The organism is Dolichospermum heterosporum TAC447 (genome assembly GCF_024584745.1).
GTDB lineage: Bacteria > Cyanobacteriota > Cyanobacteriia > Cyanobacteriales > Nostocaceae > Dolichospermum > Dolichospermum heterosporum.
Genome location: NZ_CP099464.1, coordinates 2000172 through 2115514, shown reverse-complemented (window position 1 = coordinate 2115514; position 115343 = coordinate 2000172). Strand labels below are relative to the sequence as shown.

Annotated in this window: 82 protein-coding genes, 1 tRNA gene and 4 pseudogenes (2 of these 87 cut by a window edge); 40 read left to right on the top strand and 47 right to left on the bottom strand. The window is 39.0% G+C overall.

What is annotated here, in order from left to right; translation table 11 throughout:
• The 4 genes from NG743_RS09395 to NG743_RS09380 form a co-directional block, all read left to right on the top strand.
• Positions 1 to 859 carry the 3' portion of a permease gene (locus NG743_RS09395; protein WP_027403860.1) on the top strand. It extends 194 nt beyond the left edge of the window, so only the last 859 of its 1053 coding nucleotides appear in the window; its start codon lies off the left edge, out of view; the stop codon is at positions 857 to 859.
• A 183-nt stretch (positions 860 to 1042) separates the two neighbouring features.
• On the top strand, positions 1043 to 1807 hold the full coding sequence (locus NG743_RS09390; RefSeq protein ID WP_035082704.1) for a TIGR03943 family putative permease subunit: 765 nt from the start codon (positions 1043 to 1045) through the stop codon (positions 1805 to 1807).
• A 48-nt stretch (positions 1808 to 1855) separates the two neighbouring features.
• On the top strand, positions 1856 to 3355 hold the full coding sequence (locus NG743_RS09385; protein ID WP_027403858.1) for an Ig-like domain-containing domain: 1500 nt from the start codon (positions 1856 to 1858) through the stop codon (positions 3353 to 3355).
• A 107-nt stretch (positions 3356 to 3462) separates the two neighbouring features.
• Positions 3463 to 4896 carry a synaptonemal complex protein 1 gene (locus tag NG743_RS09380; RefSeq protein WP_051424403.1) on the top strand — a complete coding sequence of 478 codons (1434 nt, stop codon included), beginning with the start codon at positions 3463 to 3465 and terminating at the stop codon, positions 4894 to 4896.
• A 284-nt stretch (positions 4897 to 5180) separates the two neighbouring features.
• Here the strand turns inward: NG743_RS09380 and NG743_RS09375 are convergent, their stop codons facing one another.
• The 5 genes from NG743_RS09375 to NG743_RS09355 all read right to left on the bottom strand — a co-directional run bounded on the left by NG743_RS09375 (position 5181) and on the right by NG743_RS09355 (position 9096).
• Positions 5181 to 5588 (bottom strand): hypothetical protein, encoded by a 408-nt coding sequence (locus NG743_RS09375; protein ID WP_027403857.1) that lies wholly within the window; start codon positions 5586 to 5588, stop codon positions 5181 to 5183.
• A gap of 126 nt (positions 5589 to 5714) precedes the next feature.
• Entirely contained in the window at positions 5715 to 6356 is a 642-nt protein-coding gene (locus tag NG743_RS09370; protein ID WP_027403856.1) for a hypothetical protein, read from the bottom strand.
• On the bottom strand, positions 6340 to 6639 hold the full coding sequence (locus NG743_RS09365) for a hypothetical protein (protein ID WP_193963696.1): 300 nt from the start codon (positions 6637 to 6639) through the stop codon (positions 6340 to 6342). The genes NG743_RS09370 and NG743_RS09365 overlap by 17 nt, the downstream gene beginning before the upstream one ends.
• A gap of 242 nt (positions 6640 to 6881) precedes the next feature.
• The gene (locus tag NG743_RS09360) at positions 6882 to 8609 is read right to left on the bottom strand and encodes a succinate dehydrogenase/fumarate reductase flavoprotein subunit (RefSeq protein ID WP_257122137.1); all 1728 of its coding nucleotides are present in this window, start codon (positions 8607 to 8609) and stop codon (positions 6882 to 6884) included.
• 172 nt (positions 8610 to 8781) lie between these two features.
• Positions 8782 to 9096: a hypothetical protein gene (locus tag NG743_RS09355; protein WP_193894480.1), complete on the bottom strand. Its 315-nt coding sequence runs from the start codon at positions 9094 to 9096 to the stop codon at positions 8782 to 8784.
• Between the two features lie 573 nt (positions 9097 to 9669).
• On the opposite strand from NG743_RS09355, the gene NG743_RS09350 reads away from it, so the two are divergent.
• Together NG743_RS09350 and NG743_RS09345 are read left to right on the top strand one after the other, a co-directional pair.
• Positions 9670 to 10995 (top strand): folate/biopterin family MFS transporter, encoded by a 1326-nt coding sequence (locus NG743_RS09350; protein WP_257122136.1) that lies wholly within the window; start codon positions 9670 to 9672, stop codon positions 10993 to 10995.
• 85 nt (positions 10996 to 11080) lie between these two features.
• Positions 11081 to 12547, top strand: a complete 1467-nt coding sequence (locus tag NG743_RS09345; protein WP_193963694.1) for a carotenoid oxygenase family protein — start codon at positions 11081 to 11083, stop codon at positions 12545 to 12547.
• Between the two features lie 46 nt (positions 12548 to 12593).
• Here NG743_RS09345 and NG743_RS09340 read toward each other — a convergent pair whose 3' ends face one another.
• Positions 12594 to 13958, bottom strand: a complete 1365-nt coding sequence (locus tag NG743_RS09340; protein WP_257121890.1) for a cytochrome P450 — start codon at positions 13956 to 13958, stop codon at positions 12594 to 12596.
• Between the two features lie 256 nt (positions 13959 to 14214).
• Here NG743_RS09340 and NG743_RS09335 point away from each other — a divergent pair, with 256 nt between their 5' ends.
• The 3 genes from NG743_RS09335 to NG743_RS09325 all read left to right on the top strand — a co-directional run bounded on the left by NG743_RS09335 (position 14215) and on the right by NG743_RS09325 (position 17393).
• A complete protein-coding gene (locus tag NG743_RS09335) occupies positions 14215 to 15504 on the top strand; it encodes a Glu/Leu/Phe/Val family dehydrogenase (RefSeq protein WP_027403850.1) in 1290 nt (429 codons plus the stop codon).
• Positions 15505 to 15633: 129 nt separating this feature from the next.
• Positions 15634 to 16725 carry an AAA family ATPase gene (locus NG743_RS09330; RefSeq protein ID WP_027403849.1) on the top strand — a complete coding sequence of 364 codons (1092 nt, stop codon included), beginning with the start codon at positions 15634 to 15636 and terminating at the stop codon, positions 16723 to 16725.
• Positions 16725 to 17393 (top strand): DUF4276 family protein, encoded by a 669-nt coding sequence (locus tag NG743_RS09325; protein ID WP_257121889.1) that lies wholly within the window; start codon positions 16725 to 16727, stop codon positions 17391 to 17393. The genes NG743_RS09330 and NG743_RS09325 overlap by 1 nt, the downstream gene beginning before the upstream one ends.
• Here the strand turns inward: NG743_RS09325 and NG743_RS09320 are convergent.
• From NG743_RS09320 to NG743_RS09300, 5 genes and pseudogenes are all read right to left on the bottom strand, one after another.
• Positions 17344 to 17985: pseudogene (locus NG743_RS09320) on the bottom strand (GAF domain-containing protein); the annotation flags it as partial. The gene NG743_RS09325 and the pseudogene NG743_RS09320 overlap by 50 nt on opposite strands.
• A 361-nt stretch (positions 17986 to 18346) precedes the next feature.
• Positions 18347 to 20137, bottom strand: a complete 1791-nt coding sequence (typA, locus tag NG743_RS09315; protein ID WP_027403846.1) for a translational GTPase TypA — start codon at positions 20135 to 20137, stop codon at positions 18347 to 18349.
• A 162-nt stretch (positions 20138 to 20299) separates the two neighbouring features.
• Positions 20300 to 20560, bottom strand: a complete 261-nt coding sequence (locus NG743_RS09310) for a type II toxin-antitoxin system VapC family toxin (protein ID WP_228044031.1) — start codon at positions 20558 to 20560, stop codon at positions 20300 to 20302.
• Positions 20561 to 20566: 6 nt separating this feature from the next.
• The gene (locus tag NG743_RS09305) at positions 20567 to 20770 is read right to left on the bottom strand and encodes a type II toxin-antitoxin system VapC family toxin (RefSeq protein ID WP_228044032.1); all 204 of its coding nucleotides are present in this window, start codon (positions 20768 to 20770) and stop codon (positions 20567 to 20569) included.
• Positions 20771 to 21034, bottom strand: a complete 264-nt coding sequence (locus NG743_RS09300) for a hypothetical protein (protein WP_027403845.1) — start codon at positions 21032 to 21034, stop codon at positions 20771 to 20773.
• 119 nt (positions 21035 to 21153) lie between these two features.
• On the opposite strand from NG743_RS09300, the gene NG743_RS09295 reads away from it, so the two are divergent.
• Positions 21154 to 22548: a serine/threonine-protein kinase gene (locus NG743_RS09295; RefSeq protein ID WP_257121888.1), complete on the top strand. Its 1395-nt coding sequence runs from the start codon at positions 21154 to 21156 to the stop codon at positions 22546 to 22548.
• Between the two features lie 368 nt (positions 22549 to 22916).
• Complete coding sequence (locus tag NG743_RS09290) at positions 22917 to 23489, top strand: HD domain-containing protein (RefSeq protein ID WP_027403844.1); 573 nt, start codon at positions 22917 to 22919, stop codon at positions 23487 to 23489.
• A gap of 172 nt (positions 23490 to 23661) precedes the next feature.
• Here NG743_RS09290 and NG743_RS09285 read toward each other — a convergent pair whose 3' ends face one another.
• On the bottom strand, positions 23662 to 24678 hold the full coding sequence (locus tag NG743_RS09285) for a ribose-phosphate pyrophosphokinase (protein WP_027403843.1): 1017 nt from the start codon (positions 24676 to 24678) through the stop codon (positions 23662 to 23664).
• 749 nt (positions 24679 to 25427) lie between these two features.
• Here NG743_RS09285 and NG743_RS26865 point away from each other — a divergent pair.
• The 3 genes and pseudogenes from NG743_RS26865 to NG743_RS09270 form a co-directional block, all read left to right on the top strand.
• A pseudogene (locus tag NG743_RS26865) lies at positions 25428 to 26162 on the top strand (protein kinase domain-containing protein); the annotation flags it as partial.
• 1032 nt (positions 26163 to 27194) lie between these two features.
• Positions 27195 to 27872, top strand: a complete 678-nt coding sequence (bioD, locus tag NG743_RS09275) for a dethiobiotin synthase (protein ID WP_257121887.1) — start codon at positions 27195 to 27197, stop codon at positions 27870 to 27872.
• 60 nt (positions 27873 to 27932) lie between these two features.
• Positions 27933 to 29153 (top strand): M20 metallopeptidase family protein, encoded by a 1221-nt coding sequence (locus NG743_RS09270; protein WP_257121886.1) that lies wholly within the window; start codon positions 27933 to 27935, stop codon positions 29151 to 29153.
• Positions 29154 to 29285: 132 nt separating this feature from the next.
• Here the strand turns inward: NG743_RS09270 and gatA are convergent, their stop codons facing one another.
• Positions 29286 to 30746, bottom strand: coding sequence for an Asp-tRNA(Asn)/Glu-tRNA(Gln) amidotransferase subunit GatA (gene gatA, locus NG743_RS09265; protein WP_027403839.1), 1461 nt, complete (start codon positions 30744 to 30746; stop codon positions 29286 to 29288).
• Between the two features lie 151 nt (positions 30747 to 30897).
• On the opposite strand from gatA, the gene NG743_RS09260 reads away from it, so the two are divergent.
• Positions 30898 to 31362, top strand: coding sequence for a XisH family protein (locus tag NG743_RS09260; protein ID WP_306459835.1), 465 nt, complete (start codon positions 30898 to 30900; stop codon positions 31360 to 31362).
• Positions 31350 to 31685 carry a XisI protein gene (locus tag NG743_RS09255; protein WP_027403837.1) on the top strand — a complete coding sequence of 112 codons (336 nt, stop codon included), beginning with the start codon at positions 31350 to 31352 and terminating at the stop codon, positions 31683 to 31685. Before NG743_RS09260 ends, NG743_RS09255 begins: the two co-directional genes overlap by 13 nt.
• Before the next feature lie 33 nt (positions 31686 to 31718).
• Here NG743_RS09255 and NG743_RS09250 read toward each other — a convergent pair.
• Positions 31719 to 31775: pseudogene (locus NG743_RS09250) on the bottom strand (hypothetical protein); the annotation flags it as partial.
• A gap of 143 nt (positions 31776 to 31918) precedes the next feature.
• On the opposite strand from NG743_RS09250, the gene NG743_RS09245 reads away from it, so the two are divergent.
• The 10 genes from NG743_RS09245 to rfbB all read left to right on the top strand — a co-directional run bounded on the left by NG743_RS09245 (position 31919) and on the right by rfbB (position 40805).
• A complete protein-coding gene (locus NG743_RS09245; protein WP_257121885.1) occupies positions 31919 to 33658 on the top strand; it encodes an AIPR family protein in 1740 nt (579 codons plus the stop codon).
• 10 nt (positions 33659 to 33668) lie between these two features.
• The gene (locus NG743_RS09240) at positions 33669 to 33833 is read left to right on the top strand and encodes a DUF8639 family protein (RefSeq protein ID WP_173401718.1); all 165 of its coding nucleotides are present in this window, start codon (positions 33669 to 33671) and stop codon (positions 33831 to 33833) included.
• A 35-nt stretch (positions 33834 to 33868) separates the two neighbouring features.
• On the top strand, positions 33869 to 35230 hold the full coding sequence (locus NG743_RS09235) for a helix-hairpin-helix domain-containing protein (RefSeq protein ID WP_027403835.1): 1362 nt from the start codon (positions 33869 to 33871) through the stop codon (positions 35228 to 35230).
• Between the two features lie 193 nt (positions 35231 to 35423).
• On the top strand, positions 35424 to 36101 hold the full coding sequence (locus NG743_RS09230; protein WP_257121884.1) for a transposase: 678 nt from the start codon (positions 35424 to 35426) through the stop codon (positions 36099 to 36101).
• A 128-nt stretch (positions 36102 to 36229) separates the two neighbouring features.
• Positions 36230 to 36784 (top strand): methylmalonic aciduria and homocystinuria type D protein, encoded by a 555-nt coding sequence (locus NG743_RS09225; RefSeq protein WP_027403832.1) that lies wholly within the window; start codon positions 36230 to 36232, stop codon positions 36782 to 36784.
• A gap of 202 nt (positions 36785 to 36986) precedes the next feature.
• Positions 36987 to 37310: a phasin family protein gene (locus tag NG743_RS09220; protein WP_027403831.1), complete on the top strand. Its 324-nt coding sequence runs from the start codon at positions 36987 to 36989 to the stop codon at positions 37308 to 37310.
• A gap of 78 nt (positions 37311 to 37388) precedes the next feature.
• Positions 37389 to 37907, top strand: a complete 519-nt coding sequence (locus NG743_RS09215; protein ID WP_027403830.1) for an FKBP-type peptidyl-prolyl cis-trans isomerase — start codon at positions 37389 to 37391, stop codon at positions 37905 to 37907.
• A 110-nt stretch (positions 37908 to 38017) separates the two neighbouring features.
• Positions 38018 to 38656 (top strand): DUF6391 domain-containing protein, encoded by a 639-nt coding sequence (locus NG743_RS09210; protein ID WP_027403829.1) that lies wholly within the window; start codon positions 38018 to 38020, stop codon positions 38654 to 38656.
• Between the two features lie 110 nt (positions 38657 to 38766).
• Positions 38767 to 39774, top strand: coding sequence for a glycosyltransferase (locus tag NG743_RS09205; protein WP_027403828.1), 1008 nt, complete (start codon positions 38767 to 38769; stop codon positions 39772 to 39774).
• 8 nt (positions 39775 to 39782) lie between these two features.
• The gene (gene rfbB, locus NG743_RS09200; RefSeq protein ID WP_027403827.1) at positions 39783 to 40805 is read left to right on the top strand and encodes a dTDP-glucose 4,6-dehydratase; all 1023 of its coding nucleotides are present in this window, start codon (positions 39783 to 39785) and stop codon (positions 40803 to 40805) included.
• 21 nt (positions 40806 to 40826) lie between these two features.
• Here rfbB and NG743_RS09195 read toward each other — a convergent pair whose 3' ends face one another.
• Positions 40827 to 41702, bottom strand: a complete 876-nt coding sequence (locus tag NG743_RS09195; RefSeq protein ID WP_027403826.1) for an indole-3-glycerol phosphate synthase TrpC — start codon at positions 41700 to 41702, stop codon at positions 40827 to 40829.
• 142 nt (positions 41703 to 41844) lie between these two features.
• A complete protein-coding gene (locus tag NG743_RS09190; RefSeq protein WP_027403825.1) occupies positions 41845 to 42066 on the bottom strand; it encodes a HetP family heterocyst commitment protein in 222 nt (73 codons plus the stop codon).
• A 1085-nt stretch (positions 42067 to 43151) separates the two neighbouring features.
• Here NG743_RS09190 and NG743_RS09185 point away from each other — a divergent pair.
• Positions 43152 to 44024, top strand: a complete 873-nt coding sequence (locus tag NG743_RS09185; protein WP_257121883.1) for a response regulator transcription factor — start codon at positions 43152 to 43154, stop codon at positions 44022 to 44024.
• A 478-nt stretch (positions 44025 to 44502) separates the two neighbouring features.
• Here NG743_RS09185 and NG743_RS09180 read toward each other — a convergent pair whose 3' ends face one another.
• From NG743_RS09180 to NG743_RS09155, 6 genes are all read right to left on the bottom strand, one after another.
• Positions 44503 to 44826 carry a DUF3082 domain-containing protein gene (locus NG743_RS09180; protein WP_027403823.1) on the bottom strand — a complete coding sequence of 108 codons (324 nt, stop codon included), beginning with the start codon at positions 44824 to 44826 and terminating at the stop codon, positions 44503 to 44505.
• Between the two features lie 24 nt (positions 44827 to 44850).
• A complete protein-coding gene (gene ispE, locus NG743_RS09175) occupies positions 44851 to 45798 on the bottom strand; it encodes a 4-(cytidine 5'-diphospho)-2-C-methyl-D-erythritol kinase (RefSeq protein WP_027403822.1) in 948 nt (315 codons plus the stop codon).
• Positions 45799 to 46002: 204 nt separating this feature from the next.
• The gene (gene rsmA, locus NG743_RS09170) at positions 46003 to 46815 is read right to left on the bottom strand and encodes a 16S rRNA (adenine(1518)-N(6)/adenine(1519)-N(6))-dimethyltransferase RsmA (RefSeq protein WP_027403821.1); all 813 of its coding nucleotides are present in this window, start codon (positions 46813 to 46815) and stop codon (positions 46003 to 46005) included.
• Between the two features lie 109 nt (positions 46816 to 46924).
• Positions 46925 to 47104, bottom strand: a complete 180-nt coding sequence (locus NG743_RS09165; RefSeq protein WP_035082693.1) for a hypothetical protein — start codon at positions 47102 to 47104, stop codon at positions 46925 to 46927.
• A gap of 53 nt (positions 47105 to 47157) precedes the next feature.
• On the bottom strand, positions 47158 to 48507 hold the full coding sequence (locus tag NG743_RS09160; protein ID WP_027403820.1) for a serine/threonine-protein kinase: 1350 nt from the start codon (positions 48505 to 48507) through the stop codon (positions 47158 to 47160).
• Positions 48508 to 48568: 61 nt separating this feature from the next.
• Complete coding sequence (locus NG743_RS09155) at positions 48569 to 48949, bottom strand: DUF4359 domain-containing protein (protein ID WP_027403819.1); 381 nt, start codon at positions 48947 to 48949, stop codon at positions 48569 to 48571.
• Between the two features lie 123 nt (positions 48950 to 49072).
• Between NG743_RS09155 and NG743_RS09150 the strand changes: the two genes are divergently transcribed.
• From NG743_RS09150 to NG743_RS09140, 3 genes are all read left to right on the top strand, one after another.
• Positions 49073 to 49145 (top strand) — tRNA-His (locus NG743_RS09150).
• A gap of 717 nt (positions 49146 to 49862) precedes the next feature.
• A complete protein-coding gene (locus NG743_RS09145; RefSeq protein WP_027403818.1) occupies positions 49863 to 50258 on the top strand; it encodes a hypothetical protein in 396 nt (131 codons plus the stop codon).
• On the top strand, positions 50227 to 50706 hold the full coding sequence (locus NG743_RS09140; RefSeq protein ID WP_257121882.1) for a hypothetical protein: 480 nt from the start codon (positions 50227 to 50229) through the stop codon (positions 50704 to 50706). The genes NG743_RS09145 and NG743_RS09140 overlap by 32 nt, the downstream gene beginning before the upstream one ends.
• Positions 50707 to 51132: 426 nt before the next feature.
• On the opposite strand, the gene NG743_RS09135 is transcribed toward NG743_RS09140, so the two are convergent.
• The 3 genes from NG743_RS09135 to NG743_RS09125 form a co-directional block, all read right to left on the bottom strand.
• Entirely contained in the window at positions 51133 to 51372 is a 240-nt protein-coding gene (locus tag NG743_RS09135; RefSeq protein WP_193963018.1) for a hypothetical protein, read from the bottom strand.
• A 24-nt stretch (positions 51373 to 51396) separates the two neighbouring features.
• The gene (locus tag NG743_RS09130) at positions 51397 to 53169 is read right to left on the bottom strand and encodes a serine/threonine-protein kinase (RefSeq protein ID WP_257121881.1); all 1773 of its coding nucleotides are present in this window, start codon (positions 53167 to 53169) and stop codon (positions 51397 to 51399) included.
• 111 nt (positions 53170 to 53280) lie between these two features.
• Positions 53281 to 54822: a YcjF family protein gene (locus tag NG743_RS09125; protein ID WP_257121880.1), complete on the bottom strand. Its 1542-nt coding sequence runs from the start codon at positions 54820 to 54822 to the stop codon at positions 53281 to 53283.
• 1225 nt (positions 54823 to 56047) lie between these two features.
• On the opposite strand from NG743_RS09125, the gene NG743_RS09120 reads away from it, so the two are divergent.
• From NG743_RS09120 to NG743_RS09105, 4 genes are all read left to right on the top strand, one after another.
• Positions 56048 to 56170: a hypothetical protein gene (locus NG743_RS09120; RefSeq protein ID WP_257121879.1), complete on the top strand. Its 123-nt coding sequence runs from the start codon at positions 56048 to 56050 to the stop codon at positions 56168 to 56170.
• Positions 56171 to 56237: 67 nt separating this feature from the next.
• Complete coding sequence (locus NG743_RS09115; RefSeq protein WP_027403812.1) at positions 56238 to 56735, top strand: DUF937 domain-containing protein; 498 nt, start codon at positions 56238 to 56240, stop codon at positions 56733 to 56735.
• Between the two features lie 178 nt (positions 56736 to 56913).
• Positions 56914 to 57606, top strand: a complete 693-nt coding sequence (gene bchM, locus NG743_RS09110; protein WP_027403811.1) for a magnesium protoporphyrin IX methyltransferase — start codon at positions 56914 to 56916, stop codon at positions 57604 to 57606.
• A gap of 792 nt (positions 57607 to 58398) precedes the next feature.
• Positions 58399 to 58656, top strand: coding sequence for a DUF7219 family protein (locus tag NG743_RS09105; RefSeq protein ID WP_027403810.1), 258 nt, complete (start codon positions 58399 to 58401; stop codon positions 58654 to 58656).
• 21 nt (positions 58657 to 58677) lie between these two features.
• Here NG743_RS09105 and NG743_RS09100 read toward each other — a convergent pair whose 3' ends face one another.
• The 5 genes from NG743_RS09100 to NG743_RS09080 form a co-directional block, all read right to left on the bottom strand.
• On the bottom strand, positions 58678 to 59856 hold the full coding sequence (locus NG743_RS09100; protein WP_027403809.1) for a glycosyltransferase family 4 protein: 1179 nt from the start codon (positions 59854 to 59856) through the stop codon (positions 58678 to 58680).
• 201 nt (positions 59857 to 60057) lie between these two features.
• The gene (locus NG743_RS09095; protein ID WP_027403808.1) at positions 60058 to 61212 is read right to left on the bottom strand and encodes an NAD-dependent epimerase/dehydratase family protein; all 1155 of its coding nucleotides are present in this window, start codon (positions 61210 to 61212) and stop codon (positions 60058 to 60060) included.
• Positions 61213 to 61377: 165 nt separating this feature from the next.
• Positions 61378 to 61884 (bottom strand): hypothetical protein, encoded by a 507-nt coding sequence (locus tag NG743_RS09090; protein ID WP_027403807.1) that lies wholly within the window; start codon positions 61882 to 61884, stop codon positions 61378 to 61380.
• Positions 61885 to 62266: 382 nt separating this feature from the next.
• Entirely contained in the window at positions 62267 to 63712 is a 1446-nt protein-coding gene (locus tag NG743_RS09085) for an LCP family protein (RefSeq protein ID WP_027403806.1), read from the bottom strand.
• A 288-nt stretch (positions 63713 to 64000) separates the two neighbouring features.
• Positions 64001 to 64381 (bottom strand): hypothetical protein, encoded by a 381-nt coding sequence (locus NG743_RS09080; RefSeq protein WP_152540485.1) that lies wholly within the window; start codon positions 64379 to 64381, stop codon positions 64001 to 64003.
• A gap of 172 nt (positions 64382 to 64553) precedes the next feature.
• On the opposite strand from NG743_RS09080, the gene NG743_RS09075 reads away from it, so the two are divergent.
• Positions 64554 to 65714 (top strand): AI-2E family transporter, encoded by a 1161-nt coding sequence (locus NG743_RS09075; protein WP_027403804.1) that lies wholly within the window; start codon positions 64554 to 64556, stop codon positions 65712 to 65714.
• 325 nt (positions 65715 to 66039) lie between these two features.
• Here NG743_RS09075 and NG743_RS09070 read toward each other — a convergent pair whose 3' ends face one another.
• Entirely contained in the window at positions 66040 to 66972 is a 933-nt protein-coding gene (locus NG743_RS09070; RefSeq protein WP_257122135.1) for a transposase, read from the bottom strand.
• Positions 66973 to 67554: 582 nt separating this feature from the next.
• Between NG743_RS09070 and NG743_RS09065 the strand changes: the two genes are divergently transcribed.
• Complete coding sequence (locus NG743_RS09065) at positions 67555 to 68100, top strand: ISAzo13 family transposase (protein ID WP_306459848.1); 546 nt, start codon at positions 67555 to 67557, stop codon at positions 68098 to 68100.
• 30 nt (positions 68101 to 68130) lie between these two features.
• Positions 68131 to 68433 (top strand): transposase, encoded by a 303-nt coding sequence (locus NG743_RS09060; protein ID WP_257121878.1) that lies wholly within the window; start codon positions 68131 to 68133, stop codon positions 68431 to 68433.
• A 44-nt stretch (positions 68434 to 68477) separates the two neighbouring features.
• Here the strand turns inward: NG743_RS09060 and NG743_RS09055 are convergent, their stop codons facing one another.
• From NG743_RS09055 to NG743_RS09045, 3 genes are all read right to left on the bottom strand, one after another.
• Positions 68478 to 68651, bottom strand: coding sequence for a hypothetical protein (locus tag NG743_RS09055; protein WP_257121877.1), 174 nt, complete (start codon positions 68649 to 68651; stop codon positions 68478 to 68480).
• The gene (locus tag NG743_RS09050; RefSeq protein ID WP_257121876.1) at positions 68638 to 69309 is read right to left on the bottom strand and encodes an IS66 family transposase zinc-finger binding domain-containing protein; all 672 of its coding nucleotides are present in this window, start codon (positions 69307 to 69309) and stop codon (positions 68638 to 68640) included. The genes NG743_RS09055 and NG743_RS09050 overlap by 14 nt, the downstream gene beginning before the upstream one ends.
• Positions 69310 to 69622: 313 nt before the next feature.
• Complete coding sequence (locus NG743_RS09045) at positions 69623 to 70165, bottom strand: DUF2854 domain-containing protein (RefSeq protein WP_027403803.1); 543 nt, start codon at positions 70163 to 70165, stop codon at positions 69623 to 69625.
• 137 nt (positions 70166 to 70302) lie between these two features.
• Between NG743_RS09045 and NG743_RS09040 the strand changes: the two genes are divergently transcribed.
• Positions 70303 to 70485: a hypothetical protein gene (locus tag NG743_RS09040; protein WP_027403802.1), complete on the top strand. Its 183-nt coding sequence runs from the start codon at positions 70303 to 70305 to the stop codon at positions 70483 to 70485.
• A gap of 754 nt (positions 70486 to 71239) precedes the next feature.
• Here the strand turns inward: NG743_RS09040 and NG743_RS09035 are convergent.
• The 7 genes and pseudogenes from NG743_RS09035 to NG743_RS09005 all read right to left on the bottom strand — a co-directional run bounded on the left by NG743_RS09035 (position 71240) and on the right by NG743_RS09005 (position 85229).
• Positions 71240 to 71674, bottom strand: a complete 435-nt coding sequence (locus NG743_RS09035) for a response regulator (protein WP_027403801.1) — start codon at positions 71672 to 71674, stop codon at positions 71240 to 71242.
• Positions 71675 to 72324: 650 nt separating this feature from the next.
• Positions 72325 to 74491: pseudogene (gene ppk1 / locus NG743_RS09030) on the bottom strand (polyphosphate kinase 1).
• 1402 nt (positions 74492 to 75893) lie between these two features.
• A complete protein-coding gene (locus NG743_RS09025; protein WP_257121875.1) occupies positions 75894 to 77582 on the bottom strand; it encodes an IS1634 family transposase in 1689 nt (562 codons plus the stop codon).
• Between the two features lie 411 nt (positions 77583 to 77993).
• The gene (gene drmB / locus NG743_RS09020; protein WP_257121874.1) at positions 77994 to 79868 is read right to left on the bottom strand and encodes an MrfA Zn-binding domain-containing protein; all 1875 of its coding nucleotides are present in this window, start codon (positions 79866 to 79868) and stop codon (positions 77994 to 77996) included.
• On the bottom strand, positions 79865 to 83341 hold the full coding sequence (gene drmA / locus NG743_RS09015) for a DISARM system helicase DrmA (protein WP_257121873.1): 3477 nt from the start codon (positions 83339 to 83341) through the stop codon (positions 79865 to 79867). The genes drmB and drmA overlap by 4 nt, the downstream gene beginning before the upstream one ends.
• Positions 83342 to 83432: 91 nt before the next feature.
• Positions 83433 to 83846, bottom strand: coding sequence for an IS200/IS605 family transposase (gene tnpA / locus NG743_RS09010; protein WP_257121872.1), 414 nt, complete (start codon positions 83844 to 83846; stop codon positions 83433 to 83435).
• Between the two features lie 507 nt (positions 83847 to 84353).
• A complete protein-coding gene (locus tag NG743_RS09005) occupies positions 84354 to 85229 on the bottom strand; it encodes a DUF4351 domain-containing protein (RefSeq protein WP_027403935.1) in 876 nt (291 codons plus the stop codon).
• Between the two features lie 134 nt (positions 85230 to 85363).
• Between NG743_RS09005 and NG743_RS09000 the strand changes: the two genes are divergently transcribed.
• Complete coding sequence (locus tag NG743_RS09000; RefSeq protein ID WP_257121871.1) at positions 85364 to 85546, top strand: hypothetical protein; 183 nt, start codon at positions 85364 to 85366, stop codon at positions 85544 to 85546.
• Positions 85547 to 86868: 1322 nt separating this feature from the next.
• Here NG743_RS09000 and NG743_RS08995 read toward each other — a convergent pair.
• Together NG743_RS08995 and drmD are read right to left on the bottom strand one after the other, a co-directional pair.
• Positions 86869 to 91026 (bottom strand): Eco57I restriction-modification methylase domain-containing protein, encoded by a 4158-nt coding sequence (locus NG743_RS08995; protein ID WP_257121870.1) that lies wholly within the window; start codon positions 91024 to 91026, stop codon positions 86869 to 86871.
• Positions 91027 to 91571: 545 nt separating this feature from the next.
• Complete coding sequence (gene drmD / locus NG743_RS08990) at positions 91572 to 94793, bottom strand: DISARM system SNF2-like helicase DrmD (protein WP_257121869.1); 3222 nt, start codon at positions 94791 to 94793, stop codon at positions 91572 to 91574.
• A gap of 590 nt (positions 94794 to 95383) precedes the next feature.
• Here drmD and NG743_RS08985 point away from each other — a divergent pair.
• The gene (locus NG743_RS08985; RefSeq protein WP_027403937.1) at positions 95384 to 95788 is read left to right on the top strand and encodes a hypothetical protein; all 405 of its coding nucleotides are present in this window, start codon (positions 95384 to 95386) and stop codon (positions 95786 to 95788) included.
• A gap of 11 nt (positions 95789 to 95799) precedes the next feature.
• Here the strand turns inward: NG743_RS08985 and NG743_RS08980 are convergent, their stop codons facing one another.
• The 4 genes from NG743_RS08980 to NG743_RS08965 all read right to left on the bottom strand — a co-directional run.
• Positions 95800 to 97851 carry an ABC transporter ATP-binding protein/permease gene (locus NG743_RS08980; protein ID WP_257121868.1) on the bottom strand — a complete coding sequence of 684 codons (2052 nt, stop codon included), beginning with the start codon at positions 97849 to 97851 and terminating at the stop codon, positions 95800 to 95802.
• A gap of 419 nt (positions 97852 to 98270) precedes the next feature.
• On the bottom strand, positions 98271 to 106094 hold the full coding sequence (locus tag NG743_RS08975; RefSeq protein WP_257121867.1) for a non-ribosomal peptide synthetase: 7824 nt from the start codon (positions 106092 to 106094) through the stop codon (positions 98271 to 98273).
• 1 nt (position 106095) lies between these two features.
• Positions 106096 to 106221, bottom strand: a complete 126-nt coding sequence (locus tag NG743_RS08970; protein WP_255549941.1) for a hypothetical protein — start codon at positions 106219 to 106221, stop codon at positions 106096 to 106098.
• Positions 106222 to 106376: 155 nt separating this feature from the next.
• Positions 106377 to 115343: the 3' portion of a non-ribosomal peptide synthetase gene (locus NG743_RS08965; RefSeq protein ID WP_257121866.1), read on the bottom strand. The gene runs 4239 nt beyond the window's last position; the window shows 8967 of its 13206 coding nt (coding positions 4240–13206); its start codon lies off the right edge, out of view; its stop codon occupies positions 106377 to 106379.

Below are 115343 nucleotides of genomic sequence, written 5' to 3'. Positions count from 1 at the left end.
TTGTGAATGTGGTAATGTGCCAGTGGCACGACGGTTATTGATGCAGGGAGTACCCACACCAGTAGCAATTGGCTTTTTATTAGCAGCACCAACAATTAACCCCATTGTAATTTGGTCAACTTGGAGCGCATTCCGTGATCAACCGGAAATAGTAGTGTTAAGAGTGGTATTTTCCCTGGCTATTGCGACTATTATTGGTTTTATCTTCAGTTTTCAACCAGATTTAGTTCCTTTTCTCCAGCCAGCGATCGCCCGTTATCTCAAATTTAACCCCCCAGCACCACCGAAAACAAACCGCAGGGGACAACAATCTCAATTACAACCCCAAACTAATACACCGAATTTATTGCAATCAGGAACATATATTCTCGGCGGCAGAACAGGAGCATCACAACGCATAGACAATAATTACAGTGAAGTTGCTGCAATTTCTAACCTCAGTAAACCCTTATCAGAGAAACTCCGCTCCCTCTTAGATAATATTGTCCAAGAACTCCGGGAATTAGGCGGAGTCATGGTATTAGGAAGTGCGATCGCTGCCGCTACCCAAGTTTTAGCCCCCCGTGACTTGATTCTTAGTCTTGGGGCTGGGCCAATTAGCTCAATTTTAGCCATGCTAGTATTAGCAGCAGTTGTATCAATATGCTCTACAGTTGATGCCTTCTTTGCCCTATCTTTTGCTTCCACTTTTACTAGCGGGTCATTGTTAGCATTTTTAGTATTTGGACCGATGATTGATATTAAAGGTATTGGTTTGATGCTATCAATTTTTAAGCCAAAAGCCCTGATCTATCTATTTTTCTTAGCTGGACAATTGACGCTCTTATTCACCTTATTTCTGAATCTGCACGTCATCTAATTGAGATTCAGTCCCATTTTCATCAGAATTTTCTCCTTTACCTCGGAAATGTGGGGTGTGAGGTATAGGGTTTAAACTTGGGGAAAGTGAGAATATAGTAACTGAAGATTAAGAAAAAGGTAGTCAATAATTTCTGTTCATCTACTCCCTGCCCCCTGCCTCTATCATCTGTGACACCCAAAAATGCTGAATTCCCAAACTAAAGCCCCAAATAAACTCATCCCTTGGCTAGATGTATTAGCCATTACAGCTTGGGGTATTCTCATGTTGAAATATTGGCTAACAGGCAAACTCTACTTATTAATCCACCCGGACTTTTTTTGGTTAGTAGTTGTAGCTGGAATAGCTTTATTAATCATTGGTTTCTCTAAGGGATTGCAACTGTGGAAAAACCGTCACCGTCCCCAAATATCTAATCCTGGGCATATTAACTTATTTCCCCCTGGTTGGGGCAGTTTTTTACTACTAACAACGGCAATTTTAGGGTTAATGATTACACCCCGTGTCTTTGCTAGTCAAACAGCCCTAGATCGGGGTGTCACTGAATCAACAGGTGCTAGTCGCGCTCAACCTCAAGCATTTCGGGCTACAGTTCGCCCAGAAGAGCGATCGCTTGTAGACTGGGTACGCACACTGAATGTCTATCCTGAACCGGACGCATACACAGGGCAAAAGGCAAAAGTTCAGGGATTTGTGATTCATCAACCTAACGTCAGTGAGGAATATATATTTTTAGCCAGATTTGTTCTCAGTTGTTGTGCCGCAGATGCTTATCCCGTGGGATTACCAGTCCAAATATCTGGAACACGGCAACAGTATCCGCCTGATACATGGTTAGAAATAGAAGGACAAATGACCACACAAACAGTCGCCGAAAAACGTCAATTAACAATCAAAGCCAACTCTATTAAAAAAATTCCCCAACCTCAAAACCCTTACAGTTATTAGTCAGGATCATCAATCTAAAATCTAAAATCCAAAATCCAAAATCGTTAGATGAGCAAATCCTATAAACTTATACAACCATTAGACGGAATTGCGATCGCAGTCATGCTCCTCCTGAGTATGCTCATCGGATTGATCATCTGGAAAGGCGATGTAGTCAAACCTAGCGTCCGCAACTTTACCTGGGAAAACCAACAAATCGGCGCTGAGGATCTCTCCTTCTCCCTCACCTTTAGTCGGCCAATGGACTTCAAAAGCATTGAGGAGAACTTAAAAATAGATCCACCCCTAGCCGGGAAAATTAGTTGGACAGGCAGAAGAATGGTCTATACCCTCCTCACCCCAGCCCCCTACGGAACAACGTACCAAGTCAAATTAGAACAAGGCAAAGATAAATACTCTCAAGCCGAAGGGAAAAACCGCGTCATGCAGCCCTTTACAGGGAACTTCACCACCCGCAATCGCGCCATCCTTTATATTGGCTCTGCGCCAGAAATCCAAGGGCAGTTGGTACTTTATAATTTAACCCAAGAACAAAAAAAAGTCCTTACTCCCAAAGACTTAATTGTTATGGATTTTGAGCCATTCCCCAATGGTGAAAAAATCCTCTTCTCCGCCCGTTCCGCCAAAAATCCCGACCTCCTCTCCGCCCAACTTTATACAGTAACCACAGGCATACCTAATCAAATTGGTCAAGAAACAGCAGCCCCAGGTAAAGTTGACCTAATTTTAGATAACAAAGAATATCAAAACCTCAAATTTGACCTCTCCGCAGATGGACAAATGATCGTTATTCAAAGAGGTAAACGAGATAATCCCGGTGACTTTGCCCTCTGGTACTTATCTACCCAAAATGACAATTCCGGCGAAAAACCCACCCCCAAACGATTACAAGGACAACCAGGTGGAGATTTTCTGATTACACCCGACAGCAAAGCCGTAGCCGTTTCTCAAGGACAGGGAACAGCAATTGTATCCTTAGAAGGTAACAGCAGTAAACCCCTGGATTTTCTGCCTCAATTTGGCTTAGTACAAGCCTTCTCTAAAGACGGTTCACAGGCAGCAATGGTCAAATTTAACACCGACTATACAAGAGATTTGTTTTTAGTCACCAACCAAGGCGTACAAAAACAACTATTAAAAACAACAGGCTCAATTCTTAGCTGTCAGTTTGACCCAGCCTCCCCTAACCTTTACTGCTTAGTTACACAACTGGTTTCTAAAGAACAATACATAGAACAGCCTTACTTGGTATCCATTAACCTAAAAACAGGAGTACAAAAACCATTGCTACTCTTACCCGCTGCTCAACGCAATGTGCAAACCCATTTAGCCCCCGACGGTTTAGGCTTCTTATTTGACCAAGTAGTTCCCGTGACCAACAACACAGCCCAACTACCCGCTAACACTTTAAAAACAGATGACGGCGAACCCATTGCTAGTAGTAGTCTTTGGTTAATGCCTTTGCTACCCATCCCTGATAATATCAACATAGATATTAAACCAGAACAACTGCCATTAGTGGGCTTTCATCCCCATTGGCTACCTTAAGTAATTGACAATTGCCAACTGATAATTAACAATTGTCGAATATCAAGAGTCAATTTTTCTTTGTGTAAATAACTGATAACGGCTACGTATTTGTGAATCATAACAATATGACCGTGACAAATTTACCTCTAATCAAGCTAACGCCACGCTATCGGCCAACTACAGATTGTCAATGTGAAACCGTAGTTATGGAAAAATTGGAAGACAGCAACCAACAAGACTGGATTGCAGAACCTAATATTGATCAACAAGCACAGATCAACTTAGAATTTCAGCAATTACTGAAGTTAAATACAGAATTAACTACAGCTAATAATCATCTATATGCCCAGGTCGAGCAGTTAAAAACCGAATTAGCTGAAGCAGAAAAGATTTTGCATTGGCACAAAACTCGGTCTACTGTTACCGAATCTATGTTTATCCAACAAAATCAAGAACTTTCCGTTGGTCAAGAACAAATTCATTCCCTGTATCAGCAGTTAGAAACATCTGTCCAAACAGTTCAACAACAAGAAATTTGTATTGAAAATTATAAAGCTAATTTGCAAATTAGCCAACAGCGGTTAGCACATTTGGAAAGAGAATGTTCGCTTCTGCAAGCTAACTACAGTCAAGAGTCCCAGCAGCTATTACACTCGGAAAATACCTGTCGTGAGTTGCGGGCTAGACTAATGCGTCAACAACGACAGACCATGCAGTTTAAATCGGCTTTGGAAAAATGTCTAGATACTCCCATTCCTAGCCATGAGAACCTGGAGGATCATATCCATCATCCCCATGATGTCATCCACAAACAAACCCGATTCTCCAGAAAAGCCCGGTCTTTGTTTCCCAACGCTCAACCTATTCGACCTTGGACAGGGGAAACAGATTCTGTGAATGAGTCTGTCAATAGTTCTTGGGTTAAGTCTACAGTGACAACTTCGGAAAACTATACCCATCATCCAGAACCAGTCATTTCTGATCTTATACAGGTTAATGAAGCAACTATGCCCTCAACAACTGGAGATGATTCTGAACTATTATCTCTAGACCAACAACTGGAAGGGATAATTCATCGCTTTTTTATTACACCATTATCTGAAGAAACAGACCAGGGAACAGGGACAGATGCAAATATTCATCAAGGTGACACATCTATTTTAGAGGCTTTAGTATCTAATTCAGAAAATCATCCACAACCAGAAATCATCATTCAACAGGATTTGCAGATGGAAATTGATCCTTATCCTAATACTGAAAATTCGGGAAAGGAAGATTTTACCATATCACTAGTACAGGAATTACCAGTGGTTTCTCATTTCCGCAGCCATCAGATCCATACTGAGGAAATGGAAGATTATTGGTTAGACAATTCCCCAGCAACAGCATCAAATTTACCCACTAACGATATTTTGCCGGATTTATTGGATGATCATACATCTAATAATAAATCTGACAATAAGTCGCCTTCACCATTGATTTATCCACGACGACCACCCAAGGGACGCAAATCTTTAGCATCTGTAGAACTGCCGAATTTTCAACCTAAGCATAAGTAGCTGTTCAAGACGTAAGCATTCAGCTATCAGTGGTCAGCATTCAGCTGAAACCGGATTTTAGGGGTTTTCAAGTAGGGAGACTGACATCAGTAAATAATATTCAGAATGCTTATAGTAATTCCTATGCAAGTGAGGTACAAGAAGTCAGAATCAAACGCAGATAAACGCAGATGAACACAGATAATTTTGTACCTCATTAGACTGGGAAACGCTATATAAATTCAATTCTTGCTGATAGCTGACGGCTGAATTTTAAATATGTAAATACTCTAATTACCATTTTTTTAGTCAGTTATATCTTTAATAAGATAATTCTTCTGAACGCACTCAGAAAGTAACTTAGAAATTAAAAGATCATCAGCATCATGAAAAATACCACAATGAGGCAATTTTTCTTCTCGATAGTAAATTTGTGATGATATTTCTTCCAGAATATATTGTTTAGATTGTTGTATATTAACAACCGCAAAACAACCATTAGGTTTGAGATTGTAATTTTTTGCCATGTATGCTTTAACTTCTAAAATATTTTCTAGTTCAGTTTCTTTTTGAAAAAATTCAAGTAAATAGACAGACAAATATTTTTCGTTACGTTCTGTTCGTTTTGCAAAAGCATGACTTTTTACTATTCCATCTTCTAAATCAATCGGTCTGCAATAGCGGCTAACATTACCATTTTCTATTTCTTTCATGTTTATTTATATTTGTCTAAGTAGGTGAACACAATAAAACCAAACTGTGTAAAGAAACGTAAAATCGCCCAAACCCTCTTCACTCTTGCCTTTTGCCTTGCCATAACGACAATTTTCAACGCCAACCTACTTATGTATTTTTATATTTAAATTATTAAGGTAATCAATGAAATCCATAGTATTCATCGAACCATTCAAAATAATTCGTTTACTTGTATGCGAACTTGGTCTAAAGATAACATAGTCCAAAAAGTAATCTTTTTTGAACCTCATAGTTATTGAATTGTTTCTATCTTTTTCCCATTCCAAATGAAAAAGACCACTTTCACTTACTGTGATACTACTAGGTTTAGAAATATTTCTAATTGTTCCAATAAATAAAAACATTGATTTTAGGGATTCGAGAGAAAGATCACAGTCTTCTTCCTCATCACACAATTCTTTTAATTCATAAATGCGGTTAAAAAGATAATCACCTTTCAATTTAATAGCATTCATACCATATTTCACTATCTCATCAAAGGTAGATAATTGATTTATTTCATCTATGCTAATTGATTTCTTTTTTTGTACTCCCCGCTTTTCTGGTTTATGTTCTTCAATTCTGTTTGTTAAGTTGTTGGTTGTCTCGATAATTTTGTTTTCTTTGTTTTCACTGAAACGAAATCCAAAAGGATTTTTTTCCTCTATAAAAAATTTTTGTTCTTCTACAAAAAGAGAGGGACTGGGGTACTCTTGGTACTTTGGATTACTAGGAGTTATTTTCATCTTCCTCCTCCATTAATTTTTCAATTTCATCTGAAGTTGGTATTTTTTGGTTTGTGTCATCTTCAAATTCTTTCAAAGCTTGAGCTAGAGAGTTTACAAGTGATTTTGCCGTAATATGAGAAGCATTAAGTACCGCTTCTGGTTTTCCATTGCGTTTTAACAAGATTAAAATATCATTTCTAGATACTCCAATACCAAACGCGTTGAAATAAATACTGTTTAATTCACTAGACTGGATGATCTCTATCATACTTTGTTCTTGATTATCTTTTTCTAAATCCATGATCTTACCTTTTAGTGTTGTTGTCGATCTCGTGGGTGGAGAGAATGAAACCCAATACTCACCAATCGTTTAATTAATTATGGCATAACGATACCGCAATTATCAACCTCAATCAACATCTTCAACTGTTGTTTTCCCCAACTTAATGAAGCTAAACTGCTATGTTAATTTTTAGAAGCAAATCAATAAATATACTTAGTAGCCTGAAATGGCGGGTTTTCCCGCCTCTACTTAATTCCTATTTAATATTTTCGCTCTTTTGGTGCAAACATTGTGATTGTGACGGGACGATATTGAATATTAATTCCTGTTGGTGAATAATAAGCCATGGTGTGTTGTAAAAACTTATTATCGTCTCTTTCGGCAAAGTCTTCTCTAAAGTGTGCGCCACGACTTTCTTGGCGATTGAAGGCGGAAGTTAAAATGGTTTGTCCAACTACCATTAAACTTTGTAGTTCTAAGGCTTCAACTAATTCTGTATTCCAGCTTTTTCCTTTGTCATCTAAATATATTTGTGAATATTTTTGTTGTAGTTGGGCGATTTTTTCTAATCCCTGACGCATTACTTCGTCGGTGCGGAAAACGCCACAATTTTCAGTCATATTATCTTGAAAAGCTTGACGGATTTGATTAATTCTGTACTGTCCTGGTTGGTCTATTAAGAGTTGTATTTGTTCTTTGGCTTCGTTGATGTAGCGTGTTTCATCTATGGATGGTAATTGCCGATTTTGGACATAATTAGCGATCGCCGCCCCAGTCCTTTTACCATAAACTACACATTCCAATAAGGAGTTACTACCCAGACGATTTGCCCCGTGAACCGACACGCAAGCAGTTTCCCCAGCAGCAAAAAAGCCCTCGACAAAACTATCATTATTACTTCTAACTTGTCCGTCAGTGTTAACAGGAATACCACCCATACAATAATGATTAGTAGGACGCACAGGCATAGGTTGAGTGACAGCATCTACACCGACCAAACGATGGGCTTCTTCCCAGCAAAAGGGAACACGACTCATGATTTTTTCCTTACCTAGATGGCGTAAATCCAGATAGACAAAGGGACCACCCGCGCTACCATCAGTATTTACACCACGACCAGCCCGGATTTCATAAGCGATCGCCCGTGAGGTAATATCACGAGGGGCTAATTCCATGCGACTGGGGGCGTAATTAGCCATAAAGCGATCGCCCTCGGCATTGATCAAATACGCCCCTTCACCGCGCACAGCCTCGGAAATCAGCACCCCCACAGGATACAAACCCGTAGGATGGAACTGGACAAACTCCATATCTGCCAAAGGCAACCCAGCCAAAGCCGTCATCGCCAAACCATCACCCGTAGAAGCATAATCATTAGAAGTCGTGTTATAAACCCGACCATAGCCCCCAGTGGCAAACATCACAGCCTTCGCCCGTAGCACCTCAATATGCCCATCCAACAGGTGAAACATCACCACACCCTTCGCCTGACCATCCTCCAAAATCAGGCGCATTACATACCATTCCTCGTAAATCTGCACCCCATAACGGCGCAAATTATTCACCAACTCATGTAAGATTGCATGACCAGTTTTATCAGCCGCATAACAAGTGCGGTTGTGAGAATGTCCACCAAAAGCCCGTTGAGCAATCCGACCATCAGGTAAACGAGAAAACAATACCCCCAGATGTTCCAAATCAATCACCACATCCGGTGCTTCCTGAGTCAAAATTGCCACCGCATCTTGATCCGCCAAATAATCGGAACCCTTGACAGTATCAAAAGCGTGAGCTTCCCAAGAATCCGTACCATCCACATTTTTTAAAGAAGCCGCCATACCACCTTGAGCAGCCACCGAATGAGAGCGAATTGGGTGAGTTTTGGCAACTACCGCTACCTTTAAACTAGGGTCAGTCCGGGCAATTTCCACCGCAGCCCGACATCCAGCCAAACCACCACCAACAATAATTACATCATGTTCAAGCATCATCAACCACCGATTAAAAAAAAATTCCCCGTCTAAAAGACAGGGTAATAGAGAAATTGTAAATTTGACATCTGGTGCAAAAAAATGTAGAGACGCTTCATATAACTTCTCTACAAGGGTTGTAGCAAACACACATTTAATTTTTACCAAATGTCTATTGGTGAAATCCCCTTTAGCTAGTTACTTGGACTGGGTTTTGTGAAATACTACTTTGTATTGATTCTGTCTTGGTTTTTGGCTCTACAGCATTGAGTTCAATATTATTTAATAAAGTCGTCACAAAGGCGAAAAGTAAAAAAGGTAGAGATAAGAGAACCACAAGACCTACTGTAGCTAAAGCGTATACAGGTCTTTTTGCACCCATCAGTGCTAAAGCTGATGCCAAGCTAATAGTAATCGTAATTAACCAAACAATAATTTGACCGTAAATATCACCAAAAGTTAAGGTACAGACAAAGCGATAGTTTTGAATATTATTTTTGTTCATTTTAAAACTGGCCTCAATTTTGTCCTATAGCTTCTACCTTAAATCTATGTTTGCCTCAAGAACAATTTCTCAATATATTTCCAAGGTTTGTAATATTACTTTACAAAAAACTAATGTTCAGTCACATCTCTTGGGAAATTGTCAATTCATGTATTTTATGTATAACCATTTATACAGAGAACACGGTTAAAAAGAAAATTTCTTCTATAAGGGAACACCAAAAAATAAATTACCCAATTTTGTGGGATGGGCATCCTGCCCGTCCTTAATGATTAGCGGGCTTTTCGTCCCGCACCACAAGAAATTTTTGGGTATTTTTTTAATTGGAAGTCCCTAATACAAAATTCGCCAGAGGCGATCGCTCGACTGAATAGAATTCTTGACATCAATCTGTATCAATAAAAGCATTCCCATCTCAAGGTTAGCACATCAAGTTCCCACCAAAGGAGGTGTCATCGTTAAAGGTAATGGACATTTATTCATTCAACATAGTTTCATAATTAATAAAAACTTATCCTCAATTTAAAAATCTATGATATAAAAGTAAATAAAACTTAATCATTATTCATGCAAATGCTAGATGACTCCCCTACCTTACCCAAATTCAAAGATTTACTAACCAAAAAAATTCTCTTAGGTAACGAACCCAGTGCTGAGTTAATAGCAATTCTTACCATCTATTTTGTTCAAGGTATACTGACATTATCGCGTTTAGCTGTCAGCTTTTTTCTCAAAGATGAATTACTATTAGGTCCCGTGCAGATGTCAACAATTATGGGAATCTGTACTATACCTTGGATGATTAAGCCATTATATGGGTTTATTTCCGATAGTTTACCCATATTTGGTTATCATAGAAAACCTTACATAGTTATGTCAGGTTTTCTGGGCTGTGCAGCTTGGGGATGTTTAGGAACAGTCGCTCATACTAGTACAACAGCCACAATTATGATTGTACTTTCTTCTGTCTCTGTGGCTATTAGTGATGTGATAGTTGATTCCATAGTAGTTGAAAGAGCCAGAAACGAATCAGAAGCCAAAATAGGTTCTTTACAATCTCTTTGTTGGGGTAGTTCAGCTATTGGTGCCTTATGTACAGCTTACCTTAGCGGGTTACTTTTAGAATATTTTACCACCCGTATAGTATTTTTAATAACAGCATTATTTCCTTTAATTATTTCATCTGTAGCTTGGTTAATTACTGAAAAACCTATTAATAAAGATCACAAAAAAAGCAACAACACAAAAGATCAACTACTAAAAATCCGCCAAGCAATTACTCAAAAAACAATTTGGTTGCCCACATTATTTATATTTATTTGGCACGCTACACCAAAAACCGAATCAGCATTCTTCTATTTCACCACTAATGAACTCCACTTTCAACCAGAATTTTTAGGACGAATTCGATTAGTGACGAGTTTTGCTTCCCTAATTGGAGTTTGGGCTTTTCAACGTTACTTTAAGCACATTCCCTTTAGAACTATGATTACTGCGGGTATTTTCCTGTCCACAGCTTTAGGAATGACGAATTTATTATTAGTAACGCACACCAACAGAATGTTAGGCATAGATGATCATTGGTTTAGCTTAGGTGATAGTTTGATTATTACTGTGATTGGGCAAATTGTATTCATGCCTATATTAGTATTATCAACAAAGCTTTGCCCTCCCGGCGTAGAAGCCACATTTTTTGCGTTAATCATGTCTGTATTTAATGTAGCAGGAACAGTTTCCTACGCATTAGGATCAATAATGATGAAATGGTTAGGAATCACAGAATATCAATTTGACTCCCTGTGGTTATTAATCATTCTCACTAGCTGTACTTCTCTGATACCCATATTTTTTGTTAAATTGCTACCAGATGATAGAATTGATAATGATGTACTTATTTAATAGATAAAAATCTCCAAGACAATTAGATTTATCTCTATATTTACATCCCTGATTTTCTGAAAAAATTTACCATAGCCAAGAAAAAATGCAAATCTTAGAACCTCAAGATCAGCAAAATCTCCAAAAATCCTACACTCTCAAAGATTGGCAAGGAGGATATGAATCTCTTAACCAGGAATTTGATTACTGGATTGATGATATAGAAGGGGAAATACCGCCAGAATTGCAAGGAACATTATTTAGAAATGGACCTGGTTTACTAGATATTAATGGGCAAAAATTACATCATCCCTTTGACGGTGATGGCATGATTAGCCGGATTACGTTTACCAATAGCCGCGCCCATTTTCGTAACCGCTTTGTTACCACAGCAGGTTATTTAGCAGAAAAAAAAGCGGGTAAAATTCTTTATCGTGGTGTTTTTGGTACACAAAAACCGGGCGGCTGGTTAGCTAATATCTTTGATTTCAAAATCAAACATATTGCTAATACTAATGTAATTTATTGGGGTAAAAAACTATTAGCACTATGGGAAGCATCCGAACCCTATTTACTTAATCCGCACACTCTAGAAACATTAGGGAATGAATACTTTAACGGTGTTTTATCTAAAGGGGAAGCCTTTAGCGCCCACCCGCGAATTGATGCCAATGGTACATTAGTTAATTTCGCTATTACACCAGGACTATCAACTACAATTAACATATTTGAGTTAAACACCGACGGAGAAATCACCAATAAACAAAATCATAGCGTTGCTGGTTTTTGCTTCATTCATGATTTTGTGATTACAGAAAATTACTGTATTTTCTTCCAAAATCCTGTTAGTTTTAACCCTATACCCTTTGCTTTGGGAATATCTAGTGCCGCCCAATGTATTAAAGTTCAAAAAAATCAACTTACAAAAATCATCATTATTCCTCGCCAAAACCCAACTAAAAAAATCAAAATTTTAGAAACTCAGGCAGGTTTTATTTTCCATCATGTTAATGCTTTTGAAGTGGGTAATGAAGTTATCATTGATTCTATTTGCTATGAATCGTTACCAGAAGTTGAACCCAATAGCGATTATCGAGAAACAGATTTCGATGCCAATTCTCCTGGCAAACTTTGGCGATTTAATCTGAATTTACAAACCAATACAGTCGAAAATCATTTAATAGATGATCGATCTTGTGAATTTCCCACAATGCACCCTCATCATGTTGGTAAATCCTATCGTTATCTATACGCGGCTGCGGCTCATAAATCAACGGGAAATGCACCCCTACAAGCAATTTTCAAACTTGATTTAGAGTTACAACAAAGACAATTATGGAGTGCTGCACCAGCAGGTTTTATCGGTGAACCAATTTTTATTCCTCGTCCAAATTCCCAAACAGAAGATGATGGCTGGCTACTAGCTTTAGTTTACGATGCAGAACATCATCGTTCAGATGTGGTAATTTTAGATGCTGTAAATTTGGAAAAAGGTGAAATTGCTAAATTACACCTCAAACATCATATTCCCTATGGCTTACATGGGAGTTTTACACCAGAAACATTCATTTAATTAATGTAGGTTGGGTTAAGCGTAAGTGCGACCCAACAAAATCATATTAAAGAGAACGTAAAAATACCTTTAAACCATCACTCGGTTGAGGCATGGGTGTCCTTTTTAAATCTAAATTTTGTCCTGGCACAAGTTCCCATTCATAACCACGTAAGAGCAAAGCAGTAAATATTTTCATTTCTAACTTAGCAAATTCTTTACCTAAACATTCTTTAATTCCCCCACCAAAGGGAATGTAACTAAAAGGTTTAGATTTATCCTCATTTCTCTCTGCATTAAACCTGTCTGGATCGAAACTTTGAGGATTTTGATATATATTTTCATCTTCATGGGTTTTGTATATGTCATACATTACCATCCAACCTTCAGGAATAGAATAACCATTAAATTCACAGGTTTTAATTACCGAACGAAAAGAACTACCGATAGGGGGAATAAGTCGTAAAATTTCCTTCAGTATTTGGTCTAGGTAAGTCATTTGTTTAAGATGTTCAGATGTGAGGTCACCTGTATAATTTATTTGTTGTTGTTCTTGTCTTGCTGCTGCTAAAATCTCTGGGTTTTGTGCTAAAAACAAAAAAAAATAACACAGTACAGAACTTAAAGCTTCATGTCCAATAAATAATAATCCTAAAATTTGATCTTTGATTTCATCTACACTCAAATTATTGCCATTTTCATCTTTTGCATTTAACAATAAATCCAAAGCATCTTTTTCTAAATTTTCTAAATTTGGTTGTTTTTGACGTTCTACAATAATCTTGTCAATTTTTGCTAATAAAAGTTTTCTGCTTTTCACAGTTTTACTAAACGTAGTCCAAGGTAAGCGAATAGGAATAGCGTTTAAACCTTGACACCATCCTTCAAATAATTTAAGAAAATCATGGTCATGAGTAATGTCTGTTCCTACTAATAATTTACAAGCTACATCAAAAGCATATTCTCTCAGTTGAGGATACAAAGTTAATTGACCTAAATCTTTCCATTTCTGTAAATAGCTATTAGTAATTTCCACCATTGCAGGTGTATAACTTGCTAAAGCTCGCGTTTGAAATGCTTGAGCTAATAATTTACGTCGATTTTGATGTATGCTTCCTGCTTGAAGTGCTAAAGATGCAGGACCCAACAAGTCTGAAATATCCTTATCTGGTATAACTGTAAAATTTCGATTTTCACCACTAAATATAAAGCGATTTGCGTCTGCTCCTATCATTACAATTGTAGTGAGACCAAGTATGTTAGTTTTAAAAACGTTACCGTATTTTTCTTGTCGCTTATTAATAAAGTTTTTATCTGTTAAAAAACTAATTGTTTCACCAATAATAGGTAAACCTAACTTTCCAGGTGGTAAAGGTAATTGATTATCAGTAGAAATATCTGGGTTGTTGGATTTGTTTTCTGGGATTTTCATAAGGATTATCAAGTAAAAGTGCAGGTTTTCGAGTTTTAACTAGCCAAGCAAAATTAGTCTACAGCGATTTTTAGGCAAGTGTATAAAATTTAAAAAATTGTAATATATTTGCGTTTATCTGCCCAAGCGTCTTACAGCATACAAATCAAAATAAAATTGTAACAGAAACTACAAAATTGACATCTTTTTCAAAAAAGAGGGTAAGCTAACCATATCAGTCCGGTTCACAAACATACGGTGATGAGGAGTAGGTATTATGGTGACAACGTCTCTCCCACTTATAGAAAATCATTCTCCAGCGCATATTTGCCCTTATGATCAAGCCTGTAGCTATTTAGAATGGGCTGCTAAAGAATTAAAATTAGATCAAGGTATCGTAGAAATACTCAGTCACCCTCGAAAAGTTGTCACAGTTTCCATTCCCATAAGAATGGATAGTGGGGAAGTGCGGGTTTTTGCTGGACATCGGGTACAACATTCGGATATTTTAGGACCCTATAAAGGTGGTATTCGCTACCATGAAGCAGTGACATTACGAGAAGTATCCGCCTTAGCCATGCTCATGACTTGGAAATGTGCATTGTTAGGCATTCCCTACGGTGGTGGCAAAGGCGGAATTCCCATAGACCCCAAAAAGTTCAGTGTGGGGGAATTAGAACGCATTAGCCGCCGTTATATTAGCGAATTAATTAAAGACATTGGACCATCCGTAGATATACCCGCACCAGACATGGGAACATCAGCGCGGGAAATGGCATGGATGATGGATACATATTCTGTCAATGTTGGTCATTCTGTCCCTGGAGTAGTTACAGGTAAACCCTTATCTATTGGTGGTTCCCTGGGACGAGAAATGGCGACTGGACGCGGTGTGATGATTATTGTTCGTGAAGCGATCGCCGATCACGGTAAATCCCTCGTAGGAGTCAGGGTAGCAATTCAAGGCTTCGGTAATGTAGGTGGGGCAGCCGCCGAATTACTACACCAACAAGGAGCAAAAATTATCGCTGTTTCCAGTGCTAGTGGGGGTATCTTTGCCGAAAATGGTCTTGATATTTCTGCTGTCAAAGCCTACGCTGCGGCCAACCATCGCAGTGTGGTGGGATTTCCCCAAGGAACACCCATTAGTAATGCAGACTTATTAACTTTACCTTGTGATGTCCTGATTCCTGCCGCTTTGGAAAACCAAATTACCGCAGAAAATGTCCATCAAATCAAAGCCCAATTTGTCGCAGAAGCGGCTAATGGTCCAGTGACTTTGGAAGCTAACCGCGTTCTAGAAGCCCAAGGTGTCACCGTGTTACCGGATATTTTAGCCAATGCTGGGGGTGTGGTGGTCAGTTATTTAGAATGGGTACAAGGTCTTTCCTATCTATTCTGGGACGAAGAACGAGTCAACCGGGAAATGGAACATTTGATGGTTCAGGCTTACCGCAAGGTGATTCATGAGTCGCAAGCACGGGGGGTAAATCTGCGATTAGCTGCTTATACTTTGGGTGTAGGTAGAGTCGCGCAAGCTTTGAATGATCGGGGTTTGTATCCTTAGTTTTATATGCAAACTAGTTTAATTTAGTTTGAGTAGGGTGTGTTATGGCTTTAGCCTAACGCACCTTTTTTCAGTCCCTGTGCGTCATCTACATATATAATTATTTTGTATAAATACTGATTGTTGATTATGCTACAACGAGTAATTATCAAGGGCTTCAAGTCCATTAAGACAATGGATCTTGAGTTGCGTCCCTTAAACATATTGATTGGAGCTAATGGAGCAGGTAAGAGCAATCTGATCTCCTTTTTCAAGATGCTGAATGAGATGATGTCCGGACGACTTCAACAATATATTGGTATATCCGGTTACGCTCAATCTCTGTTACACTTTGGACCGAAGGTAACACCGCAAATCGAGGCACAACTGGAGTTTGAAGTCGAGAATGGAATGGATACCTACACCCTGCGTTTATTTCATGCCGCAGGTGATACACTAATTTTTGGCGAAGAGACACTGAGTTTCTTGCAAAATGGTTGGTCATCTCCAAGAACCGACTCATTAGATGGGGGACATAAAGAGACAAAAATCAATGAAGCAGCAGACAGGGGTGTGCAAACAGCCAAGGCACTCAGATTTTTGCTCAACTATTCCCGTGTTTACCACTTTCATGATACATCTTCCACAGCCCAAGTTCGTCAATCTTGTAATGTTGGTAGCAATCTTTGGCTGATGCCTGATGCTGGAAATTTAGCTGCATTACTCCTCCGATTCCGCGATGATAATAACACAGCCTATCAGCGTATTATTAAAACAATCCGTTTAATTGCCCCATTTTTTAATGATTTTATTCTTGTACCTAGAGGGAATCATGTTATTCTCAATTGGCTGCAAAAAGGGTCAGATGAAGTATTTGGTCCACACCAATTTTCAGACGGTACTTTGCGTGCTATCTGCCTGACTACGTTGCTTTTGCAGCCAGAAGAAGACCTCCCAGAACTAATAATTGTTGATGAACCGGAACTGGGTCTTCATCCCTACGCACTCAATGTTGTAGCTGCGATGTTTGGTAAGGCCTCCTATCATACACAAATTCTCATCAGCACCCAATCTACTTCTTTTTTAGATAACTTTAATCCTGAAGATGTAATTACGGTAGATAGAGTAGGTAAGGAATCGCAATTTAAGCGGTTAAATCCTGAAGAATTAGAAACTTGGTTAGAAGAATATAGTTTAGGAGAAATTTGGGAAAAAAATATCATTGGTGGAGGTCCACACTAATGATACGACTCTATTTATTTGCAGAAGGACTAACTGAACAAACATTTGCTGATAACATCTTGAAGCCACACCTTGCTCAATACGGTGTTTTTTTGGACAAGATTATACTGATTGCTCACTCAAGAAAAAAGGGTAAAGCTCATCGTGGTGGTAGTGGTTATGGTGACTATCAGCCCATGAGGGACGACATTTTGCGTTTTCTCAAGCAGGAGAAGGGAGCTAATGTATTTTTTACAACGATGATTGATTTGTATGCAATTCATCATAATTTTCCGGGATTAGCTGAAGCTGAAATTATGCGCCAAAATCCCATAAAACGAGTCGAGTTTTTGGAGAAAAACTTTGCCGATGACATTAATGATCGGCGATTCGTCCCGTACATTCAATTGCATGAATACGAGGCTTATCTTTTTTCTGATCCTACTTGTTTTGAGTCCCTTTATGATAAATGCTCAAACGAAGTTGAAGAACTCAAGCGTATTACCGATAAATATGAAACTCCTGAGTTGATTAATGATAGCAAGGAAACAGCCCCCAGTAAACGTATTATTGCCCAATTTCCTGATTATGAAAGAGCAAAATCTACTTATGGACCACTATTAGCTGAATCAATTGGACTATTTTTAAGTCAATTATTTGCTCTTCTAAAAATGGAGATGGGCGCTTAGAATGAGTATTCTGTGCTGCTGGATTATTTTGTAATAACCGGTTGCGCTCAAACTCACTCATGCTCCAACGCGCAATTATTTGTAAAAATTCAATATCACGGGTTGTAAAATTATGAGGCTGACGATCCATAACTGCTAATGTACCTAAGCAGTTACCACTGGCATCAATTAAAGGCACTCCCAAATATGCACTGATACCATAATTCTTGACTAAAATACTATCTTTAATCCCAGAGTTTGTTTCTTGTCTTACATCATTAATAATTAGCATTTGCGAAGTTTCTACCACCTGAGAACAAAATGACTCCCGACGTAAAAGTTGGCGTTTAGAAGCTAAATCATTCATTAATCCTAACCGAGATAAGCCCACCGCCGATTTGAACCAATGAAATTTTTGATCAATAAATCCTAAAATAGAAATTTCCACTTCTAGAAAGTGAGCAGCAGTTTGAGCAGCTTCTTCAAATACTGGAATCATTTCTGATTGTTGCAAACCCAGGTTCAATAATGCTTGTAGGCGTTGTTGTTCTTTTGTATTTACATAATTTCCATCATTTCGAGGAGTAAATAATTTATTGTTTGAATTTGCCATTGTGATTATTAGCCTAATAACTGCTTGATATGTAAATTTACACAACCCCTAGAGGTTATTTCATCCCTATTTTTAAGCATTCCCAAATTTTTGACTACAATCAATAATAAAGAACAAAAAAAATTAGCTAATAGTTGTTTTGCTCATCAATTCTACTCAACACAATACTTTTAGTTTAAGAAAATGTAGGTTGGGTTGACAAAGGAAACCCAACATTATTAAACTTAATTATTAAAATCCTTGTTGCGCTGTCGCTTAATCCAATCTAATTATATATAAAAAAATACAACCCTCTAACAAAGATTGTATCATTCTTGTGAATGAATTTAATTAGGGTGGGGAAACCCCACCCCTACAGATATTAGCGTTTCACCAATTTCTTAGACATCTTGCGAAGACGAATAGATTCAGGTGTAACCTCCACCAATTCATCTTGAGCAATGTATTCCAAAGCTCGTTCTAAATTCATATCTATCGGTGTTTGTAACTGAGTCAGTTCTTCACCACCAGATGAGCGGTGGTTGGTTAACTGCTTAGTTTTACAAACGTTCAATTCCAAATCTTGGGGACGATTATGTTCACCAATAATCATACCTTTGTAAACTTTTGTTCCTTCACTGATAAAGAATGCACCTCTATCTTCACAATTCTTCATCGCGTAAGCAGTAGAAACACCTTCTTCAAAGGAGATAAGAACACCCTTATTCCGGGCTTCAATATCACCGCAAAGAGGACGATAATCAAGGAAACTGTGGTTCATGATCCCTTCACCGCGAGTCATCCGCATGAATTCACCCCGGAAACCAATTAAACCACGAGCAGCAACGATAAACTCTAGTTGGGTGCGATCGCCTCCACCTGGCTGCATATCTTGCATTTCCGCTTTCCGTTGTCCTAAGCGTTCAATACAGCTACCAACTGCATCGGCGGGAACGTCTAAAGCTAGAAGTTCAAAAGGTTCGCAAGGTTGACCATTAACTGTGCGGTAAATTACTTGAGGTTGAGATACTTGGAACTCAAAACCTTCACGACGCATGGTTTCGATTAAGATACCCAGGTGTAATTCACCCCGACCAGAAACCAAGAATTTATCGGGAGAGTCGGTGTCTTCAACGCGCAAAGCTACGTTGGTTTCTAATTCGCGGTATAGGCGATCGCGGATTTGCCGAGATGTTACCAGTTTACCTTCTTGACCAGCAAAAGGCGAATCATTCACCCAGAAAGTCATTTGTAAAGTTGGTTCATCTACCTTAATTAAGGGTAGAGCCAGAGGTTCATTAGGATCTGTAATAGTTTCACCAATATAAGCATCAGCAAAACCAGCTACAGCCACAATATAACCTGCGGTAGCTTCCTCCATTTCTATCCGTTTTAAACCTTCAAATCCCATCAACTTGGTAATTTTACCCTTGACAATACTGCCATCTTCTACCACCAAAGCAGCTTGTTGTCCAGCGCGGATAGTTCCGTTGTGGATTTTACCAATAACAATCCGCCCCAAATATTCAGAATAATCTAGGGTAGTCACTTGCAATTGCAGAGGCTTGTTAGGATCTCCCACAGGTGCAGGGACATGGCGAAGAATTGCATCAAATAGAGGCTGCATATCTACCCCTTCTTCTTCCAAAGTTTCCTTAGCGAAACCAGCCATACCGGAAGCAAAAAGATATTTGAAATCACATTGGTCTTCATCTGCACCTAATTCTAAGAACAGATCCAAGACCTTATCAACAGCAACATGGGGGTCAGCCTGTCCCCGGTCAATCTTGTTAATAACCACAATAGGACGCAAACCTTTTTCCAAAGCCTTTTTTAATACAAAGCGCGTTTGGGGCATTGGTCCTTCATTGGCATCAACAATCAGCAAACAACCGTCCACCATGCCAAGCACCCGCTCTACTTCCCCACCGAAGTCAGCGTGTCCAGGAGTATCAACAATATTAATCAGGGTTTCTTTGTAGCGAACCGCTGTATTTTTAGAAAGAATTGTAATGCCTCGTTCCCTTTCCAAATCATTGGAGTCCATGACACAATCCGGAACGTCTTCGCCTTCGCGGAAAATGCCGGACTGTTTGAGGAGAGCGTCAACAAGGGTGGTTTTACCATGGTCAACGTGGGCGATAATGGCGACGTTACGAATTGGGAGCGTCATAGAGGGTTTCGGTAAACTTTAAGGTTTTTAGATTAAGAAGCTAATTTTCGGTCGTTTTAACAGAAGTGGGGATGATTTGCCAAATCTGTAACGAACCTTTAATAATTCTAGCGTAATTGTCACAAATATTGTTATTTTGATAATAAATATCAAGAGCATGGTTTAGGTTGAGGAGTAGTCGTGAGGATTTTCTACAAGCAGACCTGCACTGACAGCGGCTATATTCAATTCTTTATCAGCAGATACAAAAGTTAATTGAGGTAAACTATTGGCAATGCAAAGGGTATTTATGGACTCAGCAGCAGCTAATTGAACTGCATCATAGCCGCGTAAACAATATTTTTCAGCTAATCTCATTCCTGAATTAATGATACTGTCTGTAATTTCTATCACTTGATATTCAGATTCGATATCATTTTTCAACTGATGTTATACTATTATAGCATCTTGAATATTAATACTTCCAGCCCGCGATCGCCTACTAATTGCCGCAGTAATCTCTACAGCCGTAATAGCAGCAATAAATACATCATTTTTTAACGTAGGATTGCACAAGCTAACAACCCAACCTGAACCTATTTCCGCAACGTAGCGTTTAACTAAGGCACTGCTATCTAAAAAATAAACTGACATTTAGCGACGTTCCTCAATAATAGTTTGAGAAACAGGTTTTCCTGCTGCCTGAATAAGTTTTCTTTCATGTTGTTTACTGTCAGCAGGTTGTTTAATTTGTTTTACCAAACCAGAACTTAACAGTGCTTGATGAAATTTTGTGATTTGATTAACTTGTGCTTTATCAGTTAGACATACTTGGATAGCTTGATTAAGTTGCTGTAGTTCATCTTGTTCTAAACTATCAAGCTGATTGAGAATTTCCTTGAGAATTGTTTGTGGCATAGGTTTTTAGTTTATAGTCAGGTGTTCTTCTACTATTTTAGGCAGATAATAACCTGAAATTAGCACTTACAACTAAAATTGTGCCAAAATGAACTTATAACTCTATAAGTTTACAGGTTATGGCTTGGTTGTCAGGACAGCAATTACAAGATGGTAAATATACCATAGAAAAAGAATTAGGCGAAGGTGGTTTTGGGATCACTTATCGCGCTAGAGATAATTATGACAATTTCGTTGTTATCAAAACTTTAAATGATGTAATCCAAAAACGTGCTGATTTTGCTAAATTTCAACAAGACTTTCTCAATGAAGCCATTAAATTAGCTAAATGTAGTCATCCTCATATTGTCCAAATTTACGAAGTCATTCATGAAAATGATCTTTGGTGTATGGTAATGGAATATATTGATGGGGAAGATTTAGGAAGTTTTGTAGAAAATCAAGGTGTTTTATCTGAATCTGAAGCATTACGCTATATTCAGCAAATTGGATCAGCATTAACTCTAGTTCATAATAACGGCTTATTACATCGAGATATTAAACCACAAAATATCATGTTGCGTTCTGGTAAATCAGAAGCAGTGTTAATTGATTTTGGGATTGCGCGAGAATTTACACCGAATTTAACTAAAACCCATACAAAAATATTATCTGATGGTTTTGCACCAATTGAACAATATGATGCTAGAGCAAAACGGGGAGCATTTACAGATGTTTATGCTTTAGCTGCAACTTTGTATTCTGTGTTAACTGGAGAATTACCAACTATATCACCAATGAGAGCAATTGGTACAGAATTGGCAGAAGCAAAAAAGATAAATTCTAGTATTAGCGATAAAGTGAATCAAGCGATAATTAAAGGAATGGAAATAAAGCCGGAAAATCGTCCTCAGTCAATAACTGAGTGGTTAGGTTTATTAGATTTAAATGAAATAGATTTACAACCACAAGTAACAAAAATTCCTAGTATTAATGTCGTTAATATTGATCAAATTCCCAATTTATTAACTAATAAATTATTTAATAAAATAAATAATTATAGTAAGCTAGAGGAATTGCTTATTAACAAAAAATGGCAAAGTGCTGATGAATGGACAAAGTATAAGATATTAGAAATAATGGGTTTACAAGAACAAGGATATTTCATGGCAGAAGATATTAAAAATTTTCCTTGTCAAGCCTTACAAACGATAGATAAACTGTGGGTAAAATATAGTAAAGGGCGTTTTGGTTTTAGCATCCAGAAAAGAATATGGGAAAAATTAGGTGGGAAAGCTGGAGTATTTAACGAAGAAAATTGGGTACTATTTGGAGAATATGTAGGATGGAGATCAACGAGAAATCATCAAATTTTATTTGCTGGTTGGACTACTAGAGAATGGTGTTATTATTCGGAAATAAACTTTAGTGAAAATGCAGTAGAAGGACATCTTCCTCGACTATGGTATGAATGGCGTGGTGGTTATGAATTATCTGCTATTCTCTTGAGATTGGAAGTGTGTAATTTCAGTTAATTAACAATAACGCCGAAATATACTAAACACGGGTGAGATTTAAACTTTTGCCAAATGACAAAGAACCCAGATGTGTAGGGGTTTAGCAGTGCTTAATGGTGTCAACTTAACGTGAAACCTGTAGCCCGCCTGGGAATGAATTCCCAGTCTAATAGCAGAAGTCATCTGAAGATGACTAAATAACCCGGAAATTTTTGAGTAAACTTTAGTTTACTTTCGCTATTAGCCCGGAAATTCATTTCCGGGCGGGTGTGGAAGCAAACAGATAAGCCATTTTTAACTTAAGTTGACACCAATGAGATTTTGCTTTACCCCTACGTTTAGAATCAAACAATCAAGCCGTTTTGAGTATACCTATTTAACTAAAAATGCTATCAGAAAGATTTACCCAAGCGCTTACCTACGCCCACGAACTTCATGCCACGCAAAAACGCAAAGCTGGTGATATTCCCTATATTACCCATTTACTAGGAGTAGCCAGCATAGCCTTAGAATATGGTGCTAATGAAGATGAAGCGATCGCAGCCCTACTACATGATGCCATAGAAGACCAAGGCGGAGCAGCCACCAGAGCAGAAATTCGTCGGCGGTTTGGGGATGATGTCACCGCCATAGTTGATGGTTGTACAGACACAGACACCACACCTAAACCCCCTTGGAAACCCCGGAAACAAGCCTATATTGCCCATATTGCCACCGCTTCCCCAGAAGTATTGCTAGTTTCCGCCGCTGACAAACTCCATAACGTCCGTTCAATTCTCAAAGATTATCGGATGATTGGTGATGCAGTTTGGGAACGTTTTCAAGGTGGCAAAGCAGGCACACTTTGGTATTATCGTTCTCTGGCAGATGCTTTCCAGAAAAATCAACTTACTCCTTTAGTAGAAGAATTAGAAAGAGTAGTTTCCGAATTAGAAATATTAGCTGCATACAAAAAATGAAGAACGAAAACTTTCATCCTTCATTATTCACAGTAAATTGCAGGTTGCAGGAGGTACAAAGTTAAAATCAAAACTCAAACACCACTCATGCCTTTACTCCTTCTTCCTCCTGACTCCTAACTCCTGACTTCTGCTGTATATTTCATCCTTTAGGATGATAGTTATTGGTTGATTAACGGAATAAACTACTGAGTGAGCTATCCTCATGAATCCGCCAAATTGCTTCTCCTAGTAGATTAGCAACAGAAAGCGTCACCAATTGCGGAAACTGATTAGCCTCTGGGATGGGAATAGTATTAGTGACTATAACTTCCTCAAAGACCCCACTAGACAATCGCTCAATTGCCGGTGGGGAAAATACAGCATGAGTAGCACAGGCATATACCTGACTTGCACCTTCTTGACGTAGTAACTTAGCCCCCGCCGCAATCGTACCGCCAGTATCAATCATGTCATCCACCAATATGGCAGTTTTGCCTCTCACATCACCAATCACATTTAAAACCTCGGCGACATTATGAGCCTGACGACGTTTATCAATAATTGCCAATGGTGCATCATTCAATTTTTTCGCAAACGCCCTAGCCCGTGCTACCCCACCCACGTCAGGAGAAACAACCACAATATCCTGTAATCCTTTGCTAATGAGATAATCTAGGATAACTGGTGAACCATAGACATGATCAAAGGGGATATCGAAATAGCCTTGAATTTGGGCTGCGTGCAAATCCATCGCTAGAACGCGGTTAGCACCTGCTTCAGTAATCAAATTAGCAACTAACTTCGCAGTAATTGACTCTCTGCCGGCTGTTTTTCTGTCAGCGCGAGCATAACCATAGTAAGGAATTACTGCTGTAATCTGGCGTGCAGATGCTCGACGACAGGCATCAATCATAATCAGTAATTCCATCAAATGATCATTGACGGGTTGACAACTGGGCTGGATTAAATAGACATCACAACCCCGAATTGATTCTTGGATTTGAACATAAAGTTCTCCGTCCGCAAATCTTTTGCGAATCATTGGTCCCAAGTCCATACCTAGATAACGAGCGACTTCTTGCGACAGTGCTATATTGGCAGAACCGGAAAAAAGCCGCAGACGATTATTGTCAGGTAGTCCCGTTGCTATTGACTGAACTGGTAAAGTGGCAGAACTTAGCACAGCAGATCCTCGAAGTGCATTCATAGAAATATCATCAGAGATTGAGCAAACCTAGCCGAAATTGAGTAAACAAATATTGATCTTTCCAGTTGACTCTGGGGTGTTACAACACCTATGATTAAATAGCACCAAACGTGCAAATAATTATTTTATGATACTTATTACCCATTAATAACCCAGTTAACTGAAGATTAAATATTAATTTTAATAAATCCCCAGTCCTGGAAAAATTTGCCGTGAACTAAACCGCTTGATTTATAAGAAGATAGGTTCAAAACCCCGGAATTGATACCTGAAAATTCCCAAAATTTTCAGGTATCAATGTTTTGTCAGCCGGGGATGAAAGCTGTAAGAGGGGATTTATACCCCGGTGATAAGTTGATTATATTTGATGTTATCATCTCAATTGACAGGAAAGGTAATCAACCTGTATAAAAACGCTACCATATTGAACACATCCTGACTCAAGGCAGATCGTAAGAATAGAATAATGCAAGACTTATTTCTGGTAGTTCGTCAAACTTATTTTGACGGGTAATGATCGGAAAAAACTTCTGTTCTTCCCTCCCCTGCCCCCCGTGCCTCTCTTCTCCCCCTGCTTGACTTCACCCGTCATTTTCGGGTTGACAGACTACTAGTATACACTTCCTTGCAGGCGGTGTGACTGAGGAAAATTACGGAAGCTACAATTGAGACATCTTGTGTCACGTTGCGGATGGATGATGCTTTTACTAAGTTCTAGCTCAGTTGCTATTATATTCAATTAATAGATCATGCAATCACCGATTACAGTTGGTACTATCCTACAAAATCGTTACCACATAATTCACATTATTGGACAGGGGGGATTTGGTAGAACCTATCTAGCAGAAGACCAAAGACGCTTTAATGAACTTTGTGTTCTGAAAGAATTAATTGCCCCAATCACAGAAACATCTCATGGGCAAAAGGCACAGGAGTTATTTGAACGAGAAGCTGCAATCTTGTATCAAATTGAACATTCACAAATCCCCAAATTTCGAGAAAAATTTGCCCAAAATGAAAAGTTATTTTTGGTACAAGATTTTGTAGCTGGTAAGACATACCGCAATTTACTTAAAGAACGTCAAGACCAGGGAAAACCCTTCACTGAAGCAGATGTACTGCATTTATTGAGAACTTTATTACCTGTTCTTAGTTATATTCACGGTCAGGGAATTATTCATCGAGATATATCCCCAGAAAATATAATTTTACGGGAAAATGATTTTCTGCCTGTGTTAATTGATTTTGGAGTGGTTAAGGAGTTAGCCACAAAATTACAATCATCAAGTGCTACATCAGTAACAACTGTAGGTAAGTTGGGTTATGCGCCTAGCGAACAAATGCAGACGGGCAGGGCATATCCTAGTAGTGATTTGTATGCGTTAGCTGTGACTTCTATAGTTTTATTGACTGGGAAAGAACCCGCAGATTTATTTGATGAGCAGCAACTAACCTGGAATTGGCAAAAATGGGCAACGGTGAAACCAGAATTTGCTCAGGTTTTACAGCGAATGTTGAGTTATCTACCTGGGGAACGCTATCAAAGTGCGGCTGATGTTACTCAGGCACTGCTGAACATAGGCTATAGTAGTCAACCTCCAGCTAATTTATCTTCTTTACAAACTATTGCTATTGGTCACCGTCCTGAACCTATATCGAAAGCATCTGAAAGGCCGCAACCTTCAGTAGATTCTGGGCAAAGTAGCTCTATTTTGGATAATGGTTGGGCGTTGGGGGGTATCGGCTTTGTTGTAATTATTTTAGCAGGTTTTGGTTCTTGGACTCTAGTAAGTTCACTTAAAAATAAGCCTCGTTCATCGGCAGAAACGATGACAACGCCACAATCTTTTCCTTCTCCAGTTATTCCTAGTGGGATCACATTAACACCAACTCCAACACCGACTAATAGCGAACCTGTGATTAATCGCCAACGGCTGAAATTAGACAGGTCTAATATGGCGAAAGTTGAGGGAACACTGCGGGAAAATGAATTAGTTCAATATAGTTTGCAAGGTAAGATTGGGGAAAAGTTAGTTGTATCTGTAAATGAGAACAGTGGTATTATTCTGACGATTTTAACTGCTGATGGTGAAGTCGTGAATACTCAAGATCAACAATCTACATCTTATGAGGGAATATTAGCGAATGATGGCAAATATATTATTCAATTAGGTTTGTCCGGGGGTGTGGCAGAGGTTAATTATAGTTTGGATGTGGCTTTAGAAATGCCAACACCAACGGTAACACCAACGCCAACGGCAACACCAACGCCAACGGTAACACCAACACCAACGGCAACGCCAACGGTAACACCAACACCAACGGCAACACCAACGGTAACGGCAACACCAACGGTAACACCAACGGCAACGCCAACGGTAACACCAACACCAACGGTAACACCAACGCCAACGGCAACACCAACGCCAACGTCAACACCAGGGTTTAATGGGACCAATTAACGTTAAATTAGGAAAAGAAGCAAATTAAGTTGTCATTTTTAGCAGAAAACGTTGTTGAATACTTTACTGATTACGGGAACTGATACGGATGCTGGCAAAACTGTTGTGACAGCAGCTTTAGCGGCTTATTGGCAAAAATATTATCCTCAGCGCAGTTTGGGGATTATGAAGCCAATTCAATCGGGGGTGGGTGATAGGGAATTGTACCAAAGTCTGTTTAATTTGGAACAATCGCTGGAGGCAATTACTCCTTTGTATTTTCAAGCACCTTTAGCACCTCCTATTGCGGCTGCTAAGGAAAATCGTCAAGTTGATTTGGCGATCGCTTGGCGAACTTTGTTATCTTTACAAAAACAGCGTGATTTTGTGTTGGTGGAATCTTTGGGGGGTTTAGGTTCACCAGTTACCAATGAGTTGACTGTGGCTGATTTGGCGGGTGAATGGCGATTGAAAACTATTTTGGTTGTGCCGGTGAGATTGGGGGCGATCGCTAGTGCTGTGGCTAATGTAGCATTAGCTAGGCAAACTAAAATCAATCTGCGGGGGATTATTCTTAATTGTACCCAACCTCGCACCGAGGAAGAAATTGCTGATTTAACGCCACCAGATTTAATTCGATCATTAACAAATATTCCCGTTTTAGGTTGTGTTCCCTACCTAGAAAATCCTAGAGATTTGGAAAAACTTGCCGAAGTGGCTGCGGCTTTGGACTGGGAAATATATTGTAGGTAATTGGTAATTGGTAATTGGTAATGGGGAAGAGTTTTTTTCATTTTTAATTAATTAATAAATATGGTTTCTACATTTCCTCTGGCTTCAACAGTAAATCTCAAAAATGTCCGGTTAGAAATTCGGGCTTTACAACCACAATTAGTGGAGTGGAGAAGACAGATCCACCAAAAACCAGAATTAGGTTTTCAGGAAAAAATTACCGCCGAATTTATTGCCCAAAAATTGCAAAATTGGGGAATTGTCCATCAAGCCGGAATTGCTCAAACGGGAATTGTCGCTATTATTAAAGGTGAAAAACCTGGGAATGGCAAAGTGTTAGCAATTCGGGCGGATATGGACGCTTTACCTATTCAAGAACAGAATCAAGTTCCCTATTGTTCTCAACATGATGGAGTCATGCACGCTTGTGGACATGATGGACATACAGCGATCGCTCTCGGTACAGCCTATTACCTCAATCAACACCGACAAGACTTTAGCGGCACTGTCAAAATTATCTTCCAACCCGCAGAAGAAGGTCCCGGTGGAGCAAAACCAATGATTGCAGCAGGTGTACTTAAAAACCCTGATGTTGATGCCATTATCGGTTTACACTTATGGAACAATCTACCATTGGGAACTGTAGGAGTCCGGGCTGGGGCATTAATGGCTGCTGTTGAGTTGTTCCGTTGCACCATTTTCGGTAAAGGTGGACATGGGGCAATTCCTCATCAGACAGTGGATTCTGTAGTGGTAGCGGCGCAAATAGTCAATGCTTTGCAAACAATTGTTTCCCGTAATGTAAACCCCATTGATTCGGCTGTAGTGACAGTGGGTGAACTCCACGCCGGAACAGCAGTTAATGTGATTGCTGATACTGCGAGAATGGGTGGCACAGTAAGATATTTTAATCCTGATTTAGCAGGTTTTTTTAAAGAACGCATTCAACAAATTATTGCGGGAATTTGCCAAAGTTACGGTGCAAGTTATGACTTAGATTATATTCATCTTTATCCACCAGTTATCAATGATACGGGAATTGCAGCGTTAGTGCATTCAGTAGCAGAAGAAGTCGTAGAAACCCCTATTGGTATCGTTCCCGAATGTCAAACAATGGGTGGGGAAGATATGTCATTTTTTCTGCAAGAAGTCCCCGGTTGTTACTTTTTTCTTGGTTCTGCAAATCCAGAGAAAAAATTAGATTACCCTCATCATCATCCCCAATTTGATTTTGACGAAACAGCTTTACCAATGGGTGTGGAAATGTTTGTCCGCTGTCTGGAAAAGTTCTTTGTTGAATAGTTATATTATGAAGTACAAGAACCCCTCCCCCAACCCCCTCCCCGCAAGCGATGAGGGGGCTACAATGCACCTCATATAATTGTAAAACCTCTGTAGTAGGGGTTTACGGCGTAAACCCCCGCCGGTGAAAAACTAAGCAATTTTGGGTTTTCGTAAATGCCAATTAGTTGATTGTTCATAGGCATAAGCTACTTGGAAAAGTTGCTCTTCTCCTAGCACTTTACCAACTATTTGCAGTCCAATTGGTAGACCTTTACTATCAAAACCGCAAGGTAAACTGATTCCTGGTAAACCAGCTAAATTAGCAGGAATAGTCATTAAATCATTTAAATACATACTCAAAGGATCAGTAGTTTTTTCTCCGGCTCGAAATGCGGTAGTTGGTGCAGTTGGAGAAATTAACACATCTACTGATTGAAAAGCTTTTTCAAAATCTTTTTTAATGAGAGTGCGGACTTTTTGGGCTTTCAAATAGTAAGCATCATAATAACCAGCGGAAAGGGCATAAGTACCAATCATAATCCGGCGTTTGACTTCCGCCCCAAATCCCTGAGAACGAGTTCGGGTATACATTGATAAAAGATTGTCTGCATCAGGGGAACGCAAACCATATTTAACGCCATCGTAACGCGCTAAGTTAGCTGATGCTTCGGAGGGGGCGATAATGTAGTAAGTTGGTAAACCATAGCGGAAACTGGGACAGGAAATAGGATGAATTTCTGCACCTAATTCTTGAAGTTGATCAATGGCTTTGGTGACTGCGGCTTGTACTTCTGGATCTAACCCTTCACCGAAGGTTTCTGTAATGACACCAATTCTCAGTTTTTTCCGAAGTTTGAGATCGGGTTTTAAACTAGCTGCATAGTCAGGAACTTTGATTTTGAGACTGGTAGAGTCCTGCGGATCATAGCCAGCGATCGCACTCAATAATATAGCCGCATCTTCTACACTGCGTCCAAATGGTCCAATTTGGTCGAGAGACGAAGCATAAGCCACTAAACCATAACGGGAAACTAACCCATAAGTCGGTTTCATCCCCACAACACCGCAGAATGACGCAGGTTGACGAATTGAACCCCCTGTATCCGAACCCAGGGAAACCACACATTCATCGGCTGCTACGGCTGCTGCTGAACCACCGGAAGAACCACCAGGAACACGGGATAAATCCCAAGGATTAGCGGTAACTTGATAAGCGGAGTTTTCTGTAGAACTCCCCATAGCAAACTCATCTAAATTAGTTTTACCCACCATGACACCCCCAGCGTCAGCTAGTTTTTGGGTGGCGGTGGATTCGTAAGGGGGGATAAAATTCTCCAAAATCCGGGAAGCGCAGGTGGTGACAATCCCCTTGGTACACAAATTGTCTTTAATCCCGATGGGAATCCCCGCCAAGATGCCAATTTCTTCTCCCGCAGCGACTTTTGCATCTACAGCTTGAGCTTGTTTTAAGGCTTGTTCTGTCGTCACAGTGAGGAAACTGTGCAGTTTGGGTTCTAACTCTTGAATCCGATTTAATGCTTCTTGGGTAATTTCAACGGCAGAACGTTCTTTACTGATTATCTGTTCGTGCAAATCGCGGATGGATGCCATAATTGTTCTCTTTAAGGAATCAAGTCATTGATTTTAGCATTTACAGGACGGGGGATTGGGGAATTTTCGTCTGAAGTTACAGGAGATTTTTTGTCTCACGCTCCAGGCGCAGAGGCGCAAAGAGAGTTTAGTTATACTAAAAATATTAGTTATGATTGGATCATCAGTTTATAGTTTATTGGGAAAAGCCAATTTTAATATGCCGGCAAAGGACATCTATCACAATGCTGTTAAAAATGCCTTAATTCAAGAAGGTTGGATAATTACAAATGACCCTCTACATTTAAAATGGGGTCAAAAAGATATGTATGTAGATTTAGGAGCAAAACAACTTTTAGCGGCAGAACAAGGAACTAGAAAAATTGCCGTAGAAATTAAAAGTTTTGTCAGTCCTTCAGAAATGGCTGATCTTAAAGATGCTATTGGTGGATTTGTTTTGTATCGTGCTGTTATGAGTCGTCTAGAACCTGATAGAATATTATATTTAGGAGTGCGTGATACTGTATTCACGGATTTATTTGAAGAACCAATTGGTAAACTTTTAAGAGAAAGCGAAAATCTGAATTTACTTGTTTTCAATTCTGATACTGAGAGGATTACCCAATGGATACCTTAGATAATTATCGCCGGATTGTTAAAGAAGTGTTAGTACCTTATACACAAATTCCTTATTCCTATGGAGTGATTGAATGTAAAACAGTTTTTGATAGTGAAAATGATAGCTATTTACTAATAACTCTTGGTTGGGAAGGGGCGAAAAGAATTCACGGTTGCTTAGTTCATCTTGATATTATTGATGGTAAAATCTGGGTACAAAGAGATGATACAGAAGATGGTGTTACTTATGAATTAGAAGCAGCGGGAATTCCTAAAGATAAAATTGTTTTAGGTTTTCACCCACAAAATGTTAGGCAACATACGGGATATGCTATTATTTAAGATGATTGAATAAGAAAAAAAATTTATTCAATTCTATCTAAACCGTTTTTTAACTTCTTCCCAACTAGAACCATTTGTAGGGTTTTTCTTATAATTTTCTAACTGTCGCTCTAATTCTTGTTGTTATGCTCAACTACAAATTATGGGCGTTGCTGATTAAGAGTATGATTTTGTTATGCCTACGGCACGCTGCGCGAACACGCAGAGGCGCTCCAGTCGCAGAGAGTAAGAGTTTGAAATCATTGATTTTTCAATTTCATACCCTAATTCAGCAACGCCCTCAACTACAAATTATGAATATTAATGCCTCTATTATTGATCAACGTTTGCAATCAGTGACTGATGCCATTCGACAACGGGCTGCTGAAGAATTAAATATTAATGATGCTGGAAAACTTAAATCTTTGGCATTTGTATATTTTTGTGTGCAAACAATTCTGGATTTAGAAGATGCTCATACCTTTGATTGTTTGACAGAAGGTGGTGGAGATTTTGGTGTGGATGCCATGCACATTTCTGAAGAATATGATGGTGAATTTACAGTTAGTTTATTTCAGGTAAAGTATGTAAATAATCTAGAAGGTAAGACTAATTTTCCTGAAAATGGCATCACGGCTCTCATTAATGCGATTCGATTTTTGTTTGATCCTACTGCAAAATTAGAGCATATTAATCAACGGTTACTTGCGAAAGTAGAAGAAGTCCGCAGTTTAATTCGGGATGGATATATTCTCCAGGTGCGGGCATTAGCTTGTAATAATGGCATAAAATGGAATGACTCTTCTCAAGAAGCAATTGATCGATCTGGATTCGGTGATCAGGTGACATGGGAACACATTAATCATGAACATCTGATCAACATTCTGCAAGCTTCCAAACCAGTTAAAGATACTTTACAACTAAGTGGCAAAGCTGTAGTTGAAGATATGAATTTCAGTCGGGTGCTTGTGGGCAGAATTTCCATAACTGAAATTGCGGCTTTGATTGAGCGACACGGAGAACGCTTGTTAGAACGTAATATTCGCCGTTATTTAGGGTTACAAGGCAACCGGGTCAACGAGGGTATTCGGGACACTTTAAATAGCGATGAAAAAAACAATTTCTATTTTTATAATAATGGCATCACATTAACTTGCAACAGTTTTTCCTATAACGCACTGCAAAATGGTGATTATCAGGTACGAGTTGAGAACTTGCAAATTATTAATGGTGGTCAAACCTGTATAACCATTTTTAAAACTCTTCAGCAGCTAAATTTATTCCCGCAAAATACCCCAGCTTATGTTTTAGTTCGTCTCTATCAACTACCTACTGATAATGATGATTTAGTCCAAAAAATTACTTATGCTACCAATAGTCAGAACCCAGTGGATCTAAGGGATCTCCGAGCTAATGATCAGCTACAGCAAAGACTGGAAATGGATATCAAACAGTTGGGATTTAACTATCGCCGCAAACGCTCTGATACAGGCACTAAATCCACAGATATTACTTCAGGTGTAGCGGCTGAGGCGATACTGTCCGTTTGGCGACAAAAGCCTCATCAAGCTAAGTTTTTCACTCGTGAGCATTTTGGTAAACTGTATAATGTAGTTTTTACTGAACATCTTAATGGCGCACAAGCCATAATCGCTGTACAGTTGTATAGAATTGCCGAAAACCGACGCAAACGCCCGCATCCAAATGATCCTGCTTGTGTCCGTTATGCTTCGTGCTTTATTGCTATGCAAATGGGGAAAAGACTTCTCAAAAGAATGAATCTACAAATGAAGGAAATTAACCACCGTAATTTTGAGGATGCAAATCAGTTGATTAATCAATATGGGGAGGATTATTTCAATCATTCAGTCCGAGATGTTCAAAAGGCACTTCAAGCACTTTACGGAAACCAGGAAATTTCTTTACAACAACTTTCTGCTACTTTCCGACGTGGTGATTTGATAGAGAAACTTCAGCAGATGGAAATTCCTTAAATCTATTCCTATGAATGACAAACTCCAGACCGAAAAAGGTAAGCTCCAGGTAAGCACTAATATAGAGATAAATCAAGAAACAGAGAAGGAAGAGGTTCTCTGTCCCCATTGTCAACGCACTGCTACAAATGGTATTAAGTGTAAAGGTATCTGTGTGGCTGATAATGATTATTAAGGTGTCAATAAACAAATGTTGCCAAGCTAAGTAATATGGTTAAAATAATTTCTCGTACTTATGTCGGTCAAGCCAATGTTTATGATATTGGTGTGGAAAATGACCATAATTTTGTGATTAAAAATGGTTTTATCGCTGCCAATTGTTTTAATAAATCTCACTCTACAGCTTACGCTTATGTAACTTATCAAACGTCATATTTAAAGGCAAATTACCCACTGGAATATATGGCGGCGTTATTAACCGCTAACAGTGGGGATACAGACAAGGTGCGGAAGTATCTTGATAATTGCTCTAATATGGGGATTGTGATTGATGCCCCGGATGTTAATCGCTCTGGTTTAGATTTTACGCCAGTGGATGGGAAGATTTTATTTGGATTTTCGGCGGTGCGGAATGTGGGACAAAATGCGATCGCCTCTATTTTAGAAGCTAGGGAAGAATCAGGAGAATTAGTCCCATTTACATCTTTGGCGGATTTTTGCGATCGCGTGGATTTACGTGCCATGAACCGCCGCACTTTAGAATCACTCATTAACTGCGGTGCTTTTGACAAAATTCAAGCTAATCGCAACCAATTAATTCATGATTTAGAATTAGTTTATGAGTGGGCGCAATCCCGCGCTAGAGATAAAGCTAGTGGACAGGGTAATATATTTGATTTATTAGGAGGGGGATTGGCAGGGAATAATCATCAACCTCAAAAAAATGCCTATGAATCTGCACCAAAAGCTCCTCCTGTCAATGATTTACCACCTCAAGAAAAATTGAGAATGGAAAAAGAATTATTAGGATTTTATCTCTCAGATCATCCTCTTAAATCTATCAGACAATCATCTTCAGTCCTTGCACCTATTAACTTAGCACAATTGGGAGAACAAAAAGATGATGCTATCCTTTGTGCAGTAGTAATGTTGAATAATGTTAAAAAGGTTGTCACCAAAAAAGGTGATTCTATGGCAATTCTGCAAGTTGAAGATTTATCTGCTGCCTCGGAAGCGGTGGTTTTTCCTAAAACCTATGAACGCATTAGTTCTTTACTCGAAGTTGATGCCAGATTGATTATTTGGGGTAAGATAGATCGCCGTGATGATCAAGTTCAATTTATTCTTGAAGACGCAGAAACTGTTGAAACTGTAAAAATGATTTTAGTGGAACTGAGTCCACAACAAGCAGGAACAATTGAAGAACAACATCGTTTGAATACAATTCTCAAAGCACAAGCAGGAGATAAAGATAAATCCAGAATACCTGTCATTGGTGTTGTTCAGGCTGGAGATCACCGAGAAATTGTCCGCTTTGGAAGACAGTTTTGGGTACAAGATTCGGGAACAGCAGTCCAAGCATTACAAAATGGCAGATTCCCGGCTCATATCAAACAACTAACCAGCGGCTAAACAAACCATAATATCCGTAGGGGCGCAGGGCCTGCGCCCTCTTCTCATATTGCGCCCTCTTCTCATATTGCGCCCTCTTTCCATATTGCGCCCTTCCATATTGCGCCCTTCTCATATATGATGTATATAATCTTAAATTAAGAGGGCTTACACCGTAAGCCCCTACGAGATTAACAATTATTGATTTGGTTATATGAAGTTCGATCCCGAAAAACATCACCGTCGTTCAATTCGGCTTCCTAATTACAATTATGGTCAAGCTGGTGCTTATTTCGTCACAATGTGTACTTATAAAAAACAAGGTTGGTTTGGTGATGTTAAACGGGGGGAAATGCAACTAAATCTAATTGGTCAAATAGTTGTTCAAGAATGGTTAAAATCATCAGCAATTCGCCAAGAGATTGAATTAGATGAATGGGTTTTAATGCCTAATCATTTACATGGAATTGTTTGGATTCAGGATCAAGATCAGGGAAGGTGCGATCGCAATAAGGAGTTAAACCAAGAGGGCTTACGCATTGAGGAATTAAACCAAGAGGATTTACGCAATAAGGAATTAAACCAAGAGGATTTACGCAATAAGAAATTAAACCAAGAGGGCTTACGCCGTAAGCCCCTACAGTCTGGTTCGCTCGGTTCTTTTATTAATGGGTTTAAATCTTCTGTGATTCGGCGCGTTAATTTAATTCGTTATCATTCTGATCTGCCTTTTTGGCAACGTAATTATTATGAATCTATAGTTAGGGACGAAACACATTTAAGTAATATTAAAGAATATATTGGAAATAATCCTCAAAACTGGGAGGATGATGCAGAAAATCCCCACAATAGTTCAGAATGGCAGAAAATTCTGATAGATGTGCGGTTTTAACAAAAAACATATTTCAGTGAATAGCTGTCATCACCTAATTATTTGCAAAATTTGATGATTTATTTGCAGATTTAAGAGTTATTATTTTTAACAAAGATAAAACAAAAACTTTCATAAACCAAATTAATGTGGTGTACTATCCCCAAGTTTGTATTTCTGACCCTAGCTGTCCGATTCATTTAGTTGGCAAAACAGGACAAGCTGTAGAGATTTCTATTCATACTCCCAGTCCATATATCTGTGCCAACTGCGAACAGATATTACCCGATTGGAAACAACAACAGTTTTTGTGGGTGGTGGTTGTCTTGCAGCAATCACAATATCCTTTAGAAGAAATGACTATAGAAACAGAACAAGAAAAAGAGAAACTGCGGGAAAAATTTATGCGTTTTGGTTGCGATGTGGCATTTAATTTGCGCGATCGCGGATATTTAACAGACCTCATAGATCCCCGCACAGGTTATCCATTACTATCTCATTCGGGCCTAGTTCCCCATGATGATACAGCAGTAGCCCAAGCCTTACTTAAATATCCCGCCATTCAAAATAAATGCCATGTCCTTGTCCATCCCCAATGGGGAACCGCCGTTTATCCCAGTGTCATGCTTTCAGAAGCACCTCCAGAAATAATTGAGTCAGTCACTAAAGCGATCGCACCAATGCACGGATGGATACAGGTGTAAAGAGGCAGAGGGGTTGGGGGAGTTGGGGGAGTAGGGGGAGTAGGGGAGCGGGGAGTAGGGGGAGTAGGGGGAGTAGGGGAGTAGGGGGCAGGGGGAAAGATATTTATTTGCAACTGACAACTGACAACTGACAACTGACAAAATAAATGTGTAGGCTAGAATTACTAAGCTTTTAGTTAGCAACAAGTCAGAGGAAGGCAGTATGGATAGTAACAATTGGTTGCAACAGCTAATGATGTTGGGTATTGGCACAACTTCTTTAGTTGCAGACAAACTCAAAGAAGTGAGTGATGAACTGGTAAAAGACGGTAAACTCAATCCTGAGCAAGCAAAGGCAGTCATGGATGATCTTGTACATCAGTTACAGTCAGAACAAGGCAACTGGGACGAGCAAATGCAGCGACAAATGCGAAACATGATGCAGGATTTGGGGGTCGCCCGTCAGTCAGAAGTAGACGAATTACGGGGGAGAATAGACCGTTTAGAGCGTCAAGTCCGGGATTTAGAAAATAAGCTATGGCGCTAAAAGATCATTTCTGATTTAAACTAATTTGTGTTCTGTCAGTAATCTGATCATCGGTAATTAAAAGAGAGAGGGTTGATTTTGAAAGGAATTTTCCTCAGCGTGGTGTTAATGCTGGTATGTGTTGGCGTTTTAGTATTTACCCAAATTAGCGGTCAAAAAGATGCGGCGATCGGTAATTCATCCCCAGCACAGCCAACCACCACTGTCACGCAAGAAAACAATACGCCAATAAAGAGCAATACTATGTCTGAAGCAAATGCTGTTACTACCGCCTCTGGATTAAGATATATTGAACTACAAGAGGGAACGGGCGCAACTCCCCAAACTGGACAAACCGTTGAGGTTCACTACATCGGTACATTAGAAAATGGGACTAAATTTGATAGTTCGCGCGATCGCGGTAAACCCTTTAGCTTTAAAATTGGCACAGGACAAGTCATTAAAGGTTGGGACGAAGGACTCAGCACTATGAAAGTAGGTGGCCGTCGTCAACTAATTATCCCCTCAGAACTAGGTTATGGTGCGCGTGGTGCTGGTGGCGTTATTCCCCCCAACTCTACTTTGATTTTTGACGTAGAACTAATCAGCGTTAAATAGTAATTGGGAATTGGGAATTGGGGTGAGGTTATTGGGAAAATCAGAAATTTTCAGTTATTGCAATTGTCAAAAAATATCACCAAGGAAAATTAATTCTCAAAAGAAAAAAGATGAATACTTCTTATTCGAGCGAATCGTATTCCTTTAACTTTGACTTTCTTGCACCTCACCCCAAACAAGATGCTGATTTACTGCAACAGTTATCTTTTATCCCTGGGTTGAAAGAAATTCTCATGCTCCGTCAAGTTCACGCACTGGAACACGCCACTGTCTGGTTACTAGGGGAAAATAAATATTCCTCTTTATCATCAGGAACAACCACCAATATACAATTAGATGATGAATTATTAGGTGGTTTGTCTACCGAACAGGGATTTTTTCTCTATGGTGATGTGAATATTCATGATTTGCGCCGTGCAGTAACATTAGCTAAACATCGTCTAACCACTGGAGAATGGGATTTAGCTGTACATCCCCGCTGTGGCACAAATGTATCTGTAGCCATGTTATTAACAGCAGGACTAGCAGTAACAATTCCTTTTTTACTACCATTTCGACCAATTGAACAACTAATCGGTTTTGGTTTAGCCGCCACAGCCGCAGCGGAAATTGCACCAGATTTAGGAATGCTCACCCAGCGTTATCTTACCACCTCTATCCCCTTTAATTTAGCTATTGAAAATATTACCATCACCCGTGATTTTTGGGGTAAAGAAAGTCATTTTATCAAAGTATATTGGGAAAATTAGGAATCCGTAGGGGCGCAGGGCCTGCGCCCTGATTCATTCACCACCTGCGCCCTAATTCATTCACAACCCACACCATTATTTATAAACTTCAAAATTAGATATTTAGGATGATGAGAAAACTTTACTTTTTAGTACCAGGAACAAATGGTAAATTTGCTTGTGGTGGTCTTTGGGCAGAATTGAAAACAGTTGCTTTAGCTCAACAGGTTTGTGATGCTGAAACAGTTACCTATCGTCAGCGAGAATCAGATAAATTATTCTTAGATGATTTATTAAAAGAACAGAATTTAGATTTAGATAACATAATTTTTGTAATTAGCTGGGGATTCAATGTTGGTAAATTAGCGGCTAAATTACAAAAATATCATGTAATTTATCACGCTCATAGTGCAGGTTATAAAATTAATTTACCAGCTAGTATTCCCATAATTACAGTGAGCAGAAATACTTTGGGTTATTGGGGACAACAAGCCCCAAATGCTCTAATTTATTATTTACCCAATCAAATTAGTGATGAATTTACTAATTTACATCAACATCGAGATATTGATGTTTTAGTGCAAACACGGAAATCTTCAGAATATTTAATTAAAACCTTAATTCCTGCTTTAGAAAAAAAATGTAAAGTATTGGTTATTGATAGTTACGTAGAAAATTTACCAGCTTTATTTAATCGTGCTAAAGTTTATCTTTATGATTCGGCAGAATATTGGAAATTACAAGGAGTTAGCGAAGGATTTGGCTTACAACCAATGGAAGCATTAGCTTGTGGTTGTCAAGTCTTTTCTAGTGTCAATGGGGGATTATCAGATTATTTAGATCCGGGCTTTAATTCTTATAAAATTGCTGGCTATGCTTTAGAATATGATGTTGCCAGAATTTTGCAGGTTTTAGAATCTTCAGTAGCATTGACTTTATCAGAAACTGTGTTAGCAGAATACAGAACTGAGCATATTATTCACCGTTTAGGAGTAATTTTAGCAGACATAAATAACTTCTTCGATCATAAACATAACTATTCAACTAAAATTCCCGATTTTACAAAAATCCGGTTAGCGCAACTGTTTACACAGAAAATCTTTGCTAAAATCAAGAAGAAATATTTACAGGGTAATTAGGGAATCTCATGAATAGACGATTACTGGTGACTGGAGGTGCTGGGTTTATTGGCGCGAACTTCGTCCATCATTGGTGTCAGGCTCATCCAAATGATAGAATCGTGGTACTGGATGCTCTTACCTACGCTGGAAATCGCCATAATTTAGCCTCTGTTGAAGCCAAAGAGAATTTCCGATTTGTGCAGGGGGACATAAGCGATCGCTCTCTAGTTGACAAATTACTTTTAGCAGAAAATATAGATACTATAGCTCATTTTGCCGCCGAATCTCACGTTGATCGTTCCATCACCGGACCCGCTGCATTTGTCCAAACTAACGTAGTGGGAACTTTTACTTTATTAGAAGCTTTTCGTCAATATTGGCAAGCACAAAACCAACCTAGTAATTACCTATTTCTCCACGTTTCTACCGATGAAGTTTATGGTAGTCTCACCTCAGATGAACCGGCATTCTCAGAAACTACAGCCTATAGTCCCAATAGTCCTTATTCCGCTTCCAAAGCTGGGAGTGATCATCTAGTTCGAGCTTATTATCATACTTATAAATTACCGACAATTATCACTAATTGCTCTAATAATTATGGTGCTTTTCAATTTCCTGAAAAGCTAATTCCTTTGATGTGTATTAACATTCTAACTGGTAAAGAATTACCTGTTTATGGTGATGGCAAAAATGTCCGCGATTGGTTGTATGTAGTTGATCACTGTCGGGCGTTAGATGTGGTAATCCATCAAGGAAAACCAGGAGAAAATTACAACATTGGTGGCAATAACGAAGTTGAAAATATCAGTCTGGTACAAAATTTATGTGCAATCATGAACGAATTAGCCCCAGATTTACCAGTATATCCAGCGGAAAAATTAATTACTTTTGTGAAGGATAGACCTGGACATGATCGAAGATATGCCATTAATGCCAATAAGCTAAAAACAGAATTTGGCTGGACTCCATCTGTAACAATTACAGAAGGTTTACGTTTAACCGTAGAATGGTATCTCAGCCGTAGTGATTGGTGGAAACCCTTACTATGATCAATCCGTAATTGTCAATTATTACCTAATCTTTAATTCCTCTGAATAATGAATGGGGAATTTCGATTGCAGTAAATTTCTGACAGCTAGTTCCAAATCATTTTCTTTGAGCAAAGATTCTCCGATGATCACTGTTTGTACACCACATTCAGCCACAAACGATAAATCATCGGGGGTTTCTATCCCTGATTCACTAAGGACTAAAATTCCCAGTTTTTGAAGTTGCGATCGCCTAGCTGCCAATAATTCCTGAGTGGTGTTAATATTAATGCTAAAATCACCTAAACTCTGGTTATTAATAGAAACTATCCTCACATCTTCTAAAGCTAAAACTCTATCCAAATCATTTAAGTTATGAACTTGGATAACAGCATTCATACCTAAGTAATGAATCACTCGTAAAAAGTTTTGTAATTGCTTATCTGTAAGAATAGCAGCAATTAATGATATTGCATCTGCACCAGCCGAACGGGCTAAATAAATTTGGCAAGGATCAATGATAAAATCTTTGCAAAGTAGAGGTATTCCTACCCGATATCTGATAGCACGTAGATGATCAAAACCACCATGAAAAAACTTTTGATCGGTAAAAACAGATACACAAGATGCTCCTCCTCGTTTATAGGCTTGAGCAATAGTAACTGGGTCAAAATCTGGTCTAATTACACTATGATAAAGTGATGCTTTTTTCACTTCTGCAATTAAACTAGGTTTATAAATACTCAATTGCAAAGCCGTAAAAAAGTCACGCACAGTAGGAGCAGCACTTAATTGACGTTGCAAGGAAGCCCAGGACATATCTTGTTGCATTTGTGCAACTTCTAGTTTTTTCTGCCACACAATTTCTTGAATAATTGTTTGCATTTGATGATTATAAATTGTGGTTGGGTAGCTCATGAATTCTGCACAATAATCATATTTTTTTTGATGAATCTTCACCTTACCTTTTTATTTTCCAGAAAGAATTTTCACAAATTCAGATTTAAAAACGCAACTACTTTAATTTTCCATCAAATCCTTCAGCTTTTCTCATAGGAAGTTAATTTTGCTGAGAATTACCAAGTAAGCAGTTAGTTTTAAGTAATCTGATATAAGTACGATAGGGTATATAGTCCATAGGATTATAACCAGCAAATTGTAAAACTAGAACACAAGCCCAAGAATATTTACCCGCAATAATTGCTTTGATTATTTGCTCTATTTGTTCAGTCTTAATTTTTTTGTTAACCGACGAATGATAATCGCTAAAATTTTGACTCATAATATGCACTCCTGTTGAAAATAAGAATCATCTAATGGTTTTGAGATTTTTTCATGCCTCTTTTTTAAGACTACCCAAAGTTACTCTTTCAATACATGAATTATTCTTTGATTAACTTGATAATTTTTTCGCTCTTATTTTTTAGCCCTAATTAACTGTCAAAATGTTAGATTTTTAAGTGTAAATTTATTAGCCGTGATTATATACTATTTTCTTGTTTTTTTAGGTTAATTTTTTCGTATAATCAAGTTAAAAATTGTTTCGTTCAGTTTAATACTTGGTAAGTGATTATTAGTAAAATCATTACTCCTTTTATGTTGCTTCTTAACTTTTATCTATTCCAGATTTTCTAATTTTGCCGTTTAGTGATTCTTGCTGATAGTTATATATAAATTTAATCAATCATTTATCTACCCTGGGGAGGATGCTAAATGATTAGCAGCTAATTTGGGGCAGAAAGATATTCCTGGCGACAGATGACCTTGTATCTTCTTTCATAGTTGAATGCAAAAGAGACTAAATTTCGGAAAATCAGGTAAATAACTCACAATTTACCTATTTATCAAATCTCACCATCCCAAAGTTTATACAGATATTAATTGACAATATGGCAATTGTATGAGGTTCAATACTGTTCGGTTAAGAGTTTTTGTAGCGACTGTCTTGATTGTCAAGCGACAGCGTAACCCAAAAAAAGCTTATAAATGTTGGGTTTCGTTTCTCAACCCAACCTACGTAATTCTATTTTTTGAGCTTAACCGACAAGTATTGGTATGGAATTAGGTTCATTTTTCCGGGTGACTCAGGTGAAAAGTAATAAAAACAACCATTAGTTTTTTCATGCAACCAAGTTGAACGTATTTACTTTTTATTGATAAAATCAGATTTATTCAAGCTTAAACATAAATCTGCTATTGTTTCAATTACTAATACCAATTGAAACAATAGCAATTATCAAGATTTTATTAACTCTTTACTCGAATTTTATGTTTCCTTTTGCCCTATTTATATCCAAAATTTTTCCGCAAATCGTTACAGAGTTTAGTAACGGCTAAAAATAACAAAATCTAGTGATTGGAATAGTTATGTACGAAACAAAAAGAATTATCGTCATTGATAATGATATTGTCAACCGCAATTTTGTTTTAGATTGTCTTCACTCTCAAGGCTATAATGCCATAGGTTTAGAAAATGGTATAACTGGACTGCAATTAATCAAGAAATATTTACCTGATTTGGTAATTTGTGATCTAGTAATGCCAGACATAGATGGTTATACCTTATTAAATCACCTCCGGGAAGATCCATTAACAGCAATTACTCCTTTTATTTTTTTGACTGCTATTAATACAAAGGCATCTTTACGAAAAGCAATGGAATTGGGAGCAGATGATTATTTAACTAAACCTGTAACAACGGATGAGTTATTGCGAGCCGTTGATATTAGATTACAAAAACAGGCTCTTTTTAGATATTGGTATGCAACAAATCCCAATCAACTAACATCAACAGAATTACCTAATACATCAGCAAATTCTCCGTCAATTTTTCCAGATATTCCCCATTTAAAAATAATTTTCGATTATATAGAAGCTAACTATCAAGAAGGAATTACTTCCTCTGATGTTGCCGAAGCTGTAGGTTATTCTTCTGCATATTTAACTAACCAAGTTGGTAAACAAACAGGAAAGCCAATAAATGTTTGGATTGTGAAACGGCGCATGGTAGCAGCCTTATCTTTATTGGAAAATACTAATCACACAATTGAGGAAATTGCTGTTGAAATAGGTTATCAAAATGCTCCTCATTTCTCTCGACAGTTTCGCCAACATTATGGGTTATCTCCCGGAAATTGGCGAAAAAAACATCAGTTAAATTCAGATTCGATAAAGACTAAGTTGCAATTTAGGCAAAATCGCTCACGATTACTCAACCCTGTACCTGCGGGGAGGAGTTAAGTCAGGAGGTAGAGGCGCAGGGACTGCGCCTAATTAGGGTTTGCTGATAGCGTAGCGTGGTGTTAGCCATACTCCCGAATGGGCGCAGACCCTGCGCCCCTACCTTCTGATAGCACAGTGTGGCGTTAGCCATACTTCTAGCCCTCACAGACAACTTTTTCAGCAAACCCTAAGGGAACACCAAAAAATAAATTACCCAATTTTGTGGGATGGGCATCCTGCCCGTCCTTAATGATTGGCGGGCTTTTCGTCCCGCACCACAAGAAATTTTTGGGTATTTTTTTAATTGGAAGTCCCTAAGAGGGTGTTTGAAAAGTTATGGTTGATGTATCAAATATTTTTTACCCCTCCCTAACCCTCCCCTTTACAAGGGGAAAGGGGGGTAGTAATGTGATGAAAATTACGGGATACCACTTTTCAAACATCCTCTAATTAAAAGTCAGAAAAAATGACTCCCCCTATTTCCTATTAGATAAAACTAACTACTTTTGGTATTGCTCAATTGCTGGATAAAAAGTTGTATTGATAAGGCGAATAAACCTAATGCAACTAACCCAAATATTCCCGCTCCCAAGGCTACTATACCTACAACTAGGGTACGCACGGCAGAAGCAATGTTGATCACAGTTTGGTTATCAGAATGGGTGGGTTTATTGGCAAAAGTAGTGGCGATCGCTATCATTAAAGAATAAGTAGCAAATGCAAATCCTCCCGATATCACAGACCCAGTTATACAGCGTAAAGGAGTTGCTTGGACTTGATTAGAACTATCTACTGATGGCGTTTCTTGCGGTTGATTCATAGCAAAGTAATAAATTAGGCAATTTTATTGAGCGATTTTAATTCCATGTTTAATGGCATGGGTGACAAACAATTCCAAATCCTCATCAGGAATAGACTCACGTATCCGTTCCTTAACTATTTCCCCTTGATTTTGAGATTCAACAATAGCAAACACAGAAGGACCAGAACCCGACATCATTGTCCCTAAAACCCCAGGTTGACTGGCGAATAATTCCCGTAGTTGCCATACTTGAGGATAAGCTGGTAAAACAACCTTCTCTAAATCATTATGTAGTTTTCGGGCAATGCTTTCTGTATTCTTATTCAAGATAGCTTTCACCATATCTTCTGAATGAAAAGCACTAGCACGAGCCGCTAAACCTTCCGAATCTTGAATATAATCAATCCCAAATTGTTGCCGATAGGTTTTATATGCCCAAGGTGTAGAAACTTCCAAACTGCGATATTTAGCCAAAACTATATGTAAATTATCCAAACTTTGCAAAGGAGAAAGTTGTTCACCTCTACCAGTAGCAATTGCCGTTCCCCCACCAATACAAAATGGCACATCTGAACCCAGAGTAGCACCCAATTCTTCTAATTCTGATTGAGTTAATCCCAAATTCCAAAGTAAATCCATTCCCACTAACACTGCTGCGGCATTACTAGAACCTCCCGCTAAACCAGCAGCAACAGGAATATGCTTTTTGATAGTAATATCCACACCACCAAAATTACTAAAAGCTTTGGGAAATTCCTTAGCCATTAATGCCGCCGCTTGATAAACTAAATTAGTTTTATCTGTAGGTACTTGGGGATGATTGCAATAAACGCGAATATTTTCAGTGCTGGACGAATGAATATCAATTTGGTCGGATAAATCTATACTTTGGAGTATCATTGCTAATTCATGATACCCATCAGGACGACTCCCGATAATTTCCAAATACAAATTGATTTTGGCAGGTGCAATTAAACTGTAAGAACGCATAACGGTTATTTAGTAGAGGCAAGAGGCAAGAGGCAATAGTCAAGAGAACTATTCCCGATTTCCTAAGTAGTGAGACAGAATTAATTACACAATGTCATTGCGTTAGCGCAGCGTGGCGTTAGCCATATGGAACGAAGTGAAATGAAGCAATCGCCAGGGTTGTGATTGCTTCCCTTCGCTCGCAATGACTGTAAATATTTTTGTTCAATTACTTATAGTATTTACCAGTGATACCCATTGGGCAACACCAAGGTCTTCAGCGCGAACTTGAGGATTTATTCCCAATTGTTCCAGTAATTGAGTCAAGCTGTCTCGTTCAATTACCGATTGTAAATTATTTCTTAACATTTTTCGCTTTGACCCGAATCCCAATTTCACCAGAGTTTCTAACTTTTTGGGGTCATGAGCCGGAATTCCGATTTGTTTAGGACTCAACCGCACCACAGCCGAATCTACCTTGGGTGGAGGCACAAATGCCGCCGCCGGAACAGTACAAATTAACTCACAATCCGCCAAATATTGCACCCGCACCGACAACGCCCCAAAAGTTCTCGAACCCGGTTTAGCATATAATCTTTCGGCTACTTCTTTCTGTACTAACAAAACAATCGTATCAAAAGGCTCTGGATTAGGATGAGAAATCGTCCCCAGTAACTTTTCAATAATTGGTCCAGTAATATTATAAGGAATATTAGCAACAACTTTATTCTGCTTCTGAAAATTAGTAAATGTTGTTAATTGCGATGGTAAATCAAGAGTTAAAAAATCTCCCTGTAGCAAGAGAAAATTTTCTTTTTCCCCCAATTGTTTAGCCAGTAACTTACACAAATCTCGGTCAATTTCTACGGCTAATAGAGATTTCACCAGCGGTAATAACCGACGAGTGAGAATTCCTGTACCCGGACCAATTTCTAAAACTTTATCAGTTTCGTGACAATTAGCCGCTTGGACAATTGCGTTCAGAGCTTTATCACTTTTTAACCAATGTTGAGCAAACTGTTTACGGGGTTGAATCATTTTATTGCCATTAAAAATTAGACTTATTATCAGGATTATTTTATTGGACAATAACAATCTTTATTATACTTAATGATGTAAGTCCATTCTTAATAATACCACAAATCACTTACATATCACACTTCAAAATGTAACTTGAAACTTCTTGATTGACTACTTCAGCCTCTACAAAATTTTCTAAACTTGTCTTAACTTCATCTTCCAAACTGCGGTTATGGCTTTGAGCTAAACCCTGTAATTTTTCTAATACAACAGGATTAATATTTCCTATTACAACTTGTGTTGACATTACCTCGCTATTACTACAGAAAAAGACATTAACGCTGGGATATCCATTTTAAACTAATTGTAACAGCTTGCCACCTTTGCAGCTAAAGCTTTCATGTGTTTTCCTAACTGAGTACCACTAGCCCAAAAGTGAGAAGGTAAATGACCTATTGGTGCAGATAACTTAAAAGATAATTGTTGTCGGGGGGAAGTAGCATAGGGCAAATACCAACCTACCGTACTACAAAATTGGGCATAGTCGGTATCACAGCTATAATAAATTTGGGTTTGAATACTAAAACCAAAATGTCCTTGACTATATTTTGTCCACAATTGATCGATTATTTGTAAATCCTGACAAGGCAAACTTTCCAAATCACTATTAGATAAATAAGTAACTCTCCATTTAGATAAAGCTTGACACATTAACGCCCAAGTTTCTTTATCTGCTTTTTCCCACTGTTTCCATGCCAGGAAATCACGTAACTGCTGGTAATTAACACTGGTATCAGAACGGAGAGTAGTAGGTTGCTGTTTCTTCCCTGTTTGTGTTTTTATTTCTATTGCTGCTAGGACTTCTTGTGCAGATTTGTAACGTTGAGCCAAAGCATTATGAATGAGTTTATCAATAATTCCACCCAGATGTGGTGTAACCTGATTTTCTGGAAGTAAATAATCTCGCCAAACCCAGCGATCGCTTGTATCATCATATAAATCAAAAGGAGAAATCCCCGTCAACAACTGAATACAACTCACACCCAAACTATAAAGATCACTAGCTGGTAACACCTTACCCCGCATTTGTTCAGGAGCCATATATTCAGGACTACCAATAGTTGTTCCTGTTTTCATCATCCCAGTGGCAGAAATAAACTTAGCCACACCAAAATCAATCAACACCAAATCTCCCCCAGAAGATTTTCGCATGATATTTTCCGGCTTAATATCTCTATGAATCACATGATGACTATGCACAAATTCCAACACAGGTAATAAATCTTGCAGTAATTTCTGGATTTTCCCCTGATTAAAAACCCCTGCTTGTAGTAATTCCTGGGACAAAGTCTGTCCTGAGATAAACTCCTGTATTAAATATAACCTATTTTCCTGCTCAAAATATGCCAACAACTGAGGAATTTGGGGATGATGCAACTCATCTAAACGCACTGCTTCTTGCCGAAACAATTCCACCGCTTTTTTAAAATCGGCTGGATTTTCCTCGGGAAAACAGAGTTGTTTAATTACACATTGCGGTTGGGAAGGAATATGTTCATCCACCCCTAAGATTGTTCTCCCAAAACCACCCTTACCTAAAGCATAAAGGGGACGATAGCGCTCTTTAAGTAAAATTAACTTACCACATTTAATACAAAAACACGCATCATCAGGATTTTGCGGGTACAAACAGTTAGTACAAAAACTCATCACCTAGTAGTTATTTTTCAGAACTACTTGTATATTAAGTCTTCATTTGACTTACGCCGATTTATTTTTCCTCAGCATTATAAGTATAAAATTGATTTAATGCCCCCACCGTTTCAAATTTGTACCCTGGTATCCAAGCATCCAGTTTGATTTGAGTCCGGTAAATACTAAACATCATATAGTCTTGTCGGTTAGTAGTAGTAGTAATCAGTTCCTTAATATGTGGCGTAGCGGAATTAAGCAACTGTTCACAATTAACTTTAATTAACTTTTCCAAAAAGCTTGGTGTTTTTTTACATACATCAGTTTCCAAGTATGTTGTCAGCTTTTGGACTGCATACTTTTCATACTCCTCCTGATTAGGGTTAGTTTTCGCCATAATTGCCCCTAGAACAGTAACGCCCACTGCTCCTACGCATATAATCATAGTTAAAGGTTTCATTTCTAGCTCGACCCAGTATAGTGGTTAATCTTTTAAAGACTACCAAGAAAATTATCTAATTTCTGGCAAAAAACTTGATCATTTTTCTCAGGTCGTGCTAGACTTACAGAAGTAAATTGAATGGCGAGCGTAGCCAAGTGGTTAAGGCAGTGGTTTGTGGTACCACCACGCGCGGGTTCGAATCCCGTCGTTCGCCCTTTTTTGTAAAGTATTCATTAGTTGAGACTCCCATTCACTAGCATTAGTAGTGATCATTGGTGTCAACTTAAGCTACAGATAAGTAATTGGACAAAAATATTTACAGTTATTGCGAGCGAAGGGAAGCAATCACAACCCTGGCGATTGCTTCATTTCACTTCGTTCCACATGGCTAACGCCACGCTGCGCTAACGCAATGACATTGTGTACTTAATTCTGTCTCACTACTTAGCTTATTTGTTTGGCTGACAGCCCCGCCCAGAAATGAATTTCACAGGCTTTTAGCTAAAGTTTACTAAAGTAAACTGGGGATTTTTAGTCATCTTCAGACAACTTTTGCTATTAGACTGGGAATATGGCTAACGCCACGCTATCATTCCCAAGCGGGCTACAGGTTTTACGTTAAGTTGACACCAATGGGTAGTGATATACTCCACGCACTCCCTCTCAGGTGAGTGTACGCTTCTCGGCGACTCCTCTATCAGGATATTGACTGAGATTTAATAGCGTGTAACACACGGTTATTGATATTTATAGACAAATTTAGATCCCTGCACAAACTTGTATTCTTTGGGATAGCGGCTTTTTAACTGTGTTATCACCCTTCGGCAAGCTCAGGGTATATAAAAGCCGTAGACTTTACAGATTTAATCTTTTCAACTTCTTGACAATTATAATTTATGATTTCATTAATATTTGTTTTGAATTTACGGCGATGAAAAAGTTGATAAAAATAGTTATTTTTGCACCTTTGTTAGTCATATTAGGATGTTATGGCTTACTAAAAGTTATATTTAATCATGAAGTGCGATCGCCAATTGCAATTATGGTTCAACATGACAATAATATAGAAAGTAACGATAGTATTAATAATTGGGAATTAATTCAGAATAATTATATATATAGCAATTTATCGCCACAGCAAGAACTACAAATTAAGCACCTCCTTCTAGAAGAATTACCAAATATTACTAGTTATGAAAATAAAAATCATTTTGCAGCTAATCTAGCTAAAATATCTCAATCCAGTCAACAGATTTATAAATTAGCAAAATCTCATCATTGGCGAAAAGCACGAGATGAGAACAAAAAAAATACAAAATTTTATTAAAGATTTAGAAACAAACTTTCAACCAAATATACTGCAATTAAAAAAACTAACTAATAAAATTGATACATTAGATACCGCTATTGCCAATAAAAACTCACAAATGGCAATGCGTACTTCTAATCAAATTACTTTTATCATAGCTGAAATGAATAAAAATTCTCCAGAAAAAATACCAGTGGAAGTTACTTTATTAAACTATTATGAACGCGAATTAGAAATCTGGATTCCCACAGAAAACAAACATTGGTTGGGTAAAACCGCGAAAAATATCAATCACACTTGGTTATCTGTTCGTCCTCTAGTTTTAGCTCATGGTAACACCAAAGAAGTACATAAATTTGATATGTTAATAGCTACTCTTGATCGAGCCTCATTATCTAATGATTATACACAGATAACTACTTTATTACAAGAAGAACAAGATAATCTAGAAAAAGTATTTCAATGATGTAGATGGAGATTTATCATTCAAACCTTTATCAGAAAAGATTGATAAAAAATTACCTCCAGCTTGAAAACCACTGGAGGCTATGATTAAAGACATTGGAATGTGGACTAGTTCACCTATGAATTTAACTTTATTTTTATATAGTTATATCTATCCGTAGAAACGTTTAAAATTAATTCATTTCTATCTAATTGAATAGACAAAAAAGACCCCCGGTTATAGACGGTTATAGACCGAGGGATTCTGCAAGTCGGAATTATCGCACAAAGACATTCGCGTACCCACAATAGCAATGTAACAGGTCGAAAAAATGCCAAAATGCCAAAAACCACAAATCTCCGTATTTTTACGAATATTTTAAGATCCAGTCGCAATGGAGGTTGGTTGTAAATAAGTAATCAACTGTTGCAAACCTTTTTGCAGATATCATGTTACTGTCATTGGTGTAGCCCCAATCTTCTTAGCAGCATCCTTGCGAGTTAATTGTTTAACAAATACTAACTCCACCGCCATTCTGGGTTTATCATCTAGCATACTTATTGCTCCTTCTAGCTGCTCTTTTTCTTCTTGCTGTTGCTGAAGTGCGATGCTATGATGACAGGGAAGCAAATCAGCCCAGGTGACTGGGGAATTTACGTAATTAGATACTGTATTATCTAAACTCATGACACCAATGACTATCAGCAAACCCTAATTACGAATATTTACTTCCTGTAAATAATCTTCTGGTTGCAAAAATACTCTACGCTCAACGGCGCGTTTATCGGTAGGTGTGTTTTGTACTTCAATAACAGGAACTGTTTTTAGTGTCGCTAATTCTTGTTGTTGATTACGTAGACGTAACTTTTGGGAATATTCTTGTAGTTTGACTCTTGCTTGTGCATAGACATCAGTATCTTTGGGAACTCTTTCCAGGAGTTTAATTGCTCCAAAAAAGTCACCTACAGATGCTTGATTGTGGGCTTGATATACATAATATCCCGATCTAACTTGACGTTTTTGATTATATTCAGCTAATTTTTGTTTAACTATAGTGCCAGCGGAGCTTTCTTCAGGTATTTGTTGTAAGTAATATAAAGCTGTTGAGAAATCTCTTTCTTCAGCTTTTGCATAGGCTTTGGCTAATAATGTTTGTGTTTGGGCTTCGATATTTACTTTTGCTTGTTCAACTAGGGGCTGAATTTTTGCTTGCCAATAGGAATTAACTGTAACTTTAGCCGCGTGAGGTAATACGTCTGTCCACCGACTTTCTTTGAATGCTTTTTCTGCTGAAATATAATGCTCTGCGTCTTTTTGCCATTGCTGTTGCCATTCTTCAATTGAGGCTTGTGCTTCTGCATAAATATTACTATCAAGAGGGATTGACTGAGCCAAATTAATTGCTTTTTGTAGGTCTCCAGATTGATATTTGGCTATGGCTTTATATAAAGTTTCTGTGGCTGAGTAAGCTTGAGAATTATTAAATAAAGAATATACTCCTAACCCTAATAAAACGGAATTAATTAATAAGCCTAATCTTAATTTTGCTAGTAATGGTTGGGATTTTTGATGTGGTTTTTCAATAGTTTGATAAGATAATTGAGATTCTGATATTTGTATTTCTGCTGGGTTATTTACCCATTCTATATGCTTGAGTACCCATAGTGCTTCATGAGCGGATTGAAACCGTTCTTGATGTTGATAACGGATCATCTGATTGAGGAAAGCAATTAAATAATCATTAATTTGGGTATCATCATCACACCAGATAATTTCATTGGTTTTGGGATCAATTTCTAATTGCAGAGGTGCAAGTCCTGTAATAGCCTGAATAGCAATTATGCCCAAGGAGTAAAGGTCACTATTGGGTTGAGTTTGACCAATGAATTGTTCTGGAGGAATGTAACCCAAGGATGTTACAGGAATTTGATCTATGGATAATTCGGTTTCAATACTAAAATCTATTGGTTGAATTGAGCCAAAATTAATTAATACTAATCTGGCATCTATAGCTCGTCTAATTAGGTTTTCTGGTTTAATATCGCAATGAATAAAGCCTTGAGAGTGAACAAATTCGAGAATATATAGGGCATCTTCTAGAAATTTAATAACGTCAATTTCACTCCATTTACTTGAGCTTTGGGGGCTAGTTGGTAATTCTGCTGCTAAAGACTCTCCAGGAATAAATTGTTGTACTAAATAAAAACGTTCATTTTCTTCAAAGCAGGTAATTAATTCGGGAATTTGGGGATGGCGACCTAAGTGTTTGAGAGTTTCAGTTTCTGTTAAAAACCGTAGTCTGAGATAGTCAAAATAGGAGGTAGATTGATAGTTGTTAACTTTGAGTTGTTTAACAACATATCTAGGTTTTTCTAGATGGTGCATATCTACCGCGATAAATGTTTGCCCAAACACTCCGGCACTAAGTGGTTGAACAATTTGGTAACGCTCTTGTAATAGTTTGCCGATCATTTGGTTATTCATGATCTAATTACTCAGAAATCCTTCTATATCTTTTCTGACATCGGCTACTATTTTCCGGAATTATAGAAAATAATTCAGTATGTGAAATATTTAATAATTATTTCAGTGTTTTTACCTATGATCTTCTTTTTCTGCAAAGGTATCAGTTAATGGTTTGACGACTTTAGCGATCGCTTCTTGCACAAAAACTTTGATAAACTCATCGCGGCGATTAATCTGAAATTGTTGCTGCACAACTTCTGTCATCCCCCCATCACCCCAATCTTGATCATGACGAAAGTATTCAATAAAACTTTTCCCAGCAATGCGGGTTAAATATGCGGCTGTCACCCCTTGAATTGCTCTTCCCACAATAAAAGTAGCCACATTGAGTTGCAAAGCAGTTGATAATAATTCAATTGCCCCTTTGACAATCCCTAAACCAGCAATAGTTTTTCCTAAAGATAGGGCTAATTCCTTGCCCCTTTCCATGTTTAAATCGCAACCATAAAGCCTACCAATTTCTACTACCATTTGAGCATTAACCGCCGCAGTGGCGAGTAAGTCTACCATTGGCAATGGGGTGACAGAAACCACACCTGCTCCAATCCATTGATACCTCTCAACAATTTTATCAGCTTGCCGACGACGCTGAGAATCTATCATTTTACGGGCTTCTTCTCCTAAGCGTAAAGACTGTAAGAGAATATTGTCTGCCACTAAGTCTTCACCTTCAGCGCGTAAAATGGAAGCCATACGCCGTAACAAAGGAATAATATCCGCTTCCGGTTGGAAAGTTTCGCCAGTTTCTAATTGGGCTATTTGGGGATTGGCAGCGATCGCCACCACATCATTAGTAGCAATAAAACTCCGTACTCGCTCCCGTAATCTCGCCAAGATTGATTCTATGTCAGTTTCAGTGTATAAATCTGTTTTATTTAGAACTAAAAGCGATCGCTTACCAATTTCCGCCAACCCCCGCAATGGCTCATATTCAGAACGGCGTAAATCATTATCCACCACAAATAACAACAAATCCGCCTCCGTCGCCAAAGCCCTAGCCAATTGTTCCCGTTCCGTACCCGCCACCCCCGGTTCTAAAATCCCTGGAGTATCAGTAATTAATATCTTCCGTTCCAAACCCTTCAACCGTAAACAATAGGTTTCTCCCACCTGAGTCGTCCCCATTGGTGCATTCACTTCACCAACTATCCGCCCCATAATCGCATTCACCAAAGAAGTTTTACCAGCACTACCAGTACCAAAAACAACAACCTGAATTTCCCCTCTCGCTAAATTCGCCTCAATTTCCTTAGTCCGACTCAGTAAAGCTTGGCGTGTCACCTCATCTTGAATTTGGGCTACTTGTTGACGTACCGCTTGCAAAGTAGAAGAAGCCGCATCCGATTTAGCTGCTGGAATTTGGGCAGAAGTCACCCTTTGACGTTGACGACGGGATTTTTCCTCCCCCTGCCGCAGCACCAATACATAATAAATAAACGCAGCAATCAAACCACCAATCAGTAAAACTAGCAGTAATAATAGTAAATTACCCAACAACGGCGAATAGGACAACTGCCAGTACAAGCGGGAAAGAGAATCAATTAGCCATAGGGTTAACGCCAAAATGACGATTAGGCCAACAATTAGTGTAACAATACGAGACAAAGGCATGAAGGATAGAAGTTATTACCTGTATAGTGGTTTTCTCAGCTAGAAACTAAAAAGCAACAATTTTTGATAAACTAATATTTAAGTGTATGTGTAGTGTTGCCTGATTGACTGACTGTTAAATTCTCCATTTTCTACCTGCTCTCAATTCATGGGAAAGTTAAATGCCAAGTTACAATGTCAACCACCCATCACTTCCCTTCGGGTAAGTGAGAGCTTGTAAAAGCCTAGTTGACCAGACTCAGTTCTTAACCGAACTACGTTAGAGGTAAGAGTTAAAGACCTACCAGGGGATGCGTAGCTAGTTCCCTGCTCTAGAACTTAAAAGTTAAACAGGCTTAAGGGTTAAACCAGTGCTTTTAAGATAGTTACCGACCTCTAACATTGTCAAAGCTAACATTACCCCAGAAATGGGAGGCTCTTCGGAGCAAAATATTATGTCCAAAGTATTTGTTTTAGGGACTTCCAATTAAAAAAATCCCCAAAAGTTTCTTGTGGTGCGGGACGAATTGCCCGCTAATTACCAGGGACGGGCAGGATGCCCATCCCACAAAATTGGGTAATTTATTTTTTGGTGTTCCCTTAGACACTGAAAAAAGACCACTAGACTCACAAAAAGGACGGTTACGAATATGGAAAATCAAAGATTTGTTAATTGCTCAACTGTTCCTTTCATTGTTTGTGCTGGCGCACAAAATTACTCAAGGGACGTTTCACAATTAACCCTCCATTCCTCCCATCACCAAACTGAGTACAGTTTTGGTGGGTGTCTCCTGGAGGTTTAGATGAATTTTATCTCTGAGTTTAAACATTTTAGCTCTTTTAAGAAATTAAGCTGTTACGCAGCTAAATTTGATAACCATAATTTACTTGAACTTTGTAGTGCGGGCATCTTGCCCGCTAGAATTATACAAACTAAATGCACAACAGCTTATTCTTCCGCGGGAGGATCAGCAAAAAGTTATCCTGGGGTATAGTCTTTCTCTGGGAATAGCAGTTTTAGGTATATCTGGAGGGTGATTAGTAGGCAATAGCTATTTTCAAACAGCCAGAGAAAAGGCAATCTTAGTCCATCAATAATGTCTCTTATTTGCTAATTTACCAACGAAACTTTTACAAATAGTGATTATGGTTATACAAAATTATCATATCAAGTTTTTATGAAAATTTTAAGTAATCCTATTGATACTATACAAGAAAAATCTCATCAAAATCCAGAATTTTACCGATGATACCCATCAGAGAAAAATTACCTTTTATTCTGATTCCTTTCAAGGTACATAATTTACTATATCTTTACCGATTACTTATTCATCAATATAATGATTTTGACTTTATTCCTGATTTATAACTGGTGATTACTTGATTTTGCTGTATCATTGATAATTAGAGATATTAAAAACAACAGGAAAAAATTAATGGGGCTATTTGATCAAATTCTTGGTGCAGTTAGTAATTCCAATCAGCCAGGTGGTTTGGATAACTTGATAAATATTGCTACCACAGTTAAACAATTAGGTAATGGCATTGGCTCAGACTCTGTCACCATGCAATCAGTTCTATCAGTTGTTGGTAAACAAGTACAATCATCTTTGCAGGCAAAACAAGCTACTGACGGAAGTGAAGCCGTACAAGAGTTGGTAAATCAATTTGCCGGAACTTCAGCCGATTTCCAAGCTGTAGATACCTTATTTTCTCCAGATATCCAAGCACAAGTAGCGGAAAATGCTGCTCAGGGTACTAGCTTAGATGTGAATACAATTCAACAATTATTACCAACTTTAGTCCCTTTAATTTTGAGTTTTTTACAATCTGGTGGTAATCCATTACTCAATAAATTTCTAGATGCTGACGGTAATGGTGATGTAGACATTATGGACGCGATTAAATTAGCTAGTAAGTTTTTAAGAATCTAAACTAGCCGGAATTTTTGTCGTTGAGAATTTACTAATACCAAATTCAGATGAAGCTGCATAGAATAAGACTTCAAGAATAATTGACCGCAGATAAAGACGGATAAATTCATGGATTTCATGATTCTGTGCAGCCTCACATATAATTGGTATGACAAATGATAATTTTAAAATTGAGTTTATGAACGCAGCCGACGATAAAACAATAGTCCGCGAATACTTCAATTCCACAGGTTTTGATCGGTGGCAACGCATCTATGGTGATGGTGAGGTCAACAAGGTTCAGCTAGATATTCGCACTGGACATCAACAAACTGTAGATAATGTCATCGGCTGGTTAAAAGCTGACAACAATTTACCATCATTATCAATTTGTGATGCTGGGTGTGGTGTCGGTAGTCTGAGTATTCCTCTAGCTATGAGTGGTGCTAAGGTCTATGCCAGCGACATTTCTGCCAAAATGGTATCAGAAGCTCAGGATAGGGCTGTAATGGCTTTGTCAAATACTGTAAACCCCTCTTTTGCGGTAGAGGATTTGGAATCTTTGAGTGGTAATTACCATACTGTTATCTGTTTGGATGTTCTGATTCATTACCCTCAAGAAAAAGCTGACGAGATGATTTCTCATTTGTGTTCTTTAGCAGAATCACGGATTATTCTCAGTTTTGCGCCTAAAACTTTCTTCCTGACTATCCTCAAAAAAATCGGTACTTTCTTTCCTGGTCCGAGTAAAACCACTCGCGCTTATTTACATCCTAAAGCTGATGTCATCAAAATCTTGGAAAAAAATGGCTTTTCAATCCAACGGCAAGCTATGGCGCGAACAAAGTTTTACTTTTCCAGTTTACTAGAAGCAACTCGTACATCTGTGTAGATAGTAAATTACAATTGATACTTCATATTCCCGACTTCTTAGAGAAGTCGGGAATATAAGTAATTGGACAAAAATATCTACAGTCATTGCGAGGGAAGGGAAGCAATCACAACCCTGGCGATTGCTTCATTTCACTTCGTTCCATATGGCTAACGCCACGCAACGCTTACGCAATGACATTGTGTAATTAATTCTGTCTCACTACTTAATGATCCGAATCTTCTTTCTTCCCCCTGACTCCTATTACACTGCGGCGTAAATACACCAACCATTCTCAATCGTCAAAAAGCTTGCTTAATATTACTTTTGACCTTTGACTTTTGACTTCCGCTTTGCGGTACTAGCCCTAAGGAAAAGACTTCTTCCGCGAACCCTATTTAGTCATCAAATACTTGTATTTTCAATTATTCTAATTTGAATGTATAATTATAGTTTACAAGGAAAGTTTTGCCAAGTATTGCAAAAAGGAATGTATTAATCTATCTTAAGAGATATATTAATAACATATTGAATTTAATACAATCTGTTGTTAATAAATTAGAGAATAACTAAACGTGAATAACTGTCCTAAAGCCCCACCTATGGCTCACGCCACTCTAAACTATCAGCAGGATGTAATAGTTTTATCTATCATTCCATTCTGAAAAAGTAGAGGAGCTATGAAGACAGAGCTATCCATCTATTTTGATCACCAACAGGGGAAACAAACAGGAATGTATAGCTTAAGGCACGCTGGGCTGTCAGTATTATATAAGTTTTATAGAGCAGTTGAGTCAATGGAGAAAAAAAATGATGAGCAAAGAAGATTTTCTCTATCCCCGTGGTCGCTATTATGGTCATGTCAAACCAGAAAACTTGGTATTTAATGCGAATTTGCAGGAATTTGCCCAAAAGGTTAGTTATATTTGCAATTTAGAAACTGGTGGCAAAATCTCACCAGATGAGGCTTATGATCAGATTAAGTTACTTTGGAAACAGTTGAAACAATCAAAAAAGCAACTAAAAATCGGTGAACAACCTTTTCCAAGTAACGGTCCTGAAGAAGTTTAAGTTGTCAGCCATATAGAACTCTTATCCTGACTTCTGACTCCTGACTCCTGATTCCTGACTCCTGGGCGGGGAAACCCTGCCCCTACTGCTTAAAATTATTTTTTGATAATAATCTTCCAGTTGTTGTGTAGCCGATGTCCATCCCCATTTCTCTGCTTCGGCACGGGCGTTTTTACGGATAATAGCTATTTCCTGCCGTTGTTTTAACAGACGTATAGTAGCATTAATTGCCTCTTGAATATCAGCTTGTGGATCAAAAAGATATCCATTTACACCATCTGTGACAATATCAGGGATGCCTCCAGAATGGGCTGCTACCACTGGACATCCGGCAGCCATAGCTTCTAGCAGCACTAATCCGAGTGTTTCTGTGCGGGAAGGAAAAATAAAAGCATCAGCACTGGCAAAGGCAGAACCTAATTCTTTACCCATGAGATAACCGACAAAATAAGTATTTGTCCCAGCAAAGTGTTTTTCCAAAACTTGACGGTGAGGTCCATCGCCGACTAATGCTAATCTGGCATTGGGAATGGCTTCTAAAATTGGTTTAATGCGTTCGATTTCCTTTTCAGCAGAAAGACGACCAACATACAATAATAAAGGGCTATCTGGATGATTTTGGGAAAGATGCGATCGCATTTCCGCACTAACTAAATCAGGATGAAATAATTCTGTATCTACTCCCCGTTGCCATAAATCACACCTTTCAATCCCATGGGTGGAAAGTTCCTTTACCATCGCCGTAGAGGTACACAAATTTAACTCCGCCTGATTATGACCGAGCTTTAACAACTCCCATAGTAATCCTTCTAACATCCCCAATCCGTAATGTTGCAGATATTGGGGCAAATGGGTATGGTAAGAAGCCACCAAAGGAATTTTGAGAACTTTACTATAAAAAATCCCTGATAGTCCGAGAACTGCGGGATTAACAACATGAATAATATCTGGTTGAAACTCTTCCAAAGCGTGACCAATGGCAGGGCGAGGCAGTGCCATTTTCAACTCTGGATAAAGAGGTAAGGGAAAGCCACTAACCCCGTAAACTTTCGCACCTTTATGTTCAGTGATGCCACCTTCAGGGGCAAATACCAAAACTTGATTGCCAAGACGTTGAAGATGGTCAACGGTATGACGAAGACGGGTAACAATGCCGTCAACTTTCGGTAAAAAGGTTTCTGTAAATAGGGCTATTCGCATATCAAATTATCAGAAGTTCAGAAGTTACAGAAGTTGCAGAAGTTCAGAATAGGAGTAGAAGAACAGGAGAGAAGGACAGGAGAGAAGGACAGGAGAGAAGATTTCTTTCTTGTTCCTTCTTTCTCCTAAACTCCTGATAGCGTTCACGTAGTGTGCCGAAGGCATAGTGTGGCGTTAGCCATACTCCTGAACTCCTATTTTCTATTTTCTATGCCAAGAGACTTTGGGGAGAATCTGTTTGTGATCAACTCGGTTCTGATACTTGTCAGCAAAGTTTAAAAGCGAATCAAGTAGGGAATCAGAGAGCAGGTGAGGTTGTAAACCCAAATCCAAGAGTTTGGTGTTTTTGGCGTTGAAATAGTGTTCTTCCTTCTCCACTCTGGGGTTATCTATGTGGTTAATATCCACATTCAATCCCATAGCGTTGCCGGCTTTTTTCACCATCATCGCCAAATCACCGACGCTAAATAGTTCGGTAAATTGGTTAAACACACGGAATTCTCCCGGTTCAGCAGGATTAGCGATCGCTAATTCAATACATCGCACCGTATCCCGAATATCCAAGAAGCCACGAGTTTGTCCACCTGTACCGTAGACAGTGAGAGGATGTCCCACGGTAGCTTGAATACAGAAGCGATTCAGTGCTGTACCAAATACACCATCATAATCCAAACGGTTAATTAACAGTTCGTCCATCCCCGTTTCTTCGGTTAGGACACCGTAAACAATCCCCTGATTTAAGTCTGTAGCCCTTAAACCCCAGATCCGGCAGGCAAAGTGGATATTATGACTATCATGGACTTTACTCAAGTGATACATAGAACCAGGCTGCTTCGGATAGGGCAAAGTATCCTTACGTCCGTTATGTTCAATCGTGATGTATCCCTCTTCAATATCAATGTTGGGAGTTCCATACTCACCCATTGTTCCCAATTTCACCAAATGGCAATCTGGGAAATCTTCCCGCATGATGTACAGCAAATTCAACGTACCAACCACATTATTGACTTGGGTAAGAACAGCGTGTTCACGGTCAATCATGGAAAATGGCGCTGAACGCTGCTCACCAAAATGCACGATCGCAGTTGGTTGAAATTCGTGTAAAGCTTTGTGCAGAAACTCGTAATTAGTAATATCGCCGATAAACAGATCAATAGACTTACTAGTCAAATCCTGCCATCGCTGGAGACGTTTCTGAATTGGTGCGATTGGGGTAAGGGTTTCTACACCCAGTTCATTATCCCAGTGTCGCCGCACCAAACTATCTAAAATTCCAACTTCGTAACCTCGATTAGAAAGGTAAAGCGCGGTTGCCCAACCGCAATACCCATCACCACCAATAACCAGGACTTTCATCTTTACCAGTTTTTACTCGCTGATAGCTAAATCTATCAGGTTTGTGTCCCCTCTTCATCATTAAATTCTCACTAAGGCAGTAAATAAATCCAAAATCCAAAATCCAAAATTCAAAATTACTTCTGTCCCTTACCTAACCATTAACTACTGACAACTAACCACTAACTACTGACTAATTTTATACTCCTGGGCGATGTGATAAAACAGCCGATAATAATTTGGAAAGTCTTTGCTACCGCTTTGTCCTTGCCAGTGATACTCCAATTTCTCTTGGCTAATAGTCAATTTGATCACAGTCACCTTTTCCCCCGCATCTACAGCCAATACCCCAGCAAAACCTTGGTGAGTCCGAAAATTAGGGACTGGCTGAGAATTTTCAGTTAAGGATTTTAATACAGGCTTACTTGCATAAGCACGAATTTCCACATTCTTTTGGTTTGGTGAAACTAAAACAACACCATCACTATTGTCTGGGTTTCCTAACACCTGCCAAGTATGCGGATAAGGAAACTCAAAACCATAACGCTTATTTCCATATATATTCCATCTTGTATCTTGAATCTGGGGGTTATTAGCATTACACCCCCAAAAGATCATCCCGACCCCCACACCCGAAATCATAGCGCACAGCACCTTTTTTACTTGTATTGCACCCCAAGGCTGTTTCATCATTCAGTTTTAACTCATATAATAATTTTCGAGCATATTAGAGAAACTGTCAGAATCAGGATGTCCAGGATTAAAGGATGAACAGGATGAAACCTAGAATTTCATCGTAACTGTTCACACTCCCCCCCTATCTTTAACGAGAGATCAAGGGTTTCGATAATTTTAGAGGGGGGGGAGTGAATAACTACATTTCATCACCAATAGACATCTCCAAAAATTAAAGATACTTGACCTGAAAACCCTGTAGAGACGTTCCATGGAACGTCTCTACAATCTTTTTTGGAGATGTCTAATTACCAATTATCAACAAAATCCCCGACTTCTCAAAGAAATCGGAAATCTGAACCTCTCAAGGATGAATCGGAAATTGATACTCAAATTATGATTACGGACGGGTAGAATTTTGGAAAATCGCTTGATTTTGAAACCAATCCTTACCTACTTGGATAGTAATATCTGAACCAATATTACCTGTGCTTTCTACGCGCACTTCTCCAAATCCCAACAAACTACGAATTGATTCGGCACTGTCTCCGTCTCCTTGTTGAGCGACAATGTGGGTTACATCTAAGGGTTGTCCCCAGGGTTTAGAGACGAAGATATTGGTATAGCCGGCTTTCTCCAATGTTTTAATGAGGGGACGCAATTGAGAGCGATTCCTAGGTCGCGCTTCGCTATCGCCTCCTGTACTATCCTGAATAGCTACACGCAAACGACCAGGCTCACTAAATGATGTTTCTGTCGTCTTTGCTTCTAGACCAAAATGCTGAGTCATTAATTTAGCAATATTCCGCCCATCTGGAACCCAGTAGCTGGCATCAAACTCACGATTTTCGCTAAAGCGTCCAGGCAGCATTAACATTTGCATATTTGCGCGATTGATTTTTGAACCAAAACCAACCAGTGCTATTAATTCTTCAACGGATAAGTTGGTATCAATATTTTCCTTAACCACATTGAGAATATCTGGTAATTTCGTGATGGTTGTCGGGTTAAGAGTCTGTTCGATTAAAGCCCGCAACACCGTTTGCTGCCGCTGAATTCGCCCAATATCGCCCAATTCATCATGGCGATAGCGGAGTAATTGCAACGCTTGTTCACCATTGAGATGTTGTTGACCCGCTTTTAAATTAATGTATAAATGCTGGGAATCGTCCCGATATTTCATATCTTTGGGGACATAAATATTCACTCCGCCCAAAGCTTCAATTAGCTTACTAACACCCAAGACATTAATCCGAACGTAGCGATCAATTCCTACTCCACCCAAAAGATTACTAACGGTTTTCGCCGTCAAAGCTGGACCACCATCCACATTAGCCGCATTAATTTTTTTGACTCCATGCCCTTCAATTTGTGTACGGGTATCTCTAGGAACAGAAAGCATGACTACTTTTTTGGTCTCTGGATCAAATTTGACCAGCAGCATCACATCAGAAAGACCGTCAAAAGAGTTAATCTGGGGCAAATAACGCAGATTTTTGGTTTCGGATGGGGGATTTTGGACATCTGGAGGTAGTACACTCATACCCATTAACAGGATATTAACAGGACGAGTTAGCTGAGAAAATTGTAACCCATTGCCAGAAATACTGTCGCTATCAAATACTGCTTCTTCCTGGGGACTAAGTTGAGCTTGTTGTAAAGGCGTACTTTCCCAAGAAACAGCTAATAATGCCCCTGCAAGTCCTGATACTATGGCAATCCCCCCCATACCCACCGCAAACCATAGCCACCGTCCCGATTTAGACGGGCGAGAATTTTTTCCTTGACCCTTATATTTAGCTTTTGCTGCTCTTTGTTGTGCTGCTGTTGTTTTTTGACTAGTCACAGACTTCCTCTCACCTACGATTTTAAATAAACTAAATTTGCCGATCAATACATCTAAAACAAATCAGACTATAATAGCCAACTCTTGATCAGTTTGCTATAAAAAACTGCTAAATATGGTAATCATGAACTAAATTCCTTTTAATTGCAGCAGGAGTCAAGGAGTCAGGAGTCAGGAGTCAGGAGGAAGAAAGAAGAAGGAAGAAGGAAGTAAATAAATTTATACCCCCTGCTCCCTGCTCCCTGCTCCCTGCTCCCTGCTCCCCTGCCCCTGCCCCCTGTTCCCCGGTTAATATTTCCGCCATACTCGTTCTGCCAAGTTGCTAAATCCCGGTAAACGGGAGGATTTACCTTGAATGACCCGAAAAATCAACCAAATACTCACTAAAAAATAACCAGAAGTCAGGAAACTATTGAGGATTAAAAAGCGAAGTGTCAAAAAATTCGTTGCTGATCCAGTAGTTAACAATAAATAACCTAACATCCAGATAAAAGCCAAGGTAATAGACAAACGACTGATTGCCAGTTGATCCCGACTACCCTGCCGCTGATAGAGAGTCCACAGGGAGGGAAAAAAGCCGATAATGGGAATCAAATACAGAACGAGTTGTGTTTTTGAGATATCTGTATCTTTTGAGGGCAAGTTATCCATAGTGGTTGATGTGATCATAAACTAGAGATGGTGAATAATAGTCGTTAAGTTAGAGATAAATAACTTAAGTTACTTGTTAGGTAGGAGGCAATTAATAATTGATAATTTTCATCACCTATTATCTGCCTCAACGAGATTAATACTTGGTCAAGCAGAAACCCATTTAGTTATATAGTGTAATTACTTAAAAATGCAGACACGCAAGCTACTCAATTGGTGGCAAACACTGACACCTATAGCCAGATTTTTAGCGATCGCCCTACTTGCGCCCCTATTAGTTCTGAATGGTTGGGCTATTGCCGCAATTTTCAATTATTTTCACTCCCTGATTGTTATTTTAGTCGGAGCTTCCGTATTAGCATTTTTACTCAGCTACCCCGTGAGTTGGATGGAAAATCACGGAGCGAAACGAGAGCAAGTAGCCATTCTTGTATTTTTGTTAGCATTATCCATTTTATTAGCTCTAGGTGTCACCCTGTTTCCTCTCGCCCTGACTCAAGCTCAACAACTGGTGGCGCGGTTACCAGACTTAATAGACTCAGGACGTTCTCAATTAATGATCCTCAATGAAAAAGCAGAAGGCGCTGGTTTACCAATCAACCTCGATGCTTTAGCCGCACAAATCAACGATCGCGTCAAAGGACAATTACAGGCGATCGCCGGACAGGTGCTAAATTTAGCTGTGATCACTGTTACCAGTCTGCTCGATTTCCTGCTGACAATGGTATTAACCTTTTATTTATTACAGCATGGCGGTGAACTTTGGCAAAGTTTAGTAGAATGGCTACCTGCTAAATTTCGCGCCCCCTTTTCCCAAACAGTTCGTTTAAGCTTTCAAAACTTTTTTATCACCCAACTAATCCTCTCAACCTGCATGGCCTCTGCCCTAATTCCCACCTTTTTATGGCTAAAAGTTCCCTTTGGTCTATTATTTGGGTTAACGATTGGAGTCATGGCACTTATCCCCTTTGGTGGTTCTGTAGGTATCGCCCTTACCACCTCTTTAGTCTCACTTCAAGATGTTTCTATGGGCGTAAGGGTATTAATAGCAGCCATAATTGTCCAGCAAATTCTGGAAAATCTGATTGCACCCCGAATCTTAGGTAGTTTTACTGGGTTAAACCCCGTGTGGATTTTAATTTCTGTCTTAACTGGAGCGAGAATTGGCGGACTTTTAGGCGTAATTGTCGCTGTTCCCTGCGCCGTGGTTATTAAAAGTATCATCAACGCCATTCGTCCCTCAACACTTAATCTGGACACAGAAGACTCTCACCCCGAAGAGATATCTGCACCCATGACACCAGAAGCATCTCCGAAAATAGAGCCTAATAATTCTTTGAGTGTTTCATAACATACTCATCCGCCATATTGCTCTCAAAGTAGATTATCGCCTATGTTCCATTTGTGTTCATACTTTTGACGTGGGTGGGAATAAGGAAAACCGAATTGGTTTATACGACATAATCTTCTTGTCCCCCAATACTGTTCGGTTAAGACTAAAAAACAAAAATACGTAGCGACTGTCTTGATTGTCAAGCGATCGTTAAGGAAAAATTTAAAGTCTAGGAAAAAAGTCAGAAAATAGAGGAGAAAAACAGAACAGAACAAAACAGGTAAATTATAGGTTGCCATAAATTACCAAACTAGATTGGAGGTATAAAAACGACAGTAGAACTTTATGCAGAAATTGGTTGTGAGTCTTGAGAAATAGACCAAGGAAGATGATCTCGAATCATCGCATTTAAAATAACTAACATTTTATGAACGCAAGCAGTAATGGCCAATTTTTTGGGTTTACCACGTTCAACCAAGCGCTCATAAAAAGTTTTGATAACAGGATTATGACGCATGGCAACAACAGCACCCATATAAAGAATGGCACGAACATGGGCGCGACCACCATTAATCATGCGCTTACCTTTGTGCTGACCACTATCATGATTAATTGGTGCAACACCAACTAAGCGAGAGATTTGTTTGGCAGTTAATTGACCTAATTCTGGTAAGTCAGAAACTAAAGTGGTAGAAATTACTTGACCAATGCCAGGAGTAGTTTTGAGTAGATTGACTTTATCAATCCATTGTTGATTATTTTGGGTCAACGTCTCAATTTCTTGATTGAGTTGTTGAAGATGTTGCTCAAGATAATCAATATGGGATTCAATATCTGTCAAAGCTTTACCACGAGCGCGGTCACGGCGATTCTTTTCCGCTGTAGACATTTCTACTAATTGTCTTCGGCGACTAATTAATTCGCCTAATTGACGTGACATTTCACTTTCGATTGCTAACACCTCCGGTTTCATTGCTTCACCGAAATGCGCCAAAATCTGTGCATCAATGGCATCGGTTTTGGCTAACTTACCTGTAGCTTTAGCAAAGTCTCTTCCCTGACGAGGATTGATTAATGCTACTGGTAAAAGAGCCGCTTGCAATTGAATGATTAATTCTGTTTCTAGTCCTCCTGTTGCTTCCAGTACGATTAGGTTTAAATCGTTAGATTGAAGTTGCTTAACTAGATTAGCTATTTCTGTTTCAGTATTAGCAAATTGAAATGCTTTACCCATTGGACGGATATAAACATCAAGTGTTGCTTTACTTACGTCAATGCCTACCTATTGGGAGATATAATCCATTTTTAACTCTCCAATTTCAATTACTTCTTTTTAATTTGTTTTGTTTTTATTCATCCCCTTGATTTCACTCATCCTTGCACGATACGGGCTATATTATCTATGTCTTTGTTCATAGTTTTTACCCCAGGCGACTGTTCGAGTTCTGTCATGGAGATTGTTGTGGTGATCCTTGCTACAAAGCGGTCTTTTCTGACCCAGGTTGGGACGGTCTACCACTTCTTCTAACATACCTCTAAGATACAAGGTTGGGTTGTTCGCGTTAGCGTTGCGGAGCAATCGGAACGAAACCCAACATTTTCAATGATTTTTTGGTTTTATACAATAGGTTCTTTACGTGGAAATTTTCGTTAAGGAATGTGGATTAAATAAAATGCAGAAGTTGTGACAGGGGTATAGTAGACTAAAGAAGTAGGTATTAGGGAACAATATCGTGATAGAAATCTACTCTCCAATACTAGAAAAGCAGATGCAATATTACTATGAATCTCTATCGGAAAAAGACCGTAGGCGGTATGCAGCGATTGAAGCAAAAAAGCTTGGGTACGGGGGGATTGGATAATTCCACATGGGTTATATGATTTAAAGGATAACATTGGTTTTATACAAATTGGTACTAGCCATGACACCAGCGAATTTGCCTGTGATTCAATCCGTTATTGGTGGAATAATTATGGCAAAAACCGCTACCAATTGGCTACATCTATACTACTGTTATGTGATGGTGGTGGTAGCAACAGTTCTCGTTACTATGTATTCAAAGAAGCATTACAAGCTTTGGTGAATGAAATTGGAATTGAAATTCGCATTGCTCACTATCCTCCTTATACATCTAAGTACAATCCGATTGAGCATCGACTGTTTCCACATCTAAGTCGGGCTTGTAAAGGTGTTATTTTCGACAGTGTTAACACTGTTGCTAAACTGATGGCAAAAGCTACTACTCAGAAAGGGTTACAGGTTTTTACGACCATCATTGATAAAGCCTACCAAACCGGTAAGAAAGTTGCTGAGGGTTTTAAAGAAACAATGGAGATTTTCTTTGATGATTTTTTGCCACAGTGGAACTATACTGCTAAACCACAACAACATTTAGAATTGTAAGTTATTTAATCCACAAGGGGATTGCTCAACTTGCCTGAATCTTTACCTGAAGTTACAGGAATTGAAACCGTTAAGTCGGCAGTAGGTATTGATGTAGGAATTAATAAATTAATTTCTTTGTCTGATGGTTCGTTTATTGAAAATCCTCATCTGGCAACTAATAAGAAAATTCGCCGTCAATTAAGAATTAGACAGCGCCGAGTTAATCGTAAAGTCAAGGGTTCTAACAATCGCAAAAAAGCTGGGAAAATAGTTGTCAAGCTACATAAAAAAATTGCAGATAAGCGAAAGGTAATACCTGAAAAGCGGATATTATTCGAGCAGTTGTCTTGACAATTATTCGATTAAGAATCCCCGCGTCTTTAGACCGGGGAGTGTCAAATTCCTAGGGGTGTGACTGCAACCCATAGCCAAGCTTTTCTTTGTTCAGGATTGAGACCATCAATATTTCGTTGATTGAAGCTGGTTTCATCCGCTCCCAGGATGTTTGCGTTTTGGATATAGAGTTTGGCTTCATCTACACTATTTGCTACGGCGTTACTCGCTTCCATTCGTAATTTGTTGATGAAAAGCCAATGACATTGAGATTCCAAATACTTCTTGCATGGCACTTTGTACCATTTTTTGACTGTGGCGATATGCTCCACTTAGCAATGCTACTAGTGCTACTACTATTACCCCGTAGCCACTTGGGTTCACATCTTCTGGTAATACTGCACGAGTTTTAGTACCACATCCATTACAGGTCAATTGGTGTAGACGATGTTCTATGACGATGGGATTGATGGGGGGAATTTCTACTATCTGGTGACGATAGGGGTTGGTATCAACTCCAGTCAGGGCTGCTCCACAATTGGTACATTCTTCTGGGTGATGTTCTCTTACTTCCTTGCATTCTTCTATGGGGTATAAGTCCCGACCATTTCCTTTATGTCCTGGTTGACCGCCTCTTTTTTTAGTGCTTTTTGTCTTTTGTGGCTTTTTTCCAAATCCCGGTGGGTCACTTGAGGGTGGTGATGATGAGTTAACGGAAGTTCGATTGATTTTTTCTAATAATTGTTCTTGAACTGTCAGGACTTCTGCTATTTTCTTTTCCTGTTGTTCTATTTGCTGCGCCATTTCCTCCACCAGTTTTTTGACGCTGGTTAGAGTCTTTCCCCAATCTTCCTGGGGTATCTGTTCTAAGTGATTGACGCGCTTTTGTTCCATGTCACTTAATTTAACAGATTTTTGGGGGAATTTTTTACGATGCCTGCGGCGAGCGTAGCTATCGCTCTCCTACCCCCCTGAACGGTTACGATGGTGGGTATTTCTAGGGATGCTTATACTATACTAAGATAGTTATACTAGTAGCTAAGTTTAAGACACCCGCCAGCCAGACAACCGCCAGGGAATAAATTCCCTGTCTAATAGCTGAAGTCCGTTTTAACGGACTAGAATCTTTTTTAAGTGTTTAGTCATCTTTAGATGACTTGCGCTATTAGCAAGGAACTTGAGTTCCTTGCGGGATAGAGGTTTTAGGTTAAATTTTCATCAAGGACAGTTCAATATAGTCCTCTCTAGGCTGTTTAATACTGACTTCTACACCTGGACCAAAATACTTAGTCATTTTTTCCTGCTTTTGCTGCCAGGTATCAAAGGTGATTAGTGGTGAATCAAATTCTAGAATTAAGGTATAAGCGCCATTGATTTCGGTTTCTCGCAAACCGGTGACGATTGGTCTTTCTTCGTCGGTGGGACTTAAACCTAGATAGGCTAGGGCTACATCTAAATGAGCTTTTTGCCCATAACAGTTGCGGGTGATGTCTTTGCGGATTTTAGTCTGTGTAACTGTTGCTTGTTCCTTTCTGAGTTCTAGGATGGATGGTGTGCTAGTTTTGCTGAACGGTACAGGTTTAAGTTCATTGGCTTTCAGGGCTAAACCTCCCAGCAATAGCGGAAATCCATAGAAAAATCCGACTAGATTAAGGGTGGCATTATCTACAAAGTAGGCAACAAAACCTGTTATGGTCAGTATAGCACCTATTGTTAAGCCAAGTGTTCCTAAAGAAATTCTGCCGAGCATAATTTGAGATTAGTATAATTTATTTTCATCTTTTATTATCATCGCTCATTGGTGACAAATTGGGAAAGGGGATATGGAGATTTTTACTTTTTGCGTTAACTTTAGATTTGAAGTGTTTCAAAATGGGCAGCAGAAAAATGGATATTCAGACAATTAAAGACCGAATTAGCACTGTTCAAGATAAACGTGAGCGGTTGCTGAGTTTATTGGAACAACCCAATCTAGGAACTTTAAGAGTTGATGTGAATCAAGCTTTGGAAGAATTAGATGATTTACTTGATGAGTTTAAACGGACTATTCCTGAAACGAGAAATAATTAACCTAAGTTGTTAGTTATGTCAATTTAGGCAGGAAAAAAGGTAATTGATAATTACAATACCTTTGACAAATTGAAGAAAGTCTTGATTCGTAGGTTGGTTTGAGAGACAAGATCCAATAAATGCGTTGGATTGTACTGTCGCTTAATCCAACCTATAAGCAATAGTGAAGGTAATTGATAATTAGCTCATGGTGTCTCAAGATAAGTAGTGAGACAGAATTAGTTACACAATGTCATTGCGTTAGCGCAGCGTTAGCCATATGTAACGAAGTGAAATGAAGCAATCGCCAGGGTTGTGATTGCTTCCCTTCCCTCGCAATGACTGTAAATATTTTTGTCCAATTACTTAGGTGCATTTTTCTTTGTCGGATTTGGAAAATTGAGGATATCCAGATAGTTAAAACTGTTCCCAGTTAAGAGTTCCCTGCCCTCACAGACAATTTATTCAGCAAGCCCTAAATAAATTTCATGCTGTTATTAATTAATAAATCGTTTCTGGGCGCAGACCCTGCGCCCCTACTTTCTGAATTTTTCATGGTCAGAATCTACTAGTAGTTGGTCAAATTTATTTTGACGGGTAATGATCGGAAAAAACTTCTGTTCTTCCCTCCCCTGTCACCGGTGCCTCTCTTCTCCCCCTGCTTGCCTTCACCCGTCATTTTCGGGTTGACAGACTACTAGAGAGGTTTGCAGAGGGGTTTATTAATACATTAAAAACTTTTAAAACATCCTCTTAACCCAATCTAAAAGGAAAATTAAGCAGAGTGCAATCTTTCTTCAAAAAATAAAGAATACCCAAGTTTGTTGCCTAATTTTCTCACTAAGTTAATGAGTTCTTTTGTGGAAATATCTTTTGTGCAAACTTCATCAAATTTATGTTTAGTTTTATAGTTATGAAAATATGATTCATCTATTGAGGAATAAGCCAAAATTTGAGTATTTGGAGATATAGCTTTAATGTAATTAGATGCTGACCAACCATCCATAATCGGCATTTGTAAATCGAGAATGATCACATGAGGTTGATGGCATTTAACCATGTCTATAGCTTCTTGACCATTACTAGCTAAACCAACAACGTGAATATTTTCTTGAATAGAAAAAATTAGTTGCAGACTTAAACGTGTGAGTTCATGATCATCAACTATAAGAAGGCGCAATTTAGAAGGCTCTTTGGACAACATTAACATTTCCAAAAAATAATAAATATGTATGACTATAGTTTATGAATGCGAGTTCTAAATGTACTCTGTCTGATGAGTGAATTTTGGGGGCTAAAAGTTAAATTTTATGCGATTTTTGCATACCATTAATGTAGTAGATGCACTGATTAGGAAATTGGTATAGGATGATCGGACATTATGGCTCTTGTGTCTCGTTTATGGTGATTGAGGATTGATGATAACAAAACCCTTACGAGACAAGGGTTATAAACAATTATTTCCATATTTTCAATGAAATGTCTACACAATAGGGCTTTCAATGATTTTGAACCAGGTTTTCCATAAAAATAACCGAAGAACCACATTATCTTCAAAATAAGTAGTGAGACAGAATTAATTACACAATGTCATTGCGTTAGCGCAGCGTGGCGTTAGCCATAGGGAACGAAGTGAAATGAAGCAATCGCCAGGGTTGTGATTGCTTCCCTTCCCTCGCAATGACTGTAAATATTTTTGTCCAATTACTTATAACGACAATTTTCAACGCCAACCTACTTAAGTCATGGATAGAAGTCAGGGGAAAGATGAAGAATTGACAAGAGGGTATGTAAATTCAGATATGCTTACCTTATCAGAATTTGAGGTGATGATTCACTTTTGCTGCAACTATTGAGAGTCTAACTTATGCCGGCGGAACGTAAAGCCATAGACATAATTGTTTTTTGAGAATTGGCTTCTGGACAGTTATCACCTGGGCATCTTTGGGTATAATTGCCATCAGGTTGTAATTCCCAGGCATGACGATTATCTGCTAACATAATCCCTAAGATTTCTTGTAAATCTTTGGCAATTTCTTGGTCTTTGATGGGGGTAATAACTTCGACGCGACGATCTAAATTACGCCGCATCCAATCTGCGCTGCCGATATATATTTCTTCTTGGTTATGATTGTAGAAGTAATATATGCGGGAGTGTTCTAAAAAGCGGCCAATAATGCTGATAACGCGAATGTTGTCGCTGAGATTTGGTAGTCCGGGACGCAAACAACATATTCCCCGAATAATTAGATCAATTTGAACTCCAGCGCGGGATGCTTCGTACAGGGCAGAAATTATTTGTGGGTCAACTAGGGCGTTCATTTTGCCGACTATGCGACCGGAAAATCCGTTTTGCACGTTGTCAATTTCGCGTTTAATTAATTCGAGAAAGCGATCGCGCATATTCACAGGTGCTACCATAATTTCTCGATAGGATTTTTGGCGAGAGTAGCCTGTTAAGAAGTTAAACACATCTGTTAAATCTGCGCCTAATTCTTCTCGACAACTAAATAAGCCTAAATCTGTATAGAGTCGTGCGGTTTTGGGGTTGTAATTCCCCGTCCCAATGTGGACATAACGGCGCATTCTGTCTTTTTCTCGTCGCACTACCAAGACGATTTTGCTATGGGTTTTCAAACCGACTAAACCATAGACAACATGAACACCAACTCTTTCTAAACGTCTAGCCCAATAAATGTTATTCTCTTCATCAAATCGGGCTTTTAATTCGACTAGGACGGAAACTTGTTTACCATTTTCTGCTGCTGCAATTAAAGCATTAACTATGGGTGAGTCTCCAGAAGTCCGGTAGAGAGTCATTTTGATGGCTAAGACGTTGGGATCATGGGCGGCACTAGTAATAAAGCGCACTACTGTCCCGGAGAAAGATTGATAGGGATGATGAACTAGCAAATCTTTTTCTCGAATTATGGAAAAGAAGTCTTTTCCTTCTTCTTGTTCAAGAGCGTCAGTATCAATACAGGGTTCTCTGAGCCGTTGTAAGCGGGAAGGAACGACGGATTGACGGGGGGGATCTTTAAGTTCTGGTAGTGGTAGTGCCAGAAAGTACATTAAATCTCGCAATGCCAACAGACCATCAACTTCATAAATATCGCTGTTGGTGAGTCCTAAATCTTCTAAGAGACGGGAACGAACTAACGCAGGGGTTTGGGAGCGAATTTCTAACCTGACGGTATTCCCCCCCATGCGGCGTTTGCGAAGTTCCTGTTCAATGGCTAATAACAGGTCGTCGGCTTCATCTTCCTCTAATTCCAGATCAGCGTCGCGGGTAATGCGGAAGGGGTGATATTCTTGGATACTCATGCCAGGAAAAAGAGATTCTAGGTTATGAGCGAATCGCTTGTTCTAAGGGAATCCCTGACCAGTTAGCAATTTTCCCATTGTCTTGAACTCTCAACTCTGGGGGTAATGGCAAAAATCTTGGTAAGACTTGAGGAACTTTAACTCTGGCAAAAAACTCCTCTTCTGTATCAGGATTTTTGACCACCACTGCTAGATTTAAACTGAGATTAGAAATGTGAGGAAAGGGATGACTAGGATCAACAGCAAGAGGAGTCAGAACTGGAAAAATCTGCTCTTCAAAATAGTTATTTAGATAACTTCGCTGTTTGGGATTCAATTCTATGTAATCGAGAATATAGATTCCCTGCTGGACTAACAGTGGTCGCAGCACTTCCTCAAATTCCGCATTATGCTTTTTGAGTTGGGGATTCAAATGCAAACGAATATCATCTAGTTGTTTCTGTGGTGTCCGTCCATCAGGAGTTAATAAATTAACAGTGGCTTCTACCTGTTGCTTTAAACCTGCCACTCGTACCATAAAGAACTCATCCAAATTGGAACTAAAAATGGCTAAAAATTTCAGCCTTTCCAACAGAGGAGTTCTGGGATCACAAGCCTCATGTAAGACCCGATTATTAAATTCTAGCCAACTTAACTCACGGTTGATGTAGTATTGTGGATCACTCAAATTCATGGAAGCAGAATTTTTTTTTGGTTTCGCCATAATCACCTAGAGATAGGTAGACATCGTCTATAAAGCGTGAATATCAATATCTTAATTGCTACTGCATAGATTTTTACACTTCTTGATCTATAAATCTAATTAAGTTGACAATTTAATATTCTTATGTATAAAAAAATTATTATTATTTTTAAATAAAATTTCTCGGTTTCAGTGTTTTAATCAAAACCGAGTGACTGATTGAATAACATCTAGCAGGGATGGGAATTTTGAAATTCAGCTTATTTTATTAGCACGGAAGATTTTGACATAGCACAAGCCAGCTTTAGTAAGTAGTGAGACAGAATTAGTTACACAATGTCATTGCGTTAGCCATATGGAACAAAATGAAATGAAGCAATTCCAATGGTTGTGATTGCTTCCCTTCGCTCGCAATGACTGTAAATATTTTTGTCCAATTACTTAAAATATTCCCCATTGTAGACTCATCCTGGCTGTTGTGTGATTTTTTCAAAGACGACTATCCTCCAGAGGATGAGGTTCTTTGGGTTTAGCAGTGATCATAGGTGTCAACTCAACGCAAAACCGACAACCCAACTGGGAGTTAATTCCTAGTCTAATAGCAAAAGTTGTCTTTTGATGACTAAATAACCGTAAAAATTTTTAAATTCTTTAGTAAACTGAAGTTTACTTTGGCTATTAGACCGGAACTTAAGTTCCGGGCGGTTTTGGAGGCTAAACAAATAAGCTATTTGTAGCCTAAGTTGACACCAATGAGCAGTGCTAAACCCCTACAAATCTGGGGTTTTCGTGATTTTACAAAAGTCCATGTCTCAACCGCTTTTAGTATAATAAATAACTGAGATTCCAATTTTTCTGTAGTGAACTCGCGTACTCACTCACCGGAGGTACTTAGGCTCACACTATATTAAGTGGAAGAATTGCCGATCTTAGAGATATTGTTAAAATAGCCGTATAAATACTCTATCTTGCTAAGAGGGTGTTTTAAAAGTTATGGTTGATGTATCAAATATTTTTTACTCCACCCTAACCCTCCCCGATGCTTTGGGGAGGGAACTGGATTTTTATTGTTACCCCCCTTTACAACCCACATTCCGCACCCCAAACTGTTCCAGAGGGAAATTACGGAGATAAAAAATCAAAGTTAGCATAAAAACAGACATATACAGTGAAAAAAGGCATTTGAGAAACAGTAAATCACCAAAAATGGCATCAAAACCCATTCTCAATAAGGAGCAATAAGAATGAACACCACCTGGAGAGGTCAACATATAAATAAAAGAAGATATTCAAGAGAAAAATCATAAAATAGACTAATATTTACAGGATAAAAATGAAATTATAGACATAGTAAAATGGAGCTATAAATCAAAGAGATTAGCTCATCTTCACTTTTGAAAAATTAAATTGATAGAGATAATAATTAGGTGACTAATTGATAGTAACGTAAACAATCATCTGGTAAAAGACGCAAGATAAAATCTCTGTCCTGATTCCAATTAGAAATATATTCTTCCTGATTGATTGTCACCAAATGAATACATTGAAAGCATTGAAAAATCCAGCGTAAAGTAGGGCGGTTAGTTGCTTTACCTAATTGATTTTTAATTGTTGATTTAGACTCTTTCAGAGCATTTCTAATTTGTCGTTGAGCCAAAGTATAAACCAATAGACATAAACCCATAATCATTCCCAAAGACTCTATTCTTTCAGGACTTTTGAGGAAAATACTGTCTGCAAAAAATAATGGGTCTTTGAGAAAACCAAACCCTCTTTCACATGACTGCTGGGCTTTATATTCACTGAGCATGGAATCATCGCTAAGTTCTTTTGAATCTAAAACATTCGTCGCAATAATAAAACGTCCCGCACTCAGCAATTCTGTATTAATTTTACTTTCATCCTGGGAGACTGTAGCTGATATTTGGTAACATATTTCTTGTGGAGAATCTTTTGTCTTAGATTTGATTTGAGTAACAATACTTACGTTAATTTGGTGATATTTGAATTGTTTTGATAATTTTGATAATGCTTTGATAGCATCTGCAACACATGCAAATTCTTCTTGTGATAATTTTTTCAAATCTTGCACAGCTTTTGATTCTGCTTTGATAATTTTTTGGGTGAGTTTACGCAGGTCTGATTCTCTTCTCTCTTGACTTTGTACCACTAGCCATCTTTGTTCTATTCCGGCATAATTTTCGGTTTTTGATGCTAATTTATATCCTGGTATTGTACTATCAATAAATTCTGATTCTGGTATTGTTGATATTAATGATTTTGCTGCTTTTATGGTTAATGGTACTCGACATAACCACTGTAAATCTGACATCATTTTTAGGTTTGATTCTGTATATAATGCCGAATCAGCAACAATGAGACTATTAACTTCTAATTGTTTTTGATATTCTACTGCTATTTGACCAAAGCATGATGAATCTGTTTGGTTTCCTGATGCTAGTTTTAAAAATATTGGGATGTCTCCATCCCCTGAACATATCATTTCTATAATGAACTGTTTTAAGTCTGGTCTGTGGTCACGGGAGTAACCGTAGGTAATTGTAATTTCTTTTGGTGATTTTACTGCTAATTCCTCTAATTCTTGGTTATCTCCTACTTTTTGATTCTCAAATATTACTTCTGGTAAGCTAGTGTTATACTGCCCATGCACGTGCATTGATGATGAGTCTAGGTGTGATGTTGATAGTGATACTCCAAATTTTTTGGCTGCTTTTACTGCGATGATAAAAAATATTGTATCCAATCCTTTTATAAATAGTTTATCCATGACTCTCCCCAGTTTATCGTCGTTGAGATATTCTGGTTTTACTCCTGCTCCTATTAGATGTTCACAGGCGATTGTTTCAAAATATTTGGGAAACATATATAACGGTTTGGATACAAATCCTAACCCGTTTATGATCATGGCTTTTACTACTTGACCTGCATTTACTTTTTCGTCTTTTTCGATTCCTATTAATTCATTTATTATTTCTACTATTCCTATTGAATCTATTATTCCTGCTACTATCCCTAGATGGTCTATGTTCTGAATTTCTATTTCTTGCGGTTTTAATTTCACAACAGTTGCCTCTAATATTTCTGTTGTCATCAATTATTTCTTATTTGGTTATCAATTCATTTTTTTCTTTTGTTACCAAGTTTCACTTTCTCACACCATGCCCTTTCTAATGCTACTTCTTCTCATTAAGTATCTTAATCTTTGAGTTGTCTTTAGTTATTATGTACTACTTGGCTGGCTTTTTTGATCTGTGAAAGTTTAGGGTGCGGAATGTGGGTTTTAAAGGTCTGAACTATGATTAATTTGATTAATTTGATGGAAATGATTTTGAGTGATTGGCAATTTTCGTATTACTTTGTGTCGCTCCGAGAAAAACTTTTTTAGTCCATTTTCTCCACTTTCTGAAATTGCTAAATTAGCTGTTAGGAAGTAGAAGAGCGATCGCCACCAAAGCCGTTGCTAAATTAACCAGGGCTGGACGACTGAGGTTAAGAAAACTCTTCATCCTCCTTTATCCTCAAAGAATTCTGCTCCTGTTCCTTCAACAGTGGCAACTACCAATGCTCTGTCAAGAAATTCATTACGCCGTTCGCAAGATGTTTCCGCAATCAGTAAACATCCATGACAAGCAGCACCATGTAAAAAACGCTCTTCTTGCTCATTATCTGGTTTATGCTGGGCGCAAACCGGATCATTGGAGCATAATCTTCCTTGCTCTAATGCTACTTCCAAATGGTATTCAATGCGTTTGCCAACTTCTACCAGTCCGCCTAAAGTACCTTCTGACCCAGTTGCGCCAGTGTATAAAAGAATTCCATAACCAGCTTCACTAGCATAAATGCGCTCGCGGATAGAACTGGATGCATAACCGCATTCTAGTGATACTGCCATAATTAATAAGTGTGATAATGAATGCAGCATAATATATGGTAGTCCGGGAAACTTAACTTTTTCCTTTTCCTGGTCTATACCTTTACGCGCACACCAAATATCAAATCCTCTTGATAATTCTCGCCCCCGTTTTTTGACAGCTTCTCGCTTTAACCAATTTTCAATAGCTTCCTTGCGGAAAGCAATAAATACACCTTCGCCTCTATTCTCAATTGCCGGCACCCAAGTAGGTTCAATATCCAATGCAGCACGCCTGACGCTGATATCAAGTTCGCCGTCAATATCTGGCATTTCCGCCTCAAAGCGAGTAAAACCCACCTGAGCAATTACTTCCCGTAACCGATGTACTAAAACAATTCGTTCAATACAGGCAGAAAAGGTAGGTTGTAAATTATCTAAACTACGTGACCTGGCGTAAAAATCACCTTCTGGTACATCTTCCCCAATTTCGACGGCACTAGAAAGTAGTGTCTCAATTTCTACTTGCTTAATACTTTTATGTGGTTTTTCTTGTCGTCTTTGTTTTCGTTGCACTTCTTCCCAGACGGCTTCATTGGTAAATCCTTCTAAAGCTGTGGAGACTTTGGGATTTTTGCGGTACATTTTCAACTCATCAATACTTTCAAGACAATGAAGAAAGTTTTCATAGACTGAATTTACTGCGTTTTGCAAAGGTGCGTCAGAATCAGGGAGAGAGATCACGCTGAGAACTTGGGAAAAATAAGCATTACTAGCAGACCTCACTAATAAGCGATTGTATTCTGGTAGCTTGGTGGATTCACGAATACAACTCAGTTCTTGGGCAAAATCACCAAGCCAAGGGCGGTGTCCCTGACATTCACCTAAAACTTTACCATTGCGGACTGTAGCATTAGCAAGGGGACGACGTTTATTTTTACAGCCTTCGCAGCGAACATAAATTTCCGCAAAGTCGTTACCAGAACCACCTTCATCCAACCATAGCTGACCTCGACATTTATTACCAGAGTCATTATGTACAAAACGATACCAATTAATATCGCTGATATGTCCTTTCACACAGGCTTGGACAAAGCGAACGGGGACAACGGGGATTGATTTTTTCTCAGAATTAAGATACTTACCACTGACCAAATTACCCCAAGGTATCAAAGGGCGAGTGCGGTAGGTTTTTTGGGTTTTATTGTCGTACCAAGTTTCCCTGACTTGGGCTAAAAACCAAGTGGGAAAAGTAAAAACATTAATCCCCGTGCGGGCGGCTTTGGGGTCTTGTTCATCAACTGGTGGCGCATAGAGTTTGATGTGAGCGACTTTTAAAATTTCGGCAACTCTAGCCGCTAGACGGTCTTCAAAGATGAGTTTTCTGTCGCCACGCCAATGATTTAACCCACCAATTAACACAGAATGTTTCGGTAAATCTACCATTGCCCCAGGTCCAAAGGTAGAGAGAATTTGACTTTGGCGAACTTGTCCTGGTGGTGATTTTTTTCTGCTAGATTTATTCATTTTCCTGCCTCCTCTACCTCATTTCCATAAGGATTAATTACCCACAGATTAACTGTTGGTTCAACATCGCGCAAACTTCGCTGGGCTTTGAATTTCTTTTGTACTTCTAGGGGTTGGTTGTTTAATTCTGGGTCGAGAGGGTCAAATATTAGTGCAGGTGCTTCGCCTACTTCCCGTTGATATTGAAGGCTAATTTTGCTACTGCTATTGGCGATACGTTCCCACAAATCAAGCAAGTCTTTAACTTGGTTTTTCACCTTCTGACTTAGTGCTTCGGCTTCAATTACATCAAGCTCTTTATCGTGCATTTTTGCGCGCTGGGTTATGGTATCAACGACAAAATCTAAATCTTGACGATGTTGAGTAATATCAAAAGCATGGCGTGGTGCTGTCATTTTTGGGTGTCCGAGACGTGCTAAAGCTACGGTAATGGCTGCAAGACTTCTATCAATAGCGCGAGGGGAAAAAGGAGTTACGCTAGTTGCCTCTACCGCTCGATAAAATGTTGAATGCCAAGCACCGAATCGTTCATAATGAGAGCGATCGCGGGGACGATGAATGTTCAGTAAAGTGACTACTAACCCTGGTTTTTCCTCTGCCCGTCCTACGCGGCTGGTAGCTTGGATATATTCGGCTGCTGTCTTGGGTTGACCGAGAACTACCATTAAACCCAAGCGGGTAATATCCAAACCTACGGAAATCATGTTTGTTGCTAAAACAACATCAACTTTTTCCTCTAGATCAAAGGTTGATTCCATTCGCCGCTTAGTATCGGCAACATCGCTAGTATTAACACGGGAAGTTAATTCTTCTGGTTCGTCATCAATTTTACGACCAGCAAATATCCCGGATATTTCATCTACTCGCTTGCGCTGGCTGTAACGCACTAGTCCAGAATTTACTTCGTCTTCCACAATCCGCCGACTGCCACCGAGTTCACGTAGGGAATTAAAGTAACCTAACAGTGTCATGTAAGGATCTGCTGGGTTGTGGGAATTTTTCTTTCCTCCTTGTTCTAGCCAATGTTTTTGAGCTGCACCTAGTAAGGCTAAGTATGTACGCAATAATACTACTTTTAAACTGCGTCCTTGAGCCGCAATTCCTACATAGGTGCGGGCGTTTTTGACTGTGGCGGGGACAGTTTTCGCAAAGAAGGAATTGCGTTTATCGGGTCCTGGTGGTGGAAATATATCAACTTCACTGCGACCAAATAATGCTTGAATTTGCTTGCTGGCGCGGCGGACTGTGGCAGTGGAAGCAACTATTTTCGGACGAATTTTTTTGCCGTCTATTTCTTGGCTACACAAGGCATCAATGGCAGTTTCGTATAGTCCTACCATTGTTCCCAAGGGTCCAGAAATTAAATGTAATTCGTCTTGGATAATTAAATCTGGTGGTGGTAAATAGCCGCCCAGGGGTTTACCACAGCCTATTTGAGTGGGTCCGTAAAAGCCATCATTGTCGTAGCGGTCTACTCGTCCAAATAATGCACCTGTTTCTCCTACCCAGGGCAGACTGGCAAATTTATCAACTGTGGAGATAATAAAACAAGGTAAGCGGCGATATATTGATTCATCTACGGCGACTATTGGTAAAGGATGATCACCTTGGAAATTACAGCGACGATTGGCGCAACCTATTTGTAAATTTTTTGGTTGTTCGGGTTTTGGTTTTAATTGGAATGAGTAAAGGTTGAATTTTGTCCCGCACCAAGGACAACTTTCTAAAGGGATAGGTGATGGGCTACCGTTATTTTTTTGGAAATCAAGAGTCCGCTTTCTAGCAGTGTTTTCGTCATTATCTCCTTTTTTGCCCATGCGGTTGGGTGTTGCGCTTTGTCCTACCCACAGTCCAATTTCAAATGGCCAAGTTCCTAACTGCTGGGGGTTTTTCTGGCGTTCCAATTCTAAGGCGCAAATCATTGTCGCCGCCCTTCCGAGTTGGTCGAGGGTCAACAGCCGCAGGGTGTAGCGCATGAGGACGCTTAAACCGGCGGATTTGATACCGGGATAACGCAGTCGTCGCAGAACTAGGGTAAAGGCAGCCAGTCCTAAGTAGGCTTCGGTTTTACCGCCACCGGTGGGGAAAAATAGTAAATCAACTAATTGGCGATCGCTATTTTCGGGGTAGGCTATTCCTGGCAAGTTTATTAGTAAAAACGCTAGTTGAAAGGGTCGCCATTTTGGGGCTGTTTCCCTTTCGGGAGAAGTATTTTTACCGTGAGTAGCACGTTGGCGCATTGCTGTAGCAATGGCGCGATTGGCAATACAGAAGGAGGCAAATACTTGGGGATTACCTAATGCTTTGATACCTGATGCGATGCGTTTAGCTGTATTTTCCCCACGTTGGAGTAAATCTAGGGCGACATTTTGCCGTTTGGGTTCGGTGGGACATTTTACCCGTTGTTCTTTGATCCAATCAATGTAAGCACCTACCATTGGACTCAGCATATTTTGCAATGCTTCTGGTGTGGGTGCGGCGGCTAGGGCTTCCATTCCCAACTCAACGTTTTCTACGTCAGCAGCTATGACCTTTTCTACATCAGCGGTTGGTATCCAAGCGGTACGGACTTCTTGACAACTACCATCAGGATTTGTGAGTGCTATCGCAGAAACGTTATGACCTACAGCATATTCATAATCATCACGATATTGTAAATCAGCAACGTTTTCATCCCAATCCAGATGATCTCGTCCGCGTAAATTGGGACGAGGTACTAATGGTTCTGGGGTATTGATGATTAAACTGGTTTGAAAAATATAGGTAATATCACACTCTTTATCTGAGGTGGGGAGGCGGTTATTGACCAGAAATACGGAAACTGAACGAGTCCCCCCAGGAACAAGTTCCTTGGATGTTACAGGACGAATAGAGACGACAATTTGTAAGCCCTGGTGATCTGGTATGGGAATAGTTTTTGGAGATTGGCTTTGATGAAGTGGTAATTTTAGAGGAATGGTTATTTGGGCTTGACGGAGAATCCGCTTCCAGTTCCCTGATAAATTGTGATTTGGTGCTTCTGATTCGGGTATCGTTTCTATTTCTGAGGGTGAGAGAATTTCTGCTTCACCAACATTATTTGCGGTATGATCTTTTAACGGATAATAATCGCCCCACTGCACTGTCACATTAAGTTGATTGGCATTTTCCGCAACCAGTAAACTTAAACCCATTGAGGAAGGGAAAAAAGCTTTCTTAGCGAATGGTTTGTCTGGAATACTTTCATCTTCACCTGCACCACCGCCTTGAACTACATCTAAATCGTCATCAACGGTATCATCTCCGCGCTGTTCCATAGGCGCACCATAGGGGACAAGAAAGCCTGTTAGATACCATTTGGATGGTGCTTGATCTAAAATTTCTTCAGCGTGGACAAGATCATCCGGTGTGGGTCCGATGAGGTCAAGTTGTAAGGCATCAATAAGATGCGATCGCACTTGGGCGGAGGTTATTGGTATAGATTTTACTGTCAAAATATTATTATCTCCGTGTTGTTACTTTTTCTGTTTTTGTTTAATTAATTAGGATATTTGCAGTTATTTTACGGGAAAATCAGCGAAAATACTAGACTATTTCTATTTTTTCTAAATGATGATTAGTTGTTCCTTGTAAATGATGATGTTTTTGATTTTTGACATAATTAACAGCTTGTTCAAGTTGCTTGCTACCTAGAGAAAATACACCATATCCTTCTTGCCAAGCAAATTTATTTGATGTATTAGTAGAGGTGTGGTTTAAATAGTAGGAACTACTTCCTTTAATGTTTTTTACAAAATCTGCAATTGCCATTGTCGGCGGAATAGATACAACTACATGAATGTGGTCTTCTATACCACCTATTGCATGAATTATACAATGAAGGGCATCTGATTTACCAATTATGTAATTATAAAGATCAGGTTCGTTATGGGGCATAATTAGAGGTTGACGTTCTTTTGTTCCCCAAACAATATGATAATAAAGTTGCCACAAAGACATATTTTTAGATGATTAATATTTAGCTACATTTACAGGTTGCCCAGATTGGTGGAAAAAATGATTTTATCTTTTTTAAGATATTAATTAATGTCCCTTATTAAAAATTAATATTTTGCTTTGGTTATTTGTCGGTTTGGTTGACGCAAAGAAACCCAACATTTTTATGATCTCACACAAAAGTATAAATGTACTACCTATAACCACAGGTATTCATATAAATAGAGAAATATTCAGAGATATTCAGAGATATCCAAATAGCCGGAGATATCCAAATAGTTAGAGTAGCCAGTAGCCAGTAGCCGGTAGCCAGAGGTTAAAAACTCTGTCTAAAAGCTAAAATCGTCTGAAGACGATTGGTGGAAAGAGTAATATTAATTACGTTGATTTTTTTTAGTCCTCTTTTAGAGGACTTTCGCTATTAGACGGGGGTTTATAACCCCCGGCGGACTGAAGACGGAAGACGATTGGTGGAAAGGTAATATCAATCATGTTGTATTTTTTAGTTAGCTAATTTTCTTTTAACCAATTTTCTAAATCATCAACCTTGCTAAAATCTAATAATGCTTCTCCCAAAGATTCTATTTTCTCAATTGGTAATTTTTGAATCCGTTCAATTAACCCAGGTTGAATTTCTCCAAATCGTTTATTTAGCAAGCGGATAATTAATGCTGATTCTTTTTGCCAAATTGCTAAATCTCTTTCTTGTTGATACAATGGTGCTAGTCTCATAATTACCTCTCTATCTTCCGGATCTTGATTATTTTTTGTCAAATGCGTTTGCAGATTGTAAAATAATTCTAGCGTGATTCTCCTGAAAGGATGATTTGCAGGTAATGCTATAAGTTCGTCAATAGCTTCTTTTTGAACTGTTCCTCTTCCTAACATTCTAATCCATAGGGTTTCTTCTATACGTGGTAATTGATGAATTACTACTATGGCTGTACGAAAAGAGTCACCTAAGTAGTATATTCCCGCTAAAGAGTCATTTTTTAATGTAGCATAAAAGCCTGATAAAAGGTTAGCAGATGCGGTAGGGGTAAGTATCCATAATTTCGGAATTTCGTTTTCTGAGATTTTGGTGTTATTTCGTTTTGCTTCTCTTTTTAATAGGGATTTAACTTCTACTAATTTTACTATACAATCTAGGATTTCATCTGCTGTAACTGGGTTGCGATAGGGTTCAAATATTGCTGGCTTTGATGCCATTTTACCTAATAGTCCTAATAGTTGCAAATTAGGATCTACTTGGGGGTATGGTGAAAAATAAACATCTATTTCTTTGATTTCTGCTGCAACTCGACTAGGTGCTTGTACTTCTCCATAGTTTTTGAGAAGTTCTTCTAAATAGTCTTTAGAAAATTGGTCATGTATGAATCTGGTCATTTTTATTGATGATTAATTGTCTGATAGCGTAGCTATATCAAGATTTATAGGATTTGAGGATTTACAGGATTGTTAATTGATGATTTTATCTTTTTTAAGATATTAATTAATGTCCTTTATTAAAAATTAATATTTTGCTTTGGTTATTGGTCGGTTTGGTTGACGCAAAGAAACCTAACATTTTTATTATCTCACCCAAAGGTATAAAGTTACCACATATAACCACAGATATTTATATAAATAGAGAAATATTCAGAAATATCCAGATAGCCGGAGATATCCAAATAGCCAGAGATATCCAAATAGCCAGAGGTTAAAAACCTCTGTCTAATAGCTAAAATCGTCTGAAGACGATTGGGGAAAGGGTAATATTAATTATGTTGATTTTTTTTAGTCCTCTTTTAGAGGACTTGCGCTATTAGACGGGGGTTTATAACCCCTGGCGGGCTGGCGGGCTGACAAATGAATAAATGGACAAATGAATAAATGGATAAACCGACGAATGGATAAAATCAACATCCTGTAAATCCTTAAATCCTGTAAATCCTGATTCAGACATTTATTTGATTTCTCACCAAAAGCCAAAAGAAGATATTTTTTTATCAAACCAGAGATATCCAAATAGCCAGAGGTTAAAAACCTCTGTCTAATAGCTAAAATCGTCTGAAGACGATTGGGGAAAGGGTAATATTAATTATGTTGATTTTTTTTAGTCCTCTTTTAGAGGACTTGCGCTATTAGACGGGGGTTTATAACCCCTGGCGGGCTGGCGGGCTGACAAATGAATAAATGGACAAATGGATAAATGGATAAACCGACGAATGGATAAAATCAACATCCTGTAAATCTTTAAATCCTGGAAATCCTGATTCAGATATTTATTTGATTTCCCACCAAAAGCCAAAAAAGATATTTTTTATCAAACCAGAGATATCCAAATAGCCAGAGGTTAAAAACCTCTGTCTAATAGCTAAAATCGTCTGAAGACGATTGGGGAAAGGGTAATATTAATTATGTTGATTTTTTTTAGTCCTCTTTTAGAGGACTTGCGCTATTAGACGGGGGTTTATAACCCCTGGCGGGCTGGCGGGCTGACAAATGAATAAATGGACAAATGGATAAACCGACGAATGGATAAAATCAACATCCTGTAAATCCTTAAATCCTGTAAATCCTGATTCAGACATTTATTTGATTTCTCACCAAAAGCCAAAAGAAGATATTTTTTTATCAAACCAGAGATATCCAAATAGCCAGAGGTTAAAAACCTCTGTCTAATAGCTAAAATCGTCTGAAGACGATTGGGGAAAGGGTAATATTAATTATGTTGATTTTTTTTAGTCCTCTTTTAGAGGACTTGCGCTATTAGACGGGGGTTTATAACCCCTGGCGGGCTGGCGGGCTGGCGGGCTGGCGGGCTGGCGGGCTGGCGGGCTGACAAATGAATAAATGGACAAATGAATAAATGGATAAACCGACGAATGGATAAAATCAACATCCTGTAAATCTTTAAATCCTGGAAATCCTGATTCAGACATTTATTTGATTTCTCACCAAAAGCCAAAAAAGATATTTTTTATCAAACCTAAATCCTGATTTTGATATTTGTTGGGTTTGGTTGCGTCAACCCAACCTACAATTATGGTTCGGTGAAACCAGTAATGGTTGGGATGTTATCGGTTGTCGGTTTTCGGGTTTTAGCTGCTTTTTTAGTATTGGCTTTTTTCTTCCCTTCTGCAACTTTACCTCCTAAGATTTCGGCTTCATAGCGGGTTTGATTGAGGTCTAATAATTTGGCTAATATTTCATCATGGGTTGCTTCTGTCCAGCGATATCTCCAAGGTTTTTTCTTATTTCTTCCTTTGGGGTTGTCTTCTTCTTCCTCTTCTTCGTAGTCGAGTAAAAATGTACATTCTGTGGATATATCACACCACCCGTAAGCGTCGAGAACTGCTTTATCCATTGCGGTGTGAAGTTCGCGGAGTTTGAGTATGTCGCTGTCGTATTCGTCGGGGTCATGAAATCGGTTGTAGGTGTCTGTCAGTCCTTGGTTGTTTTTTACCATCAATTCGGCGCGGTATTCATAATAGGTTTTTCCCGCTTGTTCTAATATGGGGTTGTTTTCCCAGTTTTCGGGAAATGGGAAGGTTTCAAAACAGTCGGAAGGTGTGTAACGAAGATCATCTTTCATTGATGAACCTAAAAATCTTGTCCATATTTCATGGATACGAGATTGTAAAATACAGAAAAATGAATTTTGTTCATTTGCAAAAACTACCAAACCTTCAGAGGGAACTATATTATTAGGTAGAAAAGTAAATGAACCATGTTGACCTACGCGAGAAACAACTAACACCCGATTAAGTTGGGATATTGCTTGAAATAAAGCGGGTGTATATCTACCCCATAACCACCAATAATTTCTGCGTTTTATAGCATCAGAATTATTACCTAATTTATCACGTTCCGGTTTTACTTTTTCCTCTACAATATTTATTAAATCAGGATATTGTCTCGCTTCTGCTTCACTCATTTCACCAAAATTAATTACATACCGACGATGTGTATGAGTCGGACTAGAATTAACCTCTTCACCACCAATATAAGGAAAAATTCTTTCTGCATTTTTGGGATTTTCTGTAATTAACTTGTGCATTTCTGCTATCGGTGTAGCATTCGGGTTATCATCATCAAAAGTAAACCCCATTCCTAAAACATAACTACCTATAAAACTCTTACCAGCATTTGCTAATAATACCTTGGGGTCTTGATTTCCCCCCGCATGAAACAGGAAAGCTGAAATTAAATCAACCTCCTGATTATCTAAATATTTTTTACCACCATAATTATTTAACCATTTACCCTTAATATATTGACCCTTAAATACATGAACTACGCTAACCACAACCGCAGCTAAACCCGGCCACTTTAACCGCTTTTGAGCATTATAAATAATTCCGCCATTTTCACAGATATATCTTAAACCTGTGCTGCGGGTATCTCCTTGGGCTATAGTGTTAGTAGCAATTAAGCCAAAAGTGCCATTTTCTCGTAATATATCAAACGCCCTTCTAAAAAAATGCGCTACTAAATCAGCATTTCCATGAGATTCCGGGTTAACAACTTTCAACCAATCTAAATAACCTTCAATATTTCCATTAATTGTCGTATTCTTACCCGCAAAAGGTGGATTTCCGATAATTGCATCAAAACCGGGATTAACTCTATCAAAAACTTCAGGAAATTCAATCTCCCAATTAAACACAGGTACAGATTTTGCACCGGATTTTAAATTATCACATATATTGATAATCTCTAAATTATCAACATTATCTTTATTATCAATATTGTCATCATTATCAACATTGTCCGGGTTTAGGATTGCTAAACTCCTACCCACGCCGAAACCCACACGGACACCGACACCCGCAGCCGTTTGTTTTTCCATCTTTTTAAACATCAACCGAAACTTATCTAATTCTTCCTTCCTGGCTTTATCCTTATCTTTGGCAAAAAATGCCGCAATCACTAAATCACCCTTTACCCGCGTTTCCGTTAATTCCAATTCCGCATTTTCATAAACATCGCGTTTTTTCTCATAGTCACTATCACCAAGATTAAAAATTTCATCTCGATAAACTTTCACTTTAGTAATTGACTGATTAAATAAAGGTAAATTGGGATCTGTATAAGTAGTATCTGCTATCCAACTAAAATTTTTAATTTGTTCCTTATTCAATCCAACCAAAGAATCTCCCCACTTAAAAGCATGATCTAAAAAAGTAAAAGGATGAGATTTCGCCAAAGTCGCTAACCACAAAGATAACTTCGCCAAATTCACCGCAAAAGGGTTTTTATCCACACCATACAAACACCGTTGGGCTACTAACCGCCGCGCATAAAGTAACGGTTCTTCGTCTGGGGGAATTTCAAACACCCCACTCGTCCTATCGGACACCCTCCCCTTGGTAAGGGGAGGGCTGGGGAGGGGTTTATTCCAACTCTCAACCAACTTTTCCGCTAACTGACGACAACTTTCTACCAAAAACGCCCCCGAACCCATAGCCAAATCACAAATCTTCAACTCTAAAATCTGCTCAGGTGTGGGGTTTTCTCCCAAAGCCTCTAAAATCGGTCTGAGAGTTTCCTTAACTATCGGCTCAGTCAAGGCACGGGGGGTATAATGAGAACCACTGCGCCGCCGTTCTTCCCCTGGTTGCAAATACAGCGAACCCACAGGCATTAAACTTGGTGTTTTCGGTGATACCTTGCGTCCTAACGCTGCTATGACATCCTCTGCTGTGTGCGCGGCTTTTAACTCCGTCAGGGATTTACCAGTCACTTCACAACCTGCAATATCCTTTAAATATTTAGCCCGTTCCCCGGCTTTGGTTTTGAGAACCTCTTCAACACTAACCACCACCGTCACCGAAGATTTAGAACCTTTGGGTTTACTCCAAACACCGATAGCAGGGCTATTTGCTCTTTCTACTTCATAGCCCATAACCGCTTCATAAACAGAGCCAATTTGCTCAACATCCAAAGCCCGGTAAGATAGGCGTTCTCCGTCCAAGATCAGTAACCCTTGTAGTACCCTGTGAATTACCCCGTCAGAGACGCGAGGCGGTTCTATACTTGCCCCTGATTGATATTTTGTAGACTGGGGACGACCTTCTAAAAAGGGATATTCATCAGGATCAAAGAGTTGTCCATGACGAGCAGGTAAGTATAAATCAGCGTGACCCCCACCTTCATAAACTAAACGAAACAGACTCAGCAACCACGCCCAAGCACCATATCGCTGATCCATTGTATCTGGATAATTGCCGGCATCTTCTCGCAAGCGATCGTAAAGTCCACTCACGGAATAATAACGGGTATAAACTGCATCTTGAGACATCAAGCCCCGGTCTTCAGCGTAAAGCAGGAATACCAACCGCAGCAAAACGGTAATCAGTCCACCATAAATGTGCTGGGGGTTTGTGGCGGCGATGTCATCTAGTAAGCGGCTGTTAGTTGTGGCATCTGCTGTCTGGAAGCCCCGCAGTAAATCCCATAATGCCTCTAATACCTGTTCTGCCAGCTTGATAGAGACATCATTTTGATATTTCCGACTTTTTTCGAGGATGGCAGGTAAACGCCTGTCTGTGGGGACATTAAACAGGCGTTCGGCTGAGAGCAACATCTCCATTGCTCCCAAAATCAGCCGCCCCGATACTTCACACATCGCTTGGACAGGAAAGGTCAGGTGTCCTGATGATTCTCCTGGTGGCGCATAAACTAACCGTAATTCTGTACCGTTACACAATAGCCCGATGTAAACTTTGGTTTCTTTTAACAGCCGTTCAAATTTAGATTGGGGGCTGGCGTGCCAAGCCGTAGATTTACTATCCTCTGCTCCGGCGTTGTCAAGTTCAGTACCAGGATTCAATACTTGAATTAGCATCATCCAGCCGCCATTGGGGTTGGGGACAGCGTAAGTGGGTATCAAAGTTTCTTGATAATCTGGGAGAGCGATCGCTAATTCTGCGGGACTGTCAACTAAATCTGCTGTTTCCCAACCTAAAACATTGATAGCAAAGGCGGAAAAATCGGTAATGCAAAAGCGTTCATTTTCGCTGTCACCGGGCAAAGCTGTACTACTGGCAACTGCTTGTAATGTTTGTTGCAATTCTACTACGTTGCGGTTAACCACCGCTTGGGCTGCTGACAATGCGGGGGGCGAAACCACCAACCCCACGGGCTGGAGAAAGCCTAACCATTCTTTATGTAAGCGAATTTCTGGATCTTTGGACATGATATTAATTTCAGTTTAAAAATTAGGTTAGTTAGTCAGTTGGTTAGTCGGTCAGATGAGATGAGCCAGGGGTTAGCCAGGGGTTAGCCAGGGGTTAGCCAGATTAGCCAGGGGTTGAAAACTGTCTAATAGCTTAAGTCGGATGAATCCGACTAAATCAGCGGGTTTTTTAATCAGCATCATAATGAGGGGTTTTTTTGGTTTTTCAGTCCTCTTTTAGAGGACTTTCGCTATGAGACGGGGAATTTGATTCCCCGGCTTTTGAAATCAGCATCATAATGAGGGTTTTTTGGGGTTTTCATTCAGATTAGCCAGATTAGCCAGATTAGCCAGGGGTTGAAACCCCTGTCTAATAGCTTAAGTCGGATGAATCCGACTAAATCAGCGGGTTTTTTAATCAGCATGATAATGAGGGTTTTTTTGGGTTTTTAGTCCTCTTTTAGAGGACTTTCCCTATGAGACGGGGAATTTGATTCCCCGGTGTTTGTTGTGCTATCAGATGGGGAATTTTATTTGCTGGTTTTGCTTCCGTGATATTACACCCCCTACCCGGAAATCGGCCATAAATAAATCACACCGACCGGCTCAACCCGCACTGCTTTGACTTGGTAAGCGGCTTCAATTCGCGCTGGTTCGGAAATCAATTCTAATGCGATCGCTTTGAGGCGTTTTTCCCAATGGCGACGGTCTGCATCTACTTGACGCTGTTCCTCGATAATTGGCAGAGATAACTGCACAGCTTGAGAGTCTTTCTGACAGTTGAGAATTCGCGTCTGTTGTTCTTCCAGAATCTTCTTCATCTCAGCAGCTTCTTTAATCCCCCGATTAACTAGCTTTTTCTTGGCACTTTCCGCCAAAATTTCGGCGCGGCGTTCCAAATGGGGAATTAATTCGCTCACATCTTCAGCAGCACTTTTTTGTAGTCGTTCTTTCACTGCTGACGCAACTTCTAGTAAATGGGGGAAAGCCAGGGAAGTTTCCAGTAATTCCAGTACGTTGTCTTTCTCACCTTCTTTTAAAGGTTGAAGTTTCTTGCGCCCTCGACTAGTTGGGTCTAACCACTCCGCTGCTACTGCAATTACTTGATCATGTAACCGAGCCGCCCGTTCACCATACAAAGCCAATCTTCCCAAGGCTATAACTTTGGGCATGGGGTCATTAGTTAGACATACACAAGCACGGGTTAATTCATCGTGCAGAAAACCCTGGGATAAAAATCTGCTCAGTAACCGTTGGACAATTCTGTGTTCTAAATGCAGATGCACCACATCCCCATCTAAAGAACCAGGATCTCGAAACACTACGGGGCGAATTGGTGCTTCTTTCCGCCATTCCCAGGGCTTTTGTCCGATTTTTCGCGGTGTTCTCAAAGTATCAATTGTTGTTGACCATGTGGGATCTGCACCAGTTTGCTGGTCAAGGGCGGGAATTGTCCACCGGGCGGTTACAGAGTTGTTAGCAACCTCATTTACATCTACAGGTGTGAGGGCAGGAACGCCGAGAATTTCTAAAGAAGCGGAAATAGCATCCCGGAAGTGGTGGTCATCTAGTCCCAACCAGTCCCGTGAGTTTTTTAACATTGCTTGTAAATTCTCGACCTGTTTTGTCAAATCTTGTTGGCGGACTCTGGCTTGCTCCAGTTCCTCATTAATCACCTGTGTACTTACTATTTCTTGGTCATTGATTTGTTCAGCTTGATTAATAGAATTAGTAATATTACTTACGTCTTGATGGCGAATTCCATGAGCCAGTAAGCGCGACATATTTCTTTCGACAACTGGTGCTAGGCTACCGAGTTCTTGTTGAATAGTGGCTGTTTTCCGCACCAATACATCTAATACTTTGTCTTCTGTGCGTTGGGGTAAAACAAAGTAATAACAATGGACAACAGGCGATCGCTGTAATTTACGGTCAATCCGTCCATTGCGCTGCTCCATCCTGGATGGGTTCCACGGCACGTCAAAATGGAACAGGTCAGCACAATTGTTTTGCAGGTTTACCCCCTCCCTTGCCGCATCTGTAGCAATCAAAATCCGCAGGGGATGACGGGCAGGATCGGCATTAAAGGCACTTTTAATAGCTTCCCGGCGTTCTTCTCCCATACCCCCGTGAAAGACCTCTATGCGTTCATGTTCACGGTGAGAATTAGCAATCGCCGTTTGTAACTGTTGTTGCAGATAACGTTTAGTATCTGTATATTCTGTAAAGATAATTACTCGCCGTTCTAACCAAGCCGCATTGGCTTCACCCAATTGAGGACAGAGATTTTGGCGAATCCACTCCACCAGTTTGTGAATCCGCGGATCTGGTTGGTAGCGAGAGGAATTAGCTACATCTGCCATTTCATCTAAAATTGCTAATTCACGGGCTGTTTGTCCGGCTGCTTGCATAGTAGCTGCTGCCATTTGAGCATCTTCTTCTGCCTCTATTTCCGCTTCTAAAAATTCTGCCCGTTCGTCATCAGCACTAACTGACTCCAACAACAACGGTAAACTGACTTTATGAATGGCAGGACGGTTAGCTGCTTGCTTTTCTACCGCCGTCCGATGTACTTTTAAAGTCCGTGCAAATGCCTCAATCGAAGACAACAACCGCTTTTGCAGTGAAGTAATTACCAGCATCGCTGTGGTCTGGGTGGACTTAGCCGCATCCTTGAGTCGTTCTTCACGCAAACTCCGATATTGTTGCAACAATTGGGATAACTTGAGTTCTGGTGCGTCTTTTGGGAGATGATCAATCACTATCGGACTCACGAAACGTTGGGGAAATTCTTCTCCTATTTCCCGTAGATCTTGCTTTAAACGGCGTACCATCACAGTGTCTAGCAACTTGTGATTGCGGACAGGTACTCCTCGACAAAAACGCTGGGGGTCGAGGATTTCTAGTAAAGCCGCAAAGCTGTTGGAATGTCCATTGTGGGGAGTAGCAGACAAAAACAGCTTGTGTTCAAAACGCGGTGCTAAATCTCGCACAGTTTTGGTAAGTTGGGAATCAACCGCATATTTTGCCCCACTCGCAGGTGCAGCATTGTGGGCTTCATCGAGAATGAGCATGGAGGCCGGAGAAAAATCACTCAGCCAATCTCGTAATGGTGCAGCATAGGTTTCATCTCGCAGCAAGGCATGGGAAATAATAAACCGAGTGTGTGTCATCCAAGGGTTAATTCCATAACCCCGTTCTTGACGACGGGCAGTAATAAATTCACGATCAAGAATCATAAATGTGAGTCCAAACCGACTCTCCATTTCTTCTTGCCATTGTCTAACTACAGATGGTGGACAGGAAATCACTACCCGGCGAACTTTTTGCCGCATTAACATCTCGCGCAGTATTAGCCCTGCTTCGATTGTTTTACCCAATCCCACATCATCGGCAATAAACAAGCCGACTCTAGGCATCAGCAAGGCTTTACGTAGCGGTTCTAGCTGATAGGCTTTGACTTCTATTCCTGCCCGATAGGGAGCTTGAAAAAGTTTGGCATCTGTGGAAGTTACGCAATTCCAGCGTAATGTGTGCAAGTAGGCAGAGAACAACCGGGGATGATCAAAGCCTCGATTAGCGATGGATTCCCATGATGTCACCCCGACGATTTTGGCATCTATTTCTCGTTCCCACAGGACTTCCAGGGATTCTCCCAAGGCATCATCTTCTAAGCAAGAAAGACTAACTTTAGTATCTTGTTCTGGTGAAGGCTTAGGCACTACTTCTTCCACAAGATACTGGCGCGATCGCACACGCACAATCTGTCCAGTTACAATGTCAGTCACTTGTGTTTTCCTTTTTGTGACTGGACGGCTATTATTCCTCCTCTAATCATGAAAAACTTACTCCCCTAAATGATCAAATAGACAATATGCTCAACAACTGTCAAGGTTTTACTTACCTGATATAGCAATTGATAGATTAATTGCTATAATAAGCACATTTTAAAATAATTGCAATTACAAGTAGAAATAATACAGTAAATAATCAGTAAAACCAGTGTCATCTGCCTAAAGTTAGATATTGAAACATGACTTGTATTATCCAGTTAAGCAGTAGGAATCTCATTTTCCACTAACAAACATGATAATTACTGGCATAAAAATTACTAAATCTTGATTCAAAATTCCGTTAATGAAGTGTATAATCCCAAGAGCCTGAAACTCCTTATTCATCTGGGTTTTACATTTATTCAGCAAACCCTACTTATTGAAGTGTGGAATGTGGGATTCATAATAGCCGGAAACTGACAGAAAAGGGATACCCTTGGATAGATTTTGTCTAAAAAATTCTGAATATTATAAATGGAAGGGATGAAATCCTGATTAGACAATCAATCCTTTTGATTACAGTTTTTATTATAGTGCTTCATTCTATGACTAAATATTGTTGTGAGCAAGCTAGAGATGAACTTTGGTTAATGATGGGAGCAGGAGCAACAGCAGGAGTTGCGGGTGGAATTTCTCCTATCGCCGCGCTCACCTTTCAAAGCAGTTTAGCTGGTGTACAGGGTGTTGTAATCACTCGCATTGCTCAGATTTATGATGTGAATTGGATACCTGCTAGTGGTGCTGGAGCGATCGCCGCAGCAATTATAGGTATGGGTGGAGGACAATTCCTTTTCACGATGGGCAGTATTATAACAGGATTTATTCCTGGTCTTGGATCAGTGGTTCAACCTGTAATGGGAGCTGCCGCAGTTAAAGCATTGGGTGAAGTTGCTATTACCTATTTTGAAAATATGTATCCTCACAAAATCTACAGCCCAAAAACATCCTAGCTTGTCTCACTCTAAACTCTCACCCATTTCAAAACATTGGGGTCTTTATTATAGTTGTAGGTAGAACCATCCTCAGTAGTAATAGATTGACCTTTACTTGCTTTGGTTCTCACAGTCCCCAGTGAATAGTCTGTTAATTTCTGGATTTCTTGATGAGAAAGTCCGGTAATAACACTTACTTGGTTTGCTAGGTTGGCTATTTCTTGTATTGCGGTTTCTGGTGGATTAGGAGATTGATTATTGGCAAAGTTATCTATTGTAATTTCAGATTTTTCAGAAGCACTGATGACAACTGATTCTAATTTCTGACGTTGATAATCCTGCACAGTCGAAAGTTGCCAACTAGAATCTTGAGAAAGTTCTAAAACCCATTGATGATAATCAAATAAGCTTTCTCGATGTCCTACACTGATAAATGTTGTTTTTGTTTCTCGTAATTGTTGATATAAAGTACCTTCATTCTTTAAATCTAAAGCACTGGTAGCTTCATCTAAGATAGTGAAACCTGGTTGAGTAACTAACAATCGTGCAAATGCAAGGCGTTGTTGTTCTCCTAAAGAAAGTATATTTTCCCAGGGAACTTCAGTATCAAAACCATCTACTCGACTTAATAAATTTTGCAGATTAACTTGTTTTAAAATTTCTGTGAGTGCGTGATCGCTCATAGGACGATCTGTATACGGATAAAGCAATTGTTCCCGCAAAGTTCCTAAAATAATGTAAGGACGTTGAGGTAAAAACAACACTTCTTCTAAAGGAGGCCGCACTAAACGACCTGTTCCTGCATTCCACAAACCAGCGATCGCCCTCAATAAAGAACTTTTACCTCTACCACTCGGACCAACAATTAATAAACCTTCTCCCGGTTTCACAGAAAGTGATAAATCTTCGACAATTACCCTTTCATAATTGGGAGTTTGTAAAGTTACATTCTCAAAGGTAATATGATTATCTTCTATTGTTTTGATGGTACTGGCATTTTCTCGTTGTTTAGTGACTTCTTCCAAAGCAGAAGAAAATTCAGATAGCCTCTCAACATAAACAGAAACCCTACCTGAACTTCCAAACTCATTGATTAATTCTGCTAGAGCATTAGCGAAAAGATATGCGGATAAAGAAGCTTGGCTAATTTCTCCAAAATCTAGGTGATTGGTAATATATAAAGGTCCGAGTATGAGAAATGGAAATACCTCGATCACAGCTTGATATCCTCTATTAAAAAAGTCTTGATTTCTTTCCCAGCCAATCCTCCGTTTATAACTCTTGACTAACTGATTAAATCTTTTACTAATGATATTTGACTCTTGTTTTTCTCCCCGAAAAAAAGCTATTGATTCAGCATGAACTCGAACATGAGTTAGGCAATAGTTGTAATCTGCTTTAGATTCGAGTTCTTCTTGATTAATCTTATTTAATTCTTGATTCAAGTATACAGCGACCACATTGCCTAGAACTGTATAAATCACTAAAATAATTGCAACTTGCTTTGAAATTGACCAAATAACTATGATATAAGCTGTGATTTCCAGTATTTTTTCTAAGAAGGTAGCTGAAAATGTCAAAGCATTACTAATAACAGGTTCAATTTCTTGAGAGAGACGTTGATCAGGATTATCAATATCAGATTTAAAATTGATTTTGTAGTATGCTCTTTCATGTAAATATTTTGAAAGAATGTGATCATTTAGCCATTGATACCAATCGAGTACCATTTGCTTTCTCACAAATTTGGAAAACCCTACAAATGTCGTTACAAATACTAGGGTTATACTATAAATCAATACAATATTAAAAAACTGAGAAACATCCTTTCCTGTAATGGTAATATCGACTAGATAGCGATAAAGAAAGTTAGTAACTACATTTAAACTAACAAGTCCAATGATTAGTAATATTAGGAGAATAAGCATTCCCCATGAACGAATCACGTCTGAAAACGCTCTTCCCCCTGGTGTATTTGGATACCAATAAGGTTCTGTAATAGATTTGACATTTTTCCAAAATTGAGTAAAATCTGAAAAAGGATTTGTCGAGGGTTGAGATTGAATAACTTGAGTTGGCATATTTGAGCAATAAATTAAGTTTCTGAGAATTGAATTTAATACTTATATCAAAATAACACTGATGTGCAAGTTAAAGTTATTATTTATCGGTGAACGGGAAAAGACTCAGAAATAACCTTAATCCCGCTCCCGTGCTTCCCTATCTGTATTCCTTCAGTAATTTTAAGTCGTCAGATTAATATACATCTAATGGTAATTAAATGTGTATAACCTGAAACCCTTGTAGGAACAATTCATGTAGCTTGCTTCCCGCAGGGTATTGTCCCTACCATCATTTTAACCAGATGTCTAATGATGTATAGTTATCCGATTTGATTCATGAATTTTTCGTGGAGGTAGGGAACAGGGAACAGGAAAGAAGGCTTTTAGTATGTACGGAGTTCTGTTCAAAAATCAAATAGGAGTCCTATAGATATAGATTAGTTAGTCATGTTCTCAAATACCATTTGTTCTGTTACCAATTGTTCATCTATAAAACCGCTACTAATGAAGTAGGAAATGTAAGTTTTTAGCAATTTTTGGTCTAGCGCGGGATACATAAGATCAATATTTCCTACTCCATTGATAGTGTTTTCATAATCAATCTGTGGTTCGGGGCTGTTTTCTACCGCAACTTTGGGGATAATATGAGACAAAACTCTTAAATTATCTGTATCAGAAATTTGACTCTCAAGTGAAATCTCTGAATGCCATTTCTCTACAGGAATCATCTGTACAGGGTATCCTAAAGAGTGCATCAAGTGAAACAAATCCCTGATTGTAGTTGATTCAGGATTGACTAGGTGAAATGCTTTTCCTAAAGATTCCTTTTGTCCTGACAGATTAACAATTATCTTGCTCACATAGTCCACAGGAGTCAAATTATCCTCCATCTGCACGTCAGGAAATATTCTGGTTTCTAAACAACCTTTGACTAACCTGCAAAATAAATCATCTGTGTTACTAATCCCTGTTTGGGTATTTCCTGTAATCCTTGATGCTCGATAAATAGCCACAGGCAGTCCTAAATCACGAGATTGCATCACTAATTTCTCTGCTACCCATTTGCTTTGAACATAGCCATTTTCTAAGACTTGATATTGTTCAAGGAGATCCGACTCTAAAATTAATCCCGTCTCATTAGGAGTAGCTGCTGATAAAACGGATGTAGTTGAAATGTAATGTAAAGGTTTAACTTTGATTTCACTGGCTAACCGAATGATTTCTTGAGTTCCCAATACATTAGCGGGTTTTAAAACAGAGTAGGGATAGATAACATTAATCCAAGCACCACAATGATAGATAGCGTCTATCTGACCAGCTAACTGTTGAAATTCTGATGTGGAAAGACCTAAATAGTTTTTCCCTAAATCTCCAACCACAGGAATAATGCGTTTTCTGTCAACTCCTGACCAGAGTTTGTACAATTGGAGTTGATTTTGTAGCTTTTGTTGTGCCTGTTCAATATTGGTAGCACGAATCAAACAATAAATATCAGCTTGGGTGTGTTGCAGAAGTTCATAAAGTAAATGACTACCCAGAAAACCCGTCACTCCCGTTAAAAAGATTCCTTGAGGTTTGTTGTTGTACTCAAAAGGTTGGTTAGGGATTTGAATGCTGGGATCTAAAACTGCTTCTGCTTTTAAATCTAGGTTAGAGGTGGTAATAGTATTCGTCTGGCTTGTGAGTAAACTATCAAAACCTGCTGCGAGTTCTGCGACTGTCGGGTTTTCAAACAAATAACGTAGGGGTAAATCTATTTGCAAAGTCTCTGTTAATAAAGACATCACTTGCATAGCGCGTAAAGAATTACCCCCGATGTCAAAAAAGTTGTTGTGAATGCCTAACTGTGTTGTGACTAAAACACTCCTCCAAATATCTGCGATCAGTTTTTGTGTGGGAGTATTGGGTAACACAAAGTTGCTCAGGTTAATCTCTTGGGAGGGTGCGGGTAGGGCGCGACGGTCTACTTTACCATTAGTCGTGACTGGTAAACCCTCCATCATTACAAAAGCTGTGGGAATCATATAATTTGGCAGCTTTTGTTTCAAGAAGCTTTGTAATTCATTTTGGGTTAATGATGGATTATCAGTGACAACATAAGCAACCAACTGTTTATGTCCTGGTTGGTCTTCCCTGAGTATTACTACCTGGCAAATCACATCAGGATGCTGAATCAAGAGACTTTCAATTTCTCCCAGTGCAACGCGGAAACCTCGGATTTTTACTACATCATCAATGCGTCCGATAAACTCGATATTACCATCGGGTAAATAGCGTGCTAAGTCCCCTGTTTTATATAATTTTGGATTTTTGATTTGAGATTTTGGATTATTAAAGGGATGAGCAATAAATTTCTCTTGTGTCAATTCTGGACGGTTGAGATAACCCCGTGCTAAACGCTCACCACCAATGTACAATTCACCTTTCACTCCCATCGGTACTGCTTGCAGATTAGAGTCTAGAATGTAAATTTCTGTATTGGCAACAGGACGACCTATGAGAACTGTATTAGTTTTTTCTGATGAGAAATTCTGCACATCATAAATGATGGCTGTAACCGAGGCTTCCGTGGGACCGTAGGCATTTAAACAAGTTATTCTATTCCCTACCAATTGCTGCCACATTGCCACTGTTTCCGGTAAAACTGTATCTCCACCTACGGTCAACAAACGTAAACTTTGGGGTACGGTGGCATAGGATTGAGATACGGCTACCATCCATTCATGCCAATAAGCGGAAGTTAGGGTTAAAACGCTTAGTTGTTGTTGTTCTATAAACTGGGCAAAATTGGCAAAAGAAGAAAACATTTGTGTTGGTCTTAATACTACTGTTCCGCCTTTAAACCATGTGGGGAAGATTTCTTCTAGTGCGACATCAAAACCGAAAGCTGCAAATTGTAAAACACGATCGCTACTTGTTAAGCCAAATGCTTCACTAATGGCACTGCTATGATTTACCAAAGCTCCATGAGTCAATATCACGCCTTTGGGTTGTCCTGTAGAACCAGAAGTATACAATACACAAGCTAAGTTTTCTGGTAATACTTCACTAAATGGATTTTCTGGACTTTGAGAATTGAATACTTCATATTCTTGATCTAAGACAAGAACTTTCACCCCTTCAACTGGCAAGGAATTGAGTAAACTTTCCTGTGTGATCAGTACAGAAATTTGTGAATCTTGGGATATATAAGTTAATCGCTGCTGAGGATAATCAACGTCTAAGGGAACATAACCGCCACCAGCTTTGAGGACTGCTAAAAGTGCCACAGTCATGGAAAGCGATCGCTCTAAATAAATTCCCACCAAAACTTCTGCACCCACACCCAGAGATTGTAAATAATGGGCTAATTGATTCGCTTGGGTGTTTAACTGTTGATAAGTCAATTGTTGATCATCAAACACCACCGCTACAGCATCCGGTGTTAATTCTACCTGCTGTGCAAATAATTGATGTAAACACTTGCCTACAGGATAATCACTTTGAGTATTATTCCACTCAATCAGTAATTTTTGTTTTTCATCTGCTGTTAATATGGGCAACTTGTCAATGCGCTCTTGAGGATTATTCACCACTGCTTCCAGCAACGTCACAAAATGACCAATCATGCGCTCGATGGTGCTATGGTCAAACAGATTCGTGTTGTATTCCCAAACTCCCACCAGTCCGTTATCAGTGTTCTGCATGAATAAAGTCATATCAAATGCAGCAGTCACACCTTTAAATGGTACTGAACTAACGGTTAACCCATTTAACTCCAACTCAGACACAGGAGCATTTTGCAGGTTAAACATGACTTGGAATAGTGGACTATGGGATAAATCCCGTTCTGGTTGCAATGCTTCCACTAGCATTTCAAAGGGCAAATGTTGATGGGCATAAGCACCCAAAGCCACTTCTCTCACACGAGTTAGCAATTCACTAAAACGGGGATTATCTGCCAAGTTGGTACGCATTACTAAGGTGTTAACAAACAAGCCGATTAACCCTTCTATCTCAGCCCGATCGCGGTTAGCAATAGGCGAACCAACTAAAATATCTGATTGTCCGGTGTAGCGATAAAGCAAGGTGTCATAAGCAGCCAACAAGGTCATAAATAGGGTACAACCTTGATTTTGACTGAGTTTGATCAATTTATCAGTTAACTCAACTGACAGGGCAAATTCATGAGTTGCACCAACTAAAGTCTGTACAGCAGGTCTGGGGCGGTCTGTGGGTAATGATAATAAGGTTGGTGCGTCTTTGAGTTGTTGTTCCCAGTATGTTATTTGATTTTGTAGTACATCCCCTTGCAACCATTGTCTTTGCCAAATTGCAAAATCACTGTACTGAATTGGTAGAGGTGTTAAAGGTAAAGGTTGATTTTGACAATAAGCATTATATAACTGTGTGAGTTCTTGGACAAACACACCCATTGACCAACCATCGGAAACAATGTGGTGCATACACACTAACAATACTTGCTCTGTCTCGTTCAGTAAGATTAACTGTACTCTAATTAACGCTTCTGTTTCTAAATCAAATCCTGTCATCATTTGTTGTTGCGTTAATTGTTCTACAGCTATTTCCTGTTCTGTTTTGGGTAAGTGCTGTAAGTCAACAATTGATACTATTCCTTGTTCCTTGTTCCCTGCTTTCTGTTCCCTAATAACTTGAATTGGCTGTCCATCAATGGTGGTGAAATTAGTACGTAAGGCTTCGTGACGATGAATAATTGTTTGTAAGCTTTGCTCTAACGCTGCAATTTGCAACTTTCCTAGCAAACGTAGAGCAGTGGGCATATTGTATACCACACTGTTAGCCTCAAATTGGTCTAAGAACCACAAACGCTGTTGGGCAAAAGACATTGGTAAGTCTGCATCTTTGGCTCTGGGTAACAGAAGTGGTGCTTTGTCTGCTGACAGTTCTAATTTGTCTTGTTGTAATTGAGTAATAATATGGGCTAATTCTCTGACTGTAGGGGCGGCAAACAATTTATTCAATGGTAGTTCCACTTGGAATATGTTGCGGATACGTGAAACTATTTGTGTTGCTATTAGGGAATGTCCCCCCAGTTCAAAGAAGTTGTCATTTATACCCACAGATTCTACTTTTAGCACTTGTAACCACGTTTGTGTTAGCAGTTCTTCTATGGGGTTGCGTGCAGCAACATATTTTTCTAGCAGTGTACTTTCTAATTCTGGTTTTGGTAAGGCGCGACGGTCTATTTTTCCGTTGGGTGTTATGGGTAGGGTTTCTAGTGTGACAAAACTATGAGGCACCATATATTCTGGCAGTGTTTCTTTGAGATATTGGCGCATTTCACTGATGGTTACTGTGGAATGCTGATGTGGTATTAGGTAGGATACTAATTGCTTCTGTCCAGGGTTGTCTTCACGGACGATGACGCAGGATGTCTGGATTTGAGGATGTTGATTGAGTACCGCTTCTATTTCTCCTAACTCGATGCGGAAGCCCCGAATTTTAACTTGATTGTCTATGCGTCCTATGTATTCTATGTTCCCATCTGCTAAGTAACGCGCTAAGTCTCCTGTTTTGTAAATTCTCTCAACTTGACCATTTATGTCTATTTCTATAAATTTTTCCCCAGTCGCTTGGGGACGATTTAAATATCCTCTAGCTAAACCAACTCCAGCTATACACAGTTCTCCTGGTATTCCTGGTGGTAATAGTTGATTGTTTTTATCTAAGATATAGGTGCGAATATTAGATATTGCTTTACCAATGGCTGGTTTTTTTCCATTGGGTTGACAATGGAAGATGGTGGCGGTAACTGTAGATTCTGTCGGTCCGTAGCAGTTGTAGAATTTTCTTTCTGTTCCCCACTGATTCACTAATTCTGTTGTACAAGCTTCTCCTCCTACTGTGATACATTGCAAATCAGGTAATTTTGCTTTGGGTAATACAGATAAGGCTGATGGTGATAGGAAGCTATGGGTAATTTTGTTTACTGTTAAGAAGTCTACTAAGCTTTGACTTGGCAATAAGGTTACTTTATTTCCTAAGTACAAACAAGCTCCTGTGACTAAGGCTGTGGTAATTTCACCTACGGATAAGTCAAAGCTAAAAGAACCAAATTGCAATAATCGGCTATGGTTTTGTACTTGGAATGTTTGTCCCCAGGTTAAACTTAAGTTGACTATGGCGCGATGCTCTATTGTTACTCCTTTGGGTTTTCCTGTTGAACCGGAGGTGTAAATTACGTAGGCTAAGTTTTCCGGTTGATTTTGGTGATTGGGGTTTTCGGTTAATTCTAAGTTAAATGTGTTTACTTCGACTTCGCTCAGTACAAGTTGCTCTAAACAAATTACCTGACAAGGCTTTTCTCTATTGTCTAAGGGTAATTGATTTAATAGTGATTTTTGTGTTAACAGCACTGATACTTGAGCGTCTTCTAACATGAAGCTCAAGCGTTCAGTGGGATACTCTGGGTCTAGGGGTACATACGCCCCTCCTGCTTTGAGTATACCTAATAATCCAATTACCATTTCTAGGGAACGTTCTACACAAATCCCTACTAATGTCTCTGGTTTTACACCCAAAGATTGTAAGTGATGTGCTAACTGATTCGCCCGACTATTCAATTGCTGATAGGTGAGTTGTTCATTTTCAAACACTACTGCTATTGCATTCGGTGTTTTCTCTACCTGCTCTTCAAATAACTGATGGATACATTTATCAACAGGATATTCAACTTGAGTATCATTCCACTCTGTTAATAGCTGGTGTTTTTCTGACTCAGTTAGTAGTGGTAACTCTCCTATTCTTTGCTCTGGGTTCTTAACTATCCCTGCCAACAAAGTCTGAAAATGATTAATCATCCTTGCAATAGTATCAGGAGCAAAAATATCGCTGTTATATTCCCAAGATCCAATTAATCCCTGTTGTGTCTGCCACATCGAGAGACCCAAATCAAACTTTGCAGTACCTCTATCTACAATTTCTGGAGTCAGACTAATACCAGGTAACTCTAAAGTATCCAGGGAGAAGTTTTCCAGCACAAACATCACCTGAAACAGTGGATTATAGCCCAGAGAACGTTCCGGTTTTAGTGCTTCTACGACTTGTTCAAATGGTATATCCTGGTGTGCGTGGGCATCCCAAACCACAGAACGAACTTTTTCTAGTAACTGTGAAAAACGAGGATTACCTTCCATCTGGGTACGCAATACCAATGTATTGACAAAAAAGCCAATTAGTGAATCAATTTCTCGGCGATTGCGGTTAGCAAAAGGTGAACCAATACAAATATCATCCTGACCACTGTAACGATGCAGTACCACAGCAAAAGCTGTTAACAGGGTCATAAACAAAGTTACACCTGATTTTTGACTGAGGGTGACAAGTTGAGAGGTTAAATCTGCATCAATGTTAAATTCTATACTCGCACCAGCGAAACTTTGCTCTGGTGGACGGGGATAATCTGTTGGTAACTCCAACAAAGGAGGTGTGCCGGCTAACTGTTGTTTCCAGTATTCCAGTTGCTTGTCTTGAACTTCTTTTGTTAACCATTCCCGTTGCCAAAGAGCAAAATCAGCGTATTGTATTGTTAATTCTGGTAAGGGGCTTGGTTTTCCCTGAATAAACGCTGGATAAAGTGCTTCTAATTCTTTGAAAAATACCCCCATTGACCAACCATCTATAATGATGTGGTGCATGGTGATCAGCAACAAATGGGATTCTGGATCTTGCTGTAGTAAAGTAGCTCTTATTAAAGGTTCTGTCCCTAAATCAAAAGACTTGTTAACCTCTTGATTGATAATTTCTTGTACAGCAATTTCTGTGAATTCTTGTACATTTATCACAGGAATGCTGAGAGTTAAATTAGGTCTAATTACCTGAAAAGGGACACCCTCTACCGTAGGAAAGTTAGTTCTTAAAACTTCATGACGGCGGATAATTTCGTTGATACTTTGTTCTAAAGCAGTCAAAGAAAGTTTACCAACAATTCTGAGTTGGAAACTTTCATTATAAGATGTGCTTTCCCCATCTAATTGAGACAGAAACCACATTCTTTGTTGGGCAAAAGATAAAGGTAAATCTTTGTCCCTGACAACGGGAACTAAGGATGAATAATTGATTTGTGTAGCTGTTTGTGCTTCTTGTAAAAAAGCAATAATTTCTGCTTTCCGTTCTTTAATTTGCTGTTTTATTTCATCTGTCATTGCTCCTTTAGGAGCGCGATAACGTAACTGACCATCCTCAACCCAAATTTTGATATCTAAATTATTGAGTAAGGACAAAAATTCAAATATAGCCATTTTATAAATAATCCTCTTCGTATTCTTGTGATGATGTTTCAGTAAAGGCATTTTGACTTTGAATTGCTTCAATTGTCTGAGCTAAACCAACAATAGTAGGTGTTTGCAACAAATGCTGGAGAGACAATTCTAGAGAGAAATCTTCCCGTAACCGAGAAATTACTTGACCAGCTAGTACAGGTTGGCGTAAATAACATAACCATTAAAAGCTCCGAAAATTTGACTGATTACAAGGCTTGAAAATGGTTCATTCACTTACGCCGCAGTGTACTAGTAGAGAATTTACCCCCAATTCAAAAAAGTTGTCGTCAAGGAAGATATTGCTTGGGAATTTATTGGGTAAGTCATCATCATCCGTAAGTGTGAGGCTAAAGTTTTGACATTAGGTTCATAAAGCATCCGGTGGTGATTTCCAGGTACAGATATTACTTTCACAGAGTTTTCTGTGTAATCTTGCCATCCCCAGTCCGGTAAATCGTAATTAGAAATAGCTCGAAGTTGTTGTAAAGCAACTTCATCCACTTCTTCAGCGCGGAATAAACCGATGGGCGCGGAAATTTGATGGGAAGGCCGATAATTATCATAATTAATTGCCATTTGTTTCATCACTTGCATATTAGTTTTAAGCAAAGATAGGCTTGAGTTTTCCGGTAGGACATCATGTTTGTATAAATACTCTGCCACCAAATCCCAACGGGCTAACTCGTCTGGTTGAGCAGCTAAATCAGCGTAGTCCAAACCTAATGAAATTCTCTCTACATTTTCTATATGTTGGAGTAATTGCCACATCCAATCAATATCTGTCATCTTACTTGAATATTCAGGGTGAATAACCAAGCCAGCATCCAAGATAGCCAGTAATTCTACTTTTTCACCCTGGTTTTCCAGTTGGCAAGCCATTTCAAAAGCAACGACAGAACCTCCTGAATATCCTGCCAGTACGTATGGACCATGAGGTTGTTGCTCACGTAATAAATCAATCATTTGACTACTATGCAGTTCTACTGAATCTGGAACTTTGCCAAATCCATTTCTTCCTGGAGTTTCTAAACTATAAACCGGATGATTTTCTAAGTTGATAGCCAAGTCTTTAAAATAGAAACCATGTCCGTTAGTACCAGGTAAACAAAATATAGGAGTGGCATTTCCTTGGGATTGGAGTGTAAGCAAATGGGGATGGGATTGCTGCACTTCATGGTCAGAGATTTGTAATGCTAATTGAGCAATTGTTGGATTGTCAAATAAACTACTTAAAGCAAGTTTTTGATTAAATACTTTTTGAATATGATTGAGCAATTTGACAGCCAATAAAGAATGTCCCCCCAGTTCAAAGAAGTTGTCATTTACACCCACAGATTCTATTTTTAGCACCTGTAACCAGGTTTGTGTTAACAGTTCTTCTATGGGGTTACGTGGAGCAACATATTTTTCTAGTATTGTGCTGTCTAATTCTGGTTTTGGTAGGGCGCGATGGTCTATTTTACCGTTCGGTGTCAGTGGCAGAAATTCTACCATGACAATGGCTGATGGTATCATGTACCCTGGTAGTTTATTCACCAGGAATTGACGGATGGCTGTGCTTTCCGGCATCACGTCTTTTTTAGGTACTATGTACCCAACTAGACGTTTGTCTGTGGGAGTATCTTCACGAGCAATGACACAGGATGTCTGGATTTGAGGATGTTGATTGAGTACCGTTTCTATTTCTCCTAGTTCTATGCGGAATCCTCTGATTTTTACTTGATTATCTATGCGCCCTAAGTATTCTATGTTGCCATCAGTACCCCATCTTGCTAAGTCTCCTGTTCTGTAAATTCGCTCCACTTGACCACATATATCTATTTCCATAAATTTTTCCGTAGTCGCTTGGGGACGATTTAAATAGCCTCTAGCTAAACCAACCCCAGCAATACACAATTCCCCTGGTATTCCTGGCGGTAATAGTTGATTGTTTCTATCTAAGATATAGATGCGAAGATTAGATATTGGTTTACCAATAGGTGGTTTTCTGCCATTGGGTTGACAATGGAAGATAGTAGCGGTGACTGTGGATTCTGTAGGTCCGTAGCAATTGTAGAAATTTCTTTCTGTTCCCCACTGATTAACTAATTCAGTTGTACAAGCTTCACCACCTACTGTCAGATATTGCAAATCAGGTAATTTTGCTTTGGGTAGTACAGATAAGGCTGAAGGCGATAAGAAGCTATGGGTAATTTTGTTTACTGTTAAAAAGTCTACTAAGCTTTGACTAGGCAATAAAGTTACTTTATTTCCTAAATACAAACAAGCACCTGTCACTAAGGCTGTGCTAATTTCACCTACGGATAAATCAAAACTAAAAGAACCAAATTGCAATAATCGGCTATGGTTTTCTACTTGGAAAGTTTTAGCCCAGGTTAAACTTAAATTGACTATGGCGCTATGCTCTATCATTACCCCTTTGGGTCTTCCCGTAGATCCAGAGGTATAAATTACGTAGGCTAAATTATTAGGTTGACTTTGGTGACTGGGGTTTTCGGTTAATTCTAAGTTAAAGGTGTTTTCATCTAAACAAATTACCTGACAAGGTTTTTCTCGATTGTCTAAGGGTAATTCATTTAATAGTGATTTTTGTGTCAGCAATACTGAAACTTGAGCATCTTCTAACATGAAGCTCAAGCGTTCCTGGGGATATTCAGGGTCAAGGGGTACATACGCTCCTCCTGCTTTGAGAATCCCTAATAATCCAATTACCATTTCTAGGGAACGCTCTACACAAATCCCTACTAATGTATCTGGTTTTACACCCAACGTTTGTAAATAATTGGCTAACTGATTAGCCCGAATATTTAATTGCTGATAGGTGAGTTGTTGATTTTCAAACACCACCGCTACTGCATCCGGTGTTTTCTCTACCTGCTCTTCAAATAACTCATGGATACATTTATCAACAGGATATTCAACTTGGGTATCATTCCATTCTGTTAATAGCTGGTGCTTTTCAACTTCTGTCAATAATGATAATTGGGCAATAGACTCCTGGGGATTGGTGACAATTCCAGATAACAATCTTTGGAAATGTCCTAACAAACGAGAGATCGCTGAATCATCAAATCGGCTAGTATCATAACTAATTATTATCAGTAATTCCTTGCGAGGAATTACTCCTACTGTTAAAGGATAATTGGTTTGCTCAATACCCTGAACATTATCTATTGAGAAACCATAATTGGTTTTTTCCCCTGCCTCATTAACTGGATAATTCTCAAAAACAACAAGACTCTCAAATAAAGAAGTCCCTCCAGGAACATCACTCAATCTTTGAATATCTGCCAATGAGCTATAGGAATATTGTTCAGACTCAACTTGCTGTGTTTGTAAATCTTTTAACAAAGTCAAAACTTCAGTTTCAGCACAAGTTTTAACTCTTACTGGTAAGCTGTTGATAAACAATCCTACCATTGACTCCACACCCATTAAAGATGGGGGACGACCAGATACTGTAGCACCAAAAACAATATCTGATTCTTGACTGTACCGAGATAATAATAAAGCCCAAGCTCCCTGCACCACATTATTCATCGTCAGTTGATGCTGTCTGGCAAACGTCTGTAAATTTGATGTTTCCTCCCTTGTCAGTTGGATTTTTTGTTCCCTGTAACTAGAATCTAACTGTTTCTGGTTTGACGATAATTTATCAACTGTTAAAGGAGTTGGTGCTGTAAAGCCTTGCAATTTTTCTCGCCAAAATTCTTGAGCTTTGGTCAAGTCTTGCTGCTGTAACCAAGCAATATAATTGTCATAGCTTAAAACTGGTGGTAGTATTCGATTCTCACCTTTGATAATTGCTTGATAAGAATACAATAAGTCTTGGAAAAGTAAAGGCACTGACCAGCCATCAAGCAATAAGTGATGAAAATTCCACACAAATTGATAACTATCTGTACCCAATTGTATAACACTCCACTGCATTAATGGTGCAGCGGACAGTTGGAAACCCTGTTTTCTCTGAGACTGTAACAACAATTCTAATTTTTGTTGTGCTTCTTCAGGAGATAGGTGCTGCCAATCATCAGTCTGTAGTTTAACCTCTGCTTGCCGATAAACTATTTGCAGTGGCTGTGCCAATTGCTCCCAAATAAAAGCAGTCCGCAAAATTGAATGTCTTTCTAATACTTGCTGCCAAGCTTTTTCAAATGCTGACAGGTTTAAATTACCACTCAAATTGTAAATCGACTGTTCAAAATATGCCTGAGAATCAGGGGCATACAAACTTTCAAACAGCATCCCCTCTTGCATGGGGGACAGTGGATAAATATCTTCAATATTTCGCCAGTTAGTTTTGTCTAAACTTGCCAATAGTTGGTCTAGTTCTAACTGGTTGAGCTTCACTAATGGGAAATCTGAAGGTGTATAACCTCCATTTTCACCAGATGCACAATGGGTAATTATATCCTGCAATGTTTTGACAAATTCCTGTGCCAGTTTTTCAATGGTGGCATCTTGGTGAAGATTTCTGCTGTAAGTCCACTGTATTTCCAACTTTTCTCCCACTATCATGCTGTTTATATCTAGCAGATGAGGGCGGTTGTTTTGTGAACTGTGCATTCTTCCTGCCGACTCGTTCCCCATTTGTATCCAAGATCTTGTATTCATTTGTTGGTCAAATTGACCCAAATAATTAAAACTGATTTCGGCTTGGGGTAATTTCTTGAGTTGGTTGGCAATTTCTGGTTCTTGACTCAGATAGCGCAATAAGCCATAGCCAATTCCTTTATTGGGAATAGCTCTTAGTTGTTCTTTAACTGATTTTAAAGTGTCCCCTAAATTGTCTGTGGTTGGTAGTTCTACTACGACAGGGAATATGGTTGTAAACCAACCTATTGTCCGTGATAAATCTACACCATCAACTATGTCTTCCCTTCCATGTCCTTCTAAGTTGAACAGCACTCTCTTGGAGTTTGTCCATTTGCTCAAAACCAATCCTAAGGTGGTCAGTAGGATATCGTTAATTTGAGTGTTGTAAGCTTTTGGTACATCTTGCAGCAAGGTGCGAGTCTCCGCTTCGCTTAAATACGATGATATTGTGTTCTCTGCGCCAACGGTATTTTCCCCTTTTCTATGGTCTATTGCGATGGCAGGAACTTCTCTGCGATTTTGATTTAACCAATACGCGGTTTCAGTTTTCAGGGATTGGGATTGGGCATAATCTGTTAATTTCTCTGACCAATCTTTAAAAGCTGTGGTTTTGGCAGGCAGTTGAATAGCTTGACCTTGATCTATTTGCTGGTAGGCTGTTTGTAAATCTTCTAGTAAGATTCTCCAGGATACACCATCAATGGCTAAGTGATGGATTGTTATTAGTAATCGCGCTCTTTTACCGATACCCAGATGGAAAAAGGCGACTTCCACTAGGTTTTCTGATAATTCTAAGCTCGCCTGTAATAAATTCCCTTGCTCTTCTATAGCTTCTGGTTGCTTATTTTCTGGAATTTTTGATAGGTCTATCTCACAGAACCCAATTTTATCTTTTGGAGCAGAGTACATCTGTTGCCAAGTGGATTCATTTTGGGTAAAACTTAACCTTAGGGCATCATGATGTATTAGTAGTTGCTGGAATACTTGTTTTAATAGCTCTACTTTTAGATCACTGGGAACTGATAGCAGAAATGCTTGATTGAAGTGGTGTACTGCTGTAAAATTTTGCTCAAAAAACCAGTGTTGAATAGGTGTCAGAGGTAATGTACCTGTGACTAATTCTTGTTTTATCTCTGTGGTTTTGACTGTTCCTGCTATTGCTTCCAATTGGGCAATTGTTTGATTTGCAAATAGTTGTTTAGCTGTCAGTTCTAGTCCTGCTTGTTTGGCTTTGGCTAAAATTTGGATGCTGAGAATTGAATCTCCACCTAGTTCAAAGAAGTTATCGTGAATTCCTACTTGTTTTACTCTCAGCACTTCTGCCCAAATCTGCGCTAATATTTTTTCTGTTTGATTCCGTGGTAGCACAAAACTTATTTCTATTCCTGCACGGGAATCTGGTGCTGGTAAAGCCCGATGGTCTATTTTGCCGTTGGGAGTTAGGGGTAAGGATTCTAGTATCACAAAACCATGAGGCACCATATATTCTGGCAGTGTTTCTTTGAGATATTGGCGCATTTCACTGATGGTTACTGTGGAATCCTGATGTGGTACTAGGTAGGATACTAATTGCTTCTGTCCAGGAATGTCTTCACGAGCAATGACAGAGGATGTCTGGATTTGAGGATGTTGATTGAGTACCGTTTCTATTTCTCCTAGTTCTATGCGGAATCCTCTGATTTTTACTTGATTATCTATGCGCCCTAAGTATTCTATGTTGCCATCAGTACCCCATCTTGCTAAGTCTCCTGTTCTGTAAATTCGCTCCACTTGACCACATATATCTATTTCCATAAATTTTTCCGTAGTCGCTTGGGGACGATTTAAATAGCCTCTAGCTAAACCAACCCCAGCAATACACAATTCCCCTGGTATTCCTGGCGGTAATAGTTGATTGTTTCTATCTAAGATATAGATGCGAAGATTAGATATTGGTTTACCAATAGGTGGTTTTCTGCCATTGGGTTGACAATGGAAGATAGTAGCAGTGACTGTGGATTCTGTAGGTCCGTAGCAATTGTAGAAATTTCTTTCTGTTCCCCACTGATTAACTAATTCAGTTGTACAAGCTTCACCACCTACTGTCAGATATTGCAAATCAGGTAATTTTGCTTTGGGTAGTACAGATAAGGCTGAAGGCGATAAGAAGCTATGGGTAATTTTGTTTACTGTTAAAAAGTCTACTAAGCTTTGACTAGGCAATAAAGTTACTTTATTTCCTAAATACAAACAAGCACCTGTCACTAAGGCTGTGCTAATTTCACCTACGGATAAATCAAAACTAAAAGAACCAAATTGCAATAATCGGCTATGGTTTTCTACTTGGAAAGTTTTAGCCCAGGTTAAACTTAAATTGACTATGGCGCTATGCTCTATCATTACCCCTTTGGGTCTTCCCGTAGATCCAGAGGTATAAATTACGTAGGCTAAATTATTAGGTTGACTTTGGTGACTGGGGTTTTCGGTTAATTCTAAGTTAAAGGTGTCTTGGTCTAAACAAATGACCTGACAGGGGTTTGCTTGGTTATCTACGGGTAATTGACTTAATAGTGACTTTTGAGACAGTAGCAAAGATACTTGAGCATCTTCGAGCATCAAACTCACACGCTCAGTCGGATATTCTGGGTCAATTGGCAGATAAGCACCACCCGCTTTGAGAATACCCAGTAGTCCCACAATCATTTCTAGGGAACGCTCTACACAAATCCCCACTAATGTCTCTGGTTTTACACCCAACGTTTGTAAGTAATTGGCTAACTGATTAGCCCGACTATTTAATTGCTGATAGGTGAGTTGTTGATTTTCAAACACCACCGCTACTGCATCCGGTGTTTTCTCTACCTGCTCTTCAAATAACTCATGGATACATTTATCAACAGGATATTCAACTTGGGTATCATTCCATTCTGTTAATAGCTGGTGCTTTTCAACTTCTGTCAATAATGATAATTGGGCAATAGACTCCTGGGGATTGGTGACAATTCCAGATAACAATCTTTGGAAATGTCCTAACAAACGAGAGATCGCTGAATCATCAAATCGGCTAGTATCATAACTAATTATTATCAGTAATTCCTTGCGAGGAATTACTCCTACTGTTAAAGGATAATTGGTTTGCTCAATACCCTGAACATTATCTATTGAGAAACCATAATTGGTTTTTTCCCCTGCCTCATTAACTGGATAATTCTCAAAAACAACAAGACTCTCAAATAAAGAAGTCCCTCCAGGAACATCACTCAATCTTTGAATATCTGCCAATGAGCTATAGGAATATTGTTCAGACTCAACTTGCTGTGTTTGTAAATCTTTTAACAAAGTCAAAACTTCAGTTTCAGGACAAGTTTTAACTCTCACTGGTAAGCTATTGATAAATAATCCTACCATTGACTCCACACCCATTAAAGATGGAGGACGACCAGATACTGTAGCACCAAAAACAATATCTGATTCTTGACTGTACCGAGATAATAATAAACCCCAAGCTCCCTGCACCAAATTATTCATCGTCAGTTGATGCTTTCGGACAAAGGTCTGTAAAGCTTCTGTTTGTTGCGCTGTCAGTTGAATTTTTTGTTCCCTGTAACGAGAATCTAACTGTTTACCCTTTGAAGATAATTTATCAACTGTTAAAGGAGTTGGTGCTGTAAAACCTTGCAGTTTTTCTCGCCAAAATTCTTCAGCTTTGCTCAAGTCTTGCTGCTGTAACCAAGCAATATATTTGTCATAGCTTAAAACTGCTGGTAGTGTTGGATTTTCACCTTTGATAATTGCTTGATAAAAATACAATAGGTCTTGGAACAGTAAAGGCACTGACCAGCCATCAAGCAATAAATGATGAAAATTCCACACAAATTGATAACTATCTGCACTCAATTGTATAACACTTAACTGCATTAATGGTGCTGTAGACAGTTGGAAACCCTGTTTTCTCTGAGACTGCACTAACACCTCTAATTTTTCTTGTGCTTCTTGAGTCGATAGGTGCTGCCAATCCTCGCTCTCTATTTTAACATCCACTTGCCGATAAACTATTTGCACCGGCTCTGCCAACTGCTCCCAAATAAAAGCAGTCCGCAATATTGAATGTCTTGCTACTACTTGCTGCCAAGCTTTTTCAAATGCTACCAGGTTTAGTTTACCACTCAAATTGTAAATCGACTGTTCAAAATATACTTGAGAATCAGGGGCATACAAACTTTCAAACAGCATCCCCTCTTGCATTGGTGACAGTGGATATATATTTTCAATATTTCGCCAGTTAGTTTTTTTCGTTTTGCCGAAACTTGCCAATAGTTGGTCTATTTCTAACTGGTTGAGCTTCACTAATGGGAAATCTGAAGGTGTATAACCTCCATTTTCGCCAGATGCACAATGGGTAATTATATCCTGCAATGTTTTGACAAATTCCTGTGCCAGTTTTTCAATGGTGGCATCTTGGTGAAGATTTCTGCTGTAAGTCCACTGTATTTCCAACTTTTCTCCCACTATCATGCTGTTTATATCTAGCAGATGAGGGCGGTTGTTTTGTGAACTGTGCATTCTTCCTGCCGACTCGTTCCCCATTTGTATCCAAGATCTTGTATTCATTTGTTGGTCAAATTGACCCAAATAATTAAAACTGATTTCGGC

What these genes read in the sequence shown, in the direction of transcription:
- NG743_RS09390 (WP_035082704.1), top strand. Translation starts at nt 1,043, where the DNA reads ATGCTGAATTCCCAAACTAAAGCCCCAAATAAACTCATCCCTTGGCTA.
- NG743_RS09385 (WP_027403858.1), top strand. Translation starts at nt 1,856, where the DNA reads ATGAGCAAATCCTATAAACTTATACAACCATTAGACGGAATTGCGATC.
- NG743_RS09380 (WP_051424403.1), top strand. Translation starts at nt 3,463, where the DNA reads ATGACCGTGACAAATTTACCTCTAATCAAGCTAACGCCACGCTATCGG.
- NG743_RS09375 (WP_027403857.1), bottom strand. Translation starts at nt 5,588, where the DNA reads ATGAAAGAAATAGAAAATGGTAATGTTAGCCGCTATTGCAGACCGATT.
- NG743_RS09370 (WP_027403856.1), bottom strand. Translation starts at nt 6,356, where the DNA reads ATGAAAATAACTCCTAGTAATCCAAAGTACCAAGAGTACCCCAGTCCC.
- NG743_RS09365 (WP_193963696.1), bottom strand. Translation starts at nt 6,639, where the DNA reads ATGGATTTAGAAAAAGATAATCAAGAACAAAGTATGATAGAGATCATC.
- NG743_RS09360 (WP_257122137.1), bottom strand. Translation starts at nt 8,609, where the DNA reads ATGCTTGAACATGATGTAATTATTGTTGGTGGTGGTTTGGCTGGATGT.
- NG743_RS09355 (WP_193894480.1), bottom strand. Translation starts at nt 9,096, where the DNA reads ATGAACAAAAATAATATTCAAAACTATCGCTTTGTCTGTACCTTAACT.
- NG743_RS09350 (WP_257122136.1), top strand. Translation starts at nt 9,670, where the DNA reads ATGCTAGATGACTCCCCTACCTTACCCAAATTCAAAGATTTACTAACC.
- NG743_RS09345 (WP_193963694.1), top strand. Translation starts at nt 11,081, where the DNA reads ATGCAAATCTTAGAACCTCAAGATCAGCAAAATCTCCAAAAATCCTAC.
- NG743_RS09340 (WP_257121890.1), bottom strand. Translation starts at nt 13,958, where the DNA reads ATGAAAATCCCAGAAAACAAATCCAACAACCCAGATATTTCTACTGAT.
- NG743_RS09335 (WP_027403850.1), top strand. Translation starts at nt 14,215, where the DNA reads ATGGTGACAACGTCTCTCCCACTTATAGAAAATCATTCTCCAGCGCAT.
- NG743_RS09330 (WP_027403849.1), top strand. Translation starts at nt 15,634, where the DNA reads ATGCTACAACGAGTAATTATCAAGGGCTTCAAGTCCATTAAGACAATG.
- NG743_RS09325 (WP_257121889.1), top strand. Translation starts at nt 16,725, where the DNA reads ATGATACGACTCTATTTATTTGCAGAAGGACTAACTGAACAAACATTT.
- typA (WP_027403846.1), bottom strand. Translation starts at nt 20,137, where the DNA reads ATGACGCTCCCAATTCGTAACGTCGCCATTATCGCCCACGTTGACCAT.
- NG743_RS09305 (WP_228044032.1), bottom strand. Translation starts at nt 20,770, where the DNA reads ATGTCAGTTTATTTTTTAGATAGCAGTGCCTTAGTTAAACGCTACGTT.
- NG743_RS09300 (WP_027403845.1), bottom strand. Translation starts at nt 21,034, where the DNA reads ATGCCACAAACAATTCTCAAGGAAATTCTCAATCAGCTTGATAGTTTA.
- NG743_RS09295 (WP_257121888.1), top strand. Translation starts at nt 21,154, where the DNA reads ATGGCTTGGTTGTCAGGACAGCAATTACAAGATGGTAAATATACCATA.
- NG743_RS09290 (WP_027403844.1), top strand. Translation starts at nt 22,917, where the DNA reads ATGCTATCAGAAAGATTTACCCAAGCGCTTACCTACGCCCACGAACTT.
- NG743_RS09285 (WP_027403843.1), bottom strand. Translation starts at nt 24,678, where the DNA reads ATGAATGCACTTCGAGGATCTGCTGTGCTAAGTTCTGCCACTTTACCA.
- NG743_RS09270 (WP_257121886.1), top strand. Translation starts at nt 27,933, where the DNA reads ATGGTTTCTACATTTCCTCTGGCTTCAACAGTAAATCTCAAAAATGTC.
- gatA (WP_027403839.1), bottom strand. Translation starts at nt 30,746, where the DNA reads ATGGCATCCATCCGCGATTTGCACGAACAGATAATCAGTAAAGAACGT.
- NG743_RS09260 (WP_306459835.1), top strand. Translation starts at nt 30,898, where the DNA reads ATGATTGGATCATCAGTTTATAGTTTATTGGGAAAAGCCAATTTTAAT.
- NG743_RS09255 (WP_027403837.1), top strand. Translation starts at nt 31,350, where the DNA reads ATGGATACCTTAGATAATTATCGCCGGATTGTTAAAGAAGTGTTAGTA.
- NG743_RS09240 (WP_173401718.1), top strand. Translation starts at nt 33,669, where the DNA reads ATGAATGACAAACTCCAGACCGAAAAAGGTAAGCTCCAGGTAAGCACT.
- NG743_RS09235 (WP_027403835.1), top strand. Translation starts at nt 33,869, where the DNA reads ATGGTTAAAATAATTTCTCGTACTTATGTCGGTCAAGCCAATGTTTAT.
- NG743_RS09230 (WP_257121884.1), top strand. Translation starts at nt 35,424, where the DNA reads ATGAAGTTCGATCCCGAAAAACATCACCGTCGTTCAATTCGGCTTCCT.
- NG743_RS09220 (WP_027403831.1), top strand. Translation starts at nt 36,987, where the DNA reads ATGGATAGTAACAATTGGTTGCAACAGCTAATGATGTTGGGTATTGGC.
- NG743_RS09210 (WP_027403829.1), top strand. Translation starts at nt 38,018, where the DNA reads ATGAATACTTCTTATTCGAGCGAATCGTATTCCTTTAACTTTGACTTT.
- NG743_RS09205 (WP_027403828.1), top strand. Translation starts at nt 38,767, where the DNA reads ATGAGAAAACTTTACTTTTTAGTACCAGGAACAAATGGTAAATTTGCT.
- rfbB (WP_027403827.1), top strand. Translation starts at nt 39,783, where the DNA reads ATGAATAGACGATTACTGGTGACTGGAGGTGCTGGGTTTATTGGCGCG.
- NG743_RS09195 (WP_027403826.1), bottom strand. Translation starts at nt 41,702, where the DNA reads ATGAGCTACCCAACCACAATTTATAATCATCAAATGCAAACAATTATT.
- NG743_RS09190 (WP_027403825.1), bottom strand. Translation starts at nt 42,066, where the DNA reads ATGAGTCAAAATTTTAGCGATTATCATTCGTCGGTTAACAAAAAAATT.
- NG743_RS09185 (WP_257121883.1), top strand. Translation starts at nt 43,152, where the DNA reads ATGTACGAAACAAAAAGAATTATCGTCATTGATAATGATATTGTCAAC.
- NG743_RS09180 (WP_027403823.1), bottom strand. Translation starts at nt 44,826, where the DNA reads ATGAATCAACCGCAAGAAACGCCATCAGTAGATAGTTCTAATCAAGTC.
- ispE (WP_027403822.1), bottom strand. Translation starts at nt 45,798, where the DNA reads ATGCGTTCTTACAGTTTAATTGCACCTGCCAAAATCAATTTGTATTTG.
- rsmA (WP_027403821.1), bottom strand. Translation starts at nt 46,815, where the DNA reads ATGATTCAACCCCGTAAACAGTTTGCTCAACATTGGTTAAAAAGTGAT.
- NG743_RS09165 (WP_035082693.1), bottom strand. Translation starts at nt 47,104, where the DNA reads ATGTCAACACAAGTTGTAATAGGAAATATTAATCCTGTTGTATTAGAA.
- NG743_RS09160 (WP_027403820.1), bottom strand. Translation starts at nt 48,507, where the DNA reads ATGAGTTTTTGTACTAACTGTTTGTACCCGCAAAATCCTGATGATGCG.
- NG743_RS09155 (WP_027403819.1), bottom strand. Translation starts at nt 48,949, where the DNA reads ATGAAACCTTTAACTATGATTATATGCGTAGGAGCAGTGGGCGTTACT.
- NG743_RS09145 (WP_027403818.1), top strand. Translation starts at nt 49,863, where the DNA reads ATGAAAAAGTTGATAAAAATAGTTATTTTTGCACCTTTGTTAGTCATA.
- NG743_RS09140 (WP_257121882.1), top strand. Translation starts at nt 50,227, where the DNA reads ATGAGAACAAAAAAAATACAAAATTTTATTAAAGATTTAGAAACAAAC.
- NG743_RS09135 (WP_193963018.1), bottom strand. Translation starts at nt 51,372, where the DNA reads ATGAGTTTAGATAATACAGTATCTAATTACGTAAATTCCCCAGTCACC.
- NG743_RS09130 (WP_257121881.1), bottom strand. Translation starts at nt 53,169, where the DNA reads ATGAATAACCAAATGATCGGCAAACTATTACAAGAGCGTTACCAAATT.
- NG743_RS09125 (WP_257121880.1), bottom strand. Translation starts at nt 54,822, where the DNA reads ATGCCTTTGTCTCGTATTGTTACACTAATTGTTGGCCTAATCGTCATT.
- NG743_RS09120 (WP_257121879.1), top strand. Translation starts at nt 56,048, where the DNA reads ATGATACCCATCAGAGAAAAATTACCTTTTATTCTGATTCCTTTCAAG.
- NG743_RS09115 (WP_027403812.1), top strand. Translation starts at nt 56,238, where the DNA reads ATGGGGCTATTTGATCAAATTCTTGGTGCAGTTAGTAATTCCAATCAG.
- bchM (WP_027403811.1), top strand. Translation starts at nt 56,914, where the DNA reads ATGAACGCAGCCGACGATAAAACAATAGTCCGCGAATACTTCAATTCC.
- NG743_RS09105 (WP_027403810.1), top strand. Translation starts at nt 58,399, where the DNA reads ATGAGCAAAGAAGATTTTCTCTATCCCCGTGGTCGCTATTATGGTCAT.
- NG743_RS09100 (WP_027403809.1), bottom strand. Translation starts at nt 59,856, where the DNA reads ATGCGAATAGCCCTATTTACAGAAACCTTTTTACCGAAAGTTGACGGC.
- NG743_RS09095 (WP_027403808.1), bottom strand. Translation starts at nt 61,212, where the DNA reads ATGAAAGTCCTGGTTATTGGTGGTGATGGGTATTGCGGTTGGGCAACC.
- NG743_RS09090 (WP_027403807.1), bottom strand. Translation starts at nt 61,884, where the DNA reads ATGATGAAACAGCCTTGGGGTGCAATACAAGTAAAAAAGGTGCTGTGC.
- NG743_RS09080 (WP_152540485.1), bottom strand. Translation starts at nt 64,381, where the DNA reads ATGATCACATCAACCACTATGGATAACTTGCCCTCAAAAGATACAGAT.
- NG743_RS09075 (WP_027403804.1), top strand. Translation starts at nt 64,554, where the DNA reads ATGCAGACACGCAAGCTACTCAATTGGTGGCAAACACTGACACCTATA.
- NG743_RS09055 (WP_257121877.1), bottom strand. Translation starts at nt 68,651, where the DNA reads ATGGAAGCGAGTAACGCCGTAGCAAATAGTGTAGATGAAGCCAAACTC.
- NG743_RS09050 (WP_257121876.1), bottom strand. Translation starts at nt 69,309, where the DNA reads ATGGAACAAAAGCGCGTCAATCACTTAGAACAGATACCCCAGGAAGAT.
- NG743_RS09045 (WP_027403803.1), bottom strand. Translation starts at nt 70,165, where the DNA reads ATGCTCGGCAGAATTTCTTTAGGAACACTTGGCTTAACAATAGGTGCT.
- NG743_RS09040 (WP_027403802.1), top strand. Translation starts at nt 70,303, where the DNA reads ATGGATATTCAGACAATTAAAGACCGAATTAGCACTGTTCAAGATAAA.
- NG743_RS09035 (WP_027403801.1), bottom strand. Translation starts at nt 71,674, where the DNA reads ATGTTAATGTTGTCCAAAGAGCCTTCTAAATTGCGCCTTCTTATAGTT.
- NG743_RS09025 (WP_257121875.1), bottom strand. Translation starts at nt 77,582, where the DNA reads ATGACAACAGAAATATTAGAGGCAACTGTTGTGAAATTAAAACCGCAA.
- drmB (WP_257121874.1), bottom strand. Translation starts at nt 79,868, where the DNA reads ATGAATAAATCTAGCAGAAAAAAATCACCACCAGGACAAGTTCGCCAA.
- tnpA (WP_257121872.1), bottom strand. Translation starts at nt 83,846, where the DNA reads ATGTCTTTGTGGCAACTTTATTATCATATTGTTTGGGGAACAAAAGAA.
- NG743_RS09005 (WP_027403935.1), bottom strand. Translation starts at nt 85,229, where the DNA reads ATGACCAGATTCATACATGACCAATTTTCTAAAGACTATTTAGAAGAA.
- NG743_RS08995 (WP_257121870.1), bottom strand. Translation starts at nt 91,026, where the DNA reads ATGTCCAAAGATCCAGAAATTCGCTTACATAAAGAATGGTTAGGCTTT.
- NG743_RS08985 (WP_027403937.1), top strand. Translation starts at nt 95,384, where the DNA reads ATGACTAAATATTGTTGTGAGCAAGCTAGAGATGAACTTTGGTTAATG.
- NG743_RS08980 (WP_257121868.1), bottom strand. Translation starts at nt 97,851, where the DNA reads ATGCCAACTCAAGTTATTCAATCTCAACCCTCGACAAATCCTTTTTCA.
- NG743_RS08975 (WP_257121867.1), bottom strand. Translation starts at nt 106,094, where the DNA reads ATGGCTATATTTGAATTTTTGTCCTTACTCAATAATTTAGATATCAAA.